This window comes from Paenibacillus ilasis, assembly GCF_043195395.1.
In the GTDB taxonomy this organism is placed as follows: Bacteria; Bacillota; Bacilli; order Paenibacillales; family Paenibacillaceae; genus Paenibacillus_AQ; species Paenibacillus_AQ lautus.
This window is the reverse complement of record NZ_JBHDJG010000001.1, coordinates 3,618,456-3,733,798: the sequence shown is the minus strand read 5'-3', so window position 1 is coordinate 3,733,798 and position 115,343 is coordinate 3,618,456. Positions and strand designations below refer to the sequence as shown.

At 49.2% G+C, this 115,343-nt stretch carries 107 protein-coding genes and 1 pseudogene (2 of these 108 cut by a window edge); 83 read left to right on the top strand and 25 right to left on the bottom strand.

Annotated elements, in window-relative coordinates; translation table 11 throughout:
- From trpA to ACETK5_RS16765, 6 genes are all read left to right on the top strand, one after another.
- Positions 1-55 carry the 3' end of a tryptophan synthase subunit alpha gene (gene trpA / locus ACETK5_RS16790; protein ID WP_394056844.1) on the top strand. Its footprint begins 752 nt before the window's first position, so 55 of the gene's 807 nt are visible here — the last part of the coding sequence; the start codon falls outside the window, past its left edge; its stop codon occupies positions 53-55.
- A gap of 40 nt (positions 56-95) precedes the next feature.
- Positions 96-1,193 carry a histidinol-phosphate transaminase gene (hisC, locus tag ACETK5_RS16785; RefSeq protein ID WP_394056842.1) on the top strand — a complete coding sequence of 366 codons (1,098 nt, stop codon included), beginning with the start codon at positions 96-98 and terminating at the stop codon, positions 1,191-1,193.
- Positions 1,194-1,246: 53 nt separating this feature from the next.
- Positions 1,247-2,335: a prephenate dehydrogenase gene (locus tag ACETK5_RS16780; protein ID WP_326097558.1), complete on the top strand. Its 1,089-nt coding sequence runs from the start codon at positions 1,247-1,249 to the stop codon at positions 2,333-2,335.
- Between the two features lie 410 nt (positions 2,336-2,745).
- Positions 2,746-3,339: an RNA polymerase sigma factor gene (locus tag ACETK5_RS16775; RefSeq protein WP_015734542.1), complete on the top strand. Its 594-nt coding sequence runs from the start codon at positions 2,746-2,748 to the stop codon at positions 3,337-3,339.
- Entirely contained in the window at positions 3,336-3,938 is a 603-nt protein-coding gene (locus ACETK5_RS16770) for an anti-sigma factor family protein (protein WP_394056840.1), read from the top strand. Before ACETK5_RS16775 ends, ACETK5_RS16770 begins: the two co-directional genes overlap by 4 nt.
- 28 nt (positions 3,939-3,966) lie before the next feature.
- Positions 3,967-4,554, top strand: coding sequence for a histidine phosphatase family protein (locus tag ACETK5_RS16765; protein ID WP_100536329.1), 588 nt, complete (start codon positions 3,967-3,969; stop codon positions 4,552-4,554).
- Positions 4,555-4,623: 69 nt separating this feature from the next.
- Here ACETK5_RS16765 and ACETK5_RS16760 read toward each other — a convergent pair whose 3' ends face one another.
- On the bottom strand, positions 4,624-5,382 hold the full coding sequence (locus ACETK5_RS16760) for a methyltransferase domain-containing protein (RefSeq protein WP_394056838.1): 759 nt from the start codon (positions 5,380-5,382) through the stop codon (positions 4,624-4,626).
- A 364-nt stretch (positions 5,383-5,746) separates the two neighbouring features.
- Here ACETK5_RS16760 and ACETK5_RS16755 point away from each other — a divergent pair, with 364 nt between their 5' ends.
- The 8 genes from ACETK5_RS16755 to ACETK5_RS16720 all read left to right on the top strand — a co-directional run bounded on the left by ACETK5_RS16755 (position 5,747) and on the right by ACETK5_RS16720 (position 11,727).
- A complete protein-coding gene (locus ACETK5_RS16755; protein ID WP_100536331.1) occupies positions 5,747-6,898 on the top strand; it encodes a hypothetical protein in 1,152 nt (383 codons plus the stop codon).
- A 108-nt stretch (positions 6,899-7,006) separates the two neighbouring features.
- Positions 7,007-7,186, top strand: a complete 180-nt coding sequence (locus tag ACETK5_RS16750) for an IDEAL domain-containing protein (RefSeq protein ID WP_006209497.1) — start codon at positions 7,007-7,009, stop codon at positions 7,184-7,186.
- A gap of 103 nt (positions 7,187-7,289) precedes the next feature.
- Entirely contained in the window at positions 7,290-7,715 is a 426-nt protein-coding gene (locus ACETK5_RS16745; protein WP_100536332.1) for a DUF2487 family protein, read from the top strand.
- Positions 7,716-7,896: 181 nt separating this feature from the next.
- Positions 7,897-8,442, top strand: coding sequence for a ubiquinol-cytochrome c reductase iron-sulfur subunit (locus ACETK5_RS16740; protein ID WP_015734548.1), 546 nt, complete (start codon positions 7,897-7,899; stop codon positions 8,440-8,442).
- A 15-nt stretch (positions 8,443-8,457) separates the two neighbouring features.
- Positions 8,458-9,129 carry a menaquinol-cytochrome c reductase cytochrome b subunit gene (gene qcrB / locus ACETK5_RS16735; RefSeq protein WP_006209500.1) on the top strand — a complete coding sequence of 224 codons (672 nt, stop codon included), beginning with the start codon at positions 8,458-8,460 and terminating at the stop codon, positions 9,127-9,129.
- A gap of 21 nt (positions 9,130-9,150) precedes the next feature.
- A complete protein-coding gene (locus ACETK5_RS16730; RefSeq protein ID WP_394056835.1) occupies positions 9,151-10,038 on the top strand; it encodes a menaquinol-cytochrome c reductase cytochrome b/c subunit in 888 nt (295 codons plus the stop codon).
- Positions 10,039-10,170: 132 nt separating this feature from the next.
- A complete protein-coding gene (locus ACETK5_RS16725) occupies positions 10,171-10,803 on the top strand; it encodes a DUF1405 domain-containing protein (RefSeq protein ID WP_100536334.1) in 633 nt (210 codons plus the stop codon).
- 66 nt (positions 10,804-10,869) lie between these two features.
- A complete protein-coding gene (locus ACETK5_RS16720; protein WP_326112155.1) occupies positions 10,870-11,727 on the top strand; it encodes a sporulation protein YpjB in 858 nt (285 codons plus the stop codon).
- 45 nt (positions 11,728-11,772) lie between these two features.
- Here the strand turns inward: ACETK5_RS16720 and ACETK5_RS16715 are convergent, their stop codons facing one another.
- Positions 11,773-12,642: a YitT family protein gene (locus tag ACETK5_RS16715; protein ID WP_100536336.1), complete on the bottom strand. Its 870-nt coding sequence runs from the start codon at positions 12,640-12,642 to the stop codon at positions 11,773-11,775.
- Positions 12,643-12,869: 227 nt separating this feature from the next.
- Between ACETK5_RS16715 and ACETK5_RS16710 the strand changes: the two genes are divergently transcribed.
- From ACETK5_RS16710 to ACETK5_RS16560, 31 genes are all read left to right on the top strand, one after another.
- Positions 12,870-13,199: a nucleotide pyrophosphohydrolase gene (locus tag ACETK5_RS16710; protein WP_071218387.1), complete on the top strand. Its 330-nt coding sequence runs from the start codon at positions 12,870-12,872 to the stop codon at positions 13,197-13,199.
- Positions 13,200-13,248: 49 nt separating this feature from the next.
- A complete protein-coding gene (locus tag ACETK5_RS16705) occupies positions 13,249-13,788 on the top strand; it encodes a tetratricopeptide repeat protein (protein WP_071218386.1) in 540 nt (179 codons plus the stop codon).
- A gap of 18 nt (positions 13,789-13,806) precedes the next feature.
- Entirely contained in the window at positions 13,807-14,610 is an 804-nt protein-coding gene (gene dapB, locus ACETK5_RS16700) for a 4-hydroxy-tetrahydrodipicolinate reductase (protein WP_326112154.1), read from the top strand.
- Between the two features lie 18 nt (positions 14,611-14,628).
- Positions 14,629-15,048: a methylglyoxal synthase gene (gene mgsA, locus ACETK5_RS16695; protein ID WP_071218384.1), complete on the top strand. Its 420-nt coding sequence runs from the start codon at positions 14,629-14,631 to the stop codon at positions 15,046-15,048.
- The gene (gene bshB1 / locus ACETK5_RS16690; protein WP_326112152.1) at positions 15,048-15,755 is read left to right on the top strand and encodes a bacillithiol biosynthesis deacetylase BshB1; all 708 of its coding nucleotides are present in this window, start codon (positions 15,048-15,050) and stop codon (positions 15,753-15,755) included. Before mgsA ends, bshB1 begins: the two co-directional genes overlap by 1 nt.
- 31 nt (positions 15,756-15,786) lie before the next feature.
- Complete coding sequence (gene bshA / locus ACETK5_RS16685) at positions 15,787-16,950, top strand: N-acetyl-alpha-D-glucosaminyl L-malate synthase BshA (RefSeq protein WP_100536340.1); 1,164 nt, start codon at positions 15,787-15,789, stop codon at positions 16,948-16,950.
- A gap of 43 nt (positions 16,951-16,993) precedes the next feature.
- Positions 16,994-18,292, top strand: a complete 1,299-nt coding sequence (locus tag ACETK5_RS16680; protein WP_394056831.1) for a CCA tRNA nucleotidyltransferase — start codon at positions 16,994-16,996, stop codon at positions 18,290-18,292.
- Positions 18,279-19,268: a biotin--[acetyl-CoA-carboxylase] ligase gene (locus ACETK5_RS16675; RefSeq protein WP_394056829.1), complete on the top strand. Its 990-nt coding sequence runs from the start codon at positions 18,279-18,281 to the stop codon at positions 19,266-19,268. The genes ACETK5_RS16680 and ACETK5_RS16675 overlap by 14 nt, the downstream gene beginning before the upstream one ends.
- Before the next feature lie 292 nt (positions 19,269-19,560).
- Positions 19,561-20,445 (top strand): 3-methyl-2-oxobutanoate hydroxymethyltransferase, encoded by an 885-nt coding sequence (gene panB, locus ACETK5_RS16670; RefSeq protein WP_326117896.1) that lies wholly within the window; start codon positions 19,561-19,563, stop codon positions 20,443-20,445.
- Positions 20,442-21,332, top strand: a complete 891-nt coding sequence (panC, locus tag ACETK5_RS16665) for a pantoate--beta-alanine ligase (protein ID WP_326112148.1) — start codon at positions 20,442-20,444, stop codon at positions 21,330-21,332. Before panB ends, panC begins: the two co-directional genes overlap by 4 nt.
- A complete protein-coding gene (panD, locus tag ACETK5_RS16660; RefSeq protein WP_100536345.1) occupies positions 21,325-21,708 on the top strand; it encodes an aspartate 1-decarboxylase in 384 nt (127 codons plus the stop codon). Before panC ends, panD begins: the two co-directional genes overlap by 8 nt.
- Before the next feature lie 145 nt (positions 21,709-21,853).
- Positions 21,854-22,459, top strand: a complete 606-nt coding sequence (locus ACETK5_RS16655; RefSeq protein WP_246059775.1) for a hypothetical protein — start codon at positions 21,854-21,856, stop codon at positions 22,457-22,459.
- A 171-nt stretch (positions 22,460-22,630) separates the two neighbouring features.
- Positions 22,631-25,507 (top strand): ATP-dependent DNA helicase DinG, encoded by a 2,877-nt coding sequence (gene dinG / locus ACETK5_RS16650; protein ID WP_394057453.1) that lies wholly within the window; start codon positions 22,631-22,633, stop codon positions 25,505-25,507.
- 62 nt (positions 25,508-25,569) lie between these two features.
- On the top strand, positions 25,570-26,235 hold the full coding sequence (locus tag ACETK5_RS16645; protein ID WP_100536348.1) for a redox-sensing transcriptional repressor Rex: 666 nt from the start codon (positions 25,570-25,572) through the stop codon (positions 26,233-26,235).
- Positions 26,210-27,511, top strand: coding sequence for an amidohydrolase (locus ACETK5_RS16640; protein ID WP_100536349.1), 1,302 nt, complete (start codon positions 26,210-26,212; stop codon positions 27,509-27,511). The genes ACETK5_RS16645 and ACETK5_RS16640 overlap by 26 nt, the downstream gene beginning before the upstream one ends.
- A 31-nt stretch (positions 27,512-27,542) precedes the next feature.
- Positions 27,543-28,061: a cell wall elongation regulator TseB-like domain-containing protein gene (locus ACETK5_RS16635; protein WP_326112145.1), complete on the top strand. Its 519-nt coding sequence runs from the start codon at positions 27,543-27,545 to the stop codon at positions 28,059-28,061.
- A gap of 269 nt (positions 28,062-28,330) precedes the next feature.
- Positions 28,331-28,864 carry a hypothetical protein gene (locus ACETK5_RS16630; protein WP_100536351.1) on the top strand — a complete coding sequence of 178 codons (534 nt, stop codon included), beginning with the start codon at positions 28,331-28,333 and terminating at the stop codon, positions 28,862-28,864.
- On the top strand, positions 28,857-30,359 hold the full coding sequence (locus ACETK5_RS16625; RefSeq protein ID WP_100536352.1) for an AAA family ATPase: 1,503 nt from the start codon (positions 28,857-28,859) through the stop codon (positions 30,357-30,359). Before ACETK5_RS16630 ends, ACETK5_RS16625 begins: the two co-directional genes overlap by 8 nt.
- A gap of 134 nt (positions 30,360-30,493) precedes the next feature.
- Positions 30,494-31,366 carry a 3-hydroxyacyl-CoA dehydrogenase family protein gene (locus ACETK5_RS16620; RefSeq protein WP_100536353.1) on the top strand — a complete coding sequence of 291 codons (873 nt, stop codon included), beginning with the start codon at positions 30,494-30,496 and terminating at the stop codon, positions 31,364-31,366.
- Complete coding sequence (locus ACETK5_RS16615; protein ID WP_100536354.1) at positions 31,363-32,571, top strand: acetate/propionate family kinase; 1,209 nt, start codon at positions 31,363-31,365, stop codon at positions 32,569-32,571. The genes ACETK5_RS16620 and ACETK5_RS16615 overlap by 4 nt, the downstream gene beginning before the upstream one ends.
- 30 nt (positions 32,572-32,601) lie before the next feature.
- Positions 32,602-33,897, top strand: a complete 1,296-nt coding sequence (asnS, locus tag ACETK5_RS16610; protein ID WP_076321005.1) for an asparagine--tRNA ligase — start codon at positions 32,602-32,604, stop codon at positions 33,895-33,897.
- An 18-nt stretch (positions 33,898-33,915) separates the two neighbouring features.
- Positions 33,916-34,665, top strand: a complete 750-nt coding sequence (locus tag ACETK5_RS16605; protein ID WP_394056822.1) for a DnaD domain protein — start codon at positions 33,916-33,918, stop codon at positions 34,663-34,665.
- Positions 34,666-35,162: 497 nt separating this feature from the next.
- Positions 35,163-35,567 (top strand): HAD family hydrolase, encoded by a 405-nt coding sequence (locus tag ACETK5_RS16600; RefSeq protein ID WP_394056820.1) that lies wholly within the window; start codon positions 35,163-35,165, stop codon positions 35,565-35,567.
- A complete protein-coding gene (locus ACETK5_RS16595) occupies positions 35,567-36,223 on the top strand; it encodes an HAD family hydrolase (RefSeq protein ID WP_326117902.1) in 657 nt (218 codons plus the stop codon). The genes ACETK5_RS16600 and ACETK5_RS16595 overlap by 1 nt, the downstream gene beginning before the upstream one ends.
- A 282-nt stretch (positions 36,224-36,505) precedes the next feature.
- Positions 36,506-36,775: a CD3324 family protein gene (locus tag ACETK5_RS16590; protein WP_100536357.1), complete on the top strand. Its 270-nt coding sequence runs from the start codon at positions 36,506-36,508 to the stop codon at positions 36,773-36,775.
- 144 nt (positions 36,776-36,919) lie between these two features.
- Positions 36,920-37,954, top strand: a complete 1,035-nt coding sequence (locus tag ACETK5_RS16585) for a phosphotransferase enzyme family protein (protein WP_394056817.1) — start codon at positions 36,920-36,922, stop codon at positions 37,952-37,954.
- A 48-nt stretch (positions 37,955-38,002) separates the two neighbouring features.
- Positions 38,003-38,842 carry a CPBP family intramembrane glutamic endopeptidase gene (locus ACETK5_RS16580; RefSeq protein ID WP_394056815.1) on the top strand — a complete coding sequence of 280 codons (840 nt, stop codon included), beginning with the start codon at positions 38,003-38,005 and terminating at the stop codon, positions 38,840-38,842.
- Between the two features lie 46 nt (positions 38,843-38,888).
- Positions 38,889-39,566 (top strand): RNA polymerase sigma factor, encoded by a 678-nt coding sequence (locus ACETK5_RS16575; RefSeq protein WP_326112132.1) that lies wholly within the window; start codon positions 38,889-38,891, stop codon positions 39,564-39,566.
- On the top strand, positions 39,563-40,021 hold the full coding sequence (locus ACETK5_RS16570) for a hypothetical protein (protein ID WP_326117905.1): 459 nt from the start codon (positions 39,563-39,565) through the stop codon (positions 40,019-40,021). Before ACETK5_RS16575 ends, ACETK5_RS16570 begins: the two co-directional genes overlap by 4 nt.
- A gap of 23 nt (positions 40,022-40,044) precedes the next feature.
- Positions 40,045-41,160: a hypothetical protein gene (locus ACETK5_RS16565; RefSeq protein ID WP_394056812.1), complete on the top strand. Its 1,116-nt coding sequence runs from the start codon at positions 40,045-40,047 to the stop codon at positions 41,158-41,160.
- An 87-nt stretch (positions 41,161-41,247) separates the two neighbouring features.
- Positions 41,248-41,388 (top strand): hypothetical protein, encoded by a 141-nt coding sequence (locus tag ACETK5_RS16560; protein ID WP_394056810.1) that lies wholly within the window; start codon positions 41,248-41,250, stop codon positions 41,386-41,388.
- Between the two features lie 40 nt (positions 41,389-41,428).
- Here ACETK5_RS16560 and ACETK5_RS16555 read toward each other — a convergent pair whose 3' ends face one another.
- The 8 genes from ACETK5_RS16555 to ACETK5_RS16520 all read right to left on the bottom strand — a co-directional run bounded on the left by ACETK5_RS16555 (position 41,429) and on the right by ACETK5_RS16520 (position 49,249).
- Positions 41,429-41,722: an SdpI family protein gene (locus ACETK5_RS16555; protein ID WP_394056808.1), complete on the bottom strand. Its 294-nt coding sequence runs from the start codon at positions 41,720-41,722 to the stop codon at positions 41,429-41,431.
- A 105-nt stretch (positions 41,723-41,827) separates the two neighbouring features.
- The gene (locus ACETK5_RS16550) at positions 41,828-42,484 is read right to left on the bottom strand and encodes a methylthioribulose 1-phosphate dehydratase (RefSeq protein ID WP_100536363.1); all 657 of its coding nucleotides are present in this window, start codon (positions 42,482-42,484) and stop codon (positions 41,828-41,830) included.
- The gene (locus ACETK5_RS16545) at positions 42,485-43,165 is read right to left on the bottom strand and encodes a 2-hydroxy-3-keto-5-methylthiopentenyl-1-phosphate phosphatase (protein ID WP_394056805.1); all 681 of its coding nucleotides are present in this window, start codon (positions 43,163-43,165) and stop codon (positions 42,485-42,487) included.
- Positions 43,162-44,376 carry a 2,3-diketo-5-methylthiopentyl-1-phosphate enolase gene (locus ACETK5_RS16540; protein ID WP_100536365.1) on the bottom strand — a complete coding sequence of 405 codons (1,215 nt, stop codon included), beginning with the start codon at positions 44,374-44,376 and terminating at the stop codon, positions 43,162-43,164. The genes ACETK5_RS16545 and ACETK5_RS16540 overlap by 4 nt, the downstream gene beginning before the upstream one ends.
- Complete coding sequence (gene proC, locus ACETK5_RS16535) at positions 44,373-45,242, bottom strand: pyrroline-5-carboxylate reductase (RefSeq protein ID WP_100536366.1); 870 nt, start codon at positions 45,240-45,242, stop codon at positions 44,373-44,375. The genes ACETK5_RS16540 and proC overlap by 4 nt, the downstream gene beginning before the upstream one ends.
- A 36-nt stretch (positions 45,243-45,278) precedes the next feature.
- Entirely contained in the window at positions 45,279-46,526 is a 1,248-nt protein-coding gene (locus ACETK5_RS16530; RefSeq protein WP_394056802.1) for a glutamate-5-semialdehyde dehydrogenase, read from the bottom strand.
- 59 nt (positions 46,527-46,585) lie between these two features.
- Positions 46,586-47,689 carry a glutamate 5-kinase gene (gene proB / locus ACETK5_RS16525; RefSeq protein ID WP_326112115.1) on the bottom strand — a complete coding sequence of 368 codons (1,104 nt, stop codon included), beginning with the start codon at positions 47,687-47,689 and terminating at the stop codon, positions 46,586-46,588.
- A 369-nt stretch (positions 47,690-48,058) separates the two neighbouring features.
- A complete protein-coding gene (locus ACETK5_RS16520; protein ID WP_394056800.1) occupies positions 48,059-49,249 on the bottom strand; it encodes a pyridoxal phosphate-dependent aminotransferase in 1,191 nt (396 codons plus the stop codon).
- 113 nt (positions 49,250-49,362) lie between these two features.
- On the opposite strand from ACETK5_RS16520, the gene ACETK5_RS16515 reads away from it, so the two are divergent.
- The 3 genes from ACETK5_RS16515 (at position 49,363) to ACETK5_RS16505 (ending at position 50,595) form a co-directional block, all read left to right on the top strand.
- Entirely contained in the window at positions 49,363-49,488 is a 126-nt protein-coding gene (locus ACETK5_RS16515) for a hypothetical protein (protein ID WP_394056798.1), read from the top strand.
- Between the two features lie 14 nt (positions 49,489-49,502).
- Complete coding sequence (locus ACETK5_RS16510) at positions 49,503-50,315, top strand: carbon-nitrogen family hydrolase (protein WP_394056796.1); 813 nt, start codon at positions 49,503-49,505, stop codon at positions 50,313-50,315.
- Between the two features lie 94 nt (positions 50,316-50,409).
- A complete protein-coding gene (locus ACETK5_RS16505; RefSeq protein WP_100539313.1) occupies positions 50,410-50,595 on the top strand; it encodes a hypothetical protein in 186 nt (61 codons plus the stop codon).
- Between the two features lie 116 nt (positions 50,596-50,711).
- On the opposite strand, the gene ACETK5_RS16500 is transcribed toward ACETK5_RS16505, so the two are convergent.
- Positions 50,712-51,641: a LysR family transcriptional regulator gene (locus ACETK5_RS16500; RefSeq protein ID WP_326112108.1), complete on the bottom strand. Its 930-nt coding sequence runs from the start codon at positions 51,639-51,641 to the stop codon at positions 50,712-50,714.
- A 185-nt stretch (positions 51,642-51,826) separates the two neighbouring features.
- Between ACETK5_RS16500 and leuC the strand changes: the two genes are divergently transcribed.
- From leuC to ACETK5_RS16400, 20 genes are all read left to right on the top strand, one after another.
- Positions 51,827-53,251, top strand: coding sequence for a 3-isopropylmalate dehydratase large subunit (gene leuC, locus ACETK5_RS16495; protein WP_164817497.1), 1,425 nt, complete (start codon positions 51,827-51,829; stop codon positions 53,249-53,251).
- 20 nt (positions 53,252-53,271) lie between these two features.
- Positions 53,272-53,874, top strand: coding sequence for a 3-isopropylmalate dehydratase small subunit (gene leuD, locus ACETK5_RS16490; protein WP_100536371.1), 603 nt, complete (start codon positions 53,272-53,274; stop codon positions 53,872-53,874).
- A gap of 235 nt (positions 53,875-54,109) precedes the next feature.
- The gene (locus ACETK5_RS16485) at positions 54,110-55,546 is read left to right on the top strand and encodes an N-acetylmuramoyl-L-alanine amidase (RefSeq protein ID WP_394056793.1); all 1,437 of its coding nucleotides are present in this window, start codon (positions 54,110-54,112) and stop codon (positions 55,544-55,546) included.
- A gap of 40 nt (positions 55,547-55,586) precedes the next feature.
- Positions 55,587-56,273: a GerMN domain-containing protein gene (locus ACETK5_RS16480; RefSeq protein WP_394056791.1), complete on the top strand. Its 687-nt coding sequence runs from the start codon at positions 55,587-55,589 to the stop codon at positions 56,271-56,273.
- Between the two features lie 201 nt (positions 56,274-56,474).
- Positions 56,475-57,854, top strand: coding sequence for an N-acetylmuramoyl-L-alanine amidase family protein (locus ACETK5_RS16475; protein WP_100536373.1), 1,380 nt, complete (start codon positions 56,475-56,477; stop codon positions 57,852-57,854).
- Positions 57,855-57,892: 38 nt separating this feature from the next.
- Entirely contained in the window at positions 57,893-58,492 is a 600-nt protein-coding gene (locus tag ACETK5_RS16470; protein ID WP_100536374.1) for a GerMN domain-containing protein, read from the top strand.
- Positions 58,493-58,570: 78 nt separating this feature from the next.
- Positions 58,571-61,300 (top strand): S-layer homology domain-containing protein, encoded by a 2,730-nt coding sequence (locus ACETK5_RS16465; protein ID WP_100536375.1) that lies wholly within the window; start codon positions 58,571-58,573, stop codon positions 61,298-61,300.
- Positions 61,301-61,385: 85 nt separating this feature from the next.
- Positions 61,386-62,057: an endonuclease III gene (nth, locus tag ACETK5_RS16460; RefSeq protein ID WP_076321029.1), complete on the top strand. Its 672-nt coding sequence runs from the start codon at positions 61,386-61,388 to the stop codon at positions 62,055-62,057.
- Positions 62,058-62,308: 251 nt separating this feature from the next.
- Complete coding sequence (locus ACETK5_RS16455; protein WP_006209564.1) at positions 62,309-62,590, top strand: hypothetical protein; 282 nt, start codon at positions 62,309-62,311, stop codon at positions 62,588-62,590.
- Between the two features lie 296 nt (positions 62,591-62,886).
- Positions 62,887-66,534 carry a dynamin family protein gene (locus tag ACETK5_RS16450; protein ID WP_394056787.1) on the top strand — a complete coding sequence of 1,216 codons (3,648 nt, stop codon included), beginning with the start codon at positions 62,887-62,889 and terminating at the stop codon, positions 66,532-66,534.
- A gap of 529 nt (positions 66,535-67,063) precedes the next feature.
- A complete protein-coding gene (locus ACETK5_RS16445) occupies positions 67,064-68,842 on the top strand; it encodes an ABC transporter ATP-binding protein (protein ID WP_394056785.1) in 1,779 nt (592 codons plus the stop codon).
- Positions 68,839-70,704, top strand: coding sequence for an ABC transporter ATP-binding protein (locus ACETK5_RS16440; protein ID WP_100536379.1), 1,866 nt, complete (start codon positions 68,839-68,841; stop codon positions 70,702-70,704). Before ACETK5_RS16445 ends, ACETK5_RS16440 begins: the two co-directional genes overlap by 4 nt.
- A 141-nt stretch (positions 70,705-70,845) precedes the next feature.
- Positions 70,846-71,307, top strand: coding sequence for a GNAT family N-acetyltransferase (locus ACETK5_RS16435; protein WP_071218337.1), 462 nt, complete (start codon positions 70,846-70,848; stop codon positions 71,305-71,307).
- Positions 71,308-71,658: 351 nt separating this feature from the next.
- The gene (locus tag ACETK5_RS16430; protein ID WP_394056782.1) at positions 71,659-72,405 is read left to right on the top strand and encodes a CAP domain-containing protein; all 747 of its coding nucleotides are present in this window, start codon (positions 71,659-71,661) and stop codon (positions 72,403-72,405) included.
- 149 nt (positions 72,406-72,554) lie between these two features.
- On the top strand, positions 72,555-73,409 hold the full coding sequence (locus ACETK5_RS16425; RefSeq protein WP_326112904.1) for a GDSL-type esterase/lipase family protein: 855 nt from the start codon (positions 72,555-72,557) through the stop codon (positions 73,407-73,409).
- A gap of 36 nt (positions 73,410-73,445) precedes the next feature.
- Complete coding sequence (locus ACETK5_RS16420; RefSeq protein WP_100539316.1) at positions 73,446-74,414, top strand: ABC transporter ATP-binding protein; 969 nt, start codon at positions 73,446-73,448, stop codon at positions 74,412-74,414.
- A complete protein-coding gene (locus ACETK5_RS16415) occupies positions 74,407-75,396 on the top strand; it encodes an ABC transporter permease (protein WP_098743120.1) in 990 nt (329 codons plus the stop codon). The genes ACETK5_RS16420 and ACETK5_RS16415 overlap by 8 nt, the downstream gene beginning before the upstream one ends.
- Positions 75,397-75,511: 115 nt before the next feature.
- Positions 75,512-77,491, top strand: a complete 1,980-nt coding sequence (parE, locus tag ACETK5_RS16410) for a DNA topoisomerase IV subunit B (RefSeq protein WP_100536382.1) — start codon at positions 75,512-75,514, stop codon at positions 77,489-77,491.
- 11 nt (positions 77,492-77,502) lie between these two features.
- Entirely contained in the window at positions 77,503-79,962 is a 2,460-nt protein-coding gene (gyrA, locus tag ACETK5_RS16405) for a DNA gyrase subunit A (protein WP_394056779.1), read from the top strand.
- Between the two features lie 422 nt (positions 79,963-80,384).
- Positions 80,385-80,816 (top strand): MarR family transcriptional regulator, encoded by a 432-nt coding sequence (locus ACETK5_RS16400; RefSeq protein WP_100536384.1) that lies wholly within the window; start codon positions 80,385-80,387, stop codon positions 80,814-80,816.
- Positions 80,817-80,961: 145 nt separating this feature from the next.
- Here the strand turns inward: ACETK5_RS16400 and ACETK5_RS16395 are convergent, their stop codons facing one another.
- The 5 genes and pseudogenes from ACETK5_RS16395 to ACETK5_RS16375 form a co-directional block, all read right to left on the bottom strand.
- On the bottom strand, positions 80,962-82,323 hold the full coding sequence (locus tag ACETK5_RS16395) for a lytic polysaccharide monooxygenase (protein ID WP_394056777.1): 1,362 nt from the start codon (positions 82,321-82,323) through the stop codon (positions 80,962-80,964).
- 379 nt (positions 82,324-82,702) lie between these two features.
- The gene (locus tag ACETK5_RS16390; protein ID WP_100536386.1) at positions 82,703-83,437 is read right to left on the bottom strand and encodes an RluA family pseudouridine synthase; all 735 of its coding nucleotides are present in this window, start codon (positions 83,435-83,437) and stop codon (positions 82,703-82,705) included.
- A gap of 4 nt (positions 83,438-83,441) precedes the next feature.
- Positions 83,442-84,305 carry a class I SAM-dependent methyltransferase gene (locus ACETK5_RS16385; RefSeq protein WP_100536387.1) on the bottom strand — a complete coding sequence of 288 codons (864 nt, stop codon included), beginning with the start codon at positions 84,303-84,305 and terminating at the stop codon, positions 83,442-83,444.
- 127 nt (positions 84,306-84,432) lie between these two features.
- Complete coding sequence (locus ACETK5_RS16380; RefSeq protein WP_100536388.1) at positions 84,433-84,951, bottom strand: GNAT family N-acetyltransferase; 519 nt, start codon at positions 84,949-84,951, stop codon at positions 84,433-84,435.
- A 71-nt stretch (positions 84,952-85,022) separates the two neighbouring features.
- Positions 85,023-86,990, bottom strand: a pseudogene (locus tag ACETK5_RS16375) (endonuclease MutS2).
- A gap of 558 nt (positions 86,991-87,548) precedes the next feature.
- Here ACETK5_RS16375 and pepF point away from each other — a divergent pair.
- The gene (gene pepF / locus ACETK5_RS16370; protein WP_394056774.1) at positions 87,549-89,351 is read left to right on the top strand and encodes an oligoendopeptidase F; all 1,803 of its coding nucleotides are present in this window, start codon (positions 87,549-87,551) and stop codon (positions 89,349-89,351) included.
- Positions 89,352-89,442: 91 nt separating this feature from the next.
- Here the strand turns inward: pepF and ACETK5_RS16365 are convergent, their stop codons facing one another.
- Entirely contained in the window at positions 89,443-92,457 is a 3,015-nt protein-coding gene (locus tag ACETK5_RS16365) for a PAS domain S-box protein (protein ID WP_394056772.1), read from the bottom strand.
- 212 nt (positions 92,458-92,669) lie between these two features.
- Positions 92,670-92,951: a GNAT family N-acetyltransferase gene (locus ACETK5_RS16360; RefSeq protein ID WP_326112894.1), complete on the bottom strand. Its 282-nt coding sequence runs from the start codon at positions 92,949-92,951 to the stop codon at positions 92,670-92,672.
- A 133-nt stretch (positions 92,952-93,084) separates the two neighbouring features.
- On the opposite strand from ACETK5_RS16360, the gene ACETK5_RS16355 reads away from it, so the two are divergent.
- The 4 genes from ACETK5_RS16355 (at position 93,085) to ACETK5_RS16340 (ending at position 95,280) form a co-directional block, all read left to right on the top strand.
- Entirely contained in the window at positions 93,085-93,405 is a 321-nt protein-coding gene (locus ACETK5_RS16355; protein WP_100536393.1) for a hypothetical protein, read from the top strand.
- Between the two features lie 131 nt (positions 93,406-93,536).
- Positions 93,537-93,992 carry a VOC family protein gene (locus ACETK5_RS16350; RefSeq protein WP_100536394.1) on the top strand — a complete coding sequence of 152 codons (456 nt, stop codon included), beginning with the start codon at positions 93,537-93,539 and terminating at the stop codon, positions 93,990-93,992.
- A 25-nt stretch (positions 93,993-94,017) separates the two neighbouring features.
- Positions 94,018-94,608 (top strand): TetR/AcrR family transcriptional regulator, encoded by a 591-nt coding sequence (locus tag ACETK5_RS16345; protein WP_100536395.1) that lies wholly within the window; start codon positions 94,018-94,020, stop codon positions 94,606-94,608.
- 120 nt (positions 94,609-94,728) lie between these two features.
- A complete protein-coding gene (locus ACETK5_RS16340) occupies positions 94,729-95,280 on the top strand; it encodes a DUF6022 family protein (RefSeq protein WP_394056769.1) in 552 nt (183 codons plus the stop codon).
- A gap of 136 nt (positions 95,281-95,416) precedes the next feature.
- Here the strand turns inward: ACETK5_RS16340 and ACETK5_RS16335 are convergent, their stop codons facing one another.
- Together ACETK5_RS16335 and ACETK5_RS16330 are read right to left on the bottom strand one after the other, a co-directional pair.
- A complete protein-coding gene (locus ACETK5_RS16335; protein WP_100536397.1) occupies positions 95,417-96,364 on the bottom strand; it encodes an aldo/keto reductase in 948 nt (315 codons plus the stop codon).
- 23 nt (positions 96,365-96,387) lie between these two features.
- Complete coding sequence (locus ACETK5_RS16330; protein ID WP_100536398.1) at positions 96,388-97,383, bottom strand: Gfo/Idh/MocA family protein; 996 nt, start codon at positions 97,381-97,383, stop codon at positions 96,388-96,390.
- Between the two features lie 122 nt (positions 97,384-97,505).
- Here ACETK5_RS16330 and ACETK5_RS16325 point away from each other — a divergent pair, with 122 nt between their 5' ends.
- Together ACETK5_RS16325 and ACETK5_RS16320 are read left to right on the top strand one after the other, a co-directional pair.
- Positions 97,506-98,342 carry a helix-turn-helix transcriptional regulator gene (locus tag ACETK5_RS16325; protein ID WP_100536399.1) on the top strand — a complete coding sequence of 279 codons (837 nt, stop codon included), beginning with the start codon at positions 97,506-97,508 and terminating at the stop codon, positions 98,340-98,342.
- Positions 98,343-98,515: 173 nt separating this feature from the next.
- The gene (locus ACETK5_RS16320; RefSeq protein ID WP_100536400.1) at positions 98,516-99,106 is read left to right on the top strand and encodes a hypothetical protein; all 591 of its coding nucleotides are present in this window, start codon (positions 98,516-98,518) and stop codon (positions 99,104-99,106) included.
- Between the two features lie 77 nt (positions 99,107-99,183).
- On the opposite strand, the gene ACETK5_RS16315 is transcribed toward ACETK5_RS16320, so the two are convergent.
- The 3 genes from ACETK5_RS16315 to ACETK5_RS16305 form a co-directional block, all read right to left on the bottom strand.
- Positions 99,184-99,996: a hypothetical protein gene (locus ACETK5_RS16315; RefSeq protein WP_394056767.1), complete on the bottom strand. Its 813-nt coding sequence runs from the start codon at positions 99,994-99,996 to the stop codon at positions 99,184-99,186.
- Positions 99,997-100,185: 189 nt separating this feature from the next.
- The gene (locus tag ACETK5_RS16310; RefSeq protein ID WP_100536402.1) at positions 100,186-100,806 is read right to left on the bottom strand and encodes a DUF1796 family putative cysteine peptidase; all 621 of its coding nucleotides are present in this window, start codon (positions 100,804-100,806) and stop codon (positions 100,186-100,188) included.
- A 253-nt stretch (positions 100,807-101,059) separates the two neighbouring features.
- Complete coding sequence (locus tag ACETK5_RS16305; RefSeq protein WP_394056765.1) at positions 101,060-102,148, bottom strand: LuxR C-terminal-related transcriptional regulator; 1,089 nt, start codon at positions 102,146-102,148, stop codon at positions 101,060-101,062.
- Positions 102,149-102,382: 234 nt separating this feature from the next.
- On the opposite strand from ACETK5_RS16305, the gene ACETK5_RS16300 reads away from it, so the two are divergent.
- From ACETK5_RS16300 to ACETK5_RS16275, 6 genes are all read left to right on the top strand, one after another.
- Entirely contained in the window at positions 102,383-103,471 is a 1,089-nt protein-coding gene (locus ACETK5_RS16300) for a saccharopine dehydrogenase family protein (protein WP_394056763.1), read from the top strand.
- Between the two features lie 213 nt (positions 103,472-103,684).
- A complete protein-coding gene (locus ACETK5_RS16295; protein WP_394057451.1) occupies positions 103,685-105,040 on the top strand; it encodes an MFS transporter in 1,356 nt (451 codons plus the stop codon).
- Between the two features lie 233 nt (positions 105,041-105,273).
- Complete coding sequence (locus tag ACETK5_RS16290; RefSeq protein WP_394056761.1) at positions 105,274-107,532, top strand: helix-turn-helix domain-containing protein; 2,259 nt, start codon at positions 105,274-105,276, stop codon at positions 107,530-107,532.
- Between the two features lie 335 nt (positions 107,533-107,867).
- Entirely contained in the window at positions 107,868-108,821 is a 954-nt protein-coding gene (locus ACETK5_RS16285) for an ABC transporter permease (RefSeq protein WP_100536406.1), read from the top strand.
- A gap of 19 nt (positions 108,822-108,840) precedes the next feature.
- Positions 108,841-109,734, top strand: coding sequence for a carbohydrate ABC transporter permease (locus ACETK5_RS16280; RefSeq protein WP_100536407.1), 894 nt, complete (start codon positions 108,841-108,843; stop codon positions 109,732-109,734).
- A 62-nt stretch (positions 109,735-109,796) separates the two neighbouring features.
- Positions 109,797-111,395, top strand: a complete 1,599-nt coding sequence (locus ACETK5_RS16275) for an extracellular solute-binding protein (RefSeq protein WP_394056759.1) — start codon at positions 109,797-109,799, stop codon at positions 111,393-111,395.
- Here the strand turns inward: ACETK5_RS16275 and ACETK5_RS16270 are convergent.
- Positions 111,368-111,577, bottom strand: coding sequence for a hypothetical protein (locus ACETK5_RS16270; RefSeq protein ID WP_133120297.1), 210 nt, complete (start codon positions 111,575-111,577; stop codon positions 111,368-111,370). The two genes, ACETK5_RS16275 and ACETK5_RS16270, sit on opposite strands and share 28 nt — an antisense overlap.
- A gap of 234 nt (positions 111,578-111,811) precedes the next feature.
- Between ACETK5_RS16270 and ACETK5_RS16265 the strand changes: the two genes are divergently transcribed.
- Entirely contained in the window at positions 111,812-112,204 is a 393-nt protein-coding gene (locus ACETK5_RS16265) for a DUF302 domain-containing protein (protein WP_100536409.1), read from the top strand.
- A 427-nt stretch (positions 112,205-112,631) separates the two neighbouring features.
- Complete coding sequence (locus ACETK5_RS16260) at positions 112,632-114,017, top strand: MATE family efflux transporter (RefSeq protein WP_100536410.1); 1,386 nt, start codon at positions 112,632-112,634, stop codon at positions 114,015-114,017.
- Between the two features lie 118 nt (positions 114,018-114,135).
- On the opposite strand, the gene ACETK5_RS16255 is transcribed toward ACETK5_RS16260, so the two are convergent.
- Positions 114,136-115,343, bottom strand: the 3' portion of a protein-coding gene (locus ACETK5_RS16255; protein WP_100536411.1) for a CoA-disulfide reductase. 445 nt of this gene lie beyond the right edge of the window; 1,208 of the gene's 1,653 nt are visible here — the last part of the coding sequence; its start codon lies beyond the right edge, outside the window — the gene reads right to left on this strand; the stop codon is at positions 114,136-114,138.

Below are 115,343 nucleotides of genomic sequence, written 5' to 3'. Positions count from 1 at the left end.
AAGACGTCAGGGACTTTTGCAAATCAGAGAGTTTGTGGCACAATTAAAAGGATAGTGTTGTGTTAAGCAGTTATGAAAGGTGAGGCGAATAACAAATGAAACCGAAAGCGCAAATTGTTAATCTTCCTGTATATCAACCCGGGAAGCCAATCGAAGAAGTCAAAAAAGAATTAGGCCTGGATGTTGTCATTAAACTGGCCTCCAACGAGAATCCGTATGGCTGCTCGCCGAGCGCAACCGAAGCGATTACCGCTGAACTGGGAGCGCTCAGCCTGTATCCGGATGGTAGTGCAGCCGATTTAACGGCGGAGCTTGCTGACCAGCTTGGTATTGAACGCAATCAGATTATTTTTGGATGCGGATCCGATGAAATCATCGCTCTCATTATTCGGGCGTTCCTGGAGCCGGGAGACGAAACCATTATGGCCGATCAGACCTTCTCGGTTTATAAAACGAATGCGGATATTGAAGGTGCAACAAGCATTGAGGTACCTCTGGTTAACGGGAAGCATGATCTGCCGGGCATGGCAAAAGCCGTTACGGACAAAACCAAAATCATTTGGGTGTGCAATCCGAATAATCCGACCGGAACCATCGTTTCTGAAAGCGAGCTGGTATCTTTCCTGGATGAAGTTCCTGCTCACGTGATGGTTGTTCTCGATGAAGCTTATTATGAATATGTTACGGACGCTTCGTATCCGGCCAGCATCCAATTAATGGAGCGTTATCCGAATCTGGTCATCCTGCGTACCTTCTCCAAAATATACGGCCTGGCTGCACTTCGCATCGGCTACGGCATCGGGCAGCCTGAGGTTATCTCCTTAATTAACCGAGTGCGTGAGCCGTTTAATACAGGACGTCTGGCCCAGGTAGCGGCGAAGGCAGCTCTGAAAGATCAGGAGTTCGTAGCTAAATGCCGTCAATTGAATGCCGAGGGAATCACTTATGTCCAGCGGGAGTTTGATCGTCTTGGGTTATCCTATTTTCCTGCGAACGGGAACTTCATCATGGTGGATGTGAAAAAGCCGGGCACCGAAGTGTTCAAGTCCCTGCTAAGCAAAGGCATTATCGTACGTCCTGGATTTGAAGTATACCCGAACTACATTCGCGTAACCGTTGGCTCTGAAGAACAGAACAAGGCTTTCATCGGCGCATTGGAACAAGTGCTGCAAGAAGTGAATGCACCAGCCTAATCTAATGACATAACAATAATCGCAGCTTGAAACGAGTGAGAGAGAACATGACCATGCAAATTTCTATATTCGGCGTCGGCTTGATCGGCGGTTCGTTAGCTTTAAATTTCAAAGGAAAACCAGGCATAACCGTTACCGGTTATGCCCACACGCAAGAATATGCGGACCAGGTTATCGCCAAGGGTGTTGTCGATAAAGTTACGCTTTCGGTAGAAGAAGCTGCCCAGGACGCGGACATCATATTTTTGTGTGTTCCGGTAGGAAGTCTGGAGATGTACATAAAACGTCTGAGTGAAATGCAGCTTAAACCCGGGTGCATTATTACGGATGTAGGCAGTACCAAAGCGAGTATTGCCGAATGCGCATCCCGGCTTGCGCTTAAGGATGCCTATTTTATCGGAGGTCATCCGATGGCCGGCTCGGAAAGATCCGGCGTAGGCGCTGCTTCCACCGTATTATTCGAGAATGCATATTATGTGCTTACTCCACCGGATGAAGTCCCACAGGAGAAGCTGGACGTACTTGTAGAGCTTCTGTCGTATACGCGTGCACATATTGTCAAGGTTGATCCAAGACTGCACGATGAAATTGTTGGAGCCATCAGTCATCTGCCTCATGTGATCGCCGTGGCTTTGGTGAACCAGATCAGCTCCTACAATGACGATAATCCATTGTACCGTACGCTGGCTGCAGGAGGTTTTCGGGATATTACCCGTATTGCTTCCAGCGACCCGGTCGTTTGGCGGGACATTCTATTAAATAATCGAAATGTCATGCTGCCGCTGTTACGAGACTGGAACGAAGGCATCCAGCGTTTCATGGATATGCTGGAGTCGAAGGACGGGGCGGCTATTGAAGAGGCCTTCCGCAGAGCGGGGGAATTCCGCAGCGTGCTCCCAGAGCGACGGAAGGGGATGATTGTATCCCAATACGATCTGTATCTGGACGTGCCTGACCATCCGGGTATCATCGGCCGCATAGCGACGGATTTGGGGACGAATAGCATCAACCTTAGCAACATGCAGATTATCGAGAGTCGGGAAGATGTGCCGGGCGTGATGCGCCTTTCCTTCCGCAATGAAATCGAGCAGGAGCGGGCTAAAGAGCTATTGTTGTCGCAAGGACACTCGGTGTACCAGTAATTTTCCGGTTGTTTTTAAACAACCGGAAATAAATGCGTTTTCAGTGTTGACAAAATGAAAACGTATACATATAATAAAAGTACAGTATGGTTTCTCTCCACTCCTATCCAAAATATTGCACTGTGTGCAACCGCCTTCAATGTTGAAGGCGGATTTTTTTTGTCTTTTTTCCTATCCGTGGCAAACCTGCTGCCACAAACCTGAACTTTTCTCCAATATGTGCTATAATGCTAGAGTGCTAGTGTAGAAGATTTGGGGAAATTGCCAAATACATAGAATAGTCAGACATCTTGAGGCGTAACTATATATGGTTTGACGGTACTTTTGCACAAATCCATGATCATTGCATCCGCGGAGATGTAAAGGACAGGGAAGAGGCACCGGATGGTGAAGGAGGAACGAAAAATCATATGACGGATTCCCAACTAATCCAAGAAATTAAGCAAGGCAATACCGAACTTTATTCCGAATTAATGCGGCGTTATCAGAGAAAAATATTAGCGTTTGTCTATCATATGTTAAAAAGTTCGCACATGGAGCTTATGGCTGAAGATTTATGTTCGGAAACATTTTATAAGGCGTTCCGGAGTTTGCACTCATTCCGGGAAGTGGATGCATCCTTCTCGACTTGGCTCTATACCATTGCCCGCAACACCGTGCTCAGCGAACTGCGCAAGCATCGGAGCGGCACATTGCCGCTGGAGGAGAGCGGGGTCGTGCCTGTGGCTCCACTGGAGGTTGCTCCTGAGCAGGCGATACTACGCAGTGAACGAGTACATATGGTAAGGGAAGCAATTAATAATTTACCGGAGAAACAGAGATCGGCGCTGATTCTTCGGGAGTATGATCAACTGGATTATCAGGAAATCGCAGATATTTTAGGTCAAAGCGTCAGTTCGGTTAAGTCATTGTTGTTCAGAGCTCGCGGCAGTGTCAAAATTCAGCTCGAACCCTATTTTTATGAGCCGGTTTTTGAGGATCTGAGAGGGATGAAGAATAGATGACTTGCGATGAAGCCCAAGAGCTGATGGAAACGGTCTGGGATTTGCCGGACAATGATCTGCAGCGACAACGGCTGATCGCACATGTTCAAACCTGCAGCTCGTGTGCAGCGGAGTACGAAATGTGGGTGGAAAGCCAGAACATGGTTCATGTTCTGGAACATGAGATCCCCGACATGGACGCTGAACAGATCAACCGCAACGTGATGGACCGCATCTATCGCGATTTCCCATGGCTGGTGGAGGAAACATCTAAGAGCCGGGCGGTAAGCCGAGTGTTCCGCAAGCGGCTGACTTTCATGATTGCCGGTTTTTTGGCTCTATTTGTTTGCAGCTTCGTTTATTTTGCAGCGACCGGCAACCAGCCGGAGCCGATTCCGGAAGAGGTAACGACAGGGATCATCCCTACGGGGGTGGCTGACACGGCCCAAACCCTGAACTCTCAGGACGATTACAACATTCCGAAAACGAACAGCGGCATTATTGATCCTTTTGTGGTTGATATGAGCCCGACCCAGCCAGAATATTGGATGATACTATCCCTGTTGGGCATTGGATTCGCCATGTTTTTCCTGAAGAGATTAAATCGGGTCAGAAGATGAAAAATGGTTAGGATGGAGGAGATGCGGCATGCAAATCGGCTTGGTTCGTCATGGATTAACGGATTGGAATGCGTTAGGCAAAATCCAAGGCCAAACGGACATTCCACTGAATGAGGAAGGTCGTCGTCAAGCGCGTTTGCTTGGGGATAGACTTCTGCAGGAGCCTTACCGATGGGACTTTGCGGTTAGCAGCGGACTCTCCCGTGCTGAGGAAACAGCTAAGATCATCTCGTCCATGCTGAACATTCCATTAATGCCACCGGATAACCGTTTGCGCGAGCGCAAGTACGGTCAGGTGGAAGGTTTGACAGCGGAGGAGCGTGAATCCCGGTTCGGTGCTGATTGGCATCTGTTGGATTTGGGACAGGAGACGGATCTGGAGCTCCAATCCAGAGGGCTTGTCTTTCTGGATGATATGTGGCATAAACACCCGGATGCCAATATTTTGGTTGTCAGCCACGGTGGATTTTTAGCGCAGCTATACAGGCTGGTGTGCCGCGGCGTTCTGAGCGAGCGGATCGGCAATCTGTCGCTTACGGTCCTGGAGAGAAAAGACGATGACTGGTCGCCCCTGCTGTTTAACTGTACCAAACATCTGTTGACAAAACAGTCGTAACATGGAGCTTCATGAATAGAAGTAAGAGCCTTCCCGCGGGAAGGCTCTTATTTGTTTCTAAGATGAGTTTTACGCTTCTGCTATTAAAATAAACCGATGCTGCTGCACCTCGAAGTAGCCCTTAGTCCGGATAACCTGATGAATCTGATATAAGGGTTCGACGTAGCGTTCAACCGTAAAATCCGGAATCTGCCAGGGGATCGCTTTTAGGTAATAGACCAGCGCACCGATGTCATAAAACCGCTGCGGTGAAAAGTCCTCCCGGCTGAAGGTGACGTTGAAGCGGTGATCCTGCAGTTCTTGGACAGCGGTTTCCAGATCCCAATGAGCGAACTCTTCATTTAACGGAACGCCAAACCGTTCGTTGATTCCATAACAGTCGGTTCCCCCGGCTTGCTGGGTTACGAACACGCCATGATCGTTTAGAATTCTTTGGATTTCCGCTACGGAATAAGACTCATGCTGATTGATGATCAGATCAAAAAAATGATCCTTCAAAGGCAGCGATGCATCCTCTTCAAAATAGACGACCTTTGCGCCAAGCGGCTCAAGTCTTTGCTGTGCAATCGGTACGTTTGGCTTATACCCTTCGGTTGCATAGACCGTTTTCGGAAGTGGATGGAGGGAGGATAAGAACTCTCCTCCGCCTGTCCCCATGTCCAGCATAGTTGTGGCGTCTCGCATGAACGGAATCACCATGCTGCCTAAAGACCAGGGTAGAGCATGGGACTGCATGCGTCCTGAAGCTGTAATGCGCGAAAAGTCCCATCCTGAAAAATGTTGATCCGCATCTTGAATAAAGGCCATAAATTCTGCATCTTTTATCATTTCTCATAACCTCCAAGCTTTTGATAATGAAAGGTTCTTTCATTTTTTGAAAAGCTCTTAAGGGAGGCCCCCGGATTCGATTTGCACCTAGTTATATCTCATGTTCTGGAGTTCTCATGATTTTGCTCCTCCTGTAGTGATTGAATAATTACCTTCATATAATCGGTTTATCATTTTATTCAAATGTAATACATCATAAGCGAATTCTCTGCAATAATCAGTAAGTATTCTATCATTAAATAAGAGAGCATAGTCATTTCTATATACAAATAAATAAAAAAATATTTCGTTAAACCGAAGTGTATCAGGTATCAAATGTCCAAAACCTTCCCATAATGGTTGTAAAACGGCGAGGCGATGGAAGATGAATCTAGCGGATATGCTCACATATGCCGATATTGGACAGCTTAGCAATATAGCGAATCACTATGATTGTGATGCTAAGCGGAATTCAAAGCATGAACTGATCCAGAGCATCCTGTCCAAGCTCGGACGCAGAGAGTTTTTCGAGGAGCAGGTCAGCAGCTTGTCCCCAAGCGATTTGCGTTTTCTGAACAACCTGGCATTTGACACTCGAACAGGCTACAGCCTGGAAGAATTGACGGCTGCGATCCGTCATGCGGCGGAAGTGGAGGAGAAAGATGATCAAGCTTCTTCAAACAAGAAAGCTGCCGCTGCCAAACCGGAAAGTCCGCGTGAGGCGGTCGCACGTTATCGCCGAAGCGGCTGGTTGTTTAACGGCTTTACCCATTCCACCAAGTATTTGTTTCAAGTGCCTTCGGATTTGAAGGAGCGGTTTCGTGACGTGCTGCGTGAACGGCTTCATCAAAATCTGCAGCGATTGAGTGATGACCCGGAAGTGTACCGGGATGAGCAGGGACTAGCCGCAGAAGATCTCATGCTGATTCTTAAATATGTCGGCAGACATGATATCGAGTTGAATCAGGAAGGATTTATGTATAGGCGAAATCAGCAACAGCTCATGAGTACGCTGCATATTACGGAACCGCTCATTACCAAGGGAGCATGGCGGTTCGGGTATGGCCGCTCCTGCATTGAATATCCCGATCGGTTTGCGCTGCTGTACGATTATGCTTACGCTAAAAAATGGATCAGGGAAAACAATGCCCGGTTGATCCTGACCGAAAGCGGAGCTGCGCTTATGGAGGAAGGAAATCAAGTTAGCGTGATACAGATATTCCGCTTTTGGTTAAGACTTTATAAAGGCGCAATTCCCAATATCACATCTCTTGTATACTGGATCAGTCAATGCGCAAGAGATTGGGTCACCGCAGCCTCTCTTTACGAATCGCTGGGCTGGCTAATCCGTCCTTTCTATTATGACAGTCCGCAAAACATTTTGGAGCAGCGGATTATCCGCATGCTGATGCATTTGGGGATGCTCAGAATAGGAGAGAGTCAGAGTATGGGAATTTCGTACAAAATGACCGCTCTTGGCTTAAAGGCCGCGGAAGCCGGCATACATATCAGCGATTCAAACGATTTGATTCTCTAGCATGGTTGTTTGGTTACATTTGCAGCAGCCGTAAAAATTTTTGGAAGTAAAGCATTTAAAGGGAAAGAATATAAGGTATACGCAAATTTAGTTTGGAGGTGCATCCTAATGGATAAGATGAAGGTTACTTACGAGGTTATGTTAGGTCTGGCGGCCGAAATGGTGTGGGACGAAGCATTGCGCAAGCATCGGAGTGAAGAGCTGTATAAAGAAATTGACGAAGCGCTGGCTTCCGGCGACGAAGTGGCTTTCCGAAACCTGACGGATGAACTGAGGACTTTGAATTGAAGAAATGCTTTATCGCATTTCTTCTTTTTTTTGCTTTATCCGCTCTTCCACTCGTATAATGATAACAAAATGATGATGAGTGAGCAGAAAGGATGTACCTTGCATGAAATTTAGTGAAGTAGACGAGCAGACTTGGCCGGAACTTAAACCTTTTTTTGATACCTGCCTGATTCCGTTTACCGGATTATCGGGGTTGGAAACGCCATGGGAGGCTACAGCTGCGCTTGAACGGCTGCGGGATTTTATGGATTTGGCAGAAATTCCGTTTAAGGGAAGATTGGTTACATATCCTGCTGTACAATATGGAAATACTGAAGATATAAAGCTTCTAAATGAGGTTTGTCACAATGTCAAATCCATCGGGTTTACATTTGTTGTTATCATGACCGCGGATGTTGAGCTCTCTAAAGAGGATGTGCCTGAAAGCACGCTTGTACTGTCCCGGCGCAGGTTGGAAGGCCATGAGGGTATCCCCCTGTCAGCTATCGTTTCCGGTCAAATCAGTGAAATGTGGCAGCAGGAAAGCTGAGTTCAAATGTGACAAAAAACCAACAATTTATGAAAGGGCTATTGGAAGCGAACCCAAATTTGGGGTTCAAATTCTTGACGGTCTTGGGTGCCTAAGATATTATTAGTATGTCCTAGTAAGTCGTGTGATTTTAATCATTGATGACACTTAAGAACGGTTGACAAAGGGGGTTGAACACAGAATGAGCAGCAACCACAATGACGAGCATGAAGAATCGCACAATCCACCCCGACAGAAAGAGATGTCCCGCAGACAATTTCTTACATACACGTTGGGCGGTGCCACAGCTTATATGGCTGCTGGAGTAGTTTTGCCAATGCTTCGCTTTGCCGTTGATCCGATTCTTCAAAATAAAGAAGAAGGGTCTTTTGTAAAGGTCGCGGAAGAGAGCAAAATTACCAACGATCCACAGGAATTCCATTTCGAGCTCAAACAGCAGGACGGCTGGTACAACAGTACAGCTACTTTGACGGCGTGGATTCGTAAGAACGATCAGGGTGAAATAGTAGCGCTTTCACCGATCTGTAAACATTTGGGATGCCTTGTTGGATGGAATAACAACAAAAATTTCCCTGATGAATACCACTGCCCTTGCCACGGTGCGCGTTATACACCGGATGGGAAGAACCTGGCAGTTGCGCCGAAGCCGCTTGACCAGTACGAGACGAAAATCGAGAACGGCTGGATTTACCTCGGCGCCATCGTGCCAAATACCGTAGTTAAATAGGAGGCGTAGATTCAGATGTTGAAGAATGTCTACAACTGGATTGATGAACGTCTCGATATCACGCCGATTTGGAGAGACGTTGCAGATCACGAGGTACCGGAACACGTAAACCCGGCGCATCATTTCTCCGCGTTTGTGTACTGTTTCGGCGGCTTGACGTTTTTTATCACAGTCATCCAGATTCTGTCGGGGATGTTCCTGACGATGTATTATGTACCGGATATCATAAACGCTTACAACAGTGTTGAGTACCTGCAAACACAGGTTGCCTTCGGACAGATTGTCCGCGGCATGCATCACTGGGGCGCAAGCTTGGTAATCGTGATGATGTTCTTGCATACGATGCGCGTGTTCTTCACCGGCTCGTACAAAGCGCCGCGTGAAATGAACTGGGTTGTTGGTATGCTCATTTTCTTTGTTATGCTCGGTCTTGGTTTAACAGGTTACCTGCTGCCATGGGATAACAAAGCTTACTTCGCTACAAAAGTTACATTGGAGATTGCGAACTCCGTACCTTGGCTTGGACCTATCATTAAAGAACTGCTGCAAGGCGGTACGATCGTAGGTGCCGAAACGTTAACGCGTTTCTTCGCTATTCACGTATTCTTCCTTCCGGCTGTCCTTCTTGCTCTATTGGTAGGACACTTTATCATGATCCGCAGACAAGGTATTTCCGGTCCACTATAAGAAGAAGGGAGGCGCATATTTATGGCACATGGTCATAAATCTGATGAGAAAGTAGTTTATGTCGGCGATTCGCGTGTGAAAAAAGGCAGCGGTTGGGTTACGCCGCCGGATTACACCGCTTATCCCGGCAAATCAGAAGCGTTCATTCCTAACTTCTTGTTGAAGGAATGGATGGTTGGTGTAGTTGTACTGGTCGGTTTTCTTGTGCTGACCATCTCGGAGCCGGCTCCGCTCGGTTATCCGGCGGATCCGGGAGCTTCAGTAATCCCGATGCCGGACTGGTACTTCCTGTTCCTGTATGAATACCTGAAGCTTCCGTACGCTTCCGGTGATTATGTAGTACTTGGTACGATTGGTGTCTCGGGCGTTGCCTTCGGCGCATTGCTCCTTGTTCCTTTCCTTGATACGGGGAAAGAGCGGCGATTCTACAAGCGGCCTATTACTTCGGCCCTTATGATTCTGTCGTTATTTGCAGTCATCTATCTGACGAATGCAGCATGGACGCACTATGTGCATGAGCTGGAAGCCACTGGACAGAAACCGGAGCATATTCAGCGTGAAGAAGAGGCGGAAGAGAAGCATGCAGCTGGTCTACCAACGACTAGTGGCAAGCAGGCTGAAGACAGTGTTGTAGCGATCGTGGATAAGGATAATCCGGCTATGGAAACCTTTAAGACAGCTACCTGTATCTCCTGTCATGCTGCAGATTTGAAAGGGGCATCCGGACCGTCGCTTCGTGGTGTCGGGGATACCCACACCAAGGAAGAGATCATGGCTATCATTGAAAATGGCCAAGGAACTATGCCTGCTATGAAAGATCAGGCTTTAGGACTTGGTGTCACCGAAGCAGAACTCGACCAGTTGGCTGAATGGCTCGCAAGCCAGAAGGCAGAAGCTGCTTCAGAGTAACATGCATTAAAGAACCTGACCGTATAACGGTCAGGTTCTTTTTTAAATGCGTACATAGATGAAATATGTCCCTGGTTTAGGTATAATCGGCATTAGTCTAAAGAATACAGGAACAGGATTGGAGGACCGATTTTGTCAATTTCGTTTTTATGGAGCCGGGAATTTCTAAGCAAGCGATCGATTCTCTGGTTGCTGCTCATATGCAACATCCTTGGAACGATCTATGGATACATATGGTACGGTGGTCAAATGGTCGATACGGTGGATCATGGCTTGATATGGCAGGTCATATTCGTACCGGACAGCCCGACGGCCAGTTTATTCTTCAGTTTGGCACTGCTGCTGCTCCTTTACCCGCCTCGGGGGCTTGGGGGCTCCTTGTTTCAGCAATTCATTGAGGCGCTGGCGGTTGTTACATCGGTGAAGTATGGGATATGGGCTGTGGCCATCATATTTGCCGGACAAGCCCAAGGGGATGTGCTGGCATGGCAGGATTGGATGCTCGTCGCTTCCCATACGGCGATGGCGGTGGAAGCGCTATTGTTCGTACGATTGTTTCATTATCGCTGGACAGCGCTCACGGGGGCCATTGCTTGGACACTGCTGAATGATACCGTCGATTATACGTACGGCGTATTTCCTTGGCTGCCGGGTCAGTTATATGACGACTTATCGGCGGTCGAGCTGTTCACGTATCTTTTGACTCTCTTCAGCGGTTTCGCCGGTTGGATTTTCATGAAGTATGGGAAATCCAAACAACGTTAGCTGTGTAGGCAACGCGGTTCTATGAGCATCCCTTCTGCCATACATATACGGTAGGAGGGATGTCCCATGTTTCGAACCTTTCCGAAGCTCCTGCTGTGCCTGTCTGCACTGCTTATGCTGGTTACCGTCAGCATGGGTGATCCTGTGCGGGCTACCCCGGCAAACGGACAGTCAGAGGCTTCGCCCGCCGCGTCCATACAGGCCAAGGCGCTGAACAAGGAAGTGGAGCAGTTATACCGCCATGTGGAAGAAGGCAATGTACAAGCCGTGCTGGAGGATATTCGCCGGGTATCCGGGTTATTTGAGGCTTCGTCATTTCAGGGATTGACCGGAGTAGAAGGTATTCATGCATTGGCTGAGAGCATTCTGGAAATGAAGGAAGCCACGGCAAGGGCCACACAGGACCCGCAGCACTGGATGGTGTCCGCAGGTAAACTCCGAATGGCAACCGATAGCCTGATCCATGCCAGAGATGCGTTATGGCTGCAATATTATAAGGTCATACGTGAAGATCTGAGAGTCATGGGGGAGTATGCCGTCCAGCAGGATCAGGCTGGCATGAGACGAGCGTATGACAGCCTGAGTGGACATTATGAACTCATCCGTCCTTCCGTTGTCATACAGCGAAAGCCTGAGGATGTTAACATGATGGAATCCTGGATATCCTATGCCGGGGGTCTGGTGTCATCCGGAGACACGGCACAGGTGCAAAAAGTGGTTCCTCAGGGCGAGGAAATGATCAACACGTTGTTTGGCAAAAAGAAGGATGAGCCAGCCCTCGCTCCGCTGGGAGAGGTCAAGGAACCATGGACGTGGCAGCTGGTCATCGGTGCTTTCATTTTGGCGGCATTAACGTTTGCGGGATACCGCAAATACCGGGGCCAGTTGAATAGCGCAAAACCAATGTTCCCTCGCAAAATGTAGGCGGGAATCCATAGCTGTTCCGATTGAGGCCCGGTGCGAACCGGGCTATTCCTCTTTAAATCCTTCGCCATGCACATCATTGACATCATTAATGATAATAAATGCCCGAGGGTCCAACGATTTGGCGATTCCCGTTAGGCGGCGAATTTCCTGCCTCGATACGACGCAGTATACCATATGCTTGGCTTGCTTGGAGTAGGCGCCGATGGCGGGGATAAGCGTAACCCCGCGCTCCATCTCGGTTGATATGCGATGGGCGATATCTGGGGCCTGATCACTGATGATGGTGAAGGCTTTGGCCGCATAGGCCCCTTCCTGTATGAAATCGATGACCTTGGAAGCGATGAATACGGCCACGAGGGTATACAATATCCGCTCGAGCGGGATAAAGAATAAGGAAAGCCCGATAATCAAGATATCTAGCGATAGAATGATCTGGCCCATGCTGAAGCCGAATTTCCGGTTGATGATTCTGGCAATGATGTCTGAACCGCCCGTTGTCCCGCCAAACCGGAACACGATACCGAGTCCAGCCCCCAATGTGACACCTGCGTAGAGCGCAGCAAGAATATAATCCTGTTCGGTCTGAAACGGCACAACATAGCCGCGGTCGATCAAAGCTTCGAACAGCCACAGAAACAGGGTTAATGAGGCGATGCCAAGACCTGTGTAAATCGATTGGCGTTTACCGAGGATTTTCATGCCGACCAAGAATAGCGGGATATTAAGCGCCATGGTTGAGATGGACGGCGATATGTTAAAGGCATAGTTCAGCAGTACGGTAATGCCGGTGACGCCCCCCTCCATGAGTTCATTCGGAATGATGAAATACAGCAGGCCGAATGCGTAAATAGCGGAGCCGGCGATGATCGGAATGATCGTTTGAAGCTGATGGAGCAACTTGGACGTTTTCATAAGACCCCTCGCATTCCCGATTGTGGATATTACCCGTATGTCTGGGTTGCTTGCACACCTACCTAGTATGTGCTGATCATGTTCCAGCCATAAAAAATTATTTGTTTTCAAATCCGCTTTACGATAACATAGGTTTAAAACCAATCGCTCGTCATGAGAGAATGCTGCTTTTCGGCTTGGAGGTTACAAGTTGAGGCAGACTGTGCAGTGAAGGGAGTTTTAGAGTCTTGGGAAAATCAATGGCTGAAATGCAGCAGGAAGTCGATCAATACATATCACAATTCAAGGAAGGTTATTTCAGTCCTTTATCCATGATGGCCCGGATGTCGGAAGAGGTGGGCGAACTCGCCAGAGAGGTTAATCATCAGTTCGGTGAGAAGCCGAAAAAAGCGGATGAAGCAGACAATTCCATCGAAATGGAACTTGGAGATATATTGTTCATTACGATTTGTTTTGCCAATTCTCTTGGCATCGATCTCGCGGAAGCACACGCTAAAGTCATGCATAAATTTGCGACGCGTGATGCCGATCGTTGGACGAAAATAAACACCGATTAGGCTGCTGCTACATATGCTGTACCAAACCCGCTGTGGGGAGGGACAGCCCGTGAAACCTGAAAGTTATATACAAAAAGCATATCGATGCATCCTTCAAAATGATTTCGAAGAGGCCTTACGTTGGTTTGAGCAAGCGATCATTGCGAACCCGGGAGATGCCGAAGTGCATTACCGATGCTCCATTACCTACGGCAGAAGCAACAAACTGGAGATGGCGATTACACACGCCGAAGAGGCCGTCAGGCTGCAGCCTGACAAACCGGAATATGCGCTTCACTTACAGCATATCAAGGCGGCGGAGCTGGTGCAGCGTGCCAGAAAAATGGTGGAAAATCGCAAGGATGTGACCAAGTCGGAGCTCTATCAGGCCGTGTCTCATCTGAAATCAGCCGTAGCGATGGACCCTTTATACGCTCAAGCCTACGTATGGCTTGCTCTGGTCTATAGCGAACTCGATGAGCATGCGCGTGCCATTTCCACTCTAAAAGAGGTCATCTCATTGTACCCGCAGGAGAGTGGGCTTCAGCATATTATGGAGGAACTCAAACAGCGCTTGAAATCATATATGCAGGATACAGCATCGGATTGAAAGTGAGGAAATGTAAAAATGGCAAACAAATGGACAGTTGCGGTCGTCGGTGCCGGCGGCCGTATGGGTAAAGAAGTAGTGAAGCTTGTTTTGGGCGATGAGGAGCTGGAACTGGTTGCCGCTGTCGGCCGATCGGATGCAGGTGCTGATGCAGGAACGCTTGTGGGTCTTCCTGCTTGCGGCGTTACGGTGACTTCCGATCTGGAGATGGCGCTCGTCGAAACGAAACCGGATGTCATGGTTGATTTTACAGCACCGCAATTTGCCTATACCAACACGGCTCTGGCCATTAAGCACGGCGTGCGTCCGATCATGGGCACAACCGGCTTCACGCCAGAGCAAATCGAAGAGTTGGACAAGCAGTGTACGGAGCAGAATATCGGTGGTTTGATTGCACCGAACTTTTCCATCGGAGCGATCCTGATGATGAAGTTTGCCGCTTCGGCTGCCAAATATTTGCCTCATGTTGAAATCATTGAAACCCATGGCGACCAGAAGCTTGATGCGCCATCCGGAACATCGATCAAAACAGCGGAAATGATTGCTGCAAACCGCGAGGAGATCCGCCAAGGCAATCCGAAGGAAGAAGAGGTCATTGAGGGCGCCAGAGGCGGGTATTATAACGGCTTCCGTATTCACAGCGTTCGTCTGCCGGGCGTCTTTGCCCAGCAGGAGGTCATATTTGGCGGTTACGGTCAAAGCCTGAAGATCCGACATGATTCTTATGAGCGTGCAGCTTATATGCCGGGCGTGAAGATGGCTATAGAGAAGGTAATGGGTTACACCGGCTTGGTCTATGGATTTGATCATTTTATTGACTAACATAGGGGAGAAATTACTATGAATATTGCATTTATCGCTCATGATCGTAAAAAAGAGGAAATGGTCAATTTCGTTATCGCATATGAAAATGTATTCGAAGATCATAATCTTTACTCAACGGGAACGACGGGGACCCGTATTATGGAGCAAACTAAGCTCAGCATTCACCGTTTTGCTTCAGGACCGCTTGGCGGCGATCAGCAGATTGGTGCACTCGTTGCGGACAATGAGATGGATCTGATTATTTTTTTACGGGATCCTTTAATGGCGCAGCCTCATGAACCGGACATTAATGCACTCCTTCGTTTATGCGACGTGCAGGGAATTCCGCTTGCTACCAATGTGGCAACAGCCGAGATATTAGTTAAAGCGCTGGACCGTGGCGATTTTGCATGGCGGGAACTCGTTCATAAATACAAACCGGGTGTGGATAGCTAATGAACAGCCAACTGGATATTTTAATCTTCGGAGCACACGCAGACGATGCCGAGATCGGAATGGCAGGAACGATTGCGAAGCATACGGCAGCTGGACTGTCGGTCGGGATCTGCGATCTGACGCAGGCCGAGATGTCGTCTAACGGTACCGTCGACATTCGCAAGCAGGAGGCCGAGCAAGCTGCCCGGATTTTGGATCTCAAGGTCCGTACGAATCTGGGACTGCCGGACCGCGGTTTATTTGCGACGCCAGAGAACATTGAACGGGTCACGGCCGAGATTCGCAAGTTTGCTCCCTCGATTGTGTTTGCTCCTTACTGGGAGGATCGCCATCCGGACCATGTGGCTTGCAGCCGTTTGGTTGAGGAAGCTGTATTTAATGCCAAACTTCGTCGTTACATGCCCGAGCAGCCGCCAGTTAAGGTGGACGAGCTTTATTTTTATTTCATTAATGATATCGGAAGAACGGACCTCGTCGTTGACGTTACGGATCATTACGGCGTCAAGGAGCAGGCCCTGTCTAGTTACCGTTCCCAGTTCCAGAAGGCTGAAGAAGATGCAGTCTCTACCCCGTTGACAGAGGGGTACATAGAGCGTGTGCGGGCCAGGGATTCACTGCTTGGAGCGCGCAGGCTTATTCCTTATGCAGAAGGCTTCGCTTGTAAAAGTCCGTATGTTGTTCATCTATTCGGCTCCAAGCAGGCATAATATATAGAGGCGTACGTAAAGGAGGCCTGACATGAATCAACAACCATTAAAAATCGGCATTACCTGTTACCCTTCATTGGGCGGGTCGGGCGTGGTGGCGACAGAGCTGGGAAAACTCCTGGCCGAGCAAGGTCACCAGGTTCATTTTATTGCTCACAGCATTCCGTTCCGGTTAGGGACGTTCCATAAAAATATTTTTTATCATGAAGTTGAAGTGAACGACTACTATGTGTTTCGATACCCGCCATATGATCTGTCGCTAGCGACAAAGATGGCTCAGGTAGCCAAAATGCAGCAGCTTGACGTGCTGCATGTGCACTATGCGGTGCCACACGCCGTGTGTGCCTTCTTAGCGAAGCAGATGGTCGGAGATCAGCTGAAGGTCGTCACGACGCTGCACGGAACCGATATCACAGTACTGGCGCAGGATGAATCGCTGAAGGATTTGATTCGGCTCGCCATTAATGAAAGTGATGCCGTTACGGCTGTTTCTCAGGATCTCATCCGAGAAACGCGGGAGCTGCTGGATATAAGCCGGGATATTGACCTTACCTACAATTTTGTGGATCCACGGGTGTACTATCCACGGGATTCGGAATCGCTGCGTAAAGATTATGCGGAACCGAATGAAAAGATTTTGATGCATATTTCCAACTTCCGTCCGGTAAAACGGGTAGCTGACGTGTTGGAAATATTCGCTCAGGTTCAGGAACAGGTACCGGCGAAACTGCTGCTTGTCGGGGAAGGGCCTGAGCTTCCGAAAATCCAGTGCCGGATCAATGAGCTGGGACTCGGCAGCAAGGTACATTTCCTAGGCAAACAAGATGAAATTGCGCACGTGATTTCGATGGCGGATGTACTGCTGCTTCCTTCCGAAAAGGAAAGCTTTGGCCTGGTTGCTCTGGAAGCGATGGCCTGCGGAGTGCCTACTGTCGGCTCCACGGCAGGCGGGATTCCCGAATTGATTACACATGGCGAAACCGGATATTTGGCTCCAATCGGAGACACCTACTCGATGGCTCAGCATGTGCTTGAAATATTAAAGGACGAAGCCCTTAGTGAGCGGCTGCGCAAGGCTTGCCTGCATCGTTCCAAGACGATGTTCTGCAATGAATTGATACGGGGCAAGTACGAAGAAATATATTACCGAGTATTGGGACGGGAGGTTAGCGAGCTGAAGCCGGTCTGCGGCTAAGCTCGACCCTCTCGTTGTTTTTCGGATAAAGGAACGGGGAACTATGGCAGATATGTTTAATTCAATACGATGGCGCAATGCGGATCCCGATATGGCTGAGCGGAGTGCGGACGTGATCCGGACTCTGCTTCAGCATGGACATGAAGCGTATTGGGTCGGAGGCTGTGTCCGTGATGAATACATGGGACGCAGGGTCAGTGATATGGATATTACCACCTCCGCCTTGCCGGAAGTCACCTGTTCCGTCTTCCCCAAGGTCATTCCTACAGGAATCAAGCATGGGACCGTGACGGTGCTGATGGAAGGCCAGTCTTTCGAAGTGACGACGTATCGCGTGGAGAGCGGTTATGCGGATCACCGTCATCCAACGGAAGTTGCTTTCGTCCGAGAAGTGAAGGAAGATTTGAGACGGCGCGATTTTACGATGAATGCGATGGCCCGAGGGATTGATGGATCCTGGGTGGATCCGTTTGGCGGACGAGCGGATATTGATAAGCAGGTGATCCGCTGCGTAGGCGATGCGCGTCTCCGTTTCCGTGAAGACGCCCTGCGCATGGTTCGCTGCATCCGTTTCGCCTCCGTGTTCGGTTTCTCCATCGCGCAGCATACATGGAGGGGGATTCTCTCGGAGAGAGACACCTTAAGCTGGATTGCAATGGAGCGCATCCGCAGTGAATTTGAAAAGATTTTGACTGGACCGGCCCCGTTGCGCGGGTTGGAGATGTTTGTCCGCAGCGGCTTGCACGCCCGAATGAAAGCGCCGTTTCCGTATACCGGACATGACACGAAGGCGATAGAAGCCATGAGTGGGATCGAGCCGGAGCATTCTACGATCCGCTGGACGCTGCTGCTGCTTGCCTGCGGCATTTCAGCCCAGGAAGCAGAGGGGCTGCTGCGATCGTGGACATTCTCTAATAAGCAGCGGGAAGCCATCGTTAAACTGCTCGCGCTTCATGAGTCCTATCTGCAAGAGCAGGAAGAGGAAGATAACGAGAACGTCAGGCACAAATGGATTAAGCTGGTCCTTGTCCACGGAGCCGAGGCAGCTCAAGGCTGGTTGCAACTGCAGACGGCGTTGAATCCAACGGGGGCGGCCTCTGCCTCACTACGTTTAATCGAACAGCTTGACGGTTGGCTCCGGGAGCTCCGAATTCGGAGTTTGAAGGATTTGGCCATCACCGGAAACGAACTGCTGGAGTCGCTGGACAAGCGGGGGGGACCATGGCTTGGAGAACTTCTCGGGCAATTGCTGGAGAAAGCGGCGGCAGGTTTAATTAACAACGATAAGGAATCGTTGATTGAAGAAGCAAAGCGGGTGGTAATTCATAATGAAGGATTATGATCAAGACAATGCACTTCTGAAAATGTTCCAGGAGCATTCCGGCCAATTTTTGTCCGGAGAAGAGATCAGCCGTAAATTGTCCATCAGCCGGACGGCCGTATGGAAGCAGATCAATAAACTCCGTCATTTGGGTTATGATTTCGAGGCCGTTCCGCGGCTTGGCTACCGCATGATGGATGAACCGGACAAACTGAGCGTGGAACAACTGACAGCGGGGATGACCAGTCAAACCTTCGGTAAACCGCTGAAGCTGCTGGACAAAACGACGTCAACTCAGGAAGATGCCCGGCAATTGGCGGAAGAAGGGGCAGCGGAGGGCACGCTTGTGATCTCGGAAGAGCAGACGGGCGGACGCGGGAGAATGGGAAGGAAATTCCACTCTCCCAGAGGCAAAGGCATATGGATGAGCCTGGTGCTCAGACCGAAGCAACCGCTGCATTTAACCCAACAGCTCACCTTGTTGACAGGCGTAGCGGTATGCCGTGCCATCACGAAGTGCGCCGGTGTGCAGACCGATATCAAATGGCCAAACGACATTCTCTTTCAGGGCAAAAAGGTTTGCGGCATCCTGCTGGAGTCTGCAACAGAAGACGAAAGGGTGCGCTACTGCATTGCCGGTATCGGAATCAGCGCCAATCTGAAAGAGTCCGATTTTCCGGAGGAACTGCGCAGCGTTGCGACTTCGATTCGCATGGCTGGCGGAGCAACCGTCAACCGGACAGAGCTGATCCAAGCCATCATGGCGGAGATGGAGGTTTTATATGAATTGTACAACGAGCAGGGCTTCGAACCTATAGCCTCTCTCTGGGAAGCTTTATCCGGCACGGTGGGCAGGGAAGTTCAAGTTCAGACGGCCCGTGACCGTTTTAGCGGGATTGCCACAGGACTCAACCGAGATGGTGCGCTGCTGGTTCGCAACCAAGATCATGAGCTAATCCCCGTATATTCCGGTGATATTCTTTTTAATACCAGGTAAATGAAACATGGTGAAATCGTGGCTCAAATTTGTTATACTATGACCAAGAGGCGGTATCGCCATGAGCGAATTGCACTCTGCAGCAATGGGTAATGAAATGTATCACTTTTTTTAGAACACCTTCATAACTGTTATGCCGGTTACGTTGGATTCTGCTCTGAGCCGAAAGGACCGAGACAGAAGGGACGATCGCGAGTGACTCTTTTTTGCCTTTCGGACTTTTTAGCAAGTATGTGCTAAAAGGTTTTTTTTATTGTGTCTAACTTATTTACACAAAGGAGGCTGTGTCACAATGGCAGGCAAACAACCACTGAACATCGTGAAGATGAAGAACATGAAGAAGAAGGGTGTACCGATCACCATGCTGACCGCGTACGATTATCCTTCTGCCAAGCTGGCGGAGGAAGCGGATATTGATATGATATTGGTAGGCGATTCCCTCGGCAATGTCGTGCTCGGCTATAATTCCACCATTCCGGTAACGCTTGACGACATGGTATACCATACCCGTGCCGTCGCTCGTGGAGCGGAGGACACTTTCATCGTCGCGGATATGCCGTTTATGACCTATCACGGAGATATTGATGAAAGTCTTCGCGGGGTGCGGAGATTGATGCAGGAAGGCCATGCGCATGCGGTGAAAATGGAGGGCGGCGAAGAAATCGCCGGCACCGTGAAACGGATTGTACAGTCCGGCGTACCGGTACTGGGCCATATCGGGCTGACGCCTCAGTCGGTGAATCAGATTGGAGGCTACCGGATACAAGGCAAGGATGCCCAAGACGCGCAGCGGCTCATGAATGATGCAAAGGCACTTGAAGCGGCTGGAGCATTCGCAATTGTATTGGAGCTGGTTACGGAAGAGGCAGCGACGGAAATATCCAAAGCGCTGAGCATACCGACAATTGGCATTGGAGCGGGTCGTTACTGCGACGGTCAAGTTCTGGTATTCCATGATATATTGAAATACGCGTCTCCCTATCGGGACAAACGCTTCGTGAAAACATACGCCGATGTCGGCTCCGTCATCCGTGAAGGCATCACGCAGTATGTGAAGGAAGTAAAGGACCGCTCATTCCCGGCAGAGGAGCATGTCTTCAAGGCTGAGAATCATGCCGGTTCAGAAACAACAACTTTATATGGAAGCAAAAAGGAAAAGGTGGGCACGACATCATGAAAGTGATTCGCACCATTGCGGATTTAAGATCAGAGCTCCAGGACCGCCGGGAATCCGGCAGTGGTCCGGTAGGACTTGTGCCTACGATGGGTTATTTGCATGAAGGACACGCCAGCCTGATGCGTAAGGCCCGAGAAATGGCAGGTACGGTGGTCGTCAGTATCTTTGTCAATCCGATTCAATTCGGACCGGGTGAGGATTATGAGACTTACCCTCGGGATGAGGCACGCGATTTGGCGTTGGCGGAATCCGAAGGAGTAAATGTGGTTTTTATTCCCTCGGTTCAGGAAATGTATCCTCAGCCGACCAAAACCAAGATCGCCGTATCGGAAATTACGTCTTTGTTGTGCGGGGCCTCCCGTCCCGGGCATTTTGACGGTGTTACCACGGTTGTTAACAAATTGTTTAATATCGTAAAACCTGACTATGCATTCTTCGGCATGAAGGATGCCCAGCAGGTGGCCGTGATTGAGCAGATGGTACAGGATTTGAACATGGATGTGACCATCGTGCCTTGTCCGATCATCCGCGAATCTGACGGACTTGCTCTAAGCTCGCGCAACGTGTATCTGAAGCCGGAAGAGCGGGAACAGGCACTTGTGCTGTCGGGCTCTCTGCGGACCGCTCAGGAGGCAATCCGGCAGGGACAAGCGGCGACGGCAGGAGAGATCCGTGCTCATCTTCGGGAGTATATATCCCGATCCCCGCTCGCTGATATTGATTATGCAGAATTGCTCACTTTCCCGGAGCTTGTTCCCGTGGAAGATTCATATCGCATTGCGGATGAAGACAGAACCGTCATTATGGCGCTGGCCGTACGTTTTGGCCGCACCCGTCTCATTGACAATGCGTTACTTCAACCAAAAGTAGGGGGATCCCATGTTTAGAACAATGATGAAATCCAAAATCCACCGTGCAACGGTGACGGAAGCCAATCTGAACTATGTGGGCAGCATTACCATTGATGAGGATCTAATGGAGGCTGCAGATCTTCTGGAGAATGAAAAAGTTCAAATCGTGAACAATAACAATGGCGCTCGTTTGGAAACGTACGTAATTAAAGGCGAACGGGGCAGCGGCGTTATCTGCTTGAACGGGGCTGCCGCACGGCTTGTACAGCCCGGCGACAACGTCATTATCATTTCTTATGCCATGATGTCCAAAGAGGAATACGACAATCACACCCCAACGGTCGTGATCGTTGACGAATTGAATAAGCCGGTTACGACGGAATATCGCGAAGTTCACGCCGCGGTTCTCTAAGAGGACTCCTAAGAGCCAAAATGTGTCGGGACCCTAAAGGGATGAAAAGACCGTCTTCTACAGAAAATGAGTTCAGGTCGACGCACTGATCTCATTTTTCCGCTAAGGGTGGGATGCAGCTATGTTTCAACATGTATTCGCTGAAATGAACAACATGTTAGATGAAATTGTGAAGCATTACCCTTCTGCTCAAGGTCCCCAAAAACAGGCGCTGGTACAAAACTGGAACATGCTCAAAAGCATGAGCGAGGGCATCATCGAGGAATGGCTCCATTTTGAAGAGAAGATGGCCATCTTCCGCGAGAGTGCCGCTTCGCCTCCTGTTTTTCCACCGACCGAAGCGCCTGAACTGCAGCTTGATGCATTCATTCGCGGTCAAGGTTATTACAAGTTGTTGATGTTCCAGCCGGCTATACAGCAATTTGAGGCGGCCGCCACGGTATTTCCGGATAGCCTTCTGATCAAGCTGTATATTGCCATGTCCCATCTTTATTTGGGGCAAACCATACCAGCTTCCGATGTGTTGGTGTCCATCCTGCCCATGGCAGACAACAAGAAGATGCGGGCGATGATCTACAATGCGCTGGGTTGCATCGAGGTGTTGAATGGACAACAAGGGAAAGCCGAGGAGCATTTCGCACTGGCGATCCACAGCGACCCGACGCTTCCTGACCCCATTATCAATTTGGAGGTCTGCAAGCAGAATCGCGGTGAGCTCCAGTACGGCAGCCAATTGATCTCTTTGCTGTAGAAATCAAGCCCAAACAAGAAGCGATGCCAGAGCTCATCCATGAGACTTTGGTATCGCTTTTTGCCGTATGGAGCGGAGGGGGAGAACGCGGGGATTTTTTACCCGGAATGTTCAAAACCCGCAACTTCTGGTATGCTGTTAATTAGTCTGGAGGAAAGGGATTTTATCGAAATGAAATTTGCCGTATTGGATTTTGAAACCACGGGCAACCAGTCAGCAGATGAGATCATTCAGGTTGGACTGGCCATCATCGAAGAGGATCGAAGCATCTCCCGCGTATACGGCACCTATGTCAATCCCGGGATTCCGATCCCTCCTTTTATTACCGGTTTGACCGGCATTTCCGACAGTGATGTAGCGAATGCTCCTTCATTGGAAGAAATGATGATGGAACTAGTGCCCATGCTCGACGATGTCGTATTGGTTGGGCATAATGTCGCTTTTGATTTTAACTTTTTGCAAAATGCACTCGATCGCTGCGGCTATTTACCGTTCAGCGGCCGAATTCTAGATACGATGCACTTCTTAAAAATATGTTTTCCCTCGCTGCCTTCTTATCAGCTCGGGATGGTGTCCTCTCATTTCGGCCTGGAGCATGACCGTCCGCATCAGGCGGACAGCGATGCGCTTGCCACAGCCTATGCGCTGCTGAAATGCCTGGAGGAGATCGATGAGCTTCCTCTTCTTACCGTACAGCGGTTAAGCGACCTGTTTGCGGACGAGGACAGCGACTTGGCCTGGTTCTTTGACGGCATCCGTGCTGACAGGGAACTCCAGGCTGTACAAGCCGGAGACACCCATACGTACTATCGTCAATTCGCCCTGGCAGTTGACGATTGGAACGATATTGCGCCCGTCAGGGATGAGACGGAGCCCAATCCCTTGGCCGATGTAAGCTTCGAGCAATACATGAATGATGTACGTGAACGCCTGAAGGAAACGCTGCCTCATTACGAGAGCAGGGATGCCCAGGACATGATGTTCCAGGAAGTGATGCAGGCACTCGATAACAATAAACATTTATTAATCGAGGCCGGCACGGGAACAGGCAAATCCCTCGGGTATTTGCTGCCGTCGATTTATCAAAGCGTGAAGCAGGAACAGAAGGTTATGGTGAGCACGCATACGATCAACCTTCAAGAACAGCTGCGTGACCGGGATATTCCCCTGCTCACCCAGGTTGTTCCTTTTCCGTTTAAAGCGGCTATTTTCAAGGGAAGAGGCCATTATTTGTGTTTGAGAAAATTTGAACATAAAATAAATAGAAGAGATTTTCATTCACCGAAGGAAGATGTGATCACCGCGGCGCAGATGCTGGTCTGGCTGACCCAGACGGAGAACGGGGATGATGAGGAGCTGAACCTTGGCGGCCGCGGAGGGGATTTCTGGGAGACCATCTCCAGCGATTCGGATTCCTGTCTTGGCCGTGCCTGCCCATGGTTCCGCAAATGCTACTATCACAGAGCCAAGCATGAAGCGGGCATCGCGGATGTTGTCATTACGAACCATTCGAAGCTGTTCACCGACGTAAAAGCGAATCACCAGCTGCTTCCGAGTTATGAGCGTCTCGTCATCGACGAAGCGCATCATCTGGAGGATGTCGCCGGTAAGCACCTTGGCTTGCAGATGAAATATTTTTCGGTTGTCCATACGCTAACCCGTATGTACAAAGACAGCCGCAGCGGTCAGCTCCCGGCTCTTCGCCAGCTGCTGCAAGTTTCATCCCATGAGAAGGCTGTCGAGTGGTCTTCCATCATAGATCGGATTTATCCGGATCTGATCACCGTAAAAGAGAATTGGGATCGACTCAGCGATCAATTGTTCGGACTGCTTCCGGAACGCGGAGATGCATCTCCAGGAGACGCCGGTCAATTCTCGCTTCGCTTATCGCCTCTTAAGAAGCCGAAGGATTGGGATTCGCTTGCCGAGCTGGAACATCAAATTCATGTGATACTGGGCGATGTCGTACGCAAGGGTGACAAGCTGATCGCCGAAATGAAGGAAGATCTCGACGATTACAGTGCCGACAGTCTGTTAACAGACCTATCGGGTCTGTTTAAGGACCTGGCCGCACACCGCGAGGACCTGAGGTCCTTCATGGCCCTGAATGATGAAGGCACGGTATACTGGATGGAGGCTAACGGCAATTTCCGCGGGAAATCGCTGCAACTTTATGCGGTGCCTGTCGATGTAAGCACCCACTTGAAGGAATTGTTTTTTGACAAGAAACAAAGCGTGATCCTGACGTCGGCGACCTTGTCGGTGGACAAATCGTTCCAGTTCATGATCGAGAATTTGGGTCTACAGGAAGCGGCAGATAGCGGCAACCTGAACACGGTTCTGCTGCCGTCCCCGTTTAATTACAGGGAGCAGGCTCTCCTTGTCGTGCCGCGCGATTTTCCGAGCGTGAAGGGCTCGGTCGGGGATGCACTCTTTGTGAATACACTAGTGCAATCATTGGCCGATACGGCAATCGCTACGCATGGACGTATGCTTGTCCTGTTCACCTCGTACCGGATGCTGCGTCAGGTGCATGAGCCCTTGAAGGAGGCGCTGGCATCCAGCGATATTACCGTACTGGGACAAGGGATGGATGGAACCAGCCGTACCAAGTTAATCCGGAGATTCCAGGATAGCAGCGCCTCGGTTCTGCTGGGTACCAGCTCCTTCTGGGAAGGGGTTGACATACCCGGTGAGGCGCTCACTTGCCTTGCGATCGTCCGGCTGCCGTTCCAGCCGCCGAATCACCCTTTGGTTGAAGCCAAGAGCGAATTGCTGCAGCAGCAGAAGAAGAACCCCTTCATGAAGCTTTCGGTTCCGCAAGCCGTCATTCGCTTCAAACAGGGATTTGGCCGACTGGTACGGACAGCGCAAGACAAGGGGATTGTCATCGTGTACGATACCCGGGTCATTGAATCCTATTACGGAAAATATTTCCTATATTCCTTGCCGGGACCAAAGATGGAGCACATGCCGACCGAGGGGATTGTTCCCCGAATTTCGGAATGGCTGCAGGAAGAGGCAGGCGTAGAGAACCAAGCTGAATAAAGTGAAACCATGAACGATCACATTGAAATGTAGTTATTAACCTATTATTAGGGGGAGCATGCATGAAATCGGAAAAAATTTCGGAAGCCGTGGTCCGCAGATTACCTGTATACTTGCGCTATTTGAATGAGCTTCAGAAAAGGGAGGTCTCCACGGTTTCCTCCCAGGAACTGGGACAAAAACTGGACCTCAATCCTGCTCAAATTCGTAAGGACCTAGCGTATTTCGGTGATTTTGGACGGAAAGGGATCGGATATGACGTATCTTATCTGATCGAGAAAATTCGCCAGATTCTAAAGCTGGACCAGAAGATCAATGTCGCATTGATTGGGGCCGGTAATCTTGGACATGCATTATCAAATTACAATGCATTTCTGAAGGACAATATGAAGATTGTGGCGGTTTTCGATTCGTATTCTCCCAAAGTTGGTATGAAAATAAACAATTTGGTTGTACAGCCGATGGAGGAACTGGAGAAGACGGTTCATGAGTACGGCATTCGTATCGGGATTATTACCGTTCCGGATTTTGAAGCGCAAAATGTAGCGAATCAGCTTATCGCCGCAGGCATCGAGGCTATTCTGAATTTTGCGCCGACCATCCTGAAAGCTCCATCCCATATCCGGATTCATACGGCTGATTTTACTACGGATTTGCAAAGTTTGGCCTATTATTTGGATAACGGTAAGGAGGATACAGCACATGACGACAACGAAGTGGATGGTTAAAAACGGAACGTTTGCGGTACTAGAGAAAGGAAGGTCCGTGCTACGCGGATATATGGTTGTAGAGAATGACCGGATAACCTACCTGGGTGAAGAAGAGCCAACCGTCCAAGAGGGAACAGAAATTATCGACGGAACCCATCTGTTTTTCCTGCCTGGATTGGTGAACACGCACGGACATGCGGCGATGTCGCTTCTCCGCGGTTATGGCGACGATCTGGCACTGCAGGTATGGCTTCAGGAAAAAATGTGGCCGATGGAAGCCAAATTCACGGCCGACGATGTGTACTGGGGAACCTCACTCTCCGTGCTTGAGATGATCAAAGGCGGAACCACGACGTTTGTGGATATGTATGATCATATGGATCAGGTTGCAAAGGTTGTGCAGGACTCAGGAATGCGCGGCGTACTGACACGCGGTGTCATCGGATTATGTCCGCCTGAGGTGCAGCAGCAGAAGCTGGATGAGGCGGTTGCATTCGCGAAAGACTGGCATGGCAAGGCGGATGGAAGAATTACGGCGATGATCTCGCCGCATGCACCTTACACATGCCCGCCGGATTTCATCGAGAAATTCGTTCAGGCATCCCATGATCTGAATCTGCCTTTGCATACGCATATGTCCGAAACGGAAACGGAAGTCGCTCAGAATGTAAATGATTACGGACTCCGCCCTGTTGCCCATTTGGAGAAGCTTGGCATGTTTTCCCGTCCAACGCTGCTTGCGCATGCCGTCCATCTGACCGATGAAGAAATCGAAATCCTGGCTAAGCATCAAGTGATGGTGTCGCATAATCCAGGCAGCAATCTGAAGCTTGCCAGCGGCATCGCTCGCGTGCCTGCACTACTGAAAGCCGGGGTCACCGTGTCTTTGGGTACCGATGGACCTGCGAGCAATAATAATCTGGATATGTTTGAAGAGATGCGCCTGGCGGCACTGATCCATAAAGGAGTAAGCGGGGATCCAACCGCGATTCCTGCATCCGAAGCGCTTCGGATGGGTACAGAGTATGGTGCCAAGTCAGCTTTCCTTGCGGATATCGGTACGCTTGCGGTAGGAATGAAGGCAGATATGATCGCACTGAACACGGATCAGGCGCACTTCCTTCCGAAGACGGATTATATTTCTCATGCTATCTACTCCGCCAGTGCGAAGGATGTTGAGCATGTATGGGTTGACGGTAAGCAGGTCGTGAAGAATGGCGCGAGCCTTACTCTCGATGAGGAACGTATCCGGCGGGAAGCGCAGCGTGCCTTTGAGCGTCTTACAACCCTCTAGGGAATAATCAAGGGGAGCGAGGAAGACGGATTTGAAGAAAAAAACGAAGTGGATCTTGCTTAGTGTATCCGGCGTGCTGCTGTTACTGCTTGGTTTACAGCTCTATTATTCATATGTTATGAAAGACACTTGGAATGAAGAAAGAATGGCGATTGCTGCCGCCAAGCAGCATGGCCAATTGGTTTCGTCCGGAAAGACCTATAAATCGGTGTGGGGCGAGGATAATAACTATTGGGTGGTAAGCGGCAAGGATCAGGACAATCAAGATCGTATGGTATGGGTAAAATTTACAGATGACAACATACCTGTTGAAGGTGCCGATGCTGTCCAGTCCGTTTTATTGAATACAGGGATGTCGGAAGCCCAGATTCGGGATCAGATTTATAACGAATTGCCTGGTGTGGAAATTAAGCGATTGCTGCCTGGAATGTATGAAGGCGAGTATGCCTGGCAGCTGCAGTATGAACACAACGGTCAGCGCGGCTATCGGTTTTATCGTTTTCAAGACGGTAACACGATCGGTAATGACATTATTCTTCCAAATCAATAATAAACGAAGTAAAGAGAGGCGTCCCTTACTATTTAAGAGGGGGCTTCTCTTTTTCCTTCATAATTGTAAGCGCATTCAGAAAAAATATGGAAAAACTGTTCTAAATATTTTCACAGACATGCATGAAAAAGTATATAAGATGTGATATACTCGTACTTGTACAAAACGAGCATATAAATTACATGCATCGCAATATATCGTTGTTATATGTATTTTTGTGTTACCAAATGATAGACAAAATTTTATACAGGAAATGAAGGAGGAACTTCATGAAACTACGCATTGTACCTATCATGCTGACTGTCGTGATCTCAGCATCGGTTCTCTTTGGCGGATGGTTTCTGTATCGGCAGATGGCTTTGCAAAATCCGCTGGCAAATGTTGTGTCACAATATGACGGCGTGAAGGATTCTCATATAGATATTAAACAGAATACCGTTACTTTGAATCTTGATTTGGCTCCAGATACAAATTTACAAGGTTTGGTTCAGCATATTAAGAAGGAAGGCAAGTCTGTGATTGGCAAGCGGGAATTGAAAATCCAGGTGGAGGACCATTCCTCGGAAGCACTGGATCAATGGTGGGAGAAGGCCATGCTTTCAGTCGCCGAAGCAATGGATAATAAGCAGTATACCGATATTCAATCATCGCTCGAGCAGCTTGCTGCCCAGTCTCCGAATTTGAAAGCAAAAGCAACCATCGATGACACCAATGTCTATGTCAGCTTGTCAGACGGCAAGTCTGGTAAATTTATAATCTTGCCGCGTCAGCCTGGCAACATGGAGGTGTGGAATCATGCCTAAATTGGCTAAAGAAATCATGTTAGGCTTTATTCCCGTATTGCTGGTATTCCTCGTATTTGTCGGCGTGAACATCGTGCCCTTGCTCATCGCTGCAGGACTTGTAGGCGGCTTGTTGTTTATCGCTAAAATGAAAGGCGGTATTGCTGTAGGCGCAGGGAATGAGCGCAAGCGGAAAAAGAGCGGACCTGCCAAGCTGACGTTCGAAGAAATCGGCGGGCAGGATAATGCTAAACAAGAACTGCGAGAAGCATTGGATTTTCTGATTCGTCATGAAGACATTAAGAAATTCGGCATTCGTCCATTGAAGGGCATTCTCCTAACCGGGCCTCCGGGAACAGGGAAGACGTTGATGGCGAAAGCCGCTGCTCATTATACGGATTCGATCTTTGTTGCTGCATCCGGCAGTGAATTTGTCGAGATGTACGTCGGTGTTGGTGCGGGGCGCATCCGGGATTTGTTCAAGGATGCCCGGAATCGTGCGACAAAAGAAAACAAACAAAACGCCATCATCTTCATCGATGAGATCGATGTCATTGGCGGTAAACGCGAAGGCGGCCAGCAGCGCGAGTATGACCAGACGCTGAATCAGCTGCTAACCGAGATGGATGGCATCTATTCACAGGATACGCCTCGCATTTTAGTTATCGCCGCGACAAATCGGAAAGAAATGCTGGATAGTGCACTGCTGCGTCCAGGTCGATTCGACCGTCATATTCAAGTAGATCTTCCGGATAAGAAGGGACGCACTCATATCTTGAATCTGCATGCGGGTAATAAGCCGCTGCATGAAGATGTTGACTTGGAGAAAATCGCCGAGGAAGCTTACGGTTTCTCGGGTGCACAGCTTGAGAGCGTCATGAATGAAGCGGCCATTTATACGATGCGCGAGAATGAACAGTTTATCCATCAGCGCCATTTGTCCATGGCGATTGATAAGGTAATGATGGGTGAGCGTTCCGACCGCGAATCGAATTTGGAAGAGAAGAAGCGCGTTGCCATACATGAATTGGGACATGCTATTATGGCAGAGCTTGTGCGTCCCGGGAGTGTGAAACAAGTTGCGCTGAGCCCGCGTGGTAAAGCACTTGGTTATGTACGTCATAACCCGCAGGAGGAGCAGTATCTGTATACAAAAACCTTCCTCGAAGAGCAAATTATGATCGCGCTTGGCGGTGCGGCCGCCGAAGAGATCTTTTACGGGGGGCGAAGCACAGGCTCAAGCAATGACTTTGAGCAATCGCTGAACATCGTGGAGACGATGATGAAGTCGGGTTTGACGTCGCTGGGCATTGTTAACATGAACATGGTAACAACTGAAGAGTTAATGAAAGAGAATAATGTGATTTTGGAAGAGTTAATGAACCGCACTAAGAATCTCTTGGGACAAAAACGGCCAATATTCGACAATTCTCTTGATATCCTTTTAAAGGAAGAAATCCTCTCTGGGGAACAATTTCGTTGTCAATTTCGTGAAAACGCGCTTTTACCAGCATAAATTGTTATGCTGGTTATTTTTTTTTACTTTTTTGTCGTGCTAAGATATTATTATACTTTGTGCTCTGAAAATGTATTTTTCGACAAATGGGGTACAATAAAGTATAGAGATAAGGAAAGGGTGGAGTAGAAACCATGTACTTCAAAAAAATCGGCGTCGTAGGCGGCGGGACTATGGGGCAGGGCATTGCGGAGATGCTGGCAGCCAAAGGTCTTGACGTACTGCTCGTAGAGAAAACTCCAGAGAAACTGGACTATTCATACCGAATGATCGAGACCAGTCTAGATAAACAATTGGAGAAGTGGGGAATTACCCAGGCAGAGAAGAAACTCATACTGAACCGGATTCAAAAAGTAACTCATTTTGCCGAGCTTAGCACCTGCGATATGGTGATTGAGACCATTATAGAGGACTTGGAAGCGAAGAAAGAGGTATTTACACAGCTCGATCAAGTATGTCCGAGCCATGTGATATTAGCAAGTAATACATCCACGCTTAGTTTGACGGAGCTCGCCAGCTCTACCAAATATCCTGAGCGTGTTATTGGCATGCACTTCATTCATCCTGTTTCCAAGGTAGATCTTGTTGAAATCATCCGCGGCCTGAAAACTTCCGAACATACGTTTACGGAAACGAAACGCTTTGTTGAAGAAGTTTCGGATAAAAAAGGCATCATGGTGTATGAGTCTCCAGGTTTCGTTACAACCCGCATGATCACTCTCATGATCAACGAAGCGATGCATCTGCTGCAAGAAGGCGTGGCTTCGGCGGAAGATATCGATGACGCGATGAGAATCGGATATAACTTCCAGCATGGGCCGCTTGAGATGGCCGACCGTTTCGGCTTGGATTCCATTCTCGCTGCGCTGGAGCGCATGTTCCGCGAGTACGGCGAACTGAAATACCGTCCATCGATAGTCTTGAAAAAACTGGTCCGCGCAGGGCAACTAGGCGTCAAAACCGGGGAAGGCTTTTTCAAGTACGATAAGGATGGTGATCGGGTATGAATATTCTCGTAATTAATGCAGGTAGTTCTTCACTGAAGTATCAACTGTACAACATGACGGATGAATCCGTGCTGGCAAAAGGCTTGGTTGAGCGGATCGGCATGGACTCCTCGATTCTGACGCATAAGCCGACGGGAAAACAGGATGTTACGGAAGTTAGCGAAATTCTGGAGCATACCACGGCGATCCGCAAAGTGCTTGGCATGCTCACGAACGAGGAACACGGTGTGATCGATTCTATCGAAAGCATTCAGGCCGTTGGACACCGTGTCGTGCACGGCGGGGAGTCTTTTAAAGAATCCGCGCTCGTTGACAGTGACGCCAAAGCGGAAATCCGCCGCTTGTTCGATTTGGCTCCGCTTCACAATCCCGCATCGATGATGGGGATTAAAGCGGCAGAAACCAATATGCCGGGCGTTCCGCAGGTCGTTGTATTTGATACGGCATTCCATCAGACGATGCCTGAGAAATCATACCTGTACGCTATTCCGAGAGTACTTTATAATAAGTATAAAGTACGTCGTTACGGTGCGCACGGTACGTCCCACGCCTATGTCAGCCAGGCAGCGGCAGAATTTCTGAACCGGCCGCTGGAGGATTTGAAGATCATTACCTGTCATATCGGTAACGGTGCATCCCTGACAGCCGTAAAAGGCGGGAAATCCATCGATACCTCCATGGGGATGACTCCGCTGGAAGGGCTCATGATGGGTACACGCAGCGGTGATTTGGACCCGGCAATCGTACCGTTTGTCATGAACAAGGAAGAGCTGACTGTCAATGAAGTGAACTCCATGCTGAACAAGCATAGCGGACTATTAGCGATTTCCGGGATCAGCAGTGATATGCGTGAGATTACGGAAGGCATGGAAAAAGGCGATCCGAACTCCACGTTGGCCTTTGAAATGTATGAGTATCGTGTTCGTAAATACATCGGGTCATATGCTGCTGCCATGAATGGCGTGGATGTCATCGTATTTACTGCGGGCGTCGGCGAGAATTCGATCGTTCTTCGTCAAAGAGTGCTTGAGCAGCTTACCTATCTCGGAGTAGAATTGGATGAGGAGCTGAACAGCATTCGTTCCGGCGAACCACGCCGTATTTCTGCGGCGAATTCGAAGGTCGAGGTACTTGTGATCCCTACCAACGAGGAACTGGTTATCGCTCGGGATACGCATCGTATCGTACAAGCTTCCAACCGTTAAATAGTAGTGATATAAGGGAGAGATTTAAGCATGGCCACCAAAAGTGTGATTCGTAACGTCAACCAGCATGTCGGTGAGACCGTCACGATCGGCGCCTGGATCAACAACAAGCGTTCCAGTGGGAAGATTCAATTCCTGCAGCTTCGCGATGGCTCCGGATATATCCAGGGTGTTGTTGTGAAGAGCGAAGTATCCGAACAAGTATGGGATGACGCGAAAAGCCTGACACAGGAAAGCTCTTTGTATGTGACGGGTGTTATACGTGAAGAGCCGCGGAGCCAATCGGGTTATGAGATGACGGTTACCGGCATTGAAATCATACATCTTACGGAAAACTATCCAATTACGCCTAAAGAGCATGGTGTCGATTATTTGATGGACCATCGTCATCTGTGGCTTCGTACCCAGAAACAACGTGCGATCATGGTGATCCGTGCTGAAATTATCCGTGCGGTTCAAGATTATTTTGATACCAACGGATTTACGCTTGTGGATCCGCCGATTTTGACCCCAACTTCCGCGGAGGGTACAACCAACCTGTTCCACACGAAGTATTTTGATGAGGATGCCTACTTGACCCAGAGCGGACAGCTGTACATGGAGGCTGCCGCCATGGCGCTCGGTAAGGTATATTCTTTCGGGCCGACGTTCCGGGCCGAGAAGTCCAAAACCCGCCGTCACCTGATCGAGTTCTGGATGATTGAGCCGGAGATGGCCTTCACGGACCATGAGGAGAGCCTTCGGGTGCAGGAGCAGTTCATTAGTCATGTGGTGCAATCCGTGGTTAAGAACTGCCGCCAGGAGCTTGAAACGATCGGTCGCGACATCTCGAAACTTGAGGCGATCCAGGCACCATTCCCTCGGATTACTTACGATGAGGCCATTGAATTCCTGCATACGCAAGATTTCGATATTCCTTGGGGTGAGGACTTTGGCGCGCCACACGAAACGGCCATTGCCGAGAAGTATGACAAGCCGGTCTTTATCACGCATTACCCGGCGGGAATCAAGGCTTTCTACATGAAGCCGGATCCGAACCGTCCGGAAGTCGTACTTTGTGCGGATATGATCGCTCCGGAAGGTTATGGCGAGATTATTGGCGGATCGCAGCGGATAGACGATCCGCAGCTGCTTGAAGAGCGCTTCAAGGAGCATGATCTATCGATGGAAACCTATCAATGGTATATGGATTTGCGTAAATACGGCACCGTGCCTCATTCCGGCTTCGGTTTAGGTCTTGAGCGTACCGTTGCCTGGATTTGCGGCTTGGATCATGTGCGTGAAACGATTCCGTTCCCACGGACCCTGTACCGGTTGTACCCGTAAGCCGTGAGAGGTGAGTCTATGGACCACGACGGTAACGTGGACACAGGCGTGAATGGGTGGACGGCCGGCGCCGCTGCCGGCATGAGCCAAGGAATGGCGATCATCCCTTATGCCTTGCTCCGGCATTACCGGTCACTTGGTTTAAGCGACCGCGAAGCCATGCTGGTCATCCATTTGATTGGTTATCAGCAGGTGGAGTTCAAGGCGTTTCCTTCGCTGGAGGAGCTTGCGGAGGTGACGGGGGCTCCCGCGGCTTTCATTGCTACCAGCTTGCAGCGTTTGATGAAGGTAGGGCTGATCGGCATTGATGAGTATGTAGACGAAACACAGGGGATTCATTACGAGCGCTACAATCTCAACGGATTGTATGAGAAGCTCGCTTCGTGCTTGGCTGAAGAGCGTGAGGAAAAGATCCCTGATGGAACCAAGTTTGCGTCTCCGCTTTTAAATGCCCGGCCTGCTAATGGCAAATCAGCTGCATCGGGGAATCCCGTTCCCGAGAAGGAAGAGCGGAATTTGTTCACCATTTTTGAAAAAGAGTTTGGACGCCCGCTGTCGCCCATGGAGCTGGAGACGATCTCCGGCTGGGTTGATGCGGATCGCTATCCGGACGAGTTGATCCTGTTGGCTCTCAAAGAAGCGGTATTTGCGGGCAAACTGCATTTCCGCTACATTGACCGGATCCTGCTGGAATGGAGCCGAAACCGGGTGCGTACCGCACAGGATGCCAAAGCCTATACGCAGAAATTCAGAAATATTGGAAGATAGATAAGAAGCACGTCCGTTAAGGGCGTGCTTTTTTATTTGCAATTTTTTTGTAATCCAGTTCTATGATAATGGGACTTTTCTAATGCAGCGGGCTGAGGATGGGCCGTTCAGTCCTGTGAATTAGCAGGAGAACTTCTCCGGATTAGCGAATGGATATAGTTGCAGCAGCGGCTGGAGGGGGAGATGGAGATGAGATACAAGGCCATTATTTTTGATCTGGATAACACGTTATTAGACTATAGTCAGAGTGAAAGGACATGCATGCAGCAAGCACTGGAGCACTACCGGCTGCATGAGGATCTGACGTGGGAGGAATTCTGGAGCACGTTTGGACCGATTAATTTTAATTATTGGATGAACCGGATTCAGAACAATCACGATATTAGGCAGGTGTTGGAGCATTCCTTCATGGACACGTTCCTTGGACTGAAGCGGGAATTTACCCAGTGCCGGGAGTCTCGGAAACCTACTGGGGGTTGTTTTGCAGTTCCAACCATATGGAGCCCCATGCCGATCTTATTTTGGAACACCTGCATGGCGACTTTGCCCTCGGGGTCATATCCAACGGCATTGGTGAGGCTCAGCGCAAACGTCTTGCGGCAGGAGGCTTGTTTCATTATTTTGACTCCTTCATCATTTCGGATGAGGTGAAGTGCTGGAAGCCGGACTCGCAGATCTTTGAACTCGCTTTGCAGGAATTGGCTTTAAGTCCAGACGAGGTGCTGTACATAGGGGATTCGCTTACGGATGACTATGAAGGAGCAGTAAGATCCGGGATTGATTTTTGTTATTATAATCGCCGGGATACCCCTTTAAATGACCATCATCGACCTGCTTATATGATCAGGGATCTTCTGGAGATCAAGGATTTGGCTAACGATGGAACACGGAGGACTACATAATGAAATATAATCATATACTGTTTGATTTGGATGGAACCCTGACGGATCCGCGTGAGGGCATTACGAAAGCCGTGAAGTACGCACTCGCTCAGCATGGGATTAACGTAAGTGATCTCTCCGAGCTGGAATGTTTTATCGGTCCCCCGCTCCAGGCGACCTTCACCGAGAAATATCATTTTAGTGAAGCCGAGGCTTGGGAAGCCGTTCTGAGTTACCGTGAATATTTCAAGGACACCGGCCTTTATGAAAATGAGGTATATGGCGGCATACGCCAGTTATTGGATTTGCTGTTATCCCAAGGGCGCCAGTTGTATGTGGCTACCTCCAAACCTACGGTTTTTGCCGAAACAGTCCTAGAGCATTTCCAGCTAACCGCTTATTTTTCCATGGTGTGCGGAAGCGAACTGGACGGCACCCGGTCCGCCAAAACCGAAATCATTCAGCATGTTCTGGATACGTGCCGCATTCATACTTCGGAAGCCGTCATGATTGGAGATCGGAAGTTTGATCTGATTGGAGCCGGGAACTGCGGGATACACAGCATTGCTGCAGGTTATGGTTACGGTTCGGAGGAAGAGCTGAGGGCATGCCAGCCAACCTATTATTTCAAAACCGTGGAGGAGATGCTCCGGTCGTTTGCAAGCTTAGCGGTTTAAAATCGGCTTGAACGATGAGACAGAGCACTTCGATTTTTCGCGCAACATCGGTTATAATGGTCATAACCAGTCGGAATGTCATTATTTTGAAGGGGGGGGCATGATCATGATGGGAAGATTGACGATGAGCTCTATGCAAAGTCTATATGATGAACAACGGCGGTTGTTTGCATGGAGCGATGAGAAAGTTACCGCCTGATTACCTCGCATAAAAGAGGCCGTTTATCTAATGGACTTTGCATCCTTAAAACCTTTATTTTAATTTTAAGGAGCAGAGATACCATGAAATATATAAACGCGGATATTATACTTCCAGAGGAATTGTTGAAGGAAGTGCAAAAATATGTACAGGGCGGGATGGTGTACATCCCTAAACCTGAAGGGTTACGCAAGAAATGGGGAGAAAACTCGGGCAGCCGGGTGTATTTGAAAAAAAGAAACCTGGAAATCCGGCAGTTGTTTGCGTCGGGCGCAAGTATTGATCAGCTTTCTTCTCAATTTTGTTTATCCTGCGATTCCATCAAGAAAATCGTGTATACCAAAAACAAGTAATGCAAAGTCACATTGGACCTGATTCTGATGTGGCTTTTTCTTATGGATAAAAGTCATTTTAAACCAATCGTTATATAGGAAGTGCAGATACTGAGCAATTATAATCATTCAAGAACGTTCAAATGATAGAGCAGAGGTGAGTTCATGAATGATTTTTTTCAATTTGAAACAGAAGAACAACGGTGTGCGCTGCTCGCAAGAGCCAAGAAGGTTGCGATATCGGCACTTCAGCAATATAACCTGAGATGGGTTGAGATTGAATTTATCGGTATTTCGGACACGATTACATATCAAATTAAGACAAACTTAGATGAAACATACTTGTTGAGAATTCATTCGCATCGACGGCGCAGTAATGAAATAGACCTGGAGCTTCAATTCCTGGATGCCCTTATTACCGCAGGTATCAAAGTGCCGACAAGTATAACCACACCAAGTGGTTTAAGATTGTTGACAATCGTTACGGACAATGGATTCAGATCACCTCATGTCACCGTGATGAGATGGGTGGATGGTGTGCATGCCCATGAAAGACTTACAGAAGATCAGGCTTATCAGGTAGGTGCCTTGATTGCGAGATTGCATGAAGTTGCACTTGGCTTCGAAAGTTCTTCTGATTTCCGGAGGCCCGTATGGGGGATGAACAGTTATAGAGAAGCGCTAGCCAAACTGGAACGATATGCAGGAACTTTTTTATCGGAAGGCTCATGGTCACTGTATCAACTCGCAGCTGAAAAGGTTCTATCCCAGCTTGAGCTTATGAACGCGGATGATTGCAACTATGGCCTCATTCATGCCGATTTACATCTGGGGAATGTTGTATTTGAAGGGGGAATTCCACATCCGATTGATTTCGGTAGATGCGGTTACGGTTTTTATCTTTACGATCTGGCCGCGGTTATGTTGTCACTTGATCCGAAGCAGCGATTCAAAGTGCTCCAAGGATATGAAAGTGTGCGGAAGTTGGACTCGGATTATATTCAGTCTCTAGAGTGTTTTTTCATCATGATCATGATGGAGAATTATAGCCACCATGCCTCTAATCCAAGAGAGACAGAAAGTCTGAAGCGTGAGCAAATCTATGCACTAGCCTATATCCGTGAATATTTGCACGGACGCCCGTTTCTGCTAACTGTGGTGAAGCCGTTAGAAAAAGACGATGTCCCAATCTCTAGTTGATCCGGTCAGGATAGAAGGGTATCATGATATCATCATACGCGTTACAGAATGGGAGAGAAAAGCTTGCAAGTAACGAACCGCCCAGGTGAATTTATCACCTGCTTGATCATCATGATCGCTACCATCGTATGGGTTCAATGGACCTCAATCCTTTTATCCATGGCGTGGGGAATCGGGCTGATCCTGTTGATATATCGTTTGTGCAAGCTAAGAAGCTTACGCAAGATATCGATTCAAATCAGAGACACGGCCATAGTCGCGCTTATCATGGTGATAGGCTATACGCTCTATCATGCTTTCGGTGAAATCATCAAAAATGGATTCGCGGGGCATGATGCCTGGGCCATCATCCTATCGAGGTTAAGCCTGATTCTATTTGTACTTCCGTTTGCGCTCGCGGCCGCATTAACGAAAGAAAAGCCTTTATACCTCGCCACAGGTTCATGGGGGAAAACGATCTATTTTCCATGGATATTCAAAGGACCAATTAAGGATCCGATCTGGCGTTTCATGCTTATTTTCCTGGTTGTCGTTTGTGGCATATTTTCTTTTTTTATGGACTGGGGACAGCCGCAATTTCTCGTTCTAATCGGTTATGCACTTTCCTTCGCGCTGATCAATGCCGTCCTTGAGGAGCTGTTGTGGCGGGGATACATACTTAGTCATATTGTAGGTAGATTTGGGGAGCTGAAAGGGCTCATCATCGCTGGAGCTACCTTTGGTTTATACCATTACCACCTAGGTTTTTCATGGCCGGTTTGTCTGCTGTTTTCAATCTTTGGTATCATGATGGGCGGCGTGGCTATTCGTTCGAAAGGTTTGGTTCCCGTGATGGTCATGCATTTTGTGATGAATGTTCTTTTTGTACTTAGCGGCATGATCCTGTAACATCCTGAAAGGGCGTCGATGGACGTTCTTTTTTGTTTTGACCGGTATGGGCAGACTATGCGGACAAGCTGTTCTGGTCTTGTTTTTAGATGATCCAAATTTTTTTGAAAAAAGTGCAGGGGCAGCTTTCGAAGCTGACGTCTATGTATTTGGGAAGGAGGGGAGAGTTATTGATGCTGAAACGTTAATCACGCGCATCCTGCAAGGTGATCAGGAAGCCTTTCGGGAACTGGTGAGCCATTACAGCCAGCACGTGTTCCATACGGCATACTCGGTCCTGCGGGATGCCAAGGAAGCGGAAGATGCGTCGCAGGAAGTGTTTATTCAAGTATACAAAGCTCTCCCCCAGTACCGATCTGAAGGGTTCAAAACCTGGATTACACGCATCACGCTAAATAAAGCGATTGATATGAAGAGGAAGCTTTCCCGTAAACCGCCGGAGCAGCTGCCCGGCGAACATGCTGAAGTGCTGGATAAACTCCCTTCCCGGGACGAGGACGTGGTTTCTCTGCTCATACATAAGGAGAGAAGAGAGGAACTTCGCGAGAAAATCAAACAATTGCCGGACAACCACCGCGCCATTATAACGGCTTTTTATTTGGAAGAGAAAAATTACGAGCAAATCGCAGCCGAGCTGGATGTCACGGTCAAGACGGTTGAATCGAAATTATACCGGGCCAGACAATGGATTCGGAAATCGTGGAAGGAGGAGGAATGGAAATGAACGTTAAGGGCAACGAGCTTACAATGCGGACAGAACGATATGTTAGAGGAGAAGGCTCGCCAGAAGAACGATCTTCTTATGAAGAGCTCATGTTATCGGATGACTCCGTGCTGGAGTTATATATGCAGGTACTGGCGGAGCTTGATTCCGAACTCCCTGGCTTGTCAGACCCGGAAACATTTACGCAGCAGGTGGTGGAACACGAACAAATTAAGCCATACACCCATAAAGCACCGCTGCGGATTCAGGAACGTCCGAAGCGATGGTACGAACGCGCGATCGTTCATTACACCATTGCCGCCTCCATTACCATGCTGTTCCTCTTCACCGGGGCATTTGACCGACTTCTTCCTGGAGAAATGAACGGTGATGCTCCATTATCCGAAACACCTTCTTACAGTGAACAATGGGTGGAAAAAACAACGGGCTGGCTTGACCAGCTATTATCCAGATAAGAAAAATGAAAGGAAGATGCCTAGTGCAACCGCAAAAAAGTAAAGGGTTTGCCTTTATATTAAATATCCTTCCCGGCCTCGGCCATTATTATTGGGGGAGAAAGGGACGCGCCCTGCTATATCCGCTCTTGTTCTTCGGAAGCCTCTTCGGCGGATTTGTGCTCGGGATTATGTCCCATTCCGATGCGGTCTTTGGGCTGGGAATTCTCGGAGCCTTCATGATCTGGGGGATCAGCATGCTCGACCTGCTAGTTGCTTTGATCCGATATACGCCTGTAATGATTATCCACGATGAGTATGGACGGCCGATGGAGATTCGCCAGGAAAAGAGTGATGAGTCTGAACGCTTTTATACCATACTGCTGTCCTTCATTCCCGGTTTGGGTCATTTTCAACTGGGATTGATGCAGCGGGGGTTGTCATTCCTGATCGCATTCTTCGGGCTGGGGACGATTCTGCTGTTCTTAACGGGCTTGACTCACGAATCGGTATTCCTGCTGTTTCTGGGCATGCTGCCTATCATTTGGCTTTACTGCATGTTTGATGTGGTTCAGCTGGTTAACCGCAAGCAAGCTGGGGAATTACTTATCGATCGCACGCTGTTTGATGAGTTAGAGAGCGGAAGGGAGAGCGGACGCCGAAGTAAAGTGTTTGCTACCTTGTTATCGGCGTTTCCTGGAGCGGGTCAAATGTATTTGGGATTGCAAAAACGCGGACTGCAGCTCATGGTCCTATTTCTTGGCAGCATTTATGTGTTGGATGTACTCAAGCTGTCGCTGTTCCTGTTCTTGATTCCGCTGATCTGGTTCTATGCATTCTTTGACGGCCTGCAGCAAGTAAGCCGTTACGGCAGGGAGCCGCTGCGCGATCGACCGATCATCTCGGGACTTGGGAATCAGCAGCGCTGGCTCGGGCTTGGACTGATCGTACTCGGTATTTATTTCGTATTCACCAGTGTTGTGATGCCTTATATTGATACGCATTTCCCTCATTTACAGCTGGATTACCGCATTCGTTCCTATTTGAAAACCGCGATTATCGCCGTTCTTCTCATCGGAGGAGGAATCAAGCTGATGACCGGCTCGAAAAAGGATTCGTTAAGGGGAGACCGTTCATATTATGATACCGACAACGAATGAGAAGTCCCTTAATTAATAACATCCAGGGTCAAGTCGATCGCGATCTAATCAATGAAATGATATGAACGAGATATGGAGGGAGATATCGTGGCCAAGAATCTGTATTATCTGTTGTATATTGCTCTATTTGTTGTGACTTGTTTGTTTATCTTCAATGCTTATGCATCACCGGATCAGGTACCTGCGCCTGCGATCTCTTTAACGGAGCATGAGCAGAATCGGCTATAATTTATATAAAGAAAAAAACCTGTAAACGATCGGAATCGTTTTACAGGTTTTTTAGTTTTCGTTCAACGAGAATATAAATCAGGATAAAGACGATCACGGTCGCAATACCGGTTGTCATGAAATGGCCGGTAAGCCTGGCGATCAGCAGCAGGATGACCCCAAAATTCATCAGCAGCAGACTCACATAGGCATTGGCAACCTGAAAGTTCCGTTCATTTTTGAGAGATGACGTAGTCTTATAAGCATAAATGCTCTTGGAACTTTTGGGCGGAAGCAAAAAGAGGACCAAACCATACAAAATAAATACGATGCCAATGGCTAAACTTTCGAGCATCCCTATACACTCCTAACGGAAATATAACGCCGGATGCACCCCGAAAACGTTGGATGTAGGTGCATCCGGCTGTTCAAGCCCTGTACATGCAAATATGGCTTTACTTTACTTGGATCCGGCTGCATTCAGGAGCAGACGACGGTAAGAGTATTCGAATATAAATTCAAAAGCCTCCAGATGTTTCTTCGCTTCGAAAGCATTCTTGCCCCACGCATAGATGCCGTGGTTGCGCAGCAAAATGCCGGGTACCGCCGGATCGAGCGCATCCGGAACGAGTTCCGCAATCCGCGGGATGTCCGCATAGTTCGGCAGGATCGGAATGCGAATCGCCGCGTCCTCTTCCCAGATGTTAAAGGCTTTGATCAGCTCGATTCCTTGGGCAGGGACATAGCCTTGTTCACCATACCAGTCGCTGATCAGATTGTTATCGATGGTGTGCACATGGAAAATGGCGCCGCAGCCGGTTTTGCGATAAATTTCGCAGTGAATCAAGGTTTCCGCACTAGGCTTTAAGCCGGTTGCTTCACAAGGTAAGCCGTTCTGATCCACAAAAAGATAATCTTCGGGCGTATGTACCGACTTATCTTTTCCACTGGCTGTCACCGCAAAATAAAACTGCTCCGGGTTGAACTCGCCAACACGGACAGATAGATTGCCGCTGGTGCCAGGGAACCAGTTTCTAGAAGCGAACAGTTCCTTGATCCCTCTAAGATCCTGCAGGGCAGCCTGTTTCTGTTCAAGCCGGATATCTGAAAATGCCACTTACAGCACCTCCTGTTTAAACTTGTCTTTCATATCGTTCTGGATATCGGTAAATGTCTCGAAGGGTACATGAAACACGCCAAGCTTCTTGCACTGCTCGGTGAGCGAAGAACGTGAATAAACCAGGTCGGCCTGCTTGGCGCCTTCGAAATCGGTAAGGCTGTCACCGATCAGAATTCGGTAATATTGATCGGCCGGAAAACGGTCCATCACCGTGACCTTGCACATGCCGCAGTCGTTATGGCAGGATTCCTTGCAAGGATGAGGCCAAGTAATCTCGATGTGATCTCCTTCAAAATTCGAACCGTTGCAGAAGATATGGTCTGCCGGAATGCCGAAGGGTTTCAGCAGGGGATCGACAAAGAAATCGATACCGCCGCTTGTGACATAAAACTCAATCCGTTCCGATTTTAAATAGTTAAGGAATGCACTGAAGCCTTCACGGATTCCTGCATGGTTAAGAACAAAATCGGTAATCTCTTCTCGCATCGAGGAAGGGAAGAGGGCAAACATGCGGCCAACGCCCTCCCGTATGGAGATGGTGCGGTCAAGCGTATCCTGCATGATCGACTCGAAGCCTTCCGGTTTGAAGTGCTTCATGATGGCGACAATATTATCGTTGTTCGTGATGGTTCCGTCGAAATCACAAAAAATGATCGGTTGTTTTACTCCAGATGTCATACTTCTCCTCCCCAGATGTCCAGTGCGGCTTTCAACTCTTCGTGCTCTTCGGCAAAGTGTGCGAGCGGAACGGATTTCATCGTCGCCTCAATCGCTTGCACAAAGGCTTTGCCGCCCGCTTCGGTACCCATCGGATGACCGTGGATCCCGCCGCCTGCGTTAACGACCACATCGGTGCCAAAGTCCCGGATGATGCGGGGAACGAGTCCCGGATGAATTCCTGCGGACGGTACCGGCATGCTTCGTTTCACACCAAGTTTAGCGCTATGCAGTTCGTCGCGAATGGCCAGATTCTCTTCTCTCGGCATCGTTACAGATCCGTAAGGCGAAGGGAAGAGCACCAGATCCGCACCGGCGATCCGCATCAGCTGGCCGAGCAGCACCGGAGCCGTTATCCCATAGTATGGAGAAGGATAAATGGCGCCGGCAAGTGCAGGGTGAGCCGCGATAGGAACGGTGATATCCGGATCGCTGCTTAGCTCATGCAAAACGTCATACCCGTAGGACAGCACATTAAAGAGCAGGGCGTTGGCGCCGGCATCAATCGCACGCAGCGCTTGCTCACGCAGCTGCGACGTCCGTCCGGTTAGATTAGCGGCATAGAGCAGCTTTTTACCTGTTTGTTGTTCCACATCGGCAGCAGCCTGGATGCACATGCTTACCCGTTTTTCAATCGGGGTGAGGTCATTCTCGAACAGGATTTCATCATCTTTGATGAGATCTACGCCACCCAGCGCCTGACGGATAAATTGGGCTCTAAGCTCGTCCGCATTCAGGCCGATAACCGATTTGAATATGCTCATCAGCAGCGGACGATCATGGACGCCGAGAAGATTGCGGACTCCGTCGATGCCATACTTCGGTCCTGGAAATGCACTCAGGAAGTCGGGAGACAAATCCAGGGAAGTCAGCTTGATGCGTCCGTCCATGGAAATCTTGCCGAACACCGTCACCAGCAGAGCGGGAATATCCCGGCTGAAATTAATGTCCGGATAAGCAATGCTGACATCCGCATAACGACTGCCTGGCTCCCAGCCCTCGTGAACCTGAATGTCAACGACTTCGCCGAGATGTTTCTGCATCGCTTCACGCTTGGCTTGCGGCAGCTCGGTCCAGCTGCCGACCGTCATGCCAACGGCAATGGAAGTCGCTTTCTTACGAAAATCCGCCTGGTCGTCATAAATTCGGTACGTTGCAATACAGCGGCTCATGAGATCTGCTCCTTCAGCATGGCGCCCATTTCTTTGGAGCGCTCAGCGCAGCGGTTTACGGCGGCAATGACGGTTTCGAAGAAATCGCCTTTGTCTAGCGTTTCGAGTGCCGCTTGCGTGGAACCGTTCGGCGATGTAATCTTCGCGCGAAGCGATGAAGGCTGTTCTCCGGTCTGCTGCACCATCCGGGCCGCGCCCAGAATGGTTTGGAGCGTCAACTCGCGGCTTTGCTCCGGCGTCAGGCCGCCGCGGATCCCTGCGGCAGTCATGGCTTCCATCATGTAATAGAAGTAAGCGGGGCCACTGCCGGAGATGCCGGTCAGGATATCCATCTTCTCTTCTTCAATGACGGTTACATTGCCAACAGCTTCGAACAAGGTCATGACCAGCCGGCGCTGTTCTTCGCTGATTTCCTTCGAGAATGCGATTCCTGTGGAACCCAGTCCGATGGAGGCGGATGTATTCGGCATCGTGCGTGCAATGGGTTGATGGGTTCCAAGCAGCGTCTGTGTCGTATAAATCGATAATCCGGCGATCACGGAGATAATCAATTGGTCGCTTGAGAGCTTCGGACCCAGTTCTTTCAATACTTTAGCAGCATCCTTCGGTTTCATGGCAAGCACGATCACCGGCGAAGTTTTCAGAATTTCGATTTTAGCGGCTTCGTCGTTATTGATCTGGACACCGTACCGCTCACTCAGTTCCTGAAGGCGCTGAACGTTGCTTCGGTTGAGCATCGTAATATTCTCCGGAAGCACGACAGAACGGCTCACTAATCCTCGTACGATCGCTTCGGCCATCGAGCCGGCGCCGTAGAAGGTGATTGCTTTATCTATTAAAGGTCGGTTCTGCGGGGATTGGCACATCGTTATTTCCTCCTTCATGGGCTTTAGATGAATGATTTATTCGCGTATTTGACCACTACCGATAATAACATATTTGGAGGAAGTAAGCGCGGGTAACCCCATAGGTCCCCGGGCATGCAGCTTCTGGGTGCTGATCCCGATTTCGGCGCCGAAGCCAAATTCAAAGCCGTCGGTGAAGCGGGTCGAAGCATTATGATAGACAGCCGCCGCGTCTACTTCCTGCAAGAAGCGCTCTGCATGATCCTTATTTTCGGTAACGATACATTCCGAATGCTTTGTGCCATAAATCGAAATATGCTCAATGGCCTCATCCAGGTGATCCACGATTTTAAGGTTCAAAATATAGTCGTTATACTCGGTCGCGTAATCCTCAGACGTAGCTTTTACAGCCCATGGAACGTAATCCAGGGTACGCTGGCATCCGCGCAGTTCAACATTGCGCTCACGGAATGCTTCGGCCAGCGCAGCCAGATGCGATTTGGCATAATCAGCATGGACGAGCAGGGTCTCCATGGAATTGCAGACCGAAGGGCGCTGCACCTTGGCATTGAGGCTGATGGCAACCGCCATGTCCGGCGCTGCCGATGCATCCAGATAGGTATGGCATATTCCGGCTCCGGTTTCGATCACCGGTACCGTGGCGTTCATCACGACGTTCTGGATCAGCGAGCTGCCGCCGCGCGGGATGATGACATCCAACAGTCCGTTTAGCTTCAGCATTTCATCCACGGAGGAACGGTTCGGGTCCTCGATAAGCTGCAGCGCATCCTTAGGCAGTGCGGTGCGTTCCATAGCTTCGTGAAGCACCTCGATGATTTTGCGGTTGGAGGAGAGGGCGGATGAACCGCCGCGCAGTACGACCGCGTTGCCTGTCTTCAAGCACAGCCCGGCTGCATCAACGGTCACGTTGGGACGAGCTTCATAAATGATGCCGATCACGCCAAGAGGAACGCGTTTCTTGACGATGTTCAGCCCGTTGGGGCGATCGATCGTTTCCAAGGTGTCGCCGATCGGATCCGGCAGCTTAACGATTTGGCGCAATCCTTCGGCAATGCCCTCGATTCTGGCCTCATTCAGTGCCAGCCGGTCCAGCAGGGAGGCTGAGGTGCCGAGTTCCTTCCCGCGGCGAAGATCCTCCGCGTTCGCTTCCATAATATCTGCCGTCCGATGGATCAGGGCGTCTGCCATGATCAGCAAAGCCTGGTTTTTCTCCTCCGTGCTCAGCCTCCCAAGACGAAATGCAGCCTGTTTGGCGAGCTGGGCTTTATTGCGTACCTCACTCATGATAATTCCTCCTTGTTTGAGTTATCAGGAAATCCCTTATTGGTTTATGGCAATCCGGATTATTTTAATGTGATCCATTCATCGCGGTGAATAACCTCGAGCCGATGGATTTCTCCGATGATGCCGATGACTTGACTGCTCGGCAAACCGAGCACGGCCTGCAGCTGGTCCTCATCGTAATTGACGATGCCTCTGCCAAGCCGTTCGTTGTTCATATTAACGACCTCCACCACGTCCCCTGCATGGAAGCTGCCTTCGATCCGTTTTATGCCAACGGGAAGGAGGCTGTGGCCTCCGTGAATCAGCGCTTTCTCGGCGCCCGGATCGACAACGATCCGGCCTAGCGGCGAGGACATAAAGCCGAGCCATTGTTTTTTCATAGGCAGGGAGGATAGGTGGGTAGCAAAATATGTTCCTTTGCCTGCATGCTTAAGCGCCTGAAGCAAATCCCCGGTCTCGTTGGCTTTGCCGATGAAGACGGGGACACCGCCGCGGGTGGCGATTTTGGCAGCGTCGATTTTTGATCGCATGCCGCCTGTACCTACGCTGGAGCCAGCGCCTCCTGCCATGCTGTAAATCTCATCGGTAATCTCATCAATTTCCTCATATTTTGTTGCATCCGGCGACTTGCGTGGATCTGCCGTGTACAAACCATCCGTATCGGTCAGGATGATTAGTTGCTGGGCGCGGACCAAATTGGCGACCAGCGCGGATAACGTATCGTTATCACCAAATTTCAGTTCGTCAATCGAAACGGTATCGTTCTCATTAATAATCGGAATAACGCCTTGCTTCAGAAGCTCCGTAATCGTCATGTTGGCATTGTTCATGCGTTTGCGATTCGCAAAGTCCGTTCTTGTCAACAGAATTTGCGCAGCCTTCAATTGATGGGAGGCCAGCGCATTCTGGTAAGCACGCATCAGCAGCGCCTGCCCCAGTGCGGCGGATGCTTGCTTTTCATGCAGTAATTTGGGTCTCGTCTCGTAGCCGATCTCCCGAAAGCCTGCTGCGACAGCGCCGGATGTCACGAGCAAAACCTCATGACCGGCCTTGCGGAGCGCGGCAAGTTCTCCGGCAAAGAAGGCGACGGAATCAAGATTAAGTCCGCCTTCATCTGTCGTAAGGGAGCTGCTTCCGATTTTTACGACGATGCGTGATAGCATCGTGATCACTTCCTTGTATTTATGATTAGTAGGTATAGCTGTAATGAATCCTTTTCTCAGAAAACAAAAAAACTTTCGTCCTGTATGAAAAAGGACGAAAGTTTGACTTCCGCGGTACCACCTTTGTTGATGAGCGCAGCTCATCCGGCTTTAGCCCTGTAACAGAAGGCACTGTCCTGGCAAGCCAGGCCGCTCGGGGGTAGGATTCGGAAAGGGGGTCACGGCAAATTCTTTCAGCCCATGGAATTTGCTCTCTGGTCATCGTGCCATATGCTTTCGTACTGGTCCCGTCTTTGCGTTTTTGAAAATGGCATTCAATTGTTACTGCAAGAATAGCACATCGTTTTTGTTTTTTCAAAAGGAATTAGATTAACCGAACAGGTTCAGCTTGCCGATTCGGTAGGCGGCTTCCCGCATTCGTTCTTCGCTGCTTAACAGGCCGACGCGGACATATCCTTCGCCGTGATCGCCAAAGCCGATACCAGGAGCAACCGCTACCTTGGCCTCCTCAAGCAGCAGGTCGGCAAAGGATACCGAGGTAAAGCCCTTCGGTACGGGCAGCCAGCTAAAGAAGGAGCCTGCAGGTTTCTGGGCTTGCCAGCCGATTTCGGACAGGGCGCCATAGAAGGTGTCCCTTCTCGATTGGTAGCGTGCCACCAGCTCCTCAACGCAGTCTTGCGGCGAAGTGAGCGCTGTGGCCGCTGCAGCCTGAATGCCGCCGAACAGGCTGACGTAGATATGGTCCTGCAGCATATTGATCATCGAGATGATTTTTTGGTTCCCCAAGGCAAAACCAACGCGCCATCCGGCCATATTGTAGGTTTTGGAGAGGGTGTAGAATTCTACGCCAACCTCTTTGGCTCCTTCTGCCTGCAAAAAGCTGACCGGACGGTCTCCGTCAAATCCGATCGCTCCATAAGCAAAATCACTGGCCACCACAATCCCGTGTTCGGCGGCGAATGCCACCGTATCCTCGTAGAAGGACAGGGGAGCGACGGCGGATGTCGGATTATTCGGGTAATTCAAGAACATCAGCTTCGCTTTTTCTCTGTCTGCAGGTGTGATCGCACCATAGTCGGGAAGAAACCGGTTAGCTGCGGTTAACGGCATGAACTTCATTTGGGCACGGGCCAGTGCAACACCTGACCAGTAATCCGGATAACCGGGGTCCGGGACAAGACATACATCACCCGGGTTCAGAAGCACTTGCGGCAACTGTACGAGCCCTGTTTTTCCTCCAAACAGAATGGCTACCTCCGTCTCCGGATCCAGATCAACGTTGTAGTCTTCCTTATATCGATGCGCAATGGCTTCTTTAAGAAAGGAAAAGCCGGTAAAAGGCGAATATTTGTGAAACTGCGGATTGTCGGCCGCTTCCTTCAAGCTGGATACGATATGAGGCGGCGTGGGCTGATCGGGATTTCCCTGCCCGAGATTGATCACATCATGCCCCTGTGCCACTTGGCGGTTTACCTTGGAGACCAAGGTCGCGAAAAATTGTGTGGGCAGCTGGGACATCATCTCGGCCGGCTCTATTTGGAATTCGTTTAATTTGTTCATTGCAGTTTCATCACTCCGTTATCTAATTACACTCGAATGCAGCTGATTTTGAAAACAATTAGGATTAATTTAACACGATTTATCAGGGGTGTATAGAGGGAAATGGTGCTTGGGTGTTGCAGCAGCAGGGCGGAGGAGGCTATGATGATGACATCAAGAGAATGGATGAATTCCTGAATAAGAGCCCGAACATGGATTTCATGATCACAGCGGCGCAGATGCTGAATTCAACCCAATAACAGGAGGTTGCAAGATGACTGGTGAAGCAAAGGCTCAATTGAATATCGCACTTATCCAAGCCGATATTGAAATAGGAAACGTGAATGCCAATATGAATAAAATGCTCGGTATGATGGAGCAGGCAGCAGCGGCTGATATGAAGCCGGACGTCATCGTACTGCCGGAAATGTGGAATACGGGGTATGCGCTTGACCGGATTCGAGAGCTTGCCGATCCTATGGGACAGGAAACCTCTCGGATGCTGAGCGAGTTTGCGCGAAAACACCGCATCCAAGTCGTTGGCGGATCTGTAGCCGAACGAATCGAAGATCGGATTTATAACAGCATGTATGTGTTTAACCGGAGCGGGGAGCAGATCGCCAAATATTCCAAAATTCACCTGTTCCGCCTGATGGATGAAGAGAAGTTTCTGCAAGCCGGACAGCATACCGTAACCTTCGAGCTGGAACAATTGAAAGCGGGCGCGTCGATCTGTTACGATATACGGTTCCCAGAATTGTCCCGCACCCTCGCGCTCAGCGGCGCTCAAGTGCTGTTTGTGCCCGCGGAGTGGCCGCATCCGCGGCGGCATCATTGGAGAACGCTGCTCATGGCCAGAGCGATCGAGAACCAAATGTATGTCATTGCGTGTAATCGTGTAGGAACTAGCGGAGATACGGACTTTTTCGGCCACTCCATGATCATCGATCCGTGGGGGGAGGTCATTGCCGAAGGGGATGAGCAGGAAAAGATCCTGACAGGTACGCTGGATTGTGATCTTACGGATGAAGTCAGAGGACGTATTCCGGTTTTTGAAGACCGTCGTCCGAATTTGTATACTCAATAAATCGTTTATGGTTAAACTCCTCTGAAAAATGAAGTTTCATCTGGTCAGTGGCGGGTATACTATGGGTAATCCGTCAGAGAGGAGGCTTGGAATGATGGCAGAGAACAACCAATTCGACAGCCAAAACCATGAGCAGGAAGAAGTACAAAAACAACAGTTCCGCAACTTTGTTGAGAATGTTGCCGGAGGTGGCAACGGGAAGAATGAATCGATTCAGGATCAGTCCCGTACTGCGGATGAACAGAACCGATTGATTGACCAGCATAATTTGCGCAAATAAACCTCCGATTATGATGAAATGGGTGTGTTTTAACTTCAGGTTGAAAAGAAGCTCAGCTTGGTCTTGTCAAATTGACCTTAGCTGAGCTTCTTTTTTTATTTATGGGGCAGCACGCACTAGTCCTGAACGCTCTCCACTACCAGCTTGTCCATGACCTGCTTAAAAGTATCGATGAACGCATCCGCGGCTTTGGACAAATACCGGCCGTTGCGGTAAGCCACAACCAGTGTGCGGCTCGGAACCGGATCAGCAAGCGGCAAGTAGACCGGTATAAACTCGCTGCGTTTTGCACGGGCGATAAAACGAGGCACCAGCGTTATGCCCATTCCGGTAGCGACCAGAGATTGGAGCGTTTCGATATTGCTGCTCTCGAATACAACGTTCGGTTCAAAGCCGGCCTCCCGACATATGTCAAAAGTAAGCTTCCGGAAGCCCTGTCCTTTTTTGAGGACAACAAACGCTTCGTTCCGGATTTCGTCGATCGTGATGGGCCGGACGGGATCAGAGGCTGCCCGCAGCGCAAGCGGGTGCTGCGGAGGAACGGCCAAATCGATCATTTCCTCACCGATCGGAATCCAGGACAGTGACGGCTCGGACAGCGGCAGCGCTAGGAGGCTGAGATCGGCCTTGCCGCTGGCCGTCAGCTTCTCCAGGTTCATGGAGGAGTCCTCCAACAGGGTGATCTCAATATCCGGATATCCCCTTTTAAAGGCAGGCAATACCCGTGGCAGCAGGTGAGAACCCGTAATCGGCATGCTGCCGACTACGACTTTACCCTTCCGTAGCTGGGAGATGTCCGACATCTCCTGCTTCAGCTGCTCGACGGCGTCCATGATCTTCTGGGCATGCTCGACAAAGCTGGCCCCGGCATGGGTAAGCTCAACGTTGCTCGTATTCCGCTGGAACAGCAGCACGCCGAGCTCTTTCTCCAGCTTGGAGAGCTGCTGGCTCAAGGAAGGCTGGGCGATATGAAGCTTCTCCGCGGCACGCGAAAAATTTTTATCCGCCGCGATTTGCAGCGTATATTGCAGTTGTCTCAGTTCCATTTAGGCATCACTCCGTTATAGCTGAATCCTATTACATCTATAGATATTATATCTTGGAACAATGAAGAAGGAAATGATATATTACTATCAACGTAAAGATGATGCGTTGTAGATCTTCCTTATATGTAAAGAAGATAACAAGCAATTATCTTCTCATGGACGTAAAGAACAATGGGGTGATGATGATGAGTAAGAAGACAATGTTCGAGAAAATTTGGGATAACCACGTTATTCATCAAGAAGAAGGCAAACCGGGTATTTTGTACATCGACCTGCATTTGGTTCACGAGGTAACTTCCCCGCAAGCATTTGAGGGTTTGCGTCTCAGCGGCCGTAAAGTACGCCGTCCTGAACTGACCTTCGCAACGATGGATCACAATGTTCCAACGAAAGACCGTTTTAACATTACGGATCCGATTTCGAAGCAGCAAATCGATACCCTGACCAAGAACTGTCAGGATTTTGGCGTTACCCTGTATGATCTCGATACGATTGATCAAGGCGTTGTGCACGTCATGGGGCCGGAACTGGGCTTAACACATCCAGGCAAAACGATTGTGTGCGGCGACAGCCATACATCCACTCACGGTGCGTTCGGCGCGCTTGCGTTTGGTATCGGCACGAGCGAGGTTGAGCATGTACTGGCTACCCAATGTTTGCAGCAGGCGAAAGCGAAGACCATGGAAGTGCGATTTGTCGGCCGCCGCAATCCGGGCGTAACGGCTAAGGACATGATCCTCGGCGTCATCGCGAAATACGGAACTGATTTTGCAACAGGCTATGTTATTGAGTATACGGGTGAAGCGATCCGCGAGCTGTCGATGGAAGAGCGCATGACCGTGTGCAACATGTCCATCGAAGGCGGAGCCAGAGCGGGCATGATCGCTCCGGATGAAACAACGTTTGAATACTTGCGCGGACGTCAATATGTTCCGCAGGGCGAAGCTTTTGATGCTGCAGTAGCAGCTTGGAAAGAGCTTGTGACAGACGAAGGCGCCGAGTTCGACGTGGTGGTTGAGTTCGATGTAGAATCTCTGATCCCACAAGTAACCTGGGGAACGAGCCCGGGAATGGGTACTGACATTTCCTCGACGGTTCCTAACCCTGCGGATTTTAAGACCGAGAATGAGCGCAAGGCAGCGGAGAAAGCCCTGGAGTATATGGCGCTTGTGCCAGGGACTCCAATATCCGAGATTCCGATCGATTATGTCTTTATCGGTTCTTGCACGAATGGACGCATTGAAGATTTGCGTGCAGCGGCTGCTGTAGCGAAGGGACATAAAGTGTCAAGCAATGTAACAGCTATCGTTGTTCCCGGATCGGGCCGAGTGAAGATTCAGGCTGAACAAGAGGGGCTCGACAAAATTTTTGTTGAAGCGGGTTTCGAATGGCGTGAAGCAGGCTGCAGCATGTGTCTCGCGATGAACCCGGATGTATTGAAGCCGGGACAGCGCTGCGCATCCACGTCCAACCGCAACTTCGAAGGACGCCAAGGCCGCGGCGGCAGAACGCACCTCGTATCGCCGGCAATGGCAGCGGCAGCTGCGGTAAAAGGACGCTTCGTGGATGTACGTGACTGGAACTTTGCAGCCGAAGAAGTTGTGAGCTAAGAAGGACGGAGGAGAAGTTTATGCAAGCATTTACGAAATTACACGGTATCGTTGCACCTGTGGACCGGGTGAATGTAGATACGGACGCAATAATTCCGAAGCAGTTCTTGAAACGGATTGAACGTACAGGTTTTGGACAGTTTCTGTTTTACGAATGGCGGTTTGATGAAGAGGGCGGCAATATCGACAGCTTCTCGCTGAATCAGCCCCGATACCAGGGCTCAACCATCCTGATTTCCCGTGCCAACTTTGGCTGCGGTTCTTCCCGTGAGCATGCGCCTTGGGCGATTCTCGACTACGGATTCCGGGTGGTCATCGCTCCATCGTTCGCTGATATTTTCTACAATAACTGCTTTAAGAACGGGATTCTGCCGATCAAATTGTCGGAGGAGCAGGTGGAAGAGTTGTTCCAGCGGACGGAAGCCCAAGAAGGCTATAAGCTGAACGTCGATCTGGAGAGCAAAACGATTACAGATGATCAAGGACTCCGTATTGACTTTGATCTTGACGAGCACCGTCGTCAATTCCTGCTTCAAGGACTGGATGACATCGGTTTGACGCTGCAGCATGAAAGTGCGATCGATGCTTACGAGAAGAAGCATGGGGAGCGTCTGTTCGCTTAATCTCGCAATCACGCAGCAAAAGGTTACAAGATTATTAAACTTCCATTTCCTGTGTAGGAAATGGAAGTTTTTTTTGGTATTATGGAATTAATATGCAGCGGCAGCCAAGAGGGACCCTTGTTTTATGTCAGTATTTGTCCGGCAGCATGTAGTCGGGAATGTGCTGATTTACATATTTTTAGTTTTTGCTAGATTTGCTTTTCAAATTCAATCATGGGATGATCGAGGTGGATTCATGAAGAAGTTAGGGTTTGTAATGATGTTGATAGTCTTCTTGCTGGCGTTTCCGAAAAGTGGTGAAGCCAGTTCTTCAAGTGCGAGCATTTTTCTTGACGGGGAACCATTGAATTTGTCTTCTGGCGTCCAGGTAGCCAACATGAAAGGCAACGTGATGATTCCGATCCGCGTAGTATCCGAGAATCTCGGTTTCAAGGTAGGCTGGGAGAAGGCAAGCCAAACCGTAACGGTTGAAAATAGCGAGAAGACGGTCCGCATGGTGGTCGGCAGCCAGCAGGCAGAATTGAACGGGGCCCAGGTAGATCTGAATTTGGCGCCTGTCTTGAATGGACCGACCACGCTTGTGCCGCTCCGTTTTGTTAGCGAACAGATGGGTCTTGACGTGAAATGGGACAACCAATCGAAGGCTGTGTTCCTCTCCAGCACGGCCCCGCCTGCCACCGAAGTCGAGATTGATCCAGGTGCCGGAACCAATCCAGGGAATCAAACGCCTCCGCCTGCGGAATCTGGAAACAAGACTTCGTTGACGGGGCTTAGCTTTAGCGATAACCGTCTTATGATTGCAACGGAAGGCGCCGTGACGCCGAAAGTGTTCAGCATGACGGGGCCTGATCGGATTGTTATCGATCTTCCGGACACCGTGTACTCTGCTTCGTTTTTAAGCGGACATGTCCTGAATGCTCAAAACGGCGGCAATATGGAAGTTACGGATTACTCTGACGTTACGAATATTAGATATGCCGTGTTCAGCGACAACCCGCCAACCGTGCGTATCGTATTGGATTTGACCGGACCTAAGAATTATGCGGTGACCCAGGAATCGGGCATCATCATCGTGGATCTGAACGCAGAGGGCGAAATCCTCGTTCCGCCGGTACTGCCAGTTACCGGCAATGGCAAGAAGACGGTTGTTATTGACGCCGGTCACGGCGGCAGCCAGCCGGGTGCGATCAGCGCTAACGGCAACCAAGAGAAGGTTCTTAATCTTGATATTGCATTAAAAGTGGAAGCCTTGCTGAGAAAAGAAAAGAATATCAACGTTGTTATGACGCGGAGCGATGATTCAACACTGGGTCTAAGTAATCGCGTGAAAGTTGCCAACTCTTTAAAGGCTGATATTTTTGTATCGATTCACGGAAACAGCAGCACTTCCAGTAGTCCGCACGGTACAGAGACTTACTACACGAGAGATGCCAGCAAACCTTTGGCGAATGTAATACATAAACATCTCGTCAAGGCAACTGAACTCATGGATCGGGGAGTTAAATATAGCAGCCTTCATGTTACGAGAGAAACGACGATGCCGGCTGTCCTGCTCGAGATTGGTTTTTTGAGCAACCAGGGTGACGAAGCCCAGTTGTTTGAAGACGATTTCCAAAATCGTGTTGCACAAGGTATTGTAGCGGGTATTAAAGAATATCTTAAAGTACAATAACGTGTACAAGATTTGATGAACTTAGAGGGGGACGAAAGTCATGAACAAAAAATATTGGATGACAGGATTGCTGGCGCTTCTGCTTGCATTTAGTGCCGGCTGTGGACAGAAGCCGACTGCAGCCCCTGCCGAGACAAATCCGGAGACCGCAACAGGAGAAGTGCAAACGCCTCAGGATCATCCGGAAGAAACGGCGGCTGATGATCATAAGCCAGATGACGCAACACCAGTAAACGCAGGCGAGGGAGCAAGTACACCACCGCAGAACACAACCGGTGAAAGTGCTGGAACTCCTGTGGATACAAAGGATGTGAATGCTACGGAGGATCAAGCGAAGAAGGCTAATATTAAACTCTATTATACGGACCCCGAAATCATGGATCTGAAAGAGGCAAGCAAAGAGATTACATACTCGGGTGAAGAGGATAAATATAAAAAAGCTTTTGAAGGACTTCAAACAAGCAGTGATGCCGAACTAAGTCCACTATGGTCGGATAAGATTACGCTGAAGTCTCTCAAGTTTGATAAAGGAGCTCTGACGCTGGATATCACTAAACCAGCCGAAGCCAACCTTGGAGCTGGAGGGGAAATGTTTGCGATTGATGCGTTACAGAAAACCTTCTTCCAGTTCGATGAAGTGCAGTCTCTGGAATTGCTAGTAGACGGTAATCAGATCGAAAGTTTAATGGGACATGTTGAGCTTGAGCATCCTATGACTCGAAAATAGAGCAAAAGAACCAATGTTGAATTTCGTATGAAGGACCAAACACCTATTTCGGTTTTTGAAATAGGTGTTTTTTTGGTAAAAAGGGAACATTTTCGCAACTTTCATTGTGACTTTGCGTCTATAGGTTGTCAGGTAATGTCGGACAGGCCGAGTGCAGAAACGCCAATCTATGGCAAAATAATAGGATGGTAGGGGTGAAGGATGAAGAAGTTCGGTTTTTTAATGTTTCTGGTTGTCATCATGATTGCGTTTCCTAAAATGGCGGATGCGAGTTCGTACAGCGCAAAGATTTACCTGGATGGCCAACAAATCAATCTGTCATCTGGCGTGAAGGTCGAGAATAATAACGGTACAGTCATGGTTCCGATCCGTGTCATTTCCGAGAATTTGGGATTTGACGTGTACTGGAACAAGGCAACCAAGACGGTAACTGTCCAAGACGGCTCGCAGACTGTAACAATGGTGATTGGAAGTCAGCAAGCTGACATCAACGGTCAGCGCGTTCAAATGACCAAAGCACCTGTTCTTCGTGGCGGAACAACACTGGTTCCCATCCGTTTTGTAAGTGAGCAGATGGGCCTTCAAGTAAGATGGGATAACGCGCAGAAGGCAGTCTATCTGACCTCGTCTTACGAGGGGAATAACCCTGGTGAAGAACCTGGCGTAGCTACGTCGACCGTGGACGGTATCAGTTTCAGTGAAAACAGGCTGATGGTAGCCGTTACGGGCAATACGAAGCCGAATGTATCCAAACTTAGCAGTCCGGACCGTATCGTCATTGATATGGTGAACACGAATTTCTCGGATACATTCAGCAGCAATGCCAGCTTTGATGACGTGACGAAAAGCGGTCAGATGGCGGTAACGGGTTACCCGGATGTCAAAGCCGTCCGTTACTCCCTTTACAACAGCAACCCAATGACCGTGCGAATTGTCATTGATCTCAACTACGCCAAGAATTACACCATTTCAGGCCTTGAGAACGGATCGGGCTTGTTCATTGTGGATTTGAATACGGGTTCTAACCCGACACCTGGTACAGGCGGAAAGAAACTCGTGGTCATTGATGCGGGTCATGGAGATCACGACCCTGGAGCAATTGGTGTAACGAAGAAGAGGGAGAAAGATTTCAACCTCGCAATGGCGCTGAAAGTTGAGAAACTGTTGGCCAAAGAACAAAATATCGAAGTCGTTTTGACTCGCAGTAACGATACTTTCCTCGAGCTGAAGGATCGCGCGAAGATTGCGAATGATCTGAAGGCTGATGTTTTCATATCGATACATGCTAATAGCGGCCCTTCCACTGCAAGCGGAACCGAAACGTATTACTACAATGAATCTGACAAAGCCCTGGCGAATGCACTCCATAAAGAGATCGTTAAGGCCATGGGTTTAAAGGACCGCGGAGTGAGATATGGCAATTTCCATGTCATTCGCGAGACGAAAATGCCTGGCGCCCTGCTGGAAGTCGGGTTCCTGAGTAACAAGACCGATGAGAGCAAGCTGTTTGATCCGGCAACACAGGATCGAGTAGCCGAGGCTATTGTCAGAGGCATCAAAAATTATTTAAAGGTTGATTAAGATACGACAGTGATCGTGATTGCAGGAGGTGGCTACTTTTGAATAAAAAAATATGGTCGGCTGGTCTATTGGCAGCCGTAATGCTGATTGGCGCCGGTTGTGGACAGAAACCCGGAGCAGCTCCGGACAATACGCCGGAGCAAGTAACGCCTAAGCCTGATGATCAGACAGGACAGAGTAATAGCGGAACGTCGAATGGATCAGGTGGATCGTCTACCGGGAATGGCAGCGAAGTGACGACGCCGGAAGCGAAAACAGAGAGCATCAAAGCCTACTACACGGATCCTGATTTGATGGAGCTGGTAGAAGGCACGGCAGAAATTTCGTATAAGGAAGATCAAGAAAAATACGAAGCGGCTTATCAAGCATTGCAGAAGAGTAATCATGCCGAAATGATTCCTCTGTGGGACAAAATCGGGCTGAATTCACTGACATTTGATAACGGGGCATTGACGCTCGATGTGACGGTTCCGGACGAAGCCAACCTGGGTGCAGGCGGGGAGTCGTTTGCCGTCGATGCGATCAAAAAAACTTTTTTCCAGTTTGACGAGGTGAAATCACTTCAAATTCTGGTGGATGGTCAGCAGACCGAATCGTTAATGGGTCATGTCGATTTGGAAAATCCAATGACTCGGTAATGATGGTTGAAGGAGATCACGATCTGCTGTCGAATATTAGTATATGATGAAGCAGTAGTTATTGAGAGGGGAAAGAAAATGGTACTTAGACACAGCAAACATGTTCATTCCAAAAAAGTGGTCTCCGCCGTCATGGCCGGACTTATAGCATTCGGAGGCGGGGCTTCGATCGTCTCGGCAGATGAAGAAGCGGCAAATGCGACAACGGCAAATGCAGCCCAAACGCCCATTAACGCATTCAGTGATGTTAATGCCGGATATTGGGGAGAAAAGTACATTTATCAGTTAGCAGCACAGGGGATCGTGACCGGGAATAACGGAAAGTTTCGTCCGAACGATCCCGTAACGCAGCAGGAAGCTGTAACGATGGCGATCCGGTTCTTAAGCATGCAGGATCAATTAAGCAGCGGCGCTGCGACATTACCGACAAATGTTAAAGTGAATGATTATTTTACGAAGTATGTTGAACTGGCTTTTCAGCAAAACCTGCTCGACAAGCAAAAAGAATCCGGATATACGGATGAGAAAGTCATTTGGGGCGCGCAGAAAGCATCCCGGGAATGGATAACCGAAGTGCTTGTCCGTTCCATTGGACGAACCGCGGAGGCCAATGCAGCCAAAAATAAAGCGACAGGCTTTGCGGATAACGCCAAGATATCCCCGGATCGTCTGGGCTATGTCAATGTTGCGGTTGAGCTGGGACTTGCAAAAGGTGTGAACGGCAACAAGTTCGATCCGCAAGGGGCCGTTACCCGTGCCCAGCTTGCAACGTTCCTTAGCCGGGCTCAAGCCTACATCACCACAAATTATGAGAACCAATACAAAGGCTCTATTGCTTCAATTGAGAATGGAAAACTGGATTTGTATGCCGATGGCAAGCTGAATTCATTTAAGCTGGATAATTCCACAGCGTATTTCACATCCGATTCGGAGAAGAGATTGCAATTCTCGGAGATTAATCCATACACCCAAGCGGTAGTCGTTGTGAATAACGGAACGGCTGCTTACGTGGAAATTACCGATCCAACCCAGCAAGTGGAGCGGTTTGACCGCACGTACGCACGCTTGTCGCCGAACAACGTCATTTGGCTGGATACAGGCAGCACCTTTGAAGAGCTGAGTTACGAGCCAAGCACGGTGTTCCTGGATCAGAACGGGACCAAGATCGATCCGAAGACACTGGCTGCCGGCAGTCTGCTTACGATTGAGCGCGAAACGTACAGTCCGCAGAAGAAAATTGTGTCCATCCGCGTAAAGAGCGGCTTGGTTAACAAGACGGGGGCGGGCGTCGTCCAGAACGTGGATACGGTAAACAAAAGAGTAACCCTTAAAGATAGCACCGGTTATGAGGATACGTACACATGGGATGATGCCACCGTCATTCGCTATCAGAACCAGATAATGGCTCCGGCCGAGTTGAAGAACGGCTACACCGTCAATTTTACGGTAAAAAACAGCATCCTTCAGTCGTTGGAAGTCACGCAAAGCGTTGATCGTACCGTGCAGGCGATGCTGTACTCCGTTGAAGAAAACGGAAAGACCATCACCTACAAACGCAGTGGAAGCACACAGCTCGAAACAAAGTTTTTGGCTGAGAAGCCGGAAATCATTATGAGCGGTGTGGTGAAACCTGTTCTGTCCGATTTGCTCGCTGACGCGGTATCCGGCGATCAAGTGACATTGACCATCAACGGGGAAGAAAAAATCACGAAGATCGAAGTAACGGGTCGTCAAATGGAGCAGCTCGACGGCGTCACCATTGTAAACTACGATTCGAAGACGCACTGGCTGACCGTTAAGGATGCCAACAACCAGCCTCGGGTCATCATCCTGGATGATAAGACGAAGCTGGAATCAAGCAATGGAACGACGCTGGATAAGGTAGAACCACTGCTAGGCGCAGGACGTAAAGTAAGCGTGTCGCTGATTGGTACCCGTGCACTTTCATTGGAAGTGGTGTATAAAGTTGAAGGTAAAATCAGCAGCATTAACACATCCAAGAAAGTGATATCGATTGTGGACGCCACTGGAAAAGTGGAGGAAATTCCATACAACAGCACTTTGATTGTGGAAATCTTCGGCAAATCGAGCGCGTCGCTGGCCGATGTACGGGTCGGTGACGAAGTGTCAGCCCAGCTGTCAACCAATCAAGATTACTTGCAGAGCTTGAAGCTCAAAACTTCCGCGCAATTCGAGGTGGTTTTTACTGAACCTGCGAAAAACCGGATTCGAGTGAAAGCAAACGGCTCCACAAGCGATATTTATACCGACAAAGCAACATTGACCGGTGATAGCGGACAAGCGATTCTGCTTGCGGACCTGCGTCCCGGGACACTCGTTAACATTACGCTGCAAGGTGTGATGGCTGTCGCGATCGCTGAAGTTAAATTAACGCTTGGCGAAGTGACTAGCGTTGATGCATCCGCAAATGCACTGACCGTGAAGGATCATGCGGGCAATAGCCAGACGATAGGAGTAAGCGGTGGAGTTAAAGTCGTGAAGAATGGTTCAACGGCTTCGAACTTAACCACATTGACTCCGGGAGATCGCGTGGAGATTCGAAAGGATATTCAAGGCGTAACCATTGTCCAGGTTCTGGAGAAGGTTGAACGCGCATTCTGGCAGGCGAGCAATACGGAAATTCAAGTTAAGCGTAAATCGATTAATGATAATTACCGGTATACATTATCCGATAAAGTATTTGTTCATCAAGGTGACACTACTTTGTCCGTGCAATCCCTTAAGGAAAATGATAATATTGTACTGTACTTAAACAACGGTGTCGTTGTTGAGATCGTAAAACAGTAAATTATCGACCTGGGATTGCTCGAGAAACACCGTCTTGATGCGGGGATTTCCGCATCAAGATTTTTTTTTGCGGGAGGGAAATCATATGAATGCGGCAACGGTACGGCATATTTTGGACACGATGGAGAGCATGTTTCCGGATGCACATTGCGAACTGAATCACAGCAATGCGTTTGAGCTGACCATCGCCGTGCTGCTGTCCGCCCAGTGCACGGATGAAACGGTTAATAAAGTGACAAAGGATCTGTTTCAGAAATACAAAACGCCTTTGGATTATGTATCGGTACCGATCGAGGAACTTGAGCAGGATATCAGACGGATCGGATTATACCGGAACAAGGCCAAACATATTCAGAATTTGTGCAGGATTCTGATCGAGCAGTATGGCGGTGAGGTGCCGGAAGCTCATGATGAGCTGGTTAAATTACCTGGGGTTGGACGCAAGACCGCCAATGTCGTGGTTTCTAATGCCTTTGGTGTGCCTGCCATCGCGGTTGACACGCATGTGGAGCGGGTTTCCAAGCGACTTGGACTGGCCGCCTGGAAAGATTCCGTGCTGGAAGTGGAGAAAAAGCTGATGAAGCGGGTACCGCGTGAAGAATGGACGCTGACCCATCATCGAATCATTTTTTTCGGACGGTATCACTGTAAGGCTCAAAATCCGCAATGCCCGGTATGCCCCTTGCTCGATGTTTGCCGTGAAGGAAAGAAACGTATGAAAACCTTAGCAGTCAGGAAGAATAAGGAACAACTGTAAAACCAGCAAGAATAGACAAAAAAGAGGTTCATCAGATTCATTGGGAATACGGCACTCTAATGAATAGCTAGCGAAATGGACATAATTGCAAGCAAGCGCTGGGCTTGCCTTTGTCTCCGGATTTCTATCTTTAGCCGCATGGGAGAATGGAAATCTGGAAACAACAGTGATCAAAAGTCGCTTTTCGCAAGGTGTAAGAGGACGTATCCTGGATCGGCATGAGCTAAATTTAAAAGAGGATGGGATTACACATGAAATGCATCTCTGTTTACACCGACAATTTTGAATTGTTCTCAGATATTTTTGAACATGTGGTGGAGAGCCAAAGCCAATTGAGTGAAAATGAAGAGCAGGAAGTCGAAGGCGTGACGTTCAGTCATTCCGGGGATGCTCCCGAGCATTATTTGGAGCGCATGTCACAAAAGCCCGAAGTGGTTGTCATGCGTGATAAATCACGCGGTTTAACCATTCTGCAGCATGGAAATGTCTTCGAAATTTTGATACCGGCAGAAGAAAACACCGTTGTATCTTAAGTTCTTTAAATTTGATGTTTTAAAAAATGAGATAAACCTGGTTCTTACAGGGTAATCGAGTGTGAATTCTCACCTCATTCCTCCTGTATGTTCCAGCTTCATGAAGCTTTGGATCCATGGCAGGCAAGGAAGAGCACTTCCTTGACCTGCCATTTTGCATAGATCAAGGACTGTCATATCAAGGCAACGGTCGAAAATAAAATGCAATGATTCCTTTACGGCGCAAGCGGTGATAAAATAAAACGATGTGAATAGATTGTGTCAGAAATTGAGAGATCAATGGACAGGAGCGAGAAATGACATTGAAGTTGATGGCTGAGCATGAAATCGGATACAGTGTTACGGAACTAACGAGAGTTCGGGACCGTTTCTTGGAATGGAATGACGAGTCTTCCTCCGCTTTGACTGAGGATTTAATACGCAAGGGTACAGGCGGCGAACTGACCCTTGCCTTCTGCGGACATTTTTCCGCAGGGAAGTCGAGCATGATTAATGCGCTTTGCGGCAAAAAGGTGCTGCCCTCGGGTCCGGTACCGACAAGTGCGAATGTGGTTACAATCCGAAGCGGTGAGCCACGGGCGTTGATTCACCGATCTGCTGCGGAGCCTGGCGAGCCTTTAACGGTAACGATTGACGAGCTTGCCGAATACTGCAAGGAGGGCCGGGAGTATTCCGCGATTGAGGTGTGGGATGATGTGCCGCTGCTTGGCGAAGACGGCGTCTTGATGGATACGCCCGGGGTCGATTCAACCGATGACGGGCACCGGCTTGCCACGCATTCCGCCCTGCATATGGCTGACATCGTTTTTTACGTCATGGATTATAATCATGTGCAGTCGGAGAGCAATTTGATGTTTGCCAAGAGTTTGTCGGATTGGGGGAAGCCGCTGTACCTGATCGTCAATCAGATCGACAAGCATCGTGATGACGAATTGACGCTGACTTCTTATCTGAACGACGTGAAGAAGGCGTTCGCCCAGTGGAAGATCACGTATAAAGGATTGCTGTGCACTTCGCTTAAAGTTCAGGACCATCCCTATAATCAATGGGGGACGCTGAAGTCTTTGATGGGCGAACTCATATCTCATAAGGAACCGTTGCTGAACTACAGCGTATCCTGCTCCATTCGTCATGCTGCCGATCAGCATGTGGAAGCCTATACGCGCAGCCATCAGGAAGAGAAGGAGCGGCTGCTGGAGGAAATGGGCGGCGAGGAGGCCGCTGCGGCGATGAAAGCGCGGCTGCAGGAGCTGGAGGATCAAAAAAGATCCGCCCAGCTGCTGCCGGAATCCGTCCGCACGGAACTTCGCAAAGAAGCGGATACCCTTCTGGCAAATGCCAATCTGACGCCGGCGGATGTTCGAGATTTAAGTTTGGCCTTTCTGGAAAGCCGGAAGAGCGGTTTTAAAGTCGGGTTCCTGTTCACAGGCGGCAAAACGGAGGAGGAGCGTCGGCGCCGTCTGGAGGCTTTCCATCATCGATTGGAGGAACAGACGACAGCGCAGATCGACTGGCATCTGCGTTCGCTGTTCCGCAAAAGCGTGGAACAGCATACGGAGTGGAATACGGAATGGGAGAGTTTGATGGACGCTGAGCTTCCCGGCGTGCGGGAGGATATGATCACGCGGACCGTGAATCCGGAAGCGACGGTGTCCGGCGAATATGTATTGAACTATAACCGGGAGCTGGCCGAGGAAATCAAGGGCAGCTACCGCCGGGCCGCGTTGGTGCTTGCCGACCGGCTGAAGGCGGTACTGACGGACGCTGCGGCCGTCCGTCTGGAGGAGCTGGAGCGCCAGGGCGCCGAGCTCCTGGCGCAATCTGCGGCTTCCGCCAGCTACGCAGCCCTGCAGCAGGCGGAAGCCGCCCGCGCGGCTGAGCTGGCGCAGCTGCTCCCGCCGCGCACCTCCCTCACCCCCGGCCTCCTGCCGGAGGTGAGGGAGCCGGAAGGGCAGCCCGCGCAAGCGGCTGCCCAGGGCGGCGCCCCGGCGGCGCAGCCGGGGCTAGGGCGCACGGCGCCCCGCCCCGCCGCTGCGCAGGCGGCAGCACCGCAGCGGCGCCAGCGGCTGGATGCCGCGGCAGCCGAGCTGCGCGCAGCAGCAGCGCTGCTGGCGCCGCATCCCGCGCTTGTCTCGGCCGCTCGGGATTTGACCGCCCGCGCGGATGCGCTTGCGGGCGGCTCGTTCACTTTGGCGCTGTTCGGTGCGTTCAGCGCCGGGAAGTCCTCCTTCGCCAATGCACTGCTAGGCGAGTCGGTCCTACCGGTGTCACCGCACCCGACAACGGCGGCGGTGAACCGGATTCTGGCACCGGTTGAAGGGAAATCCCATGGGACCGCAGCCGTGCGGATGAAGAGCCGCGAGATGTGGTGGGACGATCTGAAGTACTCCTTCAGCGTGCTGGGTCTCCAGGAACCGAATCCGGGCAATTGGCGGAGCGCGGCAGAAGGATTGAATCCAGCCGGTATTCACCCGGCAGGCTTGCCGCATTACGGGTTTCTGAAGGCCGCCGCCGCCGGTTGGGATGTGATGGAATCCAAACTTGGTACGACGGAAACGGTAGAGCTGGCGGAATATCGGGGCTATGTGGCGGACGAAACCAAATCCTGTTTTGTCGACGGAATTGATCTATATTACAGCTGTCCGATGACAGAGCAGGGGATTGTGCTGGTGGATACGCCGGGAGCGGATTCCCTGCATGCCCGGCATACGGGCGTCACGTTCAATTATATTAAGAATGCGGACGCCATCGTTTACGTAACGTATTACAACCATGCCTTCTCCAAAGCGGATCGGCAATTCCTGTCCCAGCTGGGCAGGGTTAAAGACAGTTTTGCCCTGGATAAAATGTTTTTTATCGTCAATGCCGCAGACCTTGCACAATCCGAAGAGGAACTGGATGAGGTCGTGAAGCATGTTCGTACCAATCTGACATCCAGCGGGGTAGGCAGCCCGCATATCTTCCCCGTTTCCAGTCTGGCTGCGCTGGATAGTAAGCTGGATGGGGATGAAGCAAAATTGAAGGAATCGGGGTTTCCGGTATTCGAAGGAGCGCTTAGTCGATTTGCGGTTGAAGAGCTGCCAAGGCTTTCACAGCGCGCTGCTTATGATGAACTGGCTTCGGTTAGGGACCGGATCAGGGCATGGGCCGAAATGGCAGCCCAGGATGAGACCACGCGTGAGCGTAAAATCGTGGAGCTGGAAGAGGTTCATCAACAAGCCTTATCTCGCCTTGAGGCTTTAACGGAGTTTAACATGTCCCGCGACATCGCGCAGGAAAGCAGCGAGCTGCTGTTTCATGTACGGCAGCGGCTGGATTATGCCATGAACCGTTTCTTTCAGGAGTCGTTTAATCCTTCCGTGCTCCGGGAGGATGCAGGTCACCTGAAATCGGCCTTTGCGGCTTGCGGACGTGATTTGATGCGGACGATGTCCATGGAGCTGGATCAGGAGTTATGGGCGACAACGCTTCGATTAGAGATGGCCGGCCGCAAATTAGCTGAAGACGCAGCGCTTAAAGCAGCAGCGGATATCAACGGTATGGCCGAGGGCTTGTCCCTTTCCATACGGGCAGATAAGGACTGGTCACCGCCGGAGCTGGAAGAAACGGATCTGCAAATCCAGGGGGATTGGTTGTCCTTCTGGTCGTCCTTTAAGAACCCGAAGCATTTCTTTGAGGGAAGCGGAAGCTCCAAGCTTCGTGAAGCGGCTGAGCCGAAGGTGAAGGAAGCCGTGGCGAGTATGGTGAGCATTCGGGAAGAGCAGCTGACGGACCACTATGTTCGGATGAGCGAGCGTTCATTGCAGCATCATGTCTCGGTGTTGGAGGAACAGCTGAAGGAATCCATGGCTGCCATTCTCGGTTCGCTGCAGGACGGCCAATCCCCGTTGATGTGGAGTAAGCTGGCGGATGAGCTGGAAGTTATGATTCAGGGAGCGCAGTAATGACGGTTCTTATGCGATCAAGAGCAGTACCCAACGGAATAGCATAGTTATTGTTGGTGTCAGAAGCTCCCAAACGCATAACGATGATATGCAGTTTAAACTCCAAACCTATACTTCTCAATCAAAAGGCGTCCCATTTGCCACCATGGCGGGGCGTCTTTTTTCCTATGTTCACCGTGGGCTGATGAAGGTTAATAGGATGGTATGACGTATTTTAATCCGCTACAGCGTTCGCACTAGGATGAAAACGGCTTAGGATATTACCCTTTTTCAAGCATGTTCAAAAAAGTCGGAAATCGTGGATGAAGCCTGATGGTTGAAGGGACTGACAATGTGATTATATCCCCTAGTATTAATGAGAATTTCCGATGATTTCATTATGAAACAAAGATAAGTTATACTATTTGCCCCCTTTAGGTCCTTTTGGCTCATTTATGACGGTTTTCCCTCTTTGCCGCGGGTTCAGGTCGATGATAAACTTCATAAATGCTACATAACCTGAACGAAAATAATCCAAAGGAGGATAAACATGAATGTTCTCAGGCAACTGCAGGGCTTCTTTTGGGAGAAACGAAGTTATCTTTTTCTTTCCATTCTGTGTCTGGCGATTGCAACCGCTTTAGGACTTGTCTATCCGCAGCTGTTGAAAGTGCTGATTGACGATGCAATCAAGCTGGAGAATTACGGCATCGTGCCGCAGCTCGCACTCACTGTGCTGGGTGTGGTAATTCTGAAAGCTTCAATGCAGTTTCTGCACGGTTTTTTTGGGGGGAGGCTAGGCAACTACCTGGCATACTCGTTACGAAACGCCTGCTATGAAAAATTGCAATTTCTATCGTTCCGCTATTATGACACGGCACGGACAGGGGATTTGATGTCGCGGCTTACCGGGGATTTGGAAGCAATCCGGATGTTTATCGGCTTCGGTTTTGCCCAACTTCTCAATTTAGTACTGATGATAACCTTTGGTTCCATCATGATGTTCACCATCAGCTGGCAATTAACGCTGGTTACTTTGGTAGCGATGCCATTCTTGGTTGTGGCAGCTCTGAAGTTCGAATCCAAGATCCATCCGGCTTTCCAGGAAATGCGTCTTGCGCTGAGCTCGCTGACAACCGCGGTTCAGGAGAATATTACGGGCGTTCGAACCGTAAAATCTTTTGCGCGTGAGCCTCACGAAGTGGAGAAGTTCTCCGAACGGAATGAGCGCTACAAAACCAACCAAATTTTTGCCTCTTCACTGTGGGCACGCTACTTCCCGATGATGGAACTATTCGCGAATATCAGTGTCGTCATTCTCCTTGCAGTCGGCGGTGCCATGGTTATCAAAGGTTCAATGACGGTTGGGGAGTTAGCAGCATTCTTTACCTTGATCTGGTACATAATCGGCCCTCTCTGGGGAATTGGTTTCCATATTAACAACTATACGCAGTCCAAGGCTTCCGGTGAACGTGTGTTGGAGCTGCTAAATCAGCCAATTGATGTGGAAGACCGCGAACGTGCTGTAGATTTGGTGCCAAGCGAAGTGAAAGGACACGTTGTATTTGACAACGTCACCTTTGCTTACGGCAATAAGATGGCTGCAGTTAAAGATATTAATTTGGATGCGCGTCCCGGCTCTGTTATCGGTTTGCTTGGCGGAACGGGCTCTGGTAAGTCGACTATAATACAGCTCTTGATGCATGCTTACAATGTCAACCAAGGCAGTATTAAATTAGACGGAGTCAACATTAATGACATTAAGGTGCGGAGTTTACGCAGCCAGATCGCCACGGTATTCCAAGAGACCTTCCTGTTCTCATCCAGTATACGAAATAACATTTCTTACGGGATGAAGAACGTCAGTATGGATGAGATCATCCGGGTAGCCAAGCTGGCCAAGGCTCATGAATTCATCATGGAGATGAAGGATGGCTATGATACCATCGTTGGCGAACGGGGAATGGGACTGTCCGGCGGACAGAAGCAGCGGATCGCGATTGCCCGGGCTCTGTTGAAGGATCCGAAAATTCTGATCCTGGATGATGCCACCAGTGCAGTGGATATGGAAACCGAGCATGAAATTCAATCCGGCTTCCAGGAAGTCATGAACGGTAGAACGACGTTTATCATCGCTCACCGGATTTCCTCTTTACGTCATGCGGATGAAATTCTCGTTCTGGATGAGGGAAGAGTCGTGCAGCGCGGCAAGCATAATGATTTGATTGCAGTGCCAGGACCTTATCAGGATGTGTACAAAATACAATATGCGGACCTTATTGCGAAGCAAGCTCAAGCAGGAGGCACGCAAGGGCAGGTGCAAGCATGAACGCCAATGTAAATACTGAACCGCATCAAAAGCAAAAGATTCCGAGGCCGCGGAAGTCCTCGGAAGAACCCAATGAACGTTTTGTATACAAGGACGACGATGCGATTGAGAAACCGTTTAACTGGATGCAGCTGACACGGCTGATTTCGTATATGAAACCTTATGCCAAACAGATTCTCCCGCTAATCGGACTTATGATGGTCATCGGTACCATTACGAAGCTTGCCATACCGTTCTTGACCAGTTTGGCCATTGACCAGGCCATCGAACCGAAGAGTGGGAATCCCAGCCTGACCTTGCTGTATCAGATTACGATAGCCGTCCTGGCGATGTATATCATTCAATGGGTTGCCGGAATATTTCGTATCAAGTTTACGAATATCATCGGTCAGCGAGTGATATATGACCTTCGAGCGGATCTGTTCCAGCATATTCAGCGCTTGTCCTTTAATTTCTTCGACAAGCGTCCGGCTGGATCCGTGCTGGTCCGCGTTACGAATGATGTTAACTCCCTGCAAGATTTGTTTACTAACGGGGTTGTCAATCTGATCATCGACTGCGTGCAGCTAGTAGGTATTGTGGTCATCCTTCTCTTAATAAACTGGAAGCTTGGTCTTGCTGTTATTGTCACGGTACCGATCATGTTCTTCATCTCGACCAAACTCCGTGTACGCATCCGGCGTGCATGGCAGGATGTACGGATTCGGAACTCGCGGATTAACTCCCACTTGAATGAATCGATTCAAGGGATCCGCGTGACCCAAGCTTACACGCAAGAAGAAGAGAATATGAAATTCTTTGACAACATGAACATGGACAGCAAAAAGTCCTGGGATAAGGCGTCTGCCATGAACCAAGGATTTGGACCTCTTATCGAAATTACCGGTGGCTTCGGTTCATTGATCTTGTTCTGGCTTGGTGCCGTGTTGATCCAACAAGGCGAGCTCACCATTGGTCTGCTCATTGCCTTCACCCAATATGTAGGGAACTTCTGGGAGCCGATCAATCGGCTTGGCCAAATGTATAACCAATTGCTTGTCGCCATGGCTTCCTCTGAACGTATTTTTGAGTTTATTGACGAGAAGCCGAGCATTGATGATCAGCCTGGGGCGAAGAAATTGCCGACGATTAAAGGGGATATCAAGCTGGAGAATGTGGTGTTTGAATACGAAAAAGGACGCCAGGCTCTCAAAGGGATCAATCTGGACGTGAAGGCAGGCCAGTCGATTGCGCTTGTCGGTCATACCGGATCAGGCAAGAGTACCATCATTAATCTGCTCAGCCGATTCTATGATATTACCGAAGGTAAATTAACCATCGACGGATACGATATCCAATCGGTAACGGTTGAAAGTCTTCGAAATCAGATTGGCATCGTGCTGCAGGATACCTTTATATTCTCCGGTACAATTCGGGATAATATCCGGTTTGGCCGTCTGGATGCAACCAATGAGGAGATAGAGGATGTAGCGAAGGCGGTAGGCGCCCATGATTTTATCGTCCAAATGCCGGGCGGCTACGATACCGAGGTTGAAGAACGCGGGAATATGCTGTCCATGGGTCAGCGGCAACTGCTGTCCTTTGCCAGGGCGCTCCTTGCCGATCCGCGGATTCTGATTCTGGATGAAGCAACGGCGAGTATCGATACCGAGACGGAATTGAAAATTCAGGAAGCTCTTAAAGTGCTGCTTCAGGGTCGAACCTCCTTCATCGTGGCGCACCGTTTGTCAACGATCCGCCACGCCGATCATATCGTTGTGCTTGATCACGGCAAGATAATCGAAGAAGGAAATCACAGCCAGCTTATGCAGAAGCAGGGTACGTACCATGGGTTGATTGAAGCACAATACCGATTTTTGTAAAAACGGCTTAACAAAGGTTTAACAAAACCGACACAAATGTAAAAAAAATGTCGCTTGATACTTGCAATCTTCTTCGTAAACTTACAAAATAGAAGTAGAGTTTACTCAGAATTCATAGAAGAAGGGAAGCATGAGGGTATAATGAGCATCGAAAGCGTATTATCTGCGCCTGCACTGCTGATTCGAAACTTTGAGAAGAATGATTTGGAAGCTGTCACATCCTTGATGCGCGAACTGAATTATCCGACCACGCTTAATGTGATGCGTGAACGGATGGAAGCCATGAACGACAATCCTTTATACGGCAATCTGATTGCTGAGGTTGATGGTGTTGTTGTTGGTATGATCATGCTTCGTCAAGTCAAATCCTTCACTATGACCGAACCGGTCACTCAAATTACTTCGGTTATTGTAACCTCAAGCTACCGCGGCCAAGGAATTGGCAAAAGATTGATTCGCGGTGCAGAGACATGGGGAAGACAGCATGGTAGCCACCTCTTGTTTCTCACAAGCGGCAACCGGGAAGAACTTGCTCCCGCACATGCATTTTATGAGCATATTGGATTTGAAAAGGCTGGATACCAGTTTAGTAAAAAGCTGTAGTCTTCGTCTTTTCATAAACCCATCCCAATTTTGGGGTGGGTTTTTTCTTGTTTTTCCCTAAAACTCGATGGGAAGACCACCGATATAAGAAGAGATTCTTCGCTTGAATAAGCATCGATCCCTACATCATGTCTGGGACTATAGACGACTTGGTTTCCGGTGTATAGGTAGGAATTCAAGGACGCTTTTCCAACAATTGTAGGATTGCCGAAGGTATCAAATGTGTTACAATGTGTTCGTACGAGATTACAAAAATGTAACTATTGTTTGATCGTCCGGCACCCTAGAAATTCATCTTAGAAGGGGCGGTCAAGCAAACTCCACAACTATGAGCATAGGAGATGAGCATTCATGAACAACCATTGGATAAAGAAAATCGCAGGCGGCAGCATTGCTGCTGTGCTGGCTGTCGGCATCATGCTGCCAACGACGGCGTCTGCTGCACCTGCTGAAAGCAATAATTATGTAAACTGGCAACAAAAGATCCAGAAATTCCTGGAGAGCCAAGGCTTGGAATCACAGTTTAAATGGGTGGTCGTTCAGAAGCCGCAAACGGAAAAACCTCAGGCGAACCAGCCCGCTGAAACTCCGCAAGCAAGCAAGCCGGAAACCAGCAAACCAGAAACGACTCAACCAGAAACCAGCAAACCGGAAACAAGCAAGCCGGAGACCAGTGCTCCATCTACAACACCGTCTCAGCCTTCCGAGTCTGCGGGTACAACGGAACAATCGAATTTTGCTTCCGAGGTTGTAAAGCTGGTGAACAAAGAACGTGCGAATGCAGGCCTGAAGCCGCTTACGGTCCATGCTAAGCTGACAACCGTGGCACTCGATAAAGCGAAGGACATGAGCAATAATAATTATTTCAGCCACACTTCGCCAACGCATGGTTCTCCATTCGATATGATGAAAGCCTACGGTATTTCTTACGGCTATGCCGGTGAGAATATTGCTAAAGGGCAACGTACACCACAAGAAGTTATGAACTCCTGGATGAATAGTCAAGGTCATCGTGAAAATATCCTGTCTCCGAACTTCACCATGATCGGTGTTGGATACTACAACGGATATTGGGTTCAAGAATTCATCAGTGAATAAGCACTTATCTTGTTTCATATGAACAGGGCTGCCCCGGTCGCGCATCGAAAGACTGCGTCCGGGGCAGTCTTCTTTGCGTGTTTTGATTTGCAAATTTTTAATAGAAGTCTTAAGGTAATGTACATGAGGAATTTTGTAGGGGGAATGTCATGAAATCATCTGCATGGATATGGCGAATTACTGCCTCCGTGTCGGTTATTGTAACGATTGTGCTTATTCTTGGCTTTGTGTATGCATTTAAGGATATTAATGATCCGCAAGGACAGCCCTTGCTGACTGGTGGTGGTGGATCCGAGGCGTCCGAAGAAGAGACAGCGCCGGAAGAGCCGGAGAGCGCTCCGTCACATCCGATTTTGCCCAATGATTTAAAGGTAACTGCGATTGGAGATTCACTGGCCAAGGGAACGGGGGACAATACCGGGAGCGGTTTTGTCCGTCGAAGCGTGGATCAATTAAATGGCGATGGCCGAACAGCGAGCCTGCTGGCGAATCTGGCCATAAACGGAATGACGACCGAAGGACTCCTTCCCAAGCTGGACGACAAAGGAATACAGTATGCCTTGAAGCAAGCCAATGTCATTATGCTATCGATAGGAGGCAATGATATCTTTCAAGGCAGCGGGCTGATGGAAGGGGCGGCGGATTCCGATGAGTTAGAGCTCGAACCTGCTAAGCTGATGGGTGCATTGCCGCAAGCATCTGAACGCCTGCAGGCGATTCTGGAGAAGATTCGCGACATTAATCCGGATGCGAGAATCGTTTATATCGGTCTGTATCATCCTTTTTCCGATTTGGAAGACTTGCTCATACCCGGCAATATCGTGGTCTCTGCATGGAATCATGCGGTTATGGAAATCGTGAACCGGGATCCCAATATGACATTGGTCCCCACGTTCGATCTGTTTCAGCATAAGCTGGGCGAGTATCTGTCCTCGGACCATTTTCATCCGAACGGGGCAGGATATCAGGCTATAGCGGATCGAATTGTAGAGGGTATGCTGTAGGCATGATGAGGATGTCATATGGGGAGTTGGAATTTGATGAATGATCAAGCTCAAGAAATCGTACTATCTGTCCAGCATGTAAAAAAGAAAATCGGTCGAAAATGGATTATACATGATGTGTCGTTCGACGTGCGCGCAGGGGAAATTTTCGGGTTCTTGGGGCCGAACGGGGCAGGAAAGACGACCACAATCCGCATGCTTGTGGACCTGATTAAACCGTCCTCCGGCAGGATCGAGGTCTGCGGTTATGATGTGAACCGCCAGCAGGAGCAGGCGCTGCGTTATATTGGGTCCATCGTGGAGAATCCGGAAATGTATTCGTATATGACGGGATGGGAAAATCTTGAGCATTTTGCACGAATGCAGCCCGGCATTAACCAGCAGCGAATTCAGGAAGTTGTGGATACGGTAAGACTGGATCGAAGAATTCATGACAAGGTGAGTACATATTCACTGGGAATGCGGCAGCGGCTTGGAATAGCCCAGGCCCTGCTCGGCAGACCGAGGCTGCTCATTCTGGATGAGCCGACAAACGGTCTTGATCCGAAAGGGATCAAAGAGATGCGGCAGTTCATCCATCGATTAGCCGAGGAAGGATTGGCTGTTTTTGTCTCCAGCCATCTGCTGAGCGAAATTCAGCTGCTATGCGATCGCGTGGCGATCATCAGCAGCGGAAGAGTGCTTGCGGTTGGTGAGGTCGATGAATTGATTGCCGGCAGCAGTGATCATGTGATCTGGGATCTGAATCCCGCCGTGCAAGGGAAACGAATATTGCAAAAGCTGGATTATTGCCAAATCGTCGACCGCCCCGAGGAGGTGCTCGATGATAATTTGCTTGCAGGCATGTCTCCGGACGCTGTTGTGACCCGTATGAGCACGACATACACGTCTAGAGCTGTGGAACGGCTGGTGGCCGCTGGTGTACAGGTCCGGGAGGTTCATCGGATCAATCCTACGCTGGAGCAGCTGTTCCTGCAGATGACGGAGGGTGAGAGCATTGAGTAACCTGTTGCCCCTGATCAAGAACGAGTGCATCAAAATTATCAAACGAAAGCGGTTCTATGTTGTCCTGTTGGTTCTTCTTGTTCTGGTTCCCATGTTTACCTATGCCCAGATGAAATCGGCTGAACGGAGCCGGGAGAAGTTCAATAGTGACTGGCGGCTTGAGCTTCAGCAGCGAATCACGGATAATGAGAATTCGCTTAGTAGTGATAGAGTACCGGATGAATGGAAACGATATAGGCAAATCTTTATTCAGCAAATGCAGTATTATTTGCAGCATGATGTGAATCCTAATCAACCAAACGGGGTTACGTTCACACGGGAATTTTTGAATAATGCGATATCCCTGTTTATCCCGCTGCTCATTATGGCCATTGCTTCGGATATCGTCTCCGGCGAACGGACGACCGGTACCATCAAGATGCTGCTGACAAGGCCTGTGAAGCGATGGAAGGTGCTGCTGAGCAAGCTGATCGCCCTGATCATGTTTACGTCTCTTATCGTAGTTTCCACCTTTGTCATTGCCTATCTGATCTCCGGTCTTGCTTTCGGATACAAGGGGTTTGACATACCGGTATTCACGGGATTCCAAATTGTTGGGTCTGATGTGGATATGTCCGGCGTTCATGCTGTTCCACAGTGGAAGTACTTGCTGATGCAGGGCGGCTTGGTGTGGTTTGTCGGCGTATGTGTCGGTATGCTGGCCTTTATGGTGTCCGTGCTGGTTCGAAGTACGGCGGCGAGCATTGTGATTATGATGGCCGCATTGATTGCCGGAAATATTCTGACGAATATGGCATCGGCATGGAGCAGCGCGAAATATTTGTTTATGGTAAACCTGAATTTGACCAACTATTTGGCCGGCAATTTACCGCCAATTGAGGGGATGACTTTGAATTTTTCCCTTGCCGTATTGGCCCTCTGGGCAATTTGTGCGGTTATTGTTTCATTCAGTGTCTTTACGAGAAGGGATATCTTGAATTAAAATGGACAAAGCATGAAACATTTGTTTGCATTTTTTAGGGAACAGCGTTCTTCTAAAATATTGAAATGTAGAAATAGAAATACACGAGATACGTGAATTTGAAGGAGGAGCATGAATGGTCGAACAGATCGATATGTTTGCAGAGTCATCGAAGAACGGCGGTAACAACCGTTCAGGATACGATGCTGACGACATTCAAGTGCTCGAAGGCCTCGTTGCGGTGCGCAAACGGCCAGGCATGTACATAGGGAGCACAAGCTCGTCAGGCTTGCATCATCTGGTATGGGAAATTGTGGACAACGCCGTAGACGAGCATTTGGCCAAGTACTGCTCGAGAATTGAAATTACATTGCATAAAGACGGGTCCGCGACGGTATACGATAACGGACGCGGTATTCCAACCGGAATGCACAAGACAGGCATCCCCACTCCGCAGGTTGTATTTACGATTTTGCATGCCGGCGGTAAATTCGGTGGTTCCGGATATAAGAAGTCCGGCGGTCTTCATGGCGTTGGCGCCTCGGTAACCAATGCGCTCTCCGAGTGGCTGGAGGTGGAAATTTACCGCGATGGTAAAATTCACCGCCAACGTTTTGAATATTGGCAGGACAAAAAAGGAAAAGAGCATGTCGGGGAACCGGTAACGGGCCTTGAGGTGCTTGGTAATACGAACAAAACAGGCACGAAGATTACGTTTAAACCGGATGCGCGCGTGTTTACCGCGGGAACGCATCTCAACTACGACACGCTTGCAGAGCGCTTACAGGAAATTGCCTTCCTGAACTCCGGACTCCGGATTGTTCTGAAAGACGAGCGCAGCGGCAACGGTGAAGAGTTTTTCTACGAAGGCGGCGCAAGCCAGTTTGTGCAGTTCCTGAATGAAGGCAAGGACGTGCTGCATGATGTGATCCATTTTTATGCGGAGAAGGATGATATCGAAGTCGAAATCGCCCTTCAGTATAATGCGGGATACACGGAAACGCTGGCTTCTTTCGTTAACTCCATCCCGACGCGCGGGGGAGGTACGCATGAGACGGGCTTTAAGACAGCGTATACCCGCGTCATGAATGATTATGCCCGCAAGAACAATCTCTTGAAGGAAAAGGACAAGAACCTAGAGGGGAATGATCTCCGGGAAGGCATGATGACCGTGATCAGCGTCAAGATGGCTGAGGTCGAATTTGTCGGCCAGACCAAGGACCAGCTGGGGAGCGCCTCTGCACGCAGTGCGGTTGACAGCATTGTCACCGAGAAGATGCAAATCTTCCTCGAGGAGAATCCACAGATCGCGCAAACGCTCTTGAAGAAGGCCATCCAGGCTTCCAAAGCCCGTGAAGCGGCCCGTAAAGCAAGGGATGAAATGCGCAGCGGCAAGAAACGCAGCGAGAGCTCCAATCTAGGCGGCAAGCTGACGCCGGCGCAGTCCAAGGATTTTTCGAGAACCGAATTGTTTATTGTCGAAGGAGACTCCGCCGGAGGCTCTGCGAAGCAGGGACGGGATTCGAAAATCCAGGCTATACTGCCTCTTAAAGGGAAACCGATGAATCCGGAAAAGTCGAAGCTGGCCGACATCCTGAAGAATGATGAATACCGAGCGATTGTATCTGCCATCGGAGCAGGAATCGGTACGGAGTTCACCGCCGGGGACAGCAATTATTCGAAAATCATTATCATGACGGATGCGGACACGGATGGCGCTCACATTCAGGTGCTGCTGCTTACGTTCTTCTACAGATACATGAAACCGTTGATTGATGAAGGCCGCGTCTATCTTGCACAGCCTCCACTGTATAAAATCGCCAGCAAATCCGGGAAGCTGGAAACCATACGGTATGCCTGGACGGATGAGCAGCTGGCTAATTATTTGAAGGAATTCAAGAACTTTGAGCTGCAACGCTACAAAGGTCTGGGCGAGATGAACCCGGAGCAATTATGGGAAACAACGATGAACCCGGAAACACGGACATTGCTGCAGGTACAAATCGATGATGCTGCCAAGGCGGAGCGTCGCGTGTCTACGCTGATGGGAGATAAAGTAGATCCCCGCAAGCGGTGGATCGTAGAAAATGTCAACTTCGCGGAGTTTGAGGAATAGAAGGTGAAGGAATGAGTTTATCGGAGCAATTTTTGCCGGCTTTTCTGGAAGAGGTCGTAGGTGATCGATTTGGCCGGTATTCCAAGTATATTATTCAGGACCGGGCGATCCCGGACGTCCGTGACGGCCTGAAGCCCGTTCAGCGCCGGATTCTGTATGCCATGTACGATTCGGGTAACACACCGGATAAACCATACCGAAAATCAGCCAAAACTGTCGGGGATGTTATGGGTAACTACCATCCGCACGGGGACTCATCGATTTATGAAGGTATGGTTCGAATGGCCCAGCCATGGAAGATGGGACATGTGCTCGTGGACGGCCACGGAAACTGGGGTTCACAGGATGATGATCCCGCAGCAGCGATGCGTTATACCGAGGCAAGGCTATCGCCGATTGCCATGGAACTGCTTCGGGATATCGAGAAGCGGACCGTGCTGTTTAAGGATAATTTTGATAACACGGCCAAGGAACCGGTTGTGCTGCCTTCACGGTACCCCAACCTGCTTGTGAACGGAGCTAGCGGGATTTCCGCAGGCTTCGCCACTGAAATTCCGCCTCACAATCTACGGGAAGTGATTGATGCTTGTATTGCCGTCATGCAGAAGCCGGAGATTGAGCTGGCTGAGATTATGACCTTTATCAAAGGTCCGGATTTCCCAACCAGCGGAATCATCATGGGCGGCGAAGGCATTTTGGATGCCTATCGTACAGGCAAAGGCCGCGTATATCTGCGGTCGAAGACGGACATTGAATCGCTTCGCGGTGGCAAGCAGCAGATTGTCATCACGGAAATCCCTTACCAGGTCGTTAAGTCCCGGCTTGTTACCGCCATGGAGAACATACGGCTCGAGAAAAAAGTCGAAGGCATCGCCGAGGTTCGCGATGAGAGCGGACGGGAAGGACTTCGAATCGTCGTTGAGCTGAAGAAGGATGCCGACGCAAACGGGATTCTTGCTTATTTGTTCAAGAAAACCGATCTGCAAATTACGTACAACTTCAATATGGTTGCGATTGTGAATAAAACCCCTCAACAGCTGGGGCTTAAAGACATGTTATCCGCTTATATCGGGCATCAGCGTGAAGTCGTCACGCACCGGACGCAGTATGAGCTGGAGAAAGCAGAGGATCGGGCGCATGTATTGGAAGGCCTGGTTAAGGCTTTAAATATCCTGGACGAGGTTATTTCGGCGATCAAAGCGTCCAAGAATCGTCAGGATGCCCAGAACAATCTGCAATGGATGTTCGGTTTCACGGAGAGACAAGCCGATTCCATATTGACATTGCAATTATACCGCCTTACGAACCTTGAAATTCATTCCCTGCAAAAAGAGCTGGACGAGTTAACGAAGAAAATCGAGGGCTTGCGTGCGATACTGGACAGCGATAAGAAGCTGATTGCCGTCATTCGCAAAGAGCTGCTTGAAATTCGCGAGAAATACGGTATCGACCGGCGTTCTGTCATTCAGGAAGAAGTGGAAGAGATCAAGGTGAATCTTGAAGTGCTGGTTAACGCAGAGGACGTGCTCGTAACGCTGTCTAATGAAGGCTACATCAAGCGTACCAGCATGTTATCCTTCACCCGAAGCGGCGGTGAGCTGGAAAGCTCCGGCGTTAAGGAAGGGGATTACATCACCCGTCTGTTTGAAGTCAATACGCTGGAGAATCTGCTCATATTCACGAGCCGTGGACAGTATTTCTTATTGCCGGTTCACCAAATTCCGGAATACAAATGGAAAGATGCCGGTACGGCTATCGTTAACGTGATTCAGGTGCCGAAAGAGGATCACATCGTATCGGTCATTCCGGTTTCGAATTTTGAAGAAGAGGGCAAATCACTTGTGTTCGTCAGCCGCAAAGGTCAAGTGAAGCGTACAGAGCTCAAGGAGTATGTAACCAAGCGGACTGGCGCCGTTGCGGCCGCCAAGGTTGCTCCGGAAGACAGTATTATCCAGGTCGTCGTAAGTGATAGCAATAAGGATATTGTGCTGATCTCGAAAGAAGGGATGAGCATCCGGTTTAATGAGCAGGAAGTCAACGCCATGGGACGCGTTTCCGGCGGAGTCCGGGGAATCCAGCTCCGTGACGGGGATGAAGTCGTTGCAGCGTTATGGGTGGAGAACGATGAGGGTGAAATTTTGACCATCACGGATCTTGGTTATGGTAAGCGCAGCTTGCTGTTGGATTACCAGACGCAAAGCCGCGGCGGAAAAGGAATAGCTACGTTTGAGTTTAAGGAAGGCAAGCGGGTGAAGCCGAACGGCAGCGCCATTGTCGGTGCTTTCTATTGCCGTGAACCGCTGCAGATTATGGCGTACAGCGAAGACGGGCAAGCTTATCCGATTCATACGGAGAAAGTACCGATCGCGGAACGTAAATCGATAGGCAAACTGCTTGCGGATGTTGGCAAGCAAGGACAGATTGTTGATTTGGTAAGTATTCCGCATGCAGAGTTAGGCAAAGAAAGTTAAACAAGGATGTAGGTACTTCCTTTGTTTAGCAAGAAATGTTCGAAGTATAGGTGAGATAGATGGACGAAAAAGCACCTTCGATGATATTTGTCGAGGTGCTTTTGCTATATTTTGCGTTTGCACAACATTAGAGCTTTTGTTTATACTATTTGACATATGTCCGGCTATGTCGAAGCAAGGTGAACCTTGAAAAACGCCGTCATATAAGGGTTGACGGGTTTTGTCGCTTGATTGGAAATTATATTTTTTAACGAAATAAGAAGGATATTGGGAGCTCGCCCGCGAAAAGTTAATCCTATAAACTATTATGGAATCATGACTTGGATTCAAACGAAATCCATTCAACGAAGTACAGTGCAACATCCACGGATGGTATCCGATGTTTGATCATGACAGACATAATTGAAGGGACGGGATAAAACATGCATACTGCCGAATTCGCCAAGGTGTGGTCCAAGCTGGCCAAGGATTATAAGCTCCATATGGAAGCCGGATTAGCTCCGACATTGACGGAATCGCAACTGATGGTGCTGGAGGTGCTGGCTGAACAGAAGCGAATGAAACCTTCCGATTTCATTCCTTACCTGGCCACAAGTCCGGCAGCCGTAACCATGCTATTGGACCGGATGGAGAAGAATGGACTGATCAAACGGGAACGTGACGCAAATGACAGACGGATCGTCTGGGTGACGATATCCTATAAAGGACGTGAGGAGTATACGCGCGGATTACAGGTTAGGGATGAGTACCTTTCCCAGATTTTGAACCGTATATCCTCGCATAATCAACAGCTGCTTGTCTATCTGTTAGGAAAGATTAATACAGCTCCAAAGGAAGCTCTGGTTGAGGTCTAAGTTCTGAAGCAAACGTTGTAAACGTAGAGAAGCCCCCAGGGCGGCTGCATACGGCAGCTCACCCTAGGGGTTGTTACATATCTTCATACGCATGAAACATCATGGTCAATCCATGATTTCGAACTTTTTACAAGACGTCATGAAATTATGACTTAAGCAACCATAAAGCCGGGACGTTGGAGGGTTCCCAACCAGGCAGGGACGTGTGGGCTTGGCGGCACTCATAGGTGTTGCCTCCATATGTGACTAAAGCTCCCTGCTGGTATGAAGTGTTAGGTGCCCAGGCCGGAGTTTCCGGTGTGGAGCCGTCCGTCGTGGTGACCTGCAGCTGATTGCTTGCAGGAGAGACGTTGCCAGCCGCATCACGAGCTTTCACGGTGAAGTTATAAGATGTGTTTGGCGTCAACCCGCTGACCGTATAGGAAAGCGTGCTGCCGGATACCGTGGTCACCAGCGTTGTGCCCCGATATACTTCATAACCGGTGACCCCGACGTTATCCGTGGCATTGTTCCAGGCTAGTGATACGCTGGTCGATGTAGAACCTACAGACCGTAAATTGGCAGGAGCCGTCGGGGCTTGAGTGTCCGGGACGGGATTCGATGTGGCAATAGTTAACGGACTGCTCGCTGGTGAAACGTTGCCTGCTCCATCACGTGCTTTTACCGTAAAGGTATAGGAGGTTGCCGCTTGCAGACCGGTTACAGTGTGGCTTAAGGTTGATCCGGATACGGTCGTTACGAGATTGGACCCTTGATAGATTTCATAGCCGGTTACTCCTACGTTATCCGTGGAAGCGTTCCATGAGAGCGTTATGCTGCTGCTGGTGACGCCTGTGGATCTCAAGTTACCCGGTACGGTTGGAGCTTGCGTGTCCTGATTCCCGCTGCCGTTATTCAGGTTCACGTCGATTACGTTATAGAAGGCGTTGCCTGTATCGGCGATTTCCCATACGGCGAGGATCAGATAGTAGCCGGTACGGTCGGTAGGTACGTTACAAGTGTGGGTTACGGTGTTCGGCGGTTGTTTACCACCGTCATTGAAGGAGCAGAACAATTCGAGATCTGCGCGTGCGAGGGGTTTGCTGGAATCCCAGCCTTTTTTCGTAATATAATATTTCCAATCGGATGTGGCGTGAGCAGCGGTCAGCACCCACTTAAACGTATTCGGTCCGCCGTTCATGTTCACTTTACTCCAGCGGGTAGGTGATTGTTCATTGAGCTCGTGAAAAATTCCAGCACCAGCAATCTGACCATCCGCCGGTCCACCGATCGGGAAGTTTCCTTTTCCCTCCAGGGAATGCGGTTCATATATGATTCTGCCGCAGTTGGTGTTCTCTCCGAGCTTACACTTATAACCACGACTGGCTGGTGATTCGACATAACCATGAGCGGAGACGCTGCTTGCTGTGATGATCATGATGGTGAAGAACAACAGTGTGCTTCCTAAAAAAATCCACAGCGGTTTCAAATACAAGCGGTGATTTGTTTGACATCGAACTTGGTCCATAACAAATTCCTCCTTGAATATTTAATTTGAAATTCAGCGGACACTTGTTGCTGATCAAACCTCCCTGAACTGTGAGTTTTCTTGCTCCGTTAAACATCATGAACAACCGAGCCGACAGTGTTACCATTCATGAACAGCTTTGATCATCCTCCTCCTTGGCAGCCGTTGGTTTATATAAACTCAAAACTAGAGTTTATACCATGATTGTACAAATCATCTAAAAAATGTTAAACTAATCTAGTTACTATTTTTCGGCATTCTTTGATAAAAGTAAAGGGATAATATATTATCGAAGAGGGATAAAATATTACAATATTTGCCACTGTGAAAGAGGCATATAAAAAACGAAATCCAAGATTGGATTTCGTTTTTTTGAGTTCTATTGATAGGACCGTAGTGTGGACTCCAGCTTGTCCATGGAGAAAAGGCTCCAGGGATAGACTGAGGGCGGCATGGAACGAATGGAGATCTCCTCTTTGGTAACAGGGTGCGGAAATCCGACCAATACGGACCATAAGGCAATCTGCTGGCCGGCTTTGTTCACCTTGCTTCCATACTTCTGATCTCCGAACAGCGGATGTCCCGCATGACTGAGCTGTACGCGGATTTGGTGCGGCCTGCCCGTGTGCAGCTCGATCAGGACGAGGCTGAAGCCTTCCGCCGTTTGGAGCACGGTGTAATCCAGAATGGCCTCCTTGGCCCCGTCCGCACCTTTAGAGGTGACATGGACAGTATTGGTTTTTACATCCTTATACAGCATATTCACGAGCCGACCCGAAGTTTTCGAAGGAATCCCGTGAACGACCGCTACATACTGCTTGCGGAAGCTGCGACTGCGGACGGCTTCCGATAATCGGGAAGCGGCTTTGGAGGTCTTGGCAAAGACCATCGCTCCGCCAACCGGACGGTCCAGACGGTGCACCAATCCCAAAAATACATTGCCCGGTTTATTGTAGCGCTCCTTGATGTCCTGTTTCAGAATGGTCAGCATGTCGGGATCGCCGGTAGCATCCTCCTGGGAGGGGATGTTTACCGGCTTGGTTACACCTAACACATGATTATCCTCGAAAAGAATCGGCACAACCGGATATGCTGCAGGTTCCCGCTTGCTCATCGAATCAGGACTCCCATCGACCCAGGATGCCGCATGGCAAATTCATGCCGGAGCGGGTAATCGGCAATCCGATTTCTCCCGCACTGATGGTGCCGCCGTATTTCGGCTTCATGGTCATGGTCAGCATGTTATTCAGAACAGTAGGAGAGATGCCGGTTGTATAGGAGTTAATCAGCATGAACAGCGGATGATCCGATACGATGCTCATGCAGCTTTCGAGGAATGGGTACAAGCTCTGTTCAAGCTTCCACGTTTCTCCACTTGGTCCGCGGCCATAAGATGGAGGGTCCATAATGATCGCATCGTATTTGTTCCCCCGACGCTGTTCCCGTTGCACGAATTTAAACACATCATCCGTGATATAACGGATAGGACGGTCGGCGAGGCCGGACAATGCCGCGTTTTCCTTGGCCCATTGAACCATCCCCTTCGCAGCATCCACATGGACAACCTGAGCTCCGGCCGAGGCGGCCGCGACGGTTGCTCCGCCGGTATAGGCGAATAGGTTCAGCACGCTGACCGGACGTCCGGCTGAAGCGATCTTATCCATCATCCAGCGCCAGTTGGCTGCCTGCTCCGGAAACAAGCCGGTATGTTTAAAATTGGTTGGTCGAATATGAAATTTCAATTGGTCGTATGAGATGGTCCACCGGTCCGGAAGCTGCTTTTTCATGTCCCATTGCCCGCCGCCGGACGAGCTACGGTGATAGTGTCCGTGAACACTGCGCCACTGTCCATCTTCACGTTCAATCGGCCATATGATCTGCGGATCCGGACGTCTGAGAATCACGTCGCCCCAGCGTTCCAGCTTTTCCCCGCCTCCGGTATCGATGACCTCGTAATCTTGCCAATCCTGAGCTACATACATGTTGAAAACCATCCTTCAAATAGTCATTTAGATTTTATTGTACAACATATCAGAAGCTGAATGCCACCAAGGATTGCCCGGCTTGATCAAAGCTATTCGGATGATATAGACTTTGAAGCTCGGCGACTTACCCCAAATCTTCGAATGCGGAGTGGAAACGGAATTCGCCATGCAGGTGATCGAGTGCGCCCTGCTGAAGCTCGGCAACCATGAACACTTCATCGGAAACAGTAAATTGGGTTATATCGATCCCAAAGGTTCTGGCCTGCACAAAACCGTAACGGGGATAATACGCCGGATGGCCGAATAGAAAAACAAGGGGATAGCCGTGCGTGAGACACCGCCGTTTGCCTTCTTCAATCAATTTTCCGCCGATCCCTTGTCGTTGATAATCCGGAAGCACGGCCAGCGGCCCCAGTGCAGCCACGTGATGGCTATGAATCCCGTCAAAAAGGCTGGCTCGGCTGAACATAATATGGCCCTTGATAATCCCATCTTCTTCCGCTATGATTGACAATTCCCGTTGAAAGGCTTTGTCTTCCCGCAGCCGCTGTACCAGAATCGCTTCTTCCTGTCCGGGAAAAGCACGGGTGAGAAGGTCCTGGACCTTCTCATAATCGTTCTTGGTTTCTGTGCGTAAGTTCATCGTGATCTCTCCTTCGCAAATCCTTAGGATTCTTTTTTGATATCCTGGTCGACCCATCATCAAGAGTTTCGTTACTCCGGCTTCGTTTCTATCTGCAGTCCTTCAACGTGTTTGCGGTTCATCAGTTTACGCTTCTTCCGATTCTCTTTGCTCTCAAAAACGATATCAAGATCATAATCCTCCGGGTATAGATCCTTGGCCGCGATATAAGGCTTCAGCCGTTTATGGTTAATCTTCAGTCGGTCCTTCTGAATCATAACACCGATATTTCCTCTACCGTCCATGGTTTCATACACGGTTCCGCTTCGTTTCAAATAAGGCACATAGACACGATCACCAAGTTGGTAGAAGGAAGAGGGAGAGGCTTCATGTTCATCTTCATGATCCTTAACATTCTTAAGCTTATCCTGTTCGTCTGACGGTAAGGTAACTTGGTCTACCGGACTCGCTGCTTCTGTCCATTCTTCGGACTCTGATCCAGCATCATATTTAAGGGGCGTGTCACCTCTTGCCGTTCCCGCTTCCGTGATTTCACGCGATCTGGCAATGATCGACTCCGGAATGCCCAGCTTTGCTGCAATGACAAAGGCATAACTGTGACCGGCTTCACCGATCCGCAGACGATAGAGCGGCTCGAGTGTGTCGGCATCAAATTCCATCCGGGCATTCTCAAAGCCGGCTGTGCGCTCGGCAAAATTTTTGATTTCGGTAAAATGCGTGGTGACCACAACCGTTGCTTGACGTTGACTCAGCTCCTCCAGAATGGCGATCGACAATCCAACGCCTTCACCAGGGTCCGTTCCGGACGCCATTTCATCAAGCAGCACCAGCGTGGACCGGCCGGCCGTCTGCAAAATGTCGCGGATGTTGCGAATATGCGCAGAGAACGTGCTGAGGGCATGCTCCAAACTCTGCCCATCTCCGATATCGACGGAAACCTCATCAAAGATGGCTCAATGGCTGCCTTCCGCTACAGGAACCAGCAAACCGGATTGAACCATAACGGTGATGAGTCCAACCGTCTTGAGCGCTGAAGTTTTGCCGCCGGTGTTAGGTCCTGTAATGATCAAGGTTTTGTACTGTTTCCCGATGGTGAAGTCCAGCGGTATCATAGAGGAGCCGATTAAAGGATGCACCGCAGATTTTAGATGGATGAACCCATCCTGGTTCAGGCTCACATTGCGCCCCCCGATGGAAATGGCGTACTTGCCTCTGGCTATGATGTAATCGTAGATTCCAACAATGTCGGCATTGGTTCTCAGTTCGAATTGATATAACTCGGCCAGTGCGGTCAAATCACTCAGCACCTTTGTTTCTTCCCTGACTTCTTCGGCGTGCAGAAGAGTTAATTCCATCTGAAGCGCCTGCATGTCGGAAGGCTCGATAAATACCGTCTGCCCGCTGGCCGATTCATCCAGAATCGAGCCATTTACGGATTTACGGTGCTCCTTCTTGATGGGCAGCACGTAACGTCCTCCGCGCTTGCTGATGACATTCTCTTGCAGGATCCCTTTGTAACGGCTCATCAGGCTGTCGAGCTTACGCTTGATCCGTTCCTCGGTTACGATGATTTTTTTGCGGATTTTGGCCAGATCTTTGCTGGCGCTATCCACAACACGACCGCCGTGAATGCTGCGTTCGATTTCGGACAGAAGTGGACGCAGTTCATGCATAGAAGAGGCGTAGGAACTGATCAATGGAGCAATGCCGTCCTTGGCATTCATATATTGAATGAGCTGGCGGCAGCTTCTCAGATATTGGACCATATTCCCGAAATCGCGCTCAGACAGCACATAACCGGTGCCGAGCAGATCCAGGATCATCTCGATTCCCTCCAGGGAAGGAATCGGGACGCTAGCTCCGGTTTGCAGCAGGGTTTTGGCTTCCTCCGTTTCATTTAGCTTATTGCGAATGGCTTTCATCTGGGTGAGGGGGGCCATCTTCCGGATATGCTCGACTCCCAGATAGGATACGGAAAAGCGTTCAAGCTCGGTGCGAATTTTCTCGTACTCCAATTTGTTTAATGCGAATGGTTTCATGGGTGATATTCTCCTTTTGACTATAAAATGGATGGTTATACAACACAAAAAGGGCGGAAAGCGAACTACTAAGGTTCGCTTTCCGCCCATAGACCGTTATTCCGATGGCATGGCGTTATGGGACAGCTCCAAATAACCCTTTTGCTAAAAGAGGGGGAGACCCAAAAAATCCGTGCTGAACTCAGCACGGATGACCATATCATATCTGAATAAACCCTAAAGGGGCTTCAATTGATATCCGCAGTTCTTAACTAATTCAACGGACGAAATGAAAATCCATCAAAAAATAAACATATCCCATTACAGGAAATGCCCAAAATTTTACATTTCAATCCATATGAAATTTGGTTAGTTAAGAACGACCACCGACATCAAAATCTCTCCTTTAGATAAGAGTATGCAATAACTATATCCATAAATATGGTCAGAAGTCAAGGTGGAAAAGCGGATACGATCCCTTAAAAAACTGTGATATGATGGAATTGTTATGCTGTTGCTAATCATTAGTAGTTGCGGTAGTCAATCATGAGAGGATAAGACACGAGAGGAGCTGTATCCATGGGGAAATTGCTGACACGAAGTGAGGTTCCAATTGAGGCAACCTGGAATCTGGATGATTTGTTTGTCTCGCAAGAAGAATTCGAAGCGGGTTTAAAAGCGCTTGAATCACAAGCTGCTCAATTGACGCGATTCAAAGGCCGGCTGGGAGAAGGGGCATCTGTTCTTCTGGAATGCTTGAATGAACAGGAAGTTTTGATGGAGAGCATTAGCAGAGTCGGGGCGTATGCCAGATTACGACAATCGGAGGACGGAACCAACCCGGCTAACCTGGCGAATTCGGCCAAAACGGGCGATGTTCTCTCACGCATCCAATCCTCTCTGACGTTCATTGAATCGGAGCTGCTGGATCTCGAAGATGGAGCCATCGAACATTACATAACGAAGGAAAACGGGCTTGAACCTTATGCCCGCAGCTTAAAATTGTTGCTGGAATCCAAACCTCACCGCTTGAGTCCTGAGACGGAAAGCGTGCTAGCATCGCTGGGAGAGGTCCTGGGTTCGCCTTACCGCATCTATTTGCGCAGCAAGCTGTCGGATATGACCTTTGACGATATTCAAGTGAATGACGTAAACAAACCGGTCTCGTTCCGTCTGTACGAGAATTCTTACGAAATGTCTGAGGATACGCAGCTTCGACGGGAGGCTTATGCCTCGTTCACGAAGTCGCTGCAGGGATCGCGTCATACATTTGCCGAGGCTTACGCCACCGAAGTGAAGAAGCAAGTGGTGATGTCCCGGCTTCGCGGGTATGATTCCGTAACGGACATGCTGCTGAAGCCGCAGCAAGTGACGATGGAGATGTACAACCATATTCATGATACCATTCTGACGGAGTTAGCTCCGCATATGCGGAGGCTTATGAAGCTCAAGAAGCGTGTGCTTGGGCTGGATCAAATGCTGTTCTGCGATTTGAAAGCGCCGATGGATTCGGATTTCAATCCAAGCGTTACTTATGAAGAAGCGTGCTCCACGATTTCGAGCGCCTTGTCGATTCTGGGTCCTGAATACGGCGAGATCGTTAAATCCACGTTCTCCAAGCGCTGGGTGGATTATGCCGATAATATTGGTAAATCTACAGGCGCGTTCTGTTCCTCCGTATACGGGGTACATTCCTATATCCTGATGGCCTGGGCGGATAATATGCGCAATGCCTTCACATTAGCGCATGAAGTCGGGCATGCCGGTCATTTGATGCTGGCAGCGAAGAATCAGCGTATTACCAATGCGCGTCCTTCCTTGTATTTTATCGAAGCGCCTTCAACGATGAACGAGCTGCTGCTGGCGGATCACTTGCTCAGCCAATCCGAGGATAAGCGGATGCGACGCTCTGTTATTCTTCAGCTTCTGAGCACGTATTACCATAATTACGTGACTCATCTTCTGGAAGCGGAAATGCAGCGACGGGTATACCGCCATGCGATGGCTGATGAGCCGATTACCGCAGATAAGCTATCTGAGCTAAAGGGTGCCGTGCTATCCGATTTCTGGAGTGACGCGGTCGAGCTCGATGAAGGAGCGAAGCTGACCTGGATGAGACAACCGCATTATTATATGGGTCTTTATCCATATACTTATGCCGCAGGACTGACTGCATCAACAGCTGCAGCACAATTGATTCGCGAGGAGGGACAACCGGCTGTAGACCGCTGGCTCCAAGTCCTCAAAACCGGAGGCAGCAAGAGCCCACTGGAATTAATGGCGATGGCGGGCGTCGATATGTCCACTTCCGAGCCGATCTCCAAAGCGGTAGCTTATGTTGGATCACTCGTCGACGAACTAGAGTCTCTGTACGAGGAATAGTGCCATTTGCATATATGAGAAAAGGGTGGTCCACAGCTCATTGCTGTAGATCACCCTTTTTTTGTGGAGGATATTGGAGTGAAACCGAAGCTTATTTGTCCGTGATATCATCATGCAGCGTATGGGTCGGGATCGTAAAGTAGAAGGAGGAACCGATGTTTTCACGACTCTCGACGCCGATGACCCCTCCCATCAGCTCAACCAGTTTTTTACTGATTGCCAGCCCCAATCCCGTACCGCCGTATTTGCGATTCAAGGATGGATGAAGCTGCGAGAAGGAGGTGAACAGCTGATGCTGCTGTTCAGCAGGGATGCCAATTCCCGTATCCCTTACTTGAAAAGCAAGCGTGAATTCATGGGTGCCCGTCCTGCGCAGTCCCTCGACACTCATCACGATGCTGCCCTCATGGGTGAATTTGATAGCATTGCTGATAAGATTAACAAGCACTTGCCGCAGCCGCAGGGCATCGCCGATGATCACATCGGGAACCGTGGAGCTGTTGATGCTGCAGGATAACGTTAATCCTTTTTCTTTGGCTTTGGCCGAAAATAAATCAACGACGATTTCAAGCAAGGAACGTAAATCGATCGGTTCGTGAATGAGGGTCATATTGCCGGTCTCGATTTTGCTGAAATCGAGGATCTCGTTCAGGATGTGCAGCAGCGAGCTGCTGCTCTCCATCAAAATATCGGTATAATTCTGTTGGTCCTCGTCAAGCTCGGTCGTTCTTAACAGCTCAATCATACCGATGATGCCGTTCATGGGTGTACGGAGTTCGTGACTCATCATGGTCAGAAACTCCGTTTTCGCTTGATCTGCCCGTTCGGCATTCTCCTTCGCCCGGATGATCTCTTTCTCATCGGTGATATCACGGAACACCATAACGGCGCCTTTACGCTCTCCTTGATCCCAGATTGGGTTGACCTGATAATCTGCCAGAAAGCTGGTTCCGTCGCCTCGCCAAAGCACAATTTCGGCTCTGGACAGCGGTACGCCTTGTTTGACGGCCCGAACAAGCGGTGAATCATCCCCCCGATAAAAAGTGCCGTCATGGTGAATTTCTTTGATAATCTGGTCGCAAGGTCTTCCGATGGTGGTGGCCGGTTCATAATCCAGCATCGCTGCGCCTGCCGGATTGATAAAAGCGACATGTCCGTGAATGTCCAGCCCGATAATGCCTTCGGATACCGTATTCAGCAAAAGAGTGAGCTCGCGGCTAAGTTTCTTAATCTCTTCCATGGTTCGCATGCGCTCGGTAATGTCCCGGGTAATGCCATAGACGCCGACCACTTCGTCATCCACGAAAATCGGGATGTTGATGGTATTGATGTTGATGGGATGTCCATCCTTATGAATTATCGTCAGATCATAGCTCTGCGGTATGCCTTCTGTCGCCTGATTAAAATGATACAACGTTCGAGCCATGTCATTTTCCGCTACAATCGGTCCGAAATACATTCCGATCAGCTCGTCCAGGGAATATCCCGTCAGCTCCTGCAAATTCTGATTGGCCGTTAAGTAGTCGCCATCCAAATTCAGGGAGTATACCGCCGACGGATTATATTCAAATAGAGAACGATATCGCTGCTCGCTTTCTTTAAGCTTAAATTCCATCATCTTTCGCTCGGAAATGTCGCGGGCAATCGAAATGATTTCGTTCTTTTGGCCGTCCTGCGTGCCAATGTACTTGCAATTGACTTCAAACCAGATGTGCCTGCCATCCTTATGTATATAACGGAAGGTAATGGGTGTGAGCGATTTGCCGTCCAGGCAATTCTTGAAATAGTCCTGGAGCGGGATGATATCCTCAGCGTATACGTAATCGAATATACTGGTGCCAACCATCTCCTCCGGACGATATCCAAGCAGAGAATAACAGGAAGGTGAACAATAAAGAAACGTGGAACAGCCTATGGTGCTGCTCGATATGAAATCAAGGGAATTTTCGGTTATGAGCTTGTACTTATTTTCATTCTCCAGCGACTGCTGTTCAATCAGCACCTGCTCGGTGATATCCTGGGCCATGCCGACCATCTCCATCGGTCTGCCTTGGTTCGTAACGGAGACTTCCCATTGAGCTCGAATCGTTCGGATATGCCCGTCCTGAAGCTGGATCCGGTAAATGATTTCATTCGCTTTCCCTAGAATGGCTCTGCTCAATTCCGCCTCCAGCCGCTCGCGGTCCTCCGGAACGACCAATGACAGCAGCGTGTTGTGGTTTGGCTCGGTAGTACTGATCTGATACCCGTAAATTCGCCTCATTTCATCGCTGTAGGTTAGCGTATGCGTAATCAAGTCCCAACGCCAGGAACCAATCTTGGCAATCCGCTGCGCATGCGCCAGCGTATCCTCATCCGTCTTGCGTTTGGTAATATTTCGTCCAATGGCCAAGACCTTGGTAACCTCGCCTTGCGCTCCCCGTACCAGCTGGAAAGACGTTTCAAACCATAAATAATGCCCGTCCTTATGGCGTATGCGTCGAACGAAACTATCTTCCTCTGAGAATAGTTTGCCCGGTTCTTTCATTTGCTCGGAATCAACCTGATGATAGTAATCGATCCGGCATTGGCCCGTCATTTCCTCTTGGGTGTATCCGAGGATTTCCGTTACAGAAGGTGAGATGTATTCGATGATGCCGTCGGCGTTGCTAATGGATATAAGATCTTGTCCGCTTTTGGAGATGAGTGCAAGCAGCTCATCATTCTTAATGGTCGGCGGCAAAGACGACTCCTCCTGTACGGTCCCTGGTTCAATACAGCATAAAATCCATGGAGCCTCTCCAGGGGCGGGATGGTTCAACAGGGAAATCGTCACAGAGACTTGAACTTGATTTCCGTCACGGCGAATAAAGTAAGAGTTTTTTTTGATCGTGGACGTTAGGTCATATGTCAATGATTGTAATGTTTGTTGAATCGATAAGTTGGATAGAACTTGGATTTCGGAAGGTTTGAGCTGAAGCAGATCTGAACGTTTGGATTCGATAAGTTCGCAAAAACGATCATTAACCTTGGCCACAGGCTCGTCAACCGCAGAAATCAGGAGTGCCCCGATAGGCAAGTTATCAAACATCTGTTCCCAGACCCAATGTTCCGCTGTTTGCCTCATGATTATAGTTGCCTCCCTAACTTAAGCTATACCATTTGATCATAGAGGATAGGATCACTCTATCGCAATAGAAAATACCAACGTTACATTTGAACTTGGAAATAATGGCGCGTAAAAGCCAACCGATAAGAGGAGCTTTCTTATGGCTGGCGAGTTAAACCTTACGGGTATATCCGATTCCTAATGCCATATGTTGTTTTAATCATCGTTTGTTATTTGTGCAGCAGTGCACGATCTTCGACGTTTTTGTCAAAATAATGTCCGGCGTAGGAGCAAACGGGGATGATTTTCAAATCTTCTTCCCGAGCGTATCCTATTACTTTTCGAACGAGTTCGTCGGCGATTCCTTGGCCTCGCAGGCCGGGTGAAATATAGGTATGATCGATACTAATCACTCCGTTTCCTTGAGGTGAGTAGGAGATTTCGGCTACCTTTTTTCCGTTATCTTCAATAAAAAAGCTTCCGGGCTTTGTCTGTATATTTCGTTTGTCCATGGTGTTTAACCCTCCTTCATCTGGTTGTACTATACCCGTATCCGCTATGCATTAAACGGATTTCAGATAGGCAAACACCCTTGACGGGACATTTGCATACAATGCGAATAGAAGAGAATGAAGGAGGAGCATTATGAGCCATTATTCAACCCAACCCCAAATGCTGTTTCAATGCGACCACCAGTTGGTACATTCCATGAAGAAACATAGAGAAAGCGCCCATTCGGCCATGAAAAACGTAGTCAATCGCAAGGTAAGAGTGCATACGATGGATGATGAAGCCATTGAAGGTATCGTCATTAATGTTGATGCAAAGAATGTGTACATTCTTGTAGAACAAGGGAACAGAGGTTTCTTCCCGGGATACCCTCCATTTGTGCCATACGGGCCCAATCCTAATGTCATATTGCCGTTAGCATTGTTCAATCTATTGGCTGTTAGCTTGTTGTGGTAGCAAACGAAGAACCTGCGGTCCGATCAGCAGGTTCTTTTTTTTATGGTAAGTTTTAAAAAAAACATGTTTACATACAAACTGTATGTATGTTAAATTGGATGCATCCCATTATAGAAGGAGATGTTTTCCATATGAAGCTGCAAGGTTTTTATCCCGTGATCATGACTGAGAAGATTGCCGAAAGCGCAGACTTTTACACACGGTTGTTTGGTTTTGAGATTGTTTTTGAAGCGGATTGGTATGTAAGCCTGAAGAAGGGTGACGAAGGACAAGGCGCTTATGAAATGGCCATCTTGTCCAAAGACCATCCCACGGTACCGTCCGCTTTTCAGAAACCTGTACAGGGATTGATTCTGAATTTCGAGGTGGAGGATGTGGATGCCGAGTACCAAAGGCTGGTCATCCACGAAAAGCTGCAGCTTCATCAGGATATGCGGGACGAAGAATTTGGTCAGCGGCATTTTATTACTAGTGACCCGAATGGGGTACTGATTGACATGATCAAGATTATTCCGCCTTCCCAGGCCTTTCTCGAGCAGTATAATGAAGAAGTGTGGTCACCAAACGGGGTTGACCCCGGAGAATGATGCATAGGGGGGAACAACGCGAAATATGAGAAGAAGCAAAAGCGAAACCAACGAGACAATACAGCTGCTGCTGAAGGTAGCCAGAACCCAATTTACGGAAAAAGGCTACGCCAATGCGGCACTGGAAGAGATTGCCGACGAAGCTAAAGTTACCCGCGGCGCACTGTATCATCACTTTAAGAATAAACTAGGTTTGTTCCTGGCCGTGCTTGAATTAGTGCAATCGGAAATAGCGCAGCGCGTCGAGACGGAAGCGGATAGCTCCGAGGATCCTTGGGAGCAGCTCCTGTTTGGCTGCCGGGCTTTTGTTGCAGCCGTGGTCGAACCGCAGAATAAGCGGATTATGCTCATTGACGGTCCAAGTGTCGTAGGCTGGGAATCTTGGCGAGAAATGGACGAGCTGCATTCGATGAGTCATCTGCGGGAGCAGTTAACCTTGATGCAGGAACAGGGGATTATGAAAAGAATTCCTGTTGATGCTATGACCCATGCCTTGTCCGGCGCATTAAACGAATGCTCGCTCTGGGTCGCTCAAATGCCGGAAACCGATAAAGGCCTCGAGGAAACGATGGATGTGATTGCCGGTATGTTACAAGGGTTCAGGGTAAGAGACTAAAGTACATGATAAGGTTTACCCCTAATATGGGCTGGTTATCCTACAAACCTTACAATTTGCATCCATGTTGTAAGCTGGAGAGGTACATCAAAAAATCCATGAAATGGGAAGGGGTAAACCATGAAACCAATGAAACCGCTGCAGGAATTTTTGGAAGAGCACCAAGATCATCAAGATCATCCCATCGAAGCCATCGGAAGCTATGTTTCCGAATACATTGAACGAAACTGGAAAACCGTACTTACCGTAAATCATGAAAAACTGATGCGGGCATACAACGAGGGTGGAGATGCAGCGTATGGGACGTTTTTGAACCTGTTATTCTTGCCGATTCATAGACAGCTCAAGGAGCTGGGAATACGTCCTGAACCTAATTTCCCGGGGAACTTTGACATTTCAAGAGAATGGGGAAGCCCGGAAGGGACGGACCAGCAGCGCTGGATGTGGAGCACGGTTTATTCAACCGAGAAGGAGCCGCTTGGCACCATCGTCACCATCGTATATCACGATCATACCCAGTTTCGCGTCCCAAGACAGCCTCGTATCCTAGCCTTGCATGAGACAGGAAAAGAGGAAGTCGTCGCAGCCCTTTCGCTCAAGTCCCCGGATTTTAAGGAAGCGCTCGAGTTTACGGTTGAATATGAAGCATATCTTCGGAGTTTGCAGGAGTAGGAAGTAACTCATCAGCGCGGATTCTACCGATCAAGGAGATGGCTTCGTCCTAGCGATGGGTTTCAGACGGTACATTAGCCTATAAAAAGCGCCTTGAGCAGGATGGAATTATCCTGGCACAAGGCGCTTTTAACATTTAGATTGTAGACAACTGATCGATCGTTAGGTCTAACCAGTCTATTTCTTCCCTTGTCAACTGGATGGTTGAACCTTCATCACAGGATTTTAATTCTTCGGCTGATTGCGCACCGATCAGCGCACAGGTCGGGAATGGCTGGTTCAGCACGTAAGCGAGCGCGATCTGTATGGCTGTCACATTCTTCGTTGCGGCCAGTTGTTTGGCGCGCTCTAATCGCTCCCAGTTCGCATCGCTGTAGAATACCCGCACAAGATCCGCATTATCTCGAATTTCCGGCGTAAATCGTCCGGTGAAGAATCCTCTCGCTTGAGAAGACCAGGAGAACAGCGGGAACTGCTCGGCCTCATGCCACGCAATCGTCTCTGCATCGGCTGAGACGCAGCCTTTCCAGAACGGCTCGTTTGGCTTGGCCAGACTGAGATTCGGGCTGCTGAAGGAGAAACCGACCAGTCCATTCGCTTCAGCGTAGGCATTGGCATCCCGGATGCGCTCCCATGTCCAATTGGATACCCCAATGGCACCCACGCTGCCATCGGCAATGTATTCGTTCAGGGCCTCAATAACTTCACCTGCCGGAACCTCAGGGTCGTCACGGTGAAGAGCGTACAGATCGATGAAATTCGTTTGCAGTCTTTCGAAGCTCGTTGTGATGTCACTCTTGATATCTTTTTTATTCACGCGCGGGCCGTTCTGATCATGATGGGCACCCTTGGTCAGGATGACGATCTGATCCCGGTTACCTCTTTCCTGCATGTATCTGCCGATGACTTCTTCGCTTTGACCTCCACAGTAGATGTGGGCGGTATCAACGGAATTGCCGCCGATCGCAAGGTAAGCATCCATATTGGCGGCAGCTTTCTCGTACGAATCATGATAGAAGTAGTCCGTTCCTTTCATTAGTGCTGAGACGGGTTTGTTTAATCCCTTGATTGATATATATTTCATATTCATATCCTCCTTGGGTGTAATTACAATACAATTCGCTTCCGTTCATGGGCAGATTGCAGGCAAGCGTCAATGACTTTCATGTTGTGAATGGCGTCCTCTGCGGAGTAGCGGAGGGGTTTGTTGTTCAAAATAGCTTCGGCCATATGATCACCTTGTTCGCTGTATGCGTTTGCACGAGGAACCTCGATTTCTTTACGTCCTTCGCCTGTCGTTAAGATGAAGTTCGCTCCGTCCTCAGGCAGGCTATATGCGTAAGGGACTTCAATCAGGCCATCCGTGCCTACAATTTCAAGAGGGTTGCGATACGCCGCCCACATTCCGCAATCAAATGTCAGAGCGACATTGCCTTCAAATTCGATTAATCCGGATGCCATCATGTCGACATGGTCATGCTCAGGTGAGAAGAAAGCTTGAACGGTAACAGCTTCCGGCTCTTTATTCAGCAGGATCCGCGCGGCATTGATCGGATAACAGCCGACATCATAAATCGAGCCGCCGCCCCAATCCTTGCGGAAACGGACATTGCCGTGATTGGCTGAGCTGTTGAAGGTAAACGCGCTGCGAATGCCCCGAATATCCCCGATGGCACCGGCGTTGATCATTTCCTTCATCAAGTCATACCGCGGGTGATAGCGATACATAAAGGCTTCGGCCAGTACTACCCCGGCCTTAGCTGCTGCTTCTGCCATTTCAGCTGCTTCTGCTTCCGTCAGCGCAAGCGGTTTTTCGCATAGAATGTGTTTACCGGCTTCCGCCGCACGGATGCTCCATTCTTTATGTAGATGGTTAGGGAGCGGAATATAGATAGCATCTATGGAAGAATCCTCGAGCAAGGACTCGTAACTGCCGTATGCAGTCGGTATATTCAGTTCCTCTGCCGTTTGGGCTGCTTTTGCCTGATCGCGGCTGGCAATGGCAACGACTTCATTGAGACGGGATTGCTGTAAACCAGGTATGACCGAGCGTTTGGCAATGCTGGCGCAGCCAAGGATTCCCCAACGAAGTTTTTGAGTCATGTTCATCAGCTCCTATACAACTTATTAAGATTATATTGCGATTATAAAAGACAAGAAATAAAATTGATATAATATTATTTTGTAGTCTAATACAACAATATTGTCATTCGAGGAGTATTATGATGAAACGACAAAGTCATCTGCTGACCCTTCCGCAAATGCCGTTCTTCTGCCTGCCCGAATCGGTGGGAATTTACCGGGATGAACCGGACCATACGGTTACGCGGGCAGCCGGGTCTTTAAACAATTTCAATATTCACTATGTGGCTTCCGGTAAAGGGTATGTTGAAATCGAAAATGTAGTCCATACGCTTGGCCCAGGTGAAGCCGTGCTGTATTTTCCTATGCAGGCACAGCGTTATTACACAAGCGAGGACGATCCGTGGGATGTACGGTGGTTTCACTTTTATGGCAGCGGTCTGCAGAACTATTTCATCGAACGCGGATTTCATAAAAGCCAGCTTTGGAGCATTCGGCAGCCGTCTGCTTTTGAGGAAGCGCATGAAGCGCTGTTAAGTGAGGCGGAGACCCACCGGATGCTTAAGCCTGCGCAATTATCCACGCTTACGTATTCCTTGTTAGCGGTATTCGTGGAGCAGGCGTCCGCATTATCGGACAATAAATCGAACAACTCCGCCAACCGGATTCTTGAACTGCTGCCGATTATGCAGCAGGAAGCGGCACAGCCGTTTATTTTGGAAGAGTGGGCGGACAGACTCGGCGTAACCACTTACTATTTCTGCAAATTATTCCGCAATGTCATGGAGATGACTCCGATGGATTTTGTAACGCGCTGCCGTCTCCAGATGGCAAAGCAGTGGCTGCTCGACCATAAAGAAAAAACCATCGGACAAATTGCAGTAGAAGCGGGCTATCCAAGTGTCAGTTACTTTAACAAGCGATTTATGGAGCATGAAGGCATGACGCCATCTTCCTATCGTCGCTTATATGGGGTATAGTTAGGGGGTTCATGTCGCAAGGTCAGGTGAGAACTCGACTTAGGTCCAGGTTCTATTCACACCTATAGTCGGTTATGGAAACGGCTTGCCTCTACTACAATGGAATTAACGAAGGATTTGACGAAATCCGGATTCAATGAAATATGTAATCAATGTATGTGGGGGAAAGCCAAATGTCCAATAACCAAAATATATATGTTCTACTGACTGATACGGGTACGATGTTTACGAAACTGATCAAACGAATTACGGCAGCGCCCTATAATCATGCTTCGCTGGCGCTGGACGAGAATTTGAACGAAGTGTTCAGTTTCGGCCGCAAATGCGCCAACAATCCTTGGGTTGGAGGATTTGTGGAGGAAGATGTATACGAAGGGACCTTCCGTCACTTTCCTGGCACGCGCTGCGCTCTGCTCCGTCTCCAGATCACAAGGGAGCAATTTGAGGCGGCAAGACGCGTGATTCAAAATTATAAGGATGAAGAGGATGCTTACGGGTACAATCTCATCGGTATGTTCGGCGTTCTGATGAGACTTGATATTACGAGAGAAAGATCCTACTTCTGCTCACAATTCGTAGCGGAAGCGATGAAGCAAAGCAGAATCCATCTATGGGATCGCCCTTCCTCCGCAGTAACTCCGAATGATTTCTTTCAGCATCCGGCGTTCGAGGTTGTTTACGAAGGCATGTTATATGACTATCCATTGCTGGATCAATCCAGGTTGGCTGGATTCCAATACCCGTTACAAACGGCTTCAAGTTGAGTTGACTTGTTGCATATCGAACAATAACTTCTGCCCTCGGCAGAAGTTATTTTTTGTATCGAGAGATTCTTGAATCGTTATTTTAATTGTGCATTTGCACGTGCAATGATAGACTCGATTTTTTGTTCGTGACTGTAAATGCTTTTCTTTTTCGTCAGGATCTGACCGGAGAGCGTCAACAGCCTGGAAAGGGTATCGCTGATTCTGGCCGATTCATTGGCCTTTACTGCGGTTTTGAAATTTTTCCACTCGGTTGTCATCAGTTTATTCGGTGTAGAGATTGCGCTTTTATCGCCCTTGATCTTGCTTTTGTAGGATTCAATCTCGGAGAGGATAGTGCGGACCTTTGCCGCTTTGGAAGTTTTCTCTTTCTTGGCTGCCGTAAGGGCGGCCTGCTTATTTCTAATATCCTCACGTCCCAGGGTAACCAGGAGTTTCATGCCACCGGCCTGTGACTGCAGCATCTTGGAGAGTGTTTTGTCTTTGAGTTTTTTAGCAGCGGCGATTTGCTTATTGAGAGCGGTATAGGTGTTAAACAGCGGCTGGTACTTGGTTTTGGCTGCTTGGAGCTGATCTTCCAGCTTGCGGATTTTGTCCTTATCGATTTCGCTGATTCTTTTGCGGGTTTCCGAAGCTTTGGCTTCATTGGCATAACGAAGGGATGAGATTCGATCGTCCCAATCCATCGCCTGCTTTCGTTCGGATTTAAAATCATCGTACTGTTTGATTAGCTTCCCACGAACAGTTCCGCCGGCCCGGTCCGCCGTGGCATTCAATTGGGCTTGAACCGTATCGGTGAACTCAATCGCGGCCGCATTTGCGAAAGGCATGGGAATTAAAGTGAGAAATAGTGCCATGACAAGGGATGAAGTCAGTAATCTTCTAAACATAAACATCTCTCCTTAAAAATAATAATCATCATTAGCGGTAAGCGCATCATGACAGGATGACCGGACTCACGACAAAAAGCACCCGTAGAAAGGCGCTGTTAAACGCCAGACTTACGGGTGCTTCCTTCGTAAGAGCTCCGATTCACTTTTTTTGTAAATATACGGGAAAATTTTGGTTTTGTCAAACGTTTATTCCCCTGAAATGAGCGAAAATTCTCCAAGAATAGTCTTCCAAGCCTCCAAATCTCCTTCCCATGTGGGTCCTTTCGGTATTTGCTTGATGAGCACCAGATCCGAGAATGAGGGAAGGGTTACAATACTCGGACTGCTGCTAAGCATGACAAATAACAGGGTTACGTTCGGATTGGAGTAGGTTTCACGAATAACCTGATCAATCGTCTCAGCATCCTTTTTATGCGGGATGATCCGCACGAGCAGAGTCTTTTGTTCAGAATTCAAGTTGCGGTTAAAGCGCTCGATTCTTCGATTCAGCCGTTCGCGAAAAACGGGGTAGTCATATAACGGCCGCTCCTCCGGGTTGTTCTTGAAATCATGGAAGGATAAACAGGAAGATCGTTTGTCTCGTACATAGTAACAGTTTACCGATTTACCATATATGACCAGGTTATCCCGGAGCATGAAATCGCTGAATTGATGTTTAATGACTTTACAAAACTCGTGTGTCGAAGCGAAGTTGAACCAGTCCAACGGACCCGCTGCATGACGCAGCTTGTTTCTTCTTAGCTGGGCGGCAACCTGACAGTTGTGACCCAGACTGAAAATGGCATCAAACTCCATAGGGGTTGTCATGCTTCCAGACCTCCTTGAATCTATCATTAGATATCCTATGCAAATAGATAGAGTTGGTATGGAGTAGTGACCATGGTAGGTGTGGAGAGCAGAGGCCAGCCACCGTTTAAGCTTACGGCTGAAGGGGCTGATACTTTGAGCAGAGGGTGCCGCACAAAAAAAACGAAGCACGAATAAGGAAAGCGCGCTTCGTTTTTCATATATTTATATTTTCGGGAATGGATGTCTGCCCGAAGAAAGAAAAACGACCCCATTATGAAGGACTCAGGCTATATTTTGAATGAAGCTGCCATATTAATTCCCTTCGGCTGTTGACGCCGGTTTTGATAAAAATGGACTTCAGATGATCCTGAATCGTGTAGGGGGAGATAAACAGCGATTGAGCAAGCTCCTTGGTGGACAATCCTCGCAGAATACCGCTGATCACTTCGTTCTCGCGTTCCGTTAATCCTAACGAATCCGAGATTAGCGGCAGCATATCCGTAGTATTGGCAGGCTCAAGCGTTACGGCAAGCTTGGTAAGAGCATCAGGGCCATGCAGAAAACTTGCCCGTATGCTGGCAAAGGATCCGTCTCTCAGCCTGACGCGAGTATGGGCACTCGTTGAATAGACCGTTCCTCGGTCGTTCTCGGACAAAGCCCGGAAGCAGACTGCCCGCAGCGGGCGGGGGAGTGAAGCGGCATCCAATCCCTCTGCATCCTGGAGCAATGACATCCACTGCCGTGCAGCAGCGTTATAAGAAAGAATATCAAGCATTTCGGACAGCAGCAATAAACCAGGCTCAGGCATAGGAAACATTCCATCTACAGTGACAGTGGATCGCGGAAGACTTCGATCACGTAGCATGACCGCCATGAATGGCGCCAGGGAAGAGAGAAGCTGCCGTTCCTCCTCGCTAAAAAAGGGCTGGCCCTCCTGACGGAAAATGGTTAGAAATCCCCAGCACATGCCGTTCGCTACCAAGGCGGCACGCATCTCGTCATGAAGGCCTGCCGGCTTCAGCACGTTCAGATAGCGAGGACTTTTGCTCATAGTCCCGTTCGTAGCCCCGCTTAGCGTTGCCACCTTCTCCGTGGAGTTTACCAGTTCATGAAAGTGATTGTAATCGCTGTGCAGATATTCGTACTTGAACAGGCCATCATGGATTGCCTCAATGTCTTCATCCGTTATCGCACCGGTCGAGAGCAATGTGCGTGGATCTACCGTCGTAAAGCAAGCCGATTTGAAAGGAATCCAGCTGCGCAATTGCTTGATGAGTCTGCTCCGGTAGGTCTGGGAAGTTGATAAAGCCCCGCCAAGCGCTGTTATTTTATTTAATAAGCTGTTAAGTTGCGTGTCCATATGGAGTCACCTGCACCATCAGTCTAAGAAAAACCCCACATTTATGGGATAGGGTTATCGTTCTCTATCCTTATAATTGAGAATGATTCTTATTATGTCATGAATGGAGAAGGAATGAAAGAGATCTGCACCTTTGCACCATGTTGAAATAAAGGAGGACTTATACTGAGGATTATCGAGTTTGAGCTGGACTGTTACTTATATAGAATTTTTTAGAGATGGAGAGGAAGCATCATGAAGGAACGAATTGTGGTTGTAGGCGGATATGGGCATGTAGGAAGGATCCTATGCGAGGAGTTAGGGGAGAAGTATCCCGGACTTGTATACGCTGCAGGAAGAAATTTGGAGCGAGCCGAACGTTTCAGTCGGGAAACAGGCGGAAAGGTGCTCCCTATGCGATTGGATATGGAGCAGCCGGTCATGGAGAGTGAGTGGGAACGGATCAGACTCGTGGTCATGTGCCTGGATCAGGCGGACGATGCCTGGGTCGGGGCTTGCATCCGGAGCGGGACCAACTATGTGGATATATCGGCCAAAGCCGAATTTTTGAATCAAGTGTCGAAGTGGAAGGGGGCAGCAGAGGAATCCCGATCGACAGTCATTCTGAGTGTAGGACTGGCCCCAGGGTTAACCAATCTAATGGCGAGCTGGGCGAGCAAAGGTCTGGATGTAACAGAGTCGATTGATATCTCGATTATGCTGGGTTTAGGGGATCGGCACGGCAAGGCTGCCGTAGAGTGGACTGTGGACAATCTCCTGTCCAACTTTCAGGTGATGGAGGACCATCGCCTAAGGACGGTTGCGAGTTTCTCGGAGGGAAGGTCGGTTCATTTTGGCGGAAAAATAAGACGTAAACCCGTATATCGATTCCCGTTCTCGGATCAATCAACATTGCCTCACACCTTGGAAGTCCCCACCGTGTCGACCCGGTTGGGGTTTGATTCTTCCCTTCTAACTTCCATACTGGCAGGATTCTGTGCATCCGGTCTGTACCATCTGCTTAAAGTGAAATGGATACGGAAAGCTGCCGTCCAAGCTTTTATGAATATACAAATGGGACCCGATGATGTTGCTTTAAAAGTTGAAGCCCAGGGTAAGCGCCAGGGCAACAGCAGTACGGTTGAATGCTTGCTGGTCGGGCGGGACCAGTCCAAATTAACGGCTAGGGTAGCGGCGATGGTTGCGGATGCTGTGTACAGTGGGAAAATGGCGTGCGGGGTGTTCCATATTGAACAAGTGTTTGAATTAGCGAGTATGAAGGACTGGCTGGAGAAAGAGGTTAGCGTGGAGGTATGGCGGGATGGGGAGAGGGGGATTATTTAGGGAAATTCACGGATTACAAATTTTCCTAAACCGTATGTTATATTAAAGATTAGAAATTTCTAAGGAGGATTATTACATGCGGCAAAAAGCATTGATTTGGGTACAAAATTTGAGGGAAATCGCATCATTGACCCTATAAACTGCGTATTCCCCTAATTTTATGGGGGCAACTACCAAGTGGAAGAGATTACTCAACCAAGTCAAAAATTACGGATTACAAATGTGAAAGGCGCGTTTGCCTGGCTGGGACTTTTGGTATTTTTCAGCGTTTTGAATGAAACGGTGTTTAATGTGGCACTACCGGATATCGCCAGGCAATTTCATGTGGAGCCATCGACTGCCAATTGGGTCAATACAGGCTTTATACTGTCGTTCGCCATAGGTTCGTTTGTGTACGGAAAAATATCGGATCTGTACGGGATCAAAAAAATGCTCATGATAGGCATCGTAACGTACGGCAGCGGGTCTATGCTGGGATTAGCGGCGCATGCCTATTTGCCAGCTGTGATTACGGCAAGATTTATTCAGGGGGCGGGAGCCTCTGCCATCCCTGCACTGGTCATGGTTATGATTGTGCGTTATTTCGATGCAAAATCTCGCGGCAGAGCTTTTGGTCTTATAGGATCGCTGGTTGCAACGGGCGAAGGAATCGGGCCTGTCATCGGAGGCGTCGTTGCCCATTATGTGCACTGGTCCGTGTTGTTTGTTTTTCCTCTTATGACGCTTGCAACGATTCCGTTCTTTTTAAAAGTGCTGCCGGATGAAACCAAACGGAAAGGGAACATGGATGTTACGGGAGCAGCTCTGCTCTCCGTTGGCGTAGTGCTATTTACCTTATTTACAACCAATGAGCAGTGGATGTATCTGGCTGGCTGTTTAGCAGCGCTCGTACTATTCGCCGCACGTATCAAGCGTGCCTCAAATCCATTTATCGAACCGTATTTATTCGTAAGGAAGAAGTTCATCGCCGGAACGATCACGGGCTGCATCATTTTGGGCATGGTTGCCGGATTTCTGTCCATGGTGCCTTATCTGATGAGAAGCGTCCATCATCTGTCAACAGGCATGATTGGCGCGGGTATTATATTCCCTGGTGCCATGAGCGTCATGCTGTTTGGCATGTTAGGGGGCATACTCGTCGATAAAAAAGGTCATCATTTTGTGTTCTATATAGGATCCTTGATGATTATCGGTGGTTTTTTAACCATAGCTATGCTGGCGGATCAATCACCTTGGAATGTTGCCGCCATGCTGATTTTTGTATTTGGAGGCCTTTCTTTTGTGAAGACGGTGATTTCAACCGTCGTTTCCGCTGCTCTGGAAGAGAAAGAAGCCGGAGCAGGGATGGGAATGCTTAATTTTGCATGCTTCTTATCCGAGGGGATCGGAGTTGCGATCGTAGGAGGTTTGCTTTCCAGACGATTGCTGGATTTCCCGCTTCTTCCGATGGTATGGAATGCTGAGGCAGACTTGTACAGCAACTTGCTGCTTCTGTTTTCGTTGGTTATCGTAGCTGGAAGTGTGATCTACACATTGGCTTATATCGGGAAAAAAAGCAGACGAATCTAAAGCATAGAAGCACACTGGCGATCCAAATCCCGATCTCTCTTGTAACAGCGGAGAGATCGGGATTTTTGGGTAATAAGCCAATTATACGTCATGGTTAGCTGCCACTTCTGTATTGACTAACTCACGAATAACGCCTATATTGTACGAATAATAAATGGAAGGAGTTGTATTATTTAAAGAAAAACTGCATTCCAGTCTAATTTGCTGCCATAACTAAATACTGGGGGAGAACAATGAGGCGCAAACGAACCAATTCTCGCTTGTTCTATCAATTTCTACTGTCGCATGTACTGATTTTTGCCATACCGTTCATTATACTTAGCGGTGTGGTGTATTATAATGCGGTCGTACGGTTCAAAAGTGAAATTGAGGCATCCAATGTATACAAGCTGAACCAGGTCAAGAATACATTCGACTTATTGGCACGCGGTCTGGACAACACCGCTTCAAGGATTTCGATTGATTCCGAACTAACCTCATTCGTAGTGAAGAGCGGGAAATACAAAGAAATTGAAGTTGTGGATGAGTTGGGCAAATATAAGGCAAATAACACGATTGTCGATGAAGTCGCGCTTTATTTCCATGGGGATGAGCGGCTGTATACTTCGTCCGGAATCAACTCGTTCGATACATTCGCGAAACGGGTGTACGGATTTAGTGACCTGGACGGGATCCGGCTGGACGAGGAAATGAGCCGTCTTCAGATCCCTGAAATCCGTCGTACCCAAACTACTGTTTCGGGCAGCAGCCAGAAGCAAAACGTGCTGATGTATATGTTCCCGATTCCACGCAATAGCCAATCGCCTTACGGCACGGTTAGCTTCTTCATTCGTGAATCGATGCTGACCGAACTGGTGGGTCCTATTTTAGGAGACTTTTATGGTAGCGTTTACATTTTGGATTCCAAGGACAACATTCTGGCTTCAAGGAGCCGCGAGAATGACCTGACGGAACAGGCTGCCAAACAGTTACTTGTCTCCAAGACCCAGGATGGCATTCACGATGCCAAGCTAGGCGACGAACATTATTCTCTAATGCAGGCTAAATCAAATTTGACGGGTTGGTCTTATGTCATCGTTATGCCAACCGATCAGTTTTTGGGAAGGGTACTGGAAATGCGGACCTTTGTATTACTCATTTGTGCTGCAGTTGTGGCCTTCGGGATTCTGATCGCTGTACTGCTCTCGACTAGGCAATACCGTCCGATCCGGAACATCGCAGACTATGTACGGACTTTACAGGTATGGACGCATGGAAACGATGACAGCCTCCATAATGAACTCGACTTGATACGCGATTCCGTTCAGGCGACGCGCGATCTGATGAAGAGAATCGATGAACAGCGTCCGATTGTGCGGGAGCAGTTTTTCGTCCGACTGATATTAGGTTCGATCAAGGATGAGGAGGAGACAATAGCTTTTTTGTCCAGGGAAAATTTGGCGCTTCCCGGAGAGAACTGCTTTGTGACCGTTATCCCCATGGACGGGAGTGAGTACATATCCACGCAGAACCGGGAAGAGCTGCTGCGGCTGCTGTCCGAGATATCCATGACAGATGCGGTTGGGTATGGAGTAGAACTCATACCAGATCAGTCCATCGCCATCCTGATTAGCACGGGCTGCAACGAATCATGTCTGCGCCAAGTCCAAGAGGAAATTGCAGACGAAATTGCTCGGCTGTTCGAGCATTGCTGCGGATTTCGGCCAACGGTCGGTATGGGCAGCCCAGTATCCGGGCTGATTCATGTGAATCGGTCTTACATTGAAGCTACTGCAGCTATGGAGCAAAGCGGTCGAATTCGCAAAGGGGAGATCGTATATTTCGCTGATATGTCAGAGTGGCAGGAAGGCAGTGAATGGTACCCGATCGAAGAGCAAATCCGCCTTGTGCAAAGCATGAAGCAGGGCAATGATACAGCGGCCAAAACCGCTTTGGCTAACATCATGCATGATTTAGAAGGAAAAGAAGTATCCTTGTTTTACTTCCGCTGTATGAGTTTTGATCTGATCAACACGTTTCTCAGAACGATGAATGAAATGAAACTGGGTATTCCGCAAGAGTATCGAAGCCATTTGGCGGAATTCACGACCTTGAAACAACTGGATGCGGGGATGACCGGACTCATCGACCTCATATGCGATTATGTGCAGGCCAATAAAGAAAGCAAGAACACCGCTATGGGAACAGAGATTTTCCAATATATTGAGCAGCACTACCAGGAATATGACCTGAGTTTGGAGAAAATCGCCGATCACTTCCAGATGTCCATATCCTATTTCAGCCGTTACATGAAGGACCAGACGGGATATACGTTTACCGAATATGTTACCCATCTTCGCATGGAGGAGGTCAAACGGCTGTTAAAGAACAGCGACCTGACGATTAAAGATATTGTTGCCAGTGTTGGCTATTCGGACGTCTCCAATTTCATGCGCAAATTTAAAAATACAGAAGGTATTACGCTTGGACAGTACCGGAAACTGTATTCGTGAGTACAAAGCTATAAATCTTCGTATAGCCTTTCGATAAAACGCGTGCTTCTACTCGAAACCTTCGATTCGAGAGAACGCGCTTTTTTTGTCCATTAGGCTTGGGTCGGGCAGAAGATAAGCCTTGATCAAGAAGGATGTACAGAATTGTAAAGAATCGACAATCCAGAGCAAGAACGACAAATTTACATGGATCCGCCTTGTCGCGGCAGGCAATGTAAAGAGTAACAACCACAGAACAATTTCTACAGATTTACGATTACATATTCGAACAGGTAGCATGGGATTTATTAACTGCGGTTCGCCAGTTCAATTTTGAGAAAGGGGTTGGTTGGGTCATGACAGCCAAGACACTGCATGCTACCAAAAGGGTGGGGCGCGGGCTCAGGAAAAACGGATGGAAGTCGGTTCTCAAAAATTGGGAATTGTATTTATTCGTTCTGCCCACGATGGCCTATTTCATTGTATTTCATTATTTCCCGCTGTATGGCCTGCAGATTGCCTTCAGGGATTATGCCCCCAGTTCGGGGATATGGAACAGCCCTTGGGTGGGTCTGGAGCATTTAAGGCGCTTTTTCGATTCTTATTATTTTTGGGATCTGATCCGGAACACGGTTGGCATCAGCTTGTATGAAATGATCGTCGGGTTTCCGATCCCGATCCTGATCGCGTTAGCGCTCAATGAGCTGAAGAACGGGGCATTCAAGAAGTGGGTGCAGACCGTAACGTATGCACCTCACTTTATATCCGTAGTTGTCATGAGTGGCATGATTATCGCCTTTCTGTCTCCGGGAACCGGTTTAGTCAATTTAGCCATCAAGGCTTTGGGTGGAGAACCTGTACAATTTCTGGGCGAACCGGGCTGGTTCAAATCTGTGTTCGTACTCTCCGGTGTATGGCAAAGTATGGGCTGGGGGACGATTATTTACCTGGCGGCGCTGGCTGGAGTCGATCCCCAGCAGCATGAGGCGGCGATGATCGACGGAGCCACCCGGATGAAGCGCATATGGCATATCAATCTTCCGAGCATCCTGCCTACGATGGTGATCTTGCTCATTCTGAACGTAGGGAGTTTTATGTCCGTCGGGTTTGAAAAAGTATTCTTGCTGCAAAATCCACTGAATCTGGAGTCGTCAGACGTTATCTCCACATACGTATACCGAAGCGGGCTTGTGCAAGGCCAGTTCAGCTTCTCGGCTGCGATTGGCTTGTTTAACTCGGTCATTAATTTCATACTGCTGCTTACCGTTAACCGGATCGCCAAGAGGGTAAACGAGACAAGTCTATGGTAAAGGAGGGTGGAAGACAACCATGAATAGGAAACTCAGATCGGACAGAGTGTTCGAAATCATCAATTTCATATTTTTGTTCTTCATCCTGATCATCGTTTTATACCCACTCGTATACGTTATCAGCGCCTCGATCAGTGATCCTGTCTATGTGAATCAGGGGACGATGTGGCTTTATCCCAGAGGCATTACGTTTGAAGGGTATCAGCGCGTGTTTCAAAATCCGGAGATTTGGTCCGGTTACTTGAACACGATTTTGTATACGGTTGCAGGAACAGCCATCAACCTGTTGTTTACGATTCCAGGGGCCTATGCGCTCTCCCGCAAAGATTTGAAAGGCCGCGGGATCATGATGGGTTTGATCGTATTCACGATGTTTTTCGGAGGCGGGCTGATTCCATCTTTCCTGCTCGTCAGCTGGCTTGGAATGCTGAACACCGTGTGGGCGCTGCTGATTCCTAATGCAGTTGCAGTGTATAACCTGATTATTTGCCGCACATTTTTTCAATCCAATATTCCGAAAGAGCTCCAGGAATCTGCCGAAATCGATGGCTGCTCCAATACCGTTCTGTTTCTGAAAATCGTGCTTCCGCTCTCTGCTCCAATCATCGCGGTCATGGCCCTTTATTATGGGGTGACCCACTGGAACAGTTACTTTAGTGCCATCATTTACTTGAAGGACCGCAGCTTGTATCCGCTTCAATTAATTTTGCGTGAAATACTCGTACAGAATCAGATGAACGATACGATGCTGATGACCGGAGATGACATGGAAGCGATGGCCAAACAAGCCCGAATTGCCGACATCATCAAGTATGCCGTCATGATCGTATCCAGCTTGCCGATTATCGTCATCTATCCGTTTATGCAGCGCTTTTTCATGAAAGGTGTGCTCATAGGCTCCGTTAAGGGTTAACGGGAAACCCGGAATTTCACAATGATGAACCATATAAACTCATAGAGAGGGGAAACAAAATTATGAAAACATGGTTAAAAGGGAGTATCTGTATCATTTTAAGCGGCGCAATCCTGTTAGCCGGGTGCAGCCCGGGCAATAAAGCGAATCATGCTGGGAATGAGAGTGGGGGAGAACCGAAAAATTTCAATGCCAGCGGCTACCCGATTGTAGGTGACAAAATCACGTTGGCGATGATGGGAGCGAAAGCGGCCATTCACGGGCCTTGGGAGGACATGGTACTATTTAAGGAAATGGAAGAAATGACAAATATCCATTTTAATTTCAATACGCCTCCAGCAGCTAATTATCAAGAGGCTAAGAATCTGGCTTTCGCAAGCCAGCAATTGCCTGATGTATTTTTCAATGCTGGTCTTACACCTGACGATGAAGTTACATACGGCGGCCAAGGTTATCTGGTTCCGCTGGAAGGATTGATCGAGAAGTACGCGCCGAATTTCAAAAAGCTGATGAATGATAATCCGGATATCAAAAAGTCGATCACCACCGTGGACGGACATATCTACGCCCTCCCGCTCATTATCGACGAGCCGCGCGCGTTTGTTCCGAGCAGACTGTGGCTGAACGGGGACTGGATGGAGAGTTTGGGGATTACGACGGAGCCAACGACTACGGATGAATTGTATGAGCTGCTGAAGCGGTTCAAAAACGAAGACCCCAACAAGAACGGCAAAAATGACGAAATCCCGTTATCCAGCGAGAAACTGGGAGGCTTCCAAAGTGTGCTGCTGCCAGCATTCGGCCTGCTTGGCCGTGAAGTGGAGGTAAAGGACGGGAAGGTCCGCTTCAATCCGGTGCAAGATCAGTACAAGGAATATCTCGCTTACTTGAACAAACTGTTCACAGAGAAGCTGATGGATGGGGAAACCTTTGTACAGACGTCCCAGCAAATGACGGCCAAAGGCAATTCGAACCAAATCGGCGCATTCATCCATTCCTCTCCAGATCTCGTCCTGAAGGTCGACAAACCGGAAGACAATTTAAAGCACCCGATGCTTGGGACGCTGACCAGTCCGGTTAACAGCGAGAAGCTGGCGCTGAAATCATCTAAAATCCGCCGTGGCACATTCGCGATTACGAGTCAGAATAAGTATCCTGAGGCGACGATGCGGTGGGTCGATTATTTGTACTCCTCCGAAGGCAGCAAGCTCGGGATTTACGGAAACAGCATCAAATGGCTGGATGACGCCAAAACGAAGTGGGAGTTCGATTTTCCTGAAGGAATGAACAGTGAGGAATATCGGGCAAAGTTAACCCCGGATTGTGGTGGACAGCTGCCATTGATCAAGGAAAGAAAATTTGACGCTATGCGTGACAACGGCAAAGGGCCGGATTACAACAAAATGGTGGACGAGAAGTTGAACCCTTATGCGGTGCCAGCATACCCGGACGTATATTTCAGCAATGAAGAGCAAAAAAGGCTGAATATCATTAAGACGGACATTAAAACCTATGTCGATCAAATGGAAGCGAAGTTTATCGTTGGTCAGGAGCCGCTCACGATGTGGGACGATTATGTGAAGATGATTAACAAGATGGGTCTGGATGAAATGCTGAAGATTTATCAGGATGCTTATGATCGCTGGAACAAGTCGGAATAATCAAGAAGCTTGCTCCAGCAGACAATTGGGAGGGTGCTTTTGACACGCGCTGTGCGCTGCTTCGTCTCGAGGTCACCCGGCAGCAATACGAGGCGGCAAGACGCGTCATTCAGCATGACCAGGATGAAGAGAATCCGATTCACTTTTTTGTGGAAAATACAGGAGGATTTTGGTTTTGTCAAACGATTATTTCCCTGAAATGAGCGGAAATCCTCCGAGAATAGACTTCCATGCGTCCAAATCATCCTCCTAGGTGGACCCCTTCGGTATATCCAGAACCATGATTCATGATTTTATTTCAGGTTAATTTATTTAGTGTCTCGGAAGTATTTCCATACCGGATTGGCTACCATAAGGCTAGTCGAGTGCGATCGGCACCCGTATTATAAAATGACTACCATTCTGGAGGGATAAACATGTTTCACTATACGGTAGAAACGGATAAGTCAGTAGACGATGCCATTGCTGCATTGGAACAAGCGTTGGCCGAAGAGAAGTTCGGTGTGCTGTGGCGATTCAGCATTCAGGACAAATTGAATGAGAAGGGCATCGAGTTTGAACAGAAGTACGAAATACTGGAGGTATGCAATCCGGTTGAGGCGAAAAAAGTGTTGAGCGAGAATGACTTGGCCGGGTATTTCCTGCCTTGTAAAATCGCCGTTTATGAGTTTGAAGAGGGAACGAAGATCGGACTCCCGAGGCCCACGGCGCTTATTGGCATGGTGGAGAATGAATTCTTTGAATCCCTGCGGGGCATTGCCCAGGATGTGGAGAAACGGCTTATCGCTAGTATCGATAACAGCAAATAAATTCTCACATGGCGTGAGTGAAAAAGGACGCCGACACGTTTGTGCTCTGAACGATCAAGTTGATTACATTCATAACATTTTACAGAAGAGGCCACCTTCTAAAGGCTCTGACAGAAGGTGAAGCCTCTTGTGCTCCTATATAAAGGGTTACAACCTGCAGGCTCACATGTTGCTCCGTTTATCAGCAGTATACGGTCATTTCCTGCGGCTTGCATTCGTTGACAGATCACGGGTCTGGTGATATCCTCCAATCAAAGACGGGGTTAATCCGGGATCAAATGAATCAATCCGTATTGTCCCCTTGGCGAGGGAGTAAGCTCTCCCAAGCGGAACGGTTACGGCTGCCATTTCTAAATACCGTAAGCCTGAAGCTCTTCGCATGAAGAGTTTTTTCTTTTATATTACAACGAAAAGAATGTGATGACAGATGTTGGTTCGATTACGAACCCAAATGAACGGTTTGCTTCAACATCATTTAACCGGGGAGTCGATGGACTACCGGCAGATTTTTGCTTTATTTTTCCCGATATTGATCGACCAGGCATTTATCATCGGTTTGAACCTGGTCAATACGGCCATGATCAGTTCGTCGGGCGTATCGGCGGTCAGCGCCGTGAACATGGTGGACTCTCTGAACATTTTCCTCATCAATGTGTTCGTGGCGGTGGCAACCGGGGGCACCGTCGTCGTGGCGCAGTATAAGGGAAGCGGCAACGCGATGATGGTATCCCGGGCTTCTGCGGCCACCGTTACATCGGTGGCCATGATCGCATTAGCGATCGCGCTGCTGATCATTGGGCTTCACCAGCCGGTGCTGAATCTGCTATTCGGCTCAGCGTCACCCGAGGTGCTGGAGAGTGCGCGAGTGTATCTGATCGGAAGCAGTACTTCCTTCATCGGAATTGCCATCGTGCAGGCCGTTTGCGGGGCGCTGAGAGGGATCGGCAAGACCCGCGCATCACTGGCGTTGTCCCTGATTATGAACCTGCTCTACGTTCTGCTGAACATCGTTTTCATCACCCTGCTGAATATGGGCGTTATGGGCATGACGCTGGCGATTAACATCGCCCGTTTTGCCGGTGCGGCCTGTGCGCTCTACTATCTGTTCAGAGTGGATGCCACACTGCATATCCGCCTGCGGGATCTGTTTCATTTTCCGATATCGATGCTGCGCAAAATTATGTTTATCGGGCTTCCGTTCGCAGCCGAGCAGATGTTTTTTAACGGGGGAAAGCTCTTGACCCAAGTGTTTATCGTCAGCCTAGGCACTTACGCCATTGCAACGAACGCGATCGGGTCTTCACTTGCGGCCGTCTTCCAAATTCCAGCCAGCGCGTTGTCCTTAACGATTGTGACCGTCGTCGGTCAATGCATTGGCCGCGGAAATATAGCGGATGCCCGGAAGTTCATCAAATCTTTTTTGTGGCTTGGCGCAATCTCGCTCGCCTTCATGGGTTTGATTTTGATGCCGCTCTACCGGCCGCTGGTCGGGTTGTTTAACCCGCCTCCGGAAATCGTGAACGATCTGTTTGTGGTGCTGTTGATTAACACCCTTGTACAGGTTCCGCTATGGTCGATAAGCTTTATTCTGCCTTCGGCGCTACGTGCGGCGGGCGACTCGCGTTTTACCTCGATCACTTCGATGCTGACCATGTGGCTGTTCCGGGTGATTCTCGGTTATATTATGGGGATCGTTCTGGGCTGGAGCATTCTTGGCGTATGGCTAGCCATGAACTGTGAATGGGGCGTCCGGGGAGCGGTCTTCCTATGGCGCTTCCGCGGCAAGAAATGGTATGCGCACAAGCTGATTTAAGCTATTATCTATTTCATATAAAGAAGAAAAGCCCCGGAATTCCGGGGCTTTTTTGCATGTTGTATTTTTGTTGCAGGCAGCATATCCATCGCTTTCAGAACGATTTAGTTAGGAGCGATTATGATGGCTTGTAAACCGATGCATATGTTTTCCAGCCGCCGTCCAGGTTCTTCACCCGGAATCCATGCTCGGCCAAAATACGCGCCGCCAAATATCCGCGCAGCCCAACCTGGCAAGTCACGTACACCGTTTCATTCTCCGGCAATTCCTTCAGCCGGCTGCGCAGATCGTTAAGCGGAATGTTAATGGAACCGTGGATATAACCTGCGTCCCTTTCTTTAGGTTCACGGACGTCGATCAAGGCGGCGCCGTTTTCAACGAGGTCGTCGATTTCATGCCATTGTACCGTTTCAACCAAGCCATCCAGGATGTTGGTAGCAACATATCCGGCATAGTTTACCGGGTCTTTGGCGGAGGAATAAGGGGGCGCGTAAGAGAGCTCCAGTTCCGTCAAGTCCCAAACGCTCAGATTCCCCTTGATCGCTGTAGCAATGACATCGATCCGTTTATCCACGCCATCTGCTCCAATCGCTTGCGCCCCATAGATTTGACCTGTTTCCGGGTGGAATAACAGCTTCAAGGAGATGGGATACGCCCCGGGGTAGTACCCTGCATGCGACGAGGGGTGAATATGGATAGCTTGATAAGGTGCACTTACCTGCTTGAGACGTTTTTCATTGATACCCGTAGCCGCGACCGTCAGCTCAAAGACCTTGGCAATCGACGAACCGAGCGTACCCTTGTAGCTGTTGTTTTTACCATAGATATGATCTGCAACAAGTCGGCCCTGCCGGTTGGCAGGCCCTGCGAGCGGAATAAAGGCCTGGCTCTGAAGGACGAAATCCTTCACTTCGATTGCATCGCCGATCGCATAAATGTTCGGGTCAGAGGTCTGCATAAATTCGTTAACTTGAATCCCGCCGCGGTCGCTGACGGGAAGTCCAGCATCTGACGCCAGCACACTCTCGGGCCGAACGCCTATCGAAAGCAAGGTCATCTCGGTTGATATACGTTTGCCGCTGGAAAGCTCAATTTGTTGGCCGCCGTCATGAAACTCTTGTACACCGTCCTCAAGAATCAAGCGGACTCCTTTTTCCTGAAGATGCGACTGGACGATCGCGGCCATTTCGTAATCGAGCGGAGCCATTACCTGGTTCGCCCTTTCGATGACTGTCACCTGAACGCCGCGATCCGCCAGATTCTCGGCCATTTCCAGCCCGATAAACCCGCCCCCGACAATAACGGCTTCCTTCGGCTGGGCTTCAT

Bases quoted from the DNA above. Each gene is read 5' to 3' on its own strand.
- hisC (WP_394056842.1), top strand. From the start codon at position 96: ATGAAACCGAAAGCGCAAATTGTTAATCTTCCTGTATATCAACCCGGG.
- ACETK5_RS16780 (WP_326097558.1), top strand. From the start codon at position 1,247: ATGCAAATTTCTATATTCGGCGTCGGCTTGATCGGCGGTTCGTTAGCT.
- ACETK5_RS16775 (WP_015734542.1), top strand. From the start codon at position 2,746: ATGACGGATTCCCAACTAATCCAAGAAATTAAGCAAGGCAATACCGAA.
- ACETK5_RS16770 (WP_394056840.1), top strand. From the start codon at position 3,336: ATGACTTGCGATGAAGCCCAAGAGCTGATGGAAACGGTCTGGGATTTG.
- ACETK5_RS16765 (WP_100536329.1), top strand. From the start codon at position 3,967: ATGCAAATCGGCTTGGTTCGTCATGGATTAACGGATTGGAATGCGTTA.
- ACETK5_RS16760 (WP_394056838.1), bottom strand. From the start codon at position 5,382: ATGATAAAAGATGCAGAATTTATGGCCTTTATTCAAGATGCGGATCAA.
- ACETK5_RS16755 (WP_100536331.1), top strand. From the start codon at position 5,747: ATGAATCTAGCGGATATGCTCACATATGCCGATATTGGACAGCTTAGC.
- ACETK5_RS16750 (WP_006209497.1), top strand. From the start codon at position 7,007: ATGGATAAGATGAAGGTTACTTACGAGGTTATGTTAGGTCTGGCGGCC.
- ACETK5_RS16745 (WP_100536332.1), top strand. From the start codon at position 7,290: ATGAAATTTAGTGAAGTAGACGAGCAGACTTGGCCGGAACTTAAACCT.
- ACETK5_RS16740 (WP_015734548.1), top strand. From the start codon at position 7,897: ATGAGCAGCAACCACAATGACGAGCATGAAGAATCGCACAATCCACCC.
- qcrB (WP_006209500.1), top strand. From the start codon at position 8,458: ATGTTGAAGAATGTCTACAACTGGATTGATGAACGTCTCGATATCACG.
- ACETK5_RS16730 (WP_394056835.1), top strand. From the start codon at position 9,151: ATGGCACATGGTCATAAATCTGATGAGAAAGTAGTTTATGTCGGCGAT.
- ACETK5_RS16720 (WP_326112155.1), top strand. From the start codon at position 10,870: ATGTTTCGAACCTTTCCGAAGCTCCTGCTGTGCCTGTCTGCACTGCTT.
- ACETK5_RS16715 (WP_100536336.1), bottom strand. From the start codon at position 12,642: ATGAAAACGTCCAAGTTGCTCCATCAGCTTCAAACGATCATTCCGATC.
- dapB (WP_326112154.1), top strand. From the start codon at position 13,807: ATGGCAAACAAATGGACAGTTGCGGTCGTCGGTGCCGGCGGCCGTATG.
- mgsA (WP_071218384.1), top strand. From the start codon at position 14,629: ATGAATATTGCATTTATCGCTCATGATCGTAAAAAAGAGGAAATGGTC.
- bshB1 (WP_326112152.1), top strand. From the start codon at position 15,048: ATGAACAGCCAACTGGATATTTTAATCTTCGGAGCACACGCAGACGAT.
- bshA (WP_100536340.1), top strand. From the start codon at position 15,787: ATGAATCAACAACCATTAAAAATCGGCATTACCTGTTACCCTTCATTG.
- ACETK5_RS16680 (WP_394056831.1), top strand. From the start codon at position 16,994: ATGGCAGATATGTTTAATTCAATACGATGGCGCAATGCGGATCCCGAT.
- ACETK5_RS16675 (WP_394056829.1), top strand. From the start codon at position 18,279: ATGAAGGATTATGATCAAGACAATGCACTTCTGAAAATGTTCCAGGAG.
- panB (WP_326117896.1), top strand. From the start codon at position 19,561: ATGGCAGGCAAACAACCACTGAACATCGTGAAGATGAAGAACATGAAG.
- panC (WP_326112148.1), top strand. From the start codon at position 20,442: ATGAAAGTGATTCGCACCATTGCGGATTTAAGATCAGAGCTCCAGGAC.
- panD (WP_100536345.1), top strand. From the start codon at position 21,325: ATGTTTAGAACAATGATGAAATCCAAAATCCACCGTGCAACGGTGACG.
- ACETK5_RS16655 (WP_246059775.1), top strand. From the start codon at position 21,854: ATGAACAACATGTTAGATGAAATTGTGAAGCATTACCCTTCTGCTCAA.
- dinG (WP_394057453.1), top strand. From the start codon at position 22,631: ATGAAATTTGCCGTATTGGATTTTGAAACCACGGGCAACCAGTCAGCA.
- ACETK5_RS16645 (WP_100536348.1), top strand. From the start codon at position 25,570: ATGAAATCGGAAAAAATTTCGGAAGCCGTGGTCCGCAGATTACCTGTA.
- ACETK5_RS16640 (WP_100536349.1), top strand. From the start codon at position 26,210: ATGACGACAACGAAGTGGATGGTTAAAAACGGAACGTTTGCGGTACTA.
- ACETK5_RS16630 (WP_100536351.1), top strand. From the start codon at position 28,331: ATGAAACTACGCATTGTACCTATCATGCTGACTGTCGTGATCTCAGCA.
- ACETK5_RS16625 (WP_100536352.1), top strand. From the start codon at position 28,857: ATGCCTAAATTGGCTAAAGAAATCATGTTAGGCTTTATTCCCGTATTG.
- ACETK5_RS16620 (WP_100536353.1), top strand. From the start codon at position 30,494: ATGTACTTCAAAAAAATCGGCGTCGTAGGCGGCGGGACTATGGGGCAG.
- ACETK5_RS16615 (WP_100536354.1), top strand. From the start codon at position 31,363: ATGAATATTCTCGTAATTAATGCAGGTAGTTCTTCACTGAAGTATCAA.
- asnS (WP_076321005.1), top strand. From the start codon at position 32,602: ATGGCCACCAAAAGTGTGATTCGTAACGTCAACCAGCATGTCGGTGAG.
- ACETK5_RS16605 (WP_394056822.1), top strand. From the start codon at position 33,916: ATGGACCACGACGGTAACGTGGACACAGGCGTGAATGGGTGGACGGCC.
- ACETK5_RS16600 (WP_394056820.1), top strand. From the start codon at position 35,163: ATGGAGCCCCATGCCGATCTTATTTTGGAACACCTGCATGGCGACTTT.
- ACETK5_RS16595 (WP_326117902.1), top strand. From the start codon at position 35,567: ATGAAATATAATCATATACTGTTTGATTTGGATGGAACCCTGACGGAT.
- ACETK5_RS16590 (WP_100536357.1), top strand. From the start codon at position 36,506: ATGAAATATATAAACGCGGATATTATACTTCCAGAGGAATTGTTGAAG.
- ACETK5_RS16585 (WP_394056817.1), top strand. From the start codon at position 36,920: ATGAATGATTTTTTTCAATTTGAAACAGAAGAACAACGGTGTGCGCTG.
- ACETK5_RS16580 (WP_394056815.1), top strand. From the start codon at position 38,003: ATGGGAGAGAAAAGCTTGCAAGTAACGAACCGCCCAGGTGAATTTATC.
- ACETK5_RS16575 (WP_326112132.1), top strand. From the start codon at position 38,889: ATGGGCAGACTATGCGGACAAGCTGTTCTGGTCTTGTTTTTAGATGAT.
- ACETK5_RS16570 (WP_326117905.1), top strand. From the start codon at position 39,563: ATGAACGTTAAGGGCAACGAGCTTACAATGCGGACAGAACGATATGTT.
- ACETK5_RS16555 (WP_394056808.1), bottom strand. From the start codon at position 41,722: ATGCTCGAAAGTTTAGCCATTGGCATCGTATTTATTTTGTATGGTTTG.
- ACETK5_RS16545 (WP_394056805.1), bottom strand. From the start codon at position 43,165: ATGACATCTGGAGTAAAACAACCGATCATTTTTTGTGATTTCGACGGA.
- ACETK5_RS16540 (WP_100536365.1), bottom strand. From the start codon at position 44,376: ATGAGCCGCTGTATTGCAACGTACCGAATTTATGACGACCAGGCGGAT.
- proC (WP_100536366.1), bottom strand. From the start codon at position 45,242: ATGTGCCAATCCCCGCAGAACCGACCTTTAATAGATAAAGCAATCACC.
- ACETK5_RS16530 (WP_394056802.1), bottom strand. From the start codon at position 46,526: ATGAGTGAGGTACGCAATAAAGCCCAGCTCGCCAAACAGGCTGCATTT.
- proB (WP_326112115.1), bottom strand. From the start codon at position 47,689: ATGCTATCACGCATCGTCGTAAAAATCGGAAGCAGCTCCCTTACGACA.
- ACETK5_RS16520 (WP_394056800.1), bottom strand. From the start codon at position 49,249: ATGAACAAATTAAACGAATTCCAAATAGAGCCGGCCGAGATGATGTCC.
- ACETK5_RS16510 (WP_394056796.1), top strand. From the start codon at position 49,503: ATGACTGGTGAAGCAAAGGCTCAATTGAATATCGCACTTATCCAAGCC.
- ACETK5_RS16505 (WP_100539313.1), top strand. From the start codon at position 50,410: ATGGCAGAGAACAACCAATTCGACAGCCAAAACCATGAGCAGGAAGAA.
- ACETK5_RS16500 (WP_326112108.1), bottom strand. From the start codon at position 51,641: ATGGAACTGAGACAACTGCAATATACGCTGCAAATCGCGGCGGATAAA.
- leuC (WP_164817497.1), top strand. From the start codon at position 51,827: ATGAGTAAGAAGACAATGTTCGAGAAAATTTGGGATAACCACGTTATT.
- leuD (WP_100536371.1), top strand. From the start codon at position 53,272: ATGCAAGCATTTACGAAATTACACGGTATCGTTGCACCTGTGGACCGG.
- ACETK5_RS16485 (WP_394056793.1), top strand. From the start codon at position 54,110: ATGAAGAAGTTAGGGTTTGTAATGATGTTGATAGTCTTCTTGCTGGCG.
- ACETK5_RS16480 (WP_394056791.1), top strand. From the start codon at position 55,587: ATGAACAAAAAATATTGGATGACAGGATTGCTGGCGCTTCTGCTTGCA.
- ACETK5_RS16475 (WP_100536373.1), top strand. From the start codon at position 56,475: ATGAAGAAGTTCGGTTTTTTAATGTTTCTGGTTGTCATCATGATTGCG.
- ACETK5_RS16465 (WP_100536375.1), top strand. From the start codon at position 58,571: ATGGTACTTAGACACAGCAAACATGTTCATTCCAAAAAAGTGGTCTCC.
- nth (WP_076321029.1), top strand. From the start codon at position 61,386: ATGAATGCGGCAACGGTACGGCATATTTTGGACACGATGGAGAGCATG.
- ACETK5_RS16455 (WP_006209564.1), top strand. From the start codon at position 62,309: ATGAAATGCATCTCTGTTTACACCGACAATTTTGAATTGTTCTCAGAT.
- ACETK5_RS16450 (WP_394056787.1), top strand. From the start codon at position 62,887: ATGACATTGAAGTTGATGGCTGAGCATGAAATCGGATACAGTGTTACG.
- ACETK5_RS16445 (WP_394056785.1), top strand. From the start codon at position 67,064: ATGAATGTTCTCAGGCAACTGCAGGGCTTCTTTTGGGAGAAACGAAGT.
- ACETK5_RS16440 (WP_100536379.1), top strand. From the start codon at position 68,839: ATGAACGCCAATGTAAATACTGAACCGCATCAAAAGCAAAAGATTCCG.
- ACETK5_RS16435 (WP_071218337.1), top strand. From the start codon at position 70,846: ATGAGCATCGAAAGCGTATTATCTGCGCCTGCACTGCTGATTCGAAAC.
- ACETK5_RS16430 (WP_394056782.1), top strand. From the start codon at position 71,659: ATGAACAACCATTGGATAAAGAAAATCGCAGGCGGCAGCATTGCTGCT.
- ACETK5_RS16425 (WP_326112904.1), top strand. From the start codon at position 72,555: ATGAAATCATCTGCATGGATATGGCGAATTACTGCCTCCGTGTCGGTT.
- ACETK5_RS16420 (WP_100539316.1), top strand. From the start codon at position 73,446: ATGAATGATCAAGCTCAAGAAATCGTACTATCTGTCCAGCATGTAAAA.
- parE (WP_100536382.1), top strand. From the start codon at position 75,512: ATGGTCGAACAGATCGATATGTTTGCAGAGTCATCGAAGAACGGCGGT.
- gyrA (WP_394056779.1), top strand. From the start codon at position 77,503: ATGAGTTTATCGGAGCAATTTTTGCCGGCTTTTCTGGAAGAGGTCGTA.
- ACETK5_RS16400 (WP_100536384.1), top strand. From the start codon at position 80,385: ATGCATACTGCCGAATTCGCCAAGGTGTGGTCCAAGCTGGCCAAGGAT.
- ACETK5_RS16395 (WP_394056777.1), bottom strand. From the start codon at position 82,323: ATGGACCAAGTTCGATGTCAAACAAATCACCGCTTGTATTTGAAACCG.
- ACETK5_RS16390 (WP_100536386.1), bottom strand. From the start codon at position 83,437: ATGAGCAAGCGGGAACCTGCAGCATATCCGGTTGTGCCGATTCTTTTC.
- ACETK5_RS16385 (WP_100536387.1), bottom strand. From the start codon at position 84,305: ATGTATGTAGCTCAGGATTGGCAAGATTACGAGGTCATCGATACCGGA.
- ACETK5_RS16380 (WP_100536388.1), bottom strand. From the start codon at position 84,951: ATGAACTTACGCACAGAAACCAAGAACGATTATGAGAAGGTCCAGGAC.
- pepF (WP_394056774.1), top strand. From the start codon at position 87,549: ATGGGGAAATTGCTGACACGAAGTGAGGTTCCAATTGAGGCAACCTGG.
- ACETK5_RS16365 (WP_394056772.1), bottom strand. From the start codon at position 92,457: ATGAGGCAAACAGCGGAACATTGGGTCTGGGAACAGATGTTTGATAAC.
- ACETK5_RS16360 (WP_326112894.1), bottom strand. From the start codon at position 92,951: ATGGACAAACGAAATATACAGACAAAGCCCGGAAGCTTTTTTATTGAA.
- ACETK5_RS16355 (WP_100536393.1), top strand. From the start codon at position 93,085: ATGAGCCATTATTCAACCCAACCCCAAATGCTGTTTCAATGCGACCAC.
- ACETK5_RS16350 (WP_100536394.1), top strand. From the start codon at position 93,537: ATGAAGCTGCAAGGTTTTTATCCCGTGATCATGACTGAGAAGATTGCC.
- ACETK5_RS16345 (WP_100536395.1), top strand. From the start codon at position 94,018: ATGAGAAGAAGCAAAAGCGAAACCAACGAGACAATACAGCTGCTGCTG.
- ACETK5_RS16340 (WP_394056769.1), top strand. From the start codon at position 94,729: ATGAAACCAATGAAACCGCTGCAGGAATTTTTGGAAGAGCACCAAGAT.
- ACETK5_RS16335 (WP_100536397.1), bottom strand. From the start codon at position 96,364: ATGAAATATATATCAATCAAGGGATTAAACAAACCCGTCTCAGCACTA.
- ACETK5_RS16330 (WP_100536398.1), bottom strand. From the start codon at position 97,383: ATGACTCAAAAACTTCGTTGGGGAATCCTTGGCTGCGCCAGCATTGCC.
- ACETK5_RS16325 (WP_100536399.1), top strand. From the start codon at position 97,506: ATGAAACGACAAAGTCATCTGCTGACCCTTCCGCAAATGCCGTTCTTC.
- ACETK5_RS16320 (WP_100536400.1), top strand. From the start codon at position 98,516: ATGTCCAATAACCAAAATATATATGTTCTACTGACTGATACGGGTACG.
- ACETK5_RS16315 (WP_394056767.1), bottom strand. From the start codon at position 99,996: ATGTTTAGAAGATTACTGACTTCATCCCTTGTCATGGCACTATTTCTC.
- ACETK5_RS16310 (WP_100536402.1), bottom strand. From the start codon at position 100,806: ATGACAACCCCTATGGAGTTTGATGCCATTTTCAGTCTGGGTCACAAC.
- ACETK5_RS16305 (WP_394056765.1), bottom strand. From the start codon at position 102,148: ATGGACACGCAACTTAACAGCTTATTAAATAAAATAACAGCGCTTGGC.
- ACETK5_RS16300 (WP_394056763.1), top strand. From the start codon at position 102,383: ATGAAGGAACGAATTGTGGTTGTAGGCGGATATGGGCATGTAGGAAGG.
- ACETK5_RS16290 (WP_394056761.1), top strand. From the start codon at position 105,274: ATGAGGCGCAAACGAACCAATTCTCGCTTGTTCTATCAATTTCTACTG.
- ACETK5_RS16285 (WP_100536406.1), top strand. From the start codon at position 107,868: ATGACAGCCAAGACACTGCATGCTACCAAAAGGGTGGGGCGCGGGCTC.
- ACETK5_RS16280 (WP_100536407.1), top strand. From the start codon at position 108,841: ATGAATAGGAAACTCAGATCGGACAGAGTGTTCGAAATCATCAATTTC.
- ACETK5_RS16275 (WP_394056759.1), top strand. From the start codon at position 109,797: ATGAAAACATGGTTAAAAGGGAGTATCTGTATCATTTTAAGCGGCGCA.
- ACETK5_RS16265 (WP_100536409.1), top strand. From the start codon at position 111,812: ATGTTTCACTATACGGTAGAAACGGATAAGTCAGTAGACGATGCCATT.
- ACETK5_RS16260 (WP_100536410.1), top strand. From the start codon at position 112,632: ATGTTGGTTCGATTACGAACCCAAATGAACGGTTTGCTTCAACATCAT.